This window comes from Mycobacterium sp. Aquia_213, assembly GCF_026625985.1.
In the GTDB taxonomy this organism is placed as follows: Bacteria; Actinomycetota; Actinomycetes; order Mycobacteriales; family Mycobacteriaceae; genus Mycobacterium.
Window position 1 is genome coordinate 2,512,687 of the sequence record NZ_CP113116.1, and the last position, 113,517, is coordinate 2,626,203.

Below are 113,517 nucleotides of genomic sequence, written 5' to 3' on the forward strand. Positions count from 1 at the left end.
CACGACTCCGGCAAAGCGCACGTCGGCGAACATGGTCATGTTGAACACGTAGGTAATCCAGATCACCACGCCCATCCAGCAGGTGACGACCATCCACTGATGACCCCAGCGCTTCATCTGCAGGAAGCCGATGGCAGCGGCGATGCGCATCGTGAAGACGGTCAGGATGAGACCGACCTCCATGGCCTTTTCGCCGGGGCCGGCCGCGCCGCCGACCCACAGCTCGTTGTAGTGCCAGAAATAGCCGGCATCGAACATGTTGCCCCAGCCGTTTAACAGCACGCGGGCCAGAATCGTGTGATTCGCCACCAGGTCGAGCGCCCATCCCACGGTATTGATCGCCGCGTCGATGATGACCAGATAGCCGAGCAACGTGACCAGCATCGGCCGAACCGACAGCCCGTCGTGCTGCGCGCGGCGCAGCAACTGCACACCCCGCAGGAACAGCGGCAGTCCGAAGACGCCCAGGGCCGCGGTGCCGATCAGAAGGCTGCCGGAGATCAGCAATTTATCGGCTCGGCGCTGCGCGAGCGCCGATTGCTCCAGGTGCTCGTCGAAACTCAGCCCCGGTGGGGCAGAGCCGCTCTCGCCGACGGCCGTGGCATTACCGCCCCCATCGCGCTGGTGCAGCTTCGGCAGGTTCACGAACCCTCCGCGTCGTCGAGGCTGATTGAGTACGTTCGTGGACTATAGCACTGACTGAAGTCAGCAATGTAGCCATCCTGGCTAAGTCGATCATGACTGGACTTGGGCTTACGTTAGCCGGATTGACCCTGATATTGCGCCTGTCCCGGGCCACGTATTCCGGTAAACGGCTGACAGAAGTCAGCTGTTAGGCGTTGACACATTGTTGGAGAAATGCCTACGCTCAGCGAGCGCACGGCCGCTGTCGGTGCATCCAAAGGAGTAGCAATGACGCTCACCCAAGAGAAGGCAGTGACTCGAAAGTCGCCGGCCGACCGGAAGTATCGCGTAATCCAATGGGGCGTAGGCAATGTCGGGACGGTAGCGCTGCGCCATTTCGCCCACAACCCGGCCTACGAGTTGGTCGGAGTGCTCTGTAATCGTCCGGAGAAGGTCGGCAAGGATGCGGGCGAGCTCTGTGGCAAACCGCCGACCGGTGTGCTTGCGACCAACGACAAGTCGGCCATCGAGGCTCTTGATGCCGACTGCGTGTTCTACGCGCCGCTGTGGTCGGATCCCGATGAGGTCTGCCGCCTGCTGCGCGGTGGGAAGAACGTGGTCGCTTCGGGAGGTGCGTGGTGGTACCGAACCGAGCACAGTCAGGCGGATATCGACAAGATCCACGCCGCGTGCCTGGAGGGCGGGACGTCATTTCACGCGGGTGGTGTCAATCCCGGTTTCGCGGGCGACCTGCTTGTTCTGACGCTGGCCCGAATCGTCAGTCAGATCGACACCATCCACATCTACGAAGTCGTGAATTTCGGCAGGGACACCCTGAAGTACTTGCACGAGATGGGGATGGGGAGCGATCCCGCCGGATTCGAGGACGGCCCGAACCTGCTGGGCCAGGCTTGGCCTCTCTTCGCCCAGTCGATGGCAATGATCGTGGAAGGCATGGGCAAGACCGTCGATAAGTACACGACTGAGGTGGAGCTTGGCGTTGCCACGCGTGACATCCCCTTCGAGGGCGGTGAGACCAGCGACATGCCGGGCTTCAAGGGCGTGATCGAAAAGGACACGGTCGCGCGCCAGCATCACAAATGGTCAGCGTGGGTGGACGGCAAGCCGCTCATCGTCTTTCACGAGATCTACACGATGGACACGTTCGATGCCATTGAGCCACAAGAAGATTGGCCGCAGCACTACCACTACCGCATTGTGATCGAAGGCGACTCGTCCACCGAGCTGATCCTGCAAGGGGCACAGGACCCCAACGGTGGCTACGCGCTGCCCGGCTACACCTGGACCGCGATGGGCCCCGCGAATGCGATTCCCGCTGTCTGCGATGCGGCGCCGGGGTTCATGTCGCACAACGAACTCGGACTCATGCCGCTGCGCGGCGTGATACGCCCCTGACCCCCGGTTACGGCCGAAGACTGCGCAACGTCCTCGCGACGTAGTCTTCCAGCAGGGTGTGGCCGGTCGGCCAGTGGTTTGTGGTGATCAAGAGGGCGTACAGGCCGAGCAAGAAGAACACCGCGCTGTTCATCGGATTAACGTGTGCATCCGTCTCGCCGCGTTCTTGCGCACGCGCGATCTCCTGGGCTACCAACACGATCAAGGGGTGATCCCTGCCGTCTTCGGTTTGCGGACGGGTTTGCGAGAAGTGCAGTGCGAGAAAGTCATTGAAGAGCAGATCGCCGAGTCGGCGCTCCAATCCGACCACCAGGCGGACCGCCTCATTCAACGCCGAAACCAGATCGTGCTTGGACTTCAAGAATTGCGCGAACTGCTTGGCAATACGTTCTTCTTCCCGGTGTTCCAGCTCGAGCAGCACGTGCTCCTTGGTGGGGAAGTGGAAGAAGAAGGTCCCGTGTGCGACGCCCGCGGCGGCCACGATCGCACTGACGTCGGCCTCGGCCATTCCGGCGCGGGCGAACTCCGCGATCGAGGCGCCCATCAAGCGCTCTCGCGTCTGCAAGCGCTTGGCCTCTCGGGCAGACACCCGATCCGTGACAGCCATTTCTTTCCTCACAATTGACCTGACTCATATAAGAGTGTCGAGGCGAACCACCCCATTATGCCGTGTTCGAGCCAAAAAGGCTTGCATAACTTGGCCATTGTCGCGCCATCCGCATCGCCACCGACAGTCATCCTCGGTATTCATTGACTTTAGTCAGCAAGGTTCATAGATTGAACCCGCAGACGTCACACACGATCGAAGGAGCTCGGCATGGCGTTGGAGCAGTTCCGGCTGGATGGACAGGTCGCGATCGTCACGGGTGCGGGCAAGGGTGTCGGGGCGGGCATCGCCCGGGTGTTGGCGGAGGCCGGGGCCACGGTCGTCGGAACCGCGCGCACCGAGGCGGATATCGTTGGCACGATTGAAGGTATCGAGGCCGCGGGCGGCAAGGGGCTGGCACTCGTCGCGGACGCGATCAGTCGTCCAGACGGAGAGCGCGTCGTGAACACGGCCGTCGAGCGGTTCGGCCGCATCGACATTCTCGTCAACAACGTCGGCGGCTCCACCTATGCGCGGTTCCTGGACATCACCGACGAAGACTTCCGGCACACCTTCGACTGGTGTGTGACGTCGGCCTTCATCATGAGTCAGCTCGCGGCCCCGCACATGCTCAGCGCCGGGCACGGTTCCATCATCAACATCTCGTCGGGCTCCGCCCGATTCGGCATCCGGGCGCTGACCGCCTACTGCGTCGCGAAGGGCGGCCTCGAAGCGCTCACTCGCGCGATGGCACAGGAACTCGCCCCGAAGATTCGCGTCAACGCCATCGCCCTGGGATCCTTCGCCACCGACGGGCTGAAGGGCAGCCTGGATCTGATGCCCGGGTCGCTGGAGAAGATGCAAGAGTCCACGCCGCTGCATCGCCTGGGCGATGTCGAGGACCTCGGGCGGCTCGCGGTGTATCTATCCACGCGCGACTGCTACGCGACCAACGCGACTTTCCACGTGGACGGTGGCATCGACTCGAACAATTCGCCACTGCCGATTCCCGACTATTAAGCCCGTCGGGTGCCGAAAGCGATACAGTATCGACCACGGGAAGGTGAGGTAGCAGTGCGCAGAGTCATTCAATTCTCCACCGGAAACGTGGGCAAGCATTCGCTCCGGGCGATCATCGGCCGGTCGGACCTAGAACTGGTCGGTGTGCACGCCGCTAGCGCTGAGAAGATCGGCAAGGACGCGGCGCAGCTGTGCGGACTCGACGCACCGACCGGCATCGTCGCCACCGACGACATCGACGCGCTGGTGAGCCTCGGCGCCGACTGCGTGGTTTACACGTCACAGGGCGAGACGCGGCCGATGGAAGCGATCGAGCAGATGTCCAAGTTCCTGGCCGCGGGCACCAACGTCGTCGGCACGTCGATGGTCTGGCTGGTCACGCCGCACCACGCCGAAGACTGGTTGCGCGAGCCCCTGCAGCGCGCCTGCGCCGCCGGCAACACCTCGCTCTACGTCAACGGCATCGACCCCGGCTTCTCCGGCGATACGCTGGTGCACTCGGCGGTCAGCCTGACTACTCGGGTGGATTCGATCACCGTCCAGGAGATCTTCGACTACGGTAACTACGATGATGCCGAGTTCACCGGCGCTGCAATGGGTTTCGGATCAACCGAAGACGATGATTCGCCGATGATGTTTCTGCCCGGGGTGATCGTGTCGATGTGGGGCGGTCAGGTCCGCAGTCTGGCGGATCATCTCGACATCAAACTCGACGAGGTTCGCCAGCGCATCGAACCCTGGTACACGCCCGAACGAATCGAGTGCACGATGATGACGGTGGAGCCGGGCCAGATGGGCGCGGTGCGTTTTGCCACCGAGGGCGTGCGCGACGGCAAACCGGTGATCACCCTCGAGCACGTCACCAGGCTCACCACCGCCGCGGCGCCCGACTGGGAGTTCCCGCCCGAGGGGCACACCGGCGTGCATCGGGTCGTCGTCGAGGGCGAACCGCGGGTGGAAATCAACACCCACGTTTCCCATCCTCTTTACGATTCCACTGATGCCGGCTGCATCTCGACGGCCGGTCGTGCCGTCAATGCGATCGAGTGGGTGTGTCGCGCGCCGCAGGGACTTGTCGCGGTGGAGGACATTCCGCTGTCCGCAACGATGCGCGGTGCAATGTGGAGTGAGCACTAGCCGGCTCCGAGGCATGACGACATCATCGCCGGGACGCGTTGCCGGTAAACGGATACTGATTACGGGTGCTGCTCGCGGTATGGGGCGCAGTCATGCGCTGCGGCTTGCGCAGGAGGGTGCGGATCTCATCCTGGTCGATATCTGCCGATCCTTGCCGCAGCTTGAGTATCCCTTGGCCACCGAGGACGATCTGGCCGAAACGGTAAGACTGGTAGAAGATTTCGGCCGTCGCTGCGTTGTTCGCGTGGTCGATGTTCGCGACGAGGAGCAACTGCGTAAGGCGGTCGACGACGGCGTAACTGAGCTGGGGGGCCTCGACGGGGCGGTGGCGAACGCCGGTGTGTTAACGGTGGCGCCTTGGGACAGGACAACTGCCGATCAGTGGCGCACGGTGGTCGATGTCAATCTCATCGGGGTGTGGAACACCTGCGCGGCCGCGATACCCCACGTGCTCCACCAGGGGGGAGGCAGCCTGGTGAATATCAGCTCTGCGGGAGCGATCAAAGGCTTTCCGCTGCAGACGCCCTACACGGCGGCCAAGCACGGCGTCGTCGGCCTGACGCTGGCCCTGGCGAATGAGCTTGCGGCACAGAATGTGCGGGTCAACACCGTGCTTCCCACCGGTGTGCCGACCGGGATGGTTCCGCCGTCATTCGGTGCGCTGCTGGGTGAGCAACGGTCCGACCTGATTCCCATCTTCGTCAATGCGATGCCCACGCCGGCCGTGCAGCCCGCCGACGTCAGCAGCGCCGTGCTGTACCTGCTATCCGACGAATCCCGATATGTGACGGGTCTGGAGTTCAAGGTCGACGCCGGGGTGACCATCAACTAACGCGCTTACAGCGGCCACCGGTTCGGCTCGGAGGCCTGAAGAGGAGGCGCGGGAGGCAGCGGCTGTCGATCGCCGGTCGATATCGCGTCCAGAATGAGCGCGAGGTAGCGTCGCCACCCGTCGCTGGTCGCATCCATCGTCGACAGCACGCTGTAAAGCATCCCGATCAATCGCAGCAAGTCTTCGGCAACCAGGTCGGTACGGACGATGCCGGCCTGCTGGCCCCGGCGGACCAGCTCGTTGAGCGCTTCCAGCAGCGAGTCGGAGATATCGGCGGTCAGTGATCCGGCCCGCTGCGCCGCGATCAGTAGGTTCTGCTCCCGGGCGCCGAGGGAGATGGCCGTCTCGATGAGTTGGGTGAGGCCACGCAGTGCGTCTTCGCTGCGGCGGGCGCTGTCGATCACCGGCGTGAGGTCCTCGGCGATGCTTTGATCCAGCGCGGCCCGAACCAGATCGGCCTTTGCCGGAAACCTGCGGTACAGGGTGCGCTCACCGACGCCGGCGTGGCGTGCGACCGCTTCCACCGGGGCGTCGGGCCCCAGGTCGGCATAGACTTCCCGCGCCGCGCGCAGGATCCGCTCGACGTTGCGGGCGGCATCCGCTCGCAACGGGCGATCTGCGAGCGCTGTCATCGCAACAGCCTAACTGACAGTTGACTGCCGACAAGGGGGGTTCTAGGCTTGGATAACTGGCAGGCAACTGACACTTAATGGGAAACGCAGGTTATGTCAATATCTTTCGAGACTCCCGAGTCCTACTCTGACGCCGATCTGCCCGTGCTGCCCGTTCCGCGGGCCGCGCAGTGCCCGCTCGCGCCGCCGGCCGAGTTCGTCGACTGGCGCGAACAGCCCGGGTTGCAACGGGCGATGTTCCAGGGCAACCCGATCTGGGTGGTCAGCCGCTACCAGGACATCAGAGCGGCGCTGGTAGATCCGCGCTTGTCCGCGAAGACGATTCCGGACTCCATCATGCCGAAGGACGCCGACAACAAAGTCCCGGTGATGTTCGCACGGACCGATGATCCCGAGCATCAGCGATTGCGGCGCATGATGACCACCAACTTCACCTTCCGGCGTTGCGAATCGATGCGGCCGCAAATCCAGGAGACGGTCGACCACTATCTCGGCCGGATGATCGAGCGCGGCGCGCCGGCCGATCTGGTAATCGAATTCGCCTTACCGGTACCGTCATTGGTGATCGCGCTGCTGCTGGGAGTGCCGCCCGAAGATCTCGCGCTCTTTCAACGCCACACCACCACCGGGCTGGACCAGAGGTCCAACGACGAGCAAAAGGGCCAAGCCTTCGGGGCGATGTATGCCTATATCGAGGAGTTGGTGGAGCGCAAAGCGCGCGAACCGGGCGACGACTTGATCAGCCGGCTCGTCACCGAATACGTGGCGACCGGCCAGCTCGACAATGCCACCACGGCCATGAACGCCGTGATCATGATGCAGGCCGGCCACGAGACCACCGCCAACATGATCTCGTTGGGAACGGTTGCGCTGCTGGAACATCCCGACGTGTTCGAGCGACTCGGGCAGACCGACGATGCTGCCGTCATCGCGAATATCGTCGAGGAGCTGATGCGCTACCTGACTATTGTGCACAGCCAGGTCGATCGGGTGGCCACCGAAGATTTGACGATCGGTGGTCAGCTTATTCGCGCCGGGGAGTACGTCATGATGAACCTTCCCGCCGGTAACTGGGACGCCGATTACGCCGACAATCCCGAAAGCTTCAATGTCGACCGAAACACCCGCGGGCACTTAGCCTTCGGATACGGCGTGCATCAATGCATCGGGGCGAACCTGGCCCGCGTCGAGATGCAGGTCGCGTTCGCCACGCTGGCGCGTCGGCTGCCCGGCCTGAAACTGGCGGTATCGCCGGATGAGTTGCGCTTCAAAGAAGCCAACATCTATGGCATGAAAGAACTTCCGGTCAGTTGGTGACGATGTACTCGTGCTGCAATCCAAGCTCAATGATCGGGAAACGCCGCTGATGTCAACAACTTCCGATCTGAGCTCCGACACCGACCTTCCGGTCATACCCGTACCGCGCGCTGCGCACTGCCCACTGCATCCGCCGGCTGAGTTCGCTAACTGGCGCGAGGAATCCGGACTGCGAAGGGCCATGTACCACGGCCAACCGGCCTGGGTGGTGAGCCGGTACCAAGACATTCGGGCGGCGCTGGTCGACCCGCGTCTGTCCGCCGACACCATCCCCGAATACCTGAGGCAGAAGAACACGGACAACACGCCGGTCATGTTCGCCCGGGTCGACGACCCCGAGCATCATCGGTTGCGGCGCATGCTGACCGGCGACTTCACCTTCCGGCGTTGCGAAGCGATGCGACCCCAGATCCAGGCATTGGTCGACCATCATCTCGACGTGATGATCCGCAACGGGCCGCCCGCGGACCTGGTGCGTGACTTCGCCTTGCCGGTGCCGTCATTGGTGATCGCGCTACTGCTGGGGGTGCCGTCCGAGGATCTCGCGTCATTCCAGCAATACACCGCGGTTGGGCTGGATACGAGGGCATCCGACGACGAAAAGGCACACGCCGGTGCCGCGATGTTTGGCTACCTCCTGGAATTAGTGGGGCGCAAGGAACAAGATCCGGCTGACGACCTGATCGGCCGCTTGGTTGCCGACTACGTCGTGACAGGCCAGCTCACGCGCGAGACGGCGGCCTTTTCCGGGATGACCCTGCTGGTCGCCGGCCACGAGACCAGCGCCAACATGATTTCACTGGGAACGGTTGCGCTGCTGGAACGTCCCGAGATCTTCAAGCTACTCGGCGACACCGACGATCCCGCCGTAGTCGCCAACATCGTCGAAGAGCTGATGCGTTATCTGTCCATCGTGCACAGCCAGGTGGATCGGGTGGCGACCGTGGACTTCGAACTCGGCGGACAGTTGATCCACGCCGGCGACATGGTCCTGATGAATATTCCCGCCGGGAATTGGGATGTCGAGTTCGTCGACAATCCGGAATTCTTCGATGTAGAGCGAAATACTCGCGGTCACTTAGGGTTTGGCTACGGCGTGCATCAATGCATCGGGGCGAATCTCGCTCGCGTCGAAATGCAGTCAGCATTCACCACGTTGGCGAGACGCTTGCCCGGGCTGAGATTGGCGGTAGCTCCGGATGAGCTGAAGTTCAAAGAGGCCGATATCTACGGCATGAAAGAGCTGCCGGTGAGCTGGTGAGGATCCGATGACGAACGATTTGCGATTCGATGAGCAGGTTGCCGTCATCACCGGCGCCGGCGGCGGCCTGGGCAAGCAGTACGCGTTGCTCCTCGCGTCGCGTGGCGCGCGCGTCGTCGTCAACGACATCGGTGGTTCGGTGACCGGCGACGGATCCGACGCCACCACGGCCGACGCCGTCGTCGACGAGATCCGCGAACTGGGCGGTGCGGCCGTCGCCGACAGCCACAGCGTGACGAGTGCCGAAGGGGGACAAGCGATCATCGATGCCGCCGCGAGCACGTGGGGGCGAGTGGACATCGTGATCAACAACGCCGGCATCGTCCGCGACGCACCGTTCGAGGACATGACGGCGGATCGGTTCGAACCGTTGCTGGATGTGCATCTCAGGGGTGCGTTTCACGTGACGAGGCCGGCCTGGAAAGTCATGCGCGAACAGGGATATGGGCGAATCCTCAACACGACCTCGGCCGCCGGAATCCTGGGCAACGCCGGCATGAGCAACTATGGTTCGGCCAAGACCGGGCTGCTCGGCTTTACCCGCGTTCTCGCCGCCGAAGGTGCCGACCACAACATCAAAGTCAATGCCGTCGCGCCGATCGCCTACACCCGGATGCTGACCCACTCGATAGACAGCGCCGGACAGCCGAACGACGAAGCGTCCCAGGCGGTATTGGATGACCTGGTGAACCAATATCTGAAGAAGCTGGATCCCGGGCTGGTAGCTCCGGTGGTCGCCTTCTTGACCCACCGAGATTGCCCGGTGTCGGGCGAGATCTATACCGTTGGCGCAGGGCATGTTTCGCGGTTCTTTATCGGGCGGACGAAGGGCTTCTACAGTCCCGAACTGTCCATCGAGGATGTGCGGGATCACCTCGCCGAGATCCGCGACGAAGCCGGATACACGGTGCCTGGTGGACCTGCCGACGAGATGGCCGAACTCTTCGCCACTCTCATGTCTTCCTGAGCTGCGGCCAACGTCGAGTTGTCGGGCCACAAGCCGGCGAATTCGCCCAACAAGTCGACGTTCGAAATCAGCAGCCGAACGCGATCCCGATCCCGTCGGGCGGCGGCACCGACCGCAGACAGCCGAACTGCTGGATTCCGGCGCCGCTGAACTTTGCGGCCGACTGGCGGGCGTAGTTCACGCAGAACAGGCCGGCCGGGTCGGCGCGACAGCGATAGTCGTCGTAGGACAACGTGTCCCCGGCCGCCAACTCGGCCCCATCGCCGTTGACGAACGGACCCGGGTCGGCGCGGGCCGCCCCGATCTGCAGTTGCATCCCGTCGAAGGTGACCCAACCGCCTTTCCACTCGCCGTAGGCCGTCTCCGGCCGGGGCGGGGGATGGGCCAGATCGACCAGACAGGTCAGTGCGCCGCCAGTGTGCGCGGAATCCGTTGTACACGCGACCGGGCGCCCAGGAGGGCTGGCCGTCACGGTGAAGGCGACGTCGTTACCGAGCTGCGTGGTCACGCCGTCCCGGGTGACGGCGTGATAGCGGGCCGGATCGGCGGGATGACCTGCCTCGATCCATGCGATGACGTCCGAGATCGGCGCGCCGGACGCCGGTGGCGCCGTCTGCCCCGGCGGTTTACTCCCCGGCGAGACCGCGGTGGTCGGGGAGAAACCCGAAACCGCCGTCGTGTTCGGGGTCCGGCTCTGCGCCGACTGGCCCCCGCCGCTGTGCGAGCATCCGGCAACCAGTACCGAGAGTGTGACCAACGTGGCCATTCGCATCCCGACAGGCTATCCGTCACACCGTGGATTTAACCGCTCCGCGCGCCCTACATACGTAGTGTCGGCTACCGTCGGCGTATGCACGAGCGCACTATCCGCGCACGCACCGCCAACGGCATCGTGGAGGGCTTCACCCGCGACGGCGTCAACCGCTGGCGATCCATCCCGTACGCCCGGCCGCCGGTCGGGCGGCTGCGCTTCCGGGCACCGCAGCCGGTGCAGCCGTGGTCGGGCGTGCGTCATTGCCACGGTTTCACCAATTGCGCGCCCCAGGAGCGCCGCTACACGTTGCTCGGTCTCTCGGGTTCCGGAGGCAGATACCAGTCGATGAGCGAGGATTGCCTCACCCTCAACGTCGTCGCGCCGGAGTCAGGCCACGACGGACCGCTGCCCGTCATGGTCTTCATTCACGGCGGCGGGTACATCATGGGCAGCTCGGCGGTGCCGCTGTACGACGGTGCGGCGATGGTCCGCCGCGGTTGTGTCTACGTCTCGGTCAACTACCGCTTGGGTGCGCTGGGATGTCTTGACCTGTCGTCGTTGTCCACCCAGGACATCACCATCGACAGCAACCTGTACCTGCGCGACCTGGTGATGGCGTTGCAGTGGATTCGGGACAACATCGCGGAATTCGGTGGCAACCCAGACAACGTCACGATCTTCGGCGAAAGCGCTGGCGCCTGCATCGCCGCCACGTTATTGGCCGTCCCGGCCGCCGAGGGCCTGTTCGCCCGGGCGATCGCGGAAAGCCCGGCCTCGGGCCTGGTGCGGTCGAAGGAGATTGCCACCCAGTTCGCCGCCCGGTTCGCCGATCTGCTCGGTACGCGCCCCGAGGACGCCGCCGGCACTCTGATGCAGGCATCCCCCGCCCAGCTCGTAGAAACCCAAAATCGCCTGATCGAGCAGGGCATGGAGAGCAAGTTGGGCGCCTTCCCGATCGGCCCGGTGATCGGCGACGACATCCTGCCCATCGACCCCGTCGAGGCCATGGAGTGTGGTCGGGCGCATCGGGTCCCGCTGATCGTGGGCACCAACGCCGACGAGGGCCGGCTGTTCACCCGATTCCTCAAAATGCTGCCCACCAACAAATCGATGATCGAAGAGTTGTTGGCTGACCTGGAACCGGCTGTCCGAGAACGCATTACCGGCGCTTATCCGGGTTACCCGTCGTCGGCGGCATGCATCCAGCTGGGTGGCGACTTCGCCTTCAGCTCGGCGGCCTGGCAGCTCGCCGAGGCGCACAGCGGTCACGCGCCCACGTATCTGTATCGCTACGACTACGCGCCACGGATGCTGCGCTGGTCCGGGTTGGGCGCGACCCATGCCACCGAGCTGCTGGCCGTTTTCGACTTCTATCGAACCCGACTCGGCGCGTTCCTGACCGCGGCGGCCGATCAGCGCGCCGCGCTTCGGGTGAGCAACCAGGTGCAACGCCGTTGGCGAGCGTTCAGTCGCAGCGGCGTCCCGGGTGACGACTGGCCCGCCTATACCGTCGACGACCGCGCCGTGATGGTCTTCGACCGCAAGAGCCGCATCGAGTTCGATCCGCACCCGCATCGCCGGATGGCATGGGCGGGCTTCTCATTGGCGCAGTGACCTGGCACGCTGGCGTGGCACGCTAAACCGTCAGCGAAACTCGGCAGAGGACGTCAATGGAGACCCAGCCCGTCGAACGACCCAGCGATCTCACGGCTTCGTGGCTGACCGCCGCGATCGGCGCCGGAGAGGTCGCCGACTTCGAAACCGAGCGCATCGGCACCGGCCAAATGAGCGAGTGCTACCGCGTAAGGCTCAGCTACTCCGATGGGGCCGCGGGACCCGAGTCGGTGGTGTTGAAGGTCGCCGCCAGTGATCCGGTGAGTCGGCAAACCGGGTTGGCACTGGGCCTCTACGAGCGCGAAGTTCGTTTCTACGCCGATCTCGCGCCACGCCTGGGCGGCCCGATCGCGCCGTGCTATCACGCCGCCATCGACACTTCGACGGGGGTCTTCGATCTGCTGCTCGGCGATGCCGTTCCGGCGGTTGTAGGAAACGAAATCGCCGGTGCCACAATCGAACAGGCCACCATCGGGGTCGTCGAGCTGGGGCGGCTGCACGGCCCGCTGCTCGGCGACACCTCGCTGGCCGAAGCGTCGTGGCTCAACCGCGACGCCCCGCTGAGCCAAGCCATGATCGCCCCGCTCTACGCCGGCTTCCTCGACCGCTACGGCGACCAGATCGCGCCGGCACACCGCTTGGTGTGCGAGCGCCTGGTCGGCGCGTTCGACGCCTACCTGGCCGCCGAAACGGAGCGGAACAAGATCCTGGGCCTGGTGCACGGCGACTATCGCCTGGACAACATGCTGTTCGGCGCCGAGGGCGCCGACCGGGCGCTGACCGTGGTCGATTGGCAGACCGTCTCCTGGGGTGCGCCATTCACCGACCTGGCCTATTTCCTCGGCTGTGCACTGCCGACGGCGGATCGCCGGGCGCACTACGACGCGTTGCTGCGGGCTTACCACGAGGCGCTCGGGCCGCAGGCACCGATCACGCTCGCCGACATCGCCGAAGGTGTGCGCCGGCAGGGCTTTTTCGGCGTGATGATGGCGATCGTTTCGTCGATGCTGGTGGAACGCACCGAGCGCGGCGACCAGATGTTCATGACGATGCTGCAACGGCACTGCGATCACGTGCTCGATACCGACGCGCTGGCGACGCTGCCGAACGCGGTGGCGCCGGAGCCGCTGCGGCCATCGGATGACGACGAACTCGCGCATGTCCCGACCGACGAACCGCTGTGGAGTGAGAGCTGGTATGCCGACTTCGTCGATGCGGCACAGGGATTCGGCGGCTGGTTTCGGATCGGTCTGGTCGCCAACCAGCAGGCCGCCTGGGTTCAGGTACTGCTGTGCGGACCCGACCTCCCGACCGTCGCCGTGCTGGATTACGAAGTTCCGCTGCCCGAGGACCCGTGGGTGTTGTCCACAGATGCCTTCGAAATCGGCCACTCCGCCACTGCGCCGCTGCAGACCTATCGGGTCGACGTGCGGGCGCAGGGGCAGTCCTACTCGGACCCGTCGGCGTTGTTGCGGGGCGCACCGGGAACGCCCGTCGACCTGACGTTGAACCTGGTGTGGACCACCGACGGCGCCCCGTACCAGTACCGGGTGACAACCCGCTACGAAATCCCTTGCACCGTAACGGGAACCGTCACCATCGACGACACCACCTACCAGATGGATTCCGTTGCGGGACAGCGCGATCACTCGTGGGGAGTCCGCGACTGGTGGAGCATGGACTGGATGTGGAGCGCGCTGCACCTCGGCGACGGCACCCACCTGCACGGGTTGGACCTCGACATCCCGAATGTTCCCCCGGTGGGTATCGGCTATATCCAGGACCCCGACCGAGAAGTCACCGAACTCCACACCGTGACCAACCCACGATCCTTCGGCGCCAACGGTTTACCGCTCAAAATGACCTTGAGCCTGGAACCCGGTGGGCTCACCGGCGACGTGGACATCCACGGTCACGCACCGGTGCTGCTGACCGGACCTGACGGACAGGTGAGCGAGTTCGCCCGCGCCTGGGTCAGCATCGACACCGCGGACGGGCGGACCGGCGTCGGCTGGATGGAATGGAACCGCAACCTCACGCGACAGACCTAGGCGCGGTGCCGACCGCCGCGTCATCACCCGTCGTGGTGATGGGCGTCTCCGGATCGGGCAAGTCGACGGTGGGTTCCGCACTCGCACAACGGTTACGCGTGCCCTTCGTCGACGCCGACAGCCTGCATCCACCGGCAAACGTCGCCAAAATGACTGCCGGGCAACCGCTTAACGACGACGATCGCCGTCCGTGGCTGGACAGAGTCGGGGAGTGGCTGGCCGATCATCGCGATGGTGGGGTAGCGAGTTGTTCGGCGCTCAAACGCGGCTACCGCGACCTGTTGCGCGCCCACAGCCCGCGGGTCGTGTTCCTGTATCTGAGCGGCTCGCCAGGGATGATCCGCGCTCGGCTGGCCGCCAGGCCGGACCACTTCATGCCGGCCGCGCTGTTGCGGTCGCAATTCGACACGTTGGAACCGTTGGGCGCCGACGAGTCCGGGGTCACCGTCGATATCGACCACGATGTCGACACCATCGTCGACATATTTCTGGCAGGTTAGGCGATCACCAGGGGAGCTTGCGACGACGGGTCTTGACCGGCGCACCGACTCGTTCGCGCGCGGCGTCGGCCAACTCGTTGCCGTGCGCGCGGGCGGTATCGGCCCATTCCTCCCCGCGGGCTCGGGCGGAGTGGGCCAGCTTTTCGCCGCGCTTGCGCGCCTCCCTCGCCAGCGGTGCGGCCTTGTCGGCCGCCTCGTCCGCCAGCTTTTCGCTGCGTTTGCGCGCCTTTTCGGCCTTCTCGGCGATCTCGTCCGCCAGCTTTTCGCCCCGCTTGCGGGCCTTCTTCGCCAGCGGTGCGCTGCGTTCGGCGGCGGCGCTGGCGAGCTCGCGGCCCCGGTCCAGGGCAACCTCGGCGTACGGCGCGCCCCGTTCGGCCGCGGTGTTCGCGAGCTCGCGGCCCCGGTCGAGGGCGGCTTCGGCGTACGGCGCGCCTCGTTCGGCCGCCGTGCTGGCCAGTTCGCGACCGCGTTCGGCGCCGAGTTGCAGTCCGTGGGCGATTTTTTCGCCGAGATCGCCGAAGTCGGTGTCGAACAACGCGTCGTCGGATCCGGGTAGTGCCGAGGACACCCGCTCGGAGAGGCGCTCGGCTGCCCGGCGGCCGCGCCATCCCAGCGACGGTTTGCCCGCGGTATCGGCAGACGCGATCATCAATCCGCCCAGCAGGCTGAGGTCTTTCAGGAACTCGCGACGGCGCTCGGCTTTGCGCTCCGGGTCGTGCTCATTCCAGAAGGAATAGGTGCCCAAGTTGGCCGGCAGCACCGTCAACGCCAGTACGGCCGAGGCAACGCGCGGCATTTTGCCGGTGGCCAGCAGCAGCCCGCCCCCGATCTGCACACCGGCGGTTATCTGGGCGAACGTCTGGGGGTCGGCGGGGATGCTGCGGGCCACCTGATCGGGCAATGCCTGCAGACCGTCCACCGCGGGTGCGGCGGCCTCCGCGGCTGCCTTGGGATTTAGTAGGGATTCAACCCCTTGGCCGATAAAGGCAACTGACAACAGGGGCCGTGCAATTCTGCGGATCACCATGGCTGGGGGGTTACCCGACCGTTCGGCAAACAAACCGACGCGCCCATTACCGCAGCTGACGGCGATATGGTGGAGCGCGTGCGAGCGTTGATCATCGTCGACGTGCAAAACGACTTTTGCGCGGGCGGCTCGCTGCCCGTCACCGGCGGCGCGGAAGTGGCCGCCGCCATCAATGACTATCTGGCCGGCGAGCCCGGCTACCAACACGTCGTGGCGACCAAGGACTTCCACATCGACCCGGGGGACCATTTCTCCGACCACCCGAACTATTCGTCGTCCTGGCCACCGCACTGCATCGCCGGAAGTCCCGGAGCGGAATTTCGTTCCGACCTCGACACCCGGCCGATTGAGGCGGTATTCCACAAGGGCGCCCATGCGGCGGCCTACAGCGGCTTCGAGGGCGCCGACGACAACGAGACGTCGCTACTCGACTGGTTGCGGCAGCGGGGCGTCGACGAGGTCGACATCGTCGGTATCGCCACCGACCAGTGCGTCCGGCGAACCGCCGAGGACGCGGCACGCAATGGCTTACGCACCCGGGTGTTGGTCGATCTCACGGCGGCGGTTGCGCCAAGTTCGGCCGCCCAAGCCCTTGCCGAAATGCGAAGTGCGGGAGTCGAATTGATAGAGGTCGTCTGATGGTGGTGCCACTTGATCGAGAGTCCCTGCTGGCCGCGGTGGAGCGCTCGCCACGGGCCGCCGCCGCGCACGACCGCGCCGGTTGGGTCGGATTGTTCACCGAGGACGGGCGCATCGAAGACCCGGTCGGCGCACGGCCGCACCTGGGGCGGATCCAGATCGGGAACTTCTACGACACCTTCATCGGCCCCCGCGAGATCAAATTCCATCGCGATCTCGACATCGTCTTCGGCACCGTCGTGCTGCGCGATCTCGAGCTCGAGGTATCGATGGGTTCGGCTGTCACGATGTACATACCCGCTTTCCTGCGCTACGACCTGCGAGAAGCGAACGGACAGTGGCAGATTACTCATCTCCGGGCGTACTGGGAGCTGCCCGCGATGATGCTGCGGTTCCTGCGGAGCGGAGCGCAGGCGCTCTCGCCTGCCCTGGCACTGTCGCGAGATCTGCTGGGCAATCAAGGGCTGTCGGGAACTGCGGGCTTCATGAGCGGCTTTCGCCGGGCGGGTGCACGTCAGAAGAGGCTGGTGCAGACATTCCTCGGTGCCGTTTCGCGCGGCGATACGTTGGCCGCTGCACACGCGCTATCGCCCTCCGCCACAATCACTTTGGGTGAGACCGATCCGCTCGACATCGCCGAATTCGCGGCGGAACTCAACGGGGCGAACTGGACCAAGATGAACGGTGCGGGGTCCACGGTCACCGTCTCGCTCAATTCGAGTCACGGGCGCGGCATTATGTTCGCGGACCTGAGCCGACGCGGCAAAGCGATCAATCAAATCCGCTATTTTCCTGCCTGAACGGGCGTCCTGATTCGGTCTCTACCAGCATCGCGCGCAGCCACAGCCGAGCGCGCAGGTCACCGCCGCCCCTCCGACGACGCGCATCGCGTGATTGCATGTATTGCCGGGGACCTGACGGGTGCCGTAGAAATAGCTCTCATGAAACAGAGGCAAACGATGAGTGTGGTCCGAACCGTTGGCGTTGGGGTGGCGATCACCGCCTTGCTGACCGTCACGACAGGCTGTGGCAAAGACGAAAAGCCATCTTCCTCGTCGTCGTCGACGTCCTCGTCGACCTCCGCGGCGTCGTCGAGTTCGGCAGCATCCTCATCGGCGTCGAGTGCGGCGCCTTCGGGAACCGCACCTTTGGCGGACTACTCCAACTTGCTGGTCACGGCCGCCGACATCGGCGCCGACACGACATTGGGTCCGCCGGAGCAGAACCCTGGCGGCGTGGCCGGCGTGGCGGTGACCTTCAGCAACACCTCCAAAACCCACACCATCACCGATCTCCTCGTCATCTTTGCCGACGCGGCTTCGGCCGCCCAAGGAGCCAAAGATCGCCCGGCCTCGCTGGGCAAGTACGTCACCGGAACCGCGCAGCCGTTTTCGGTGGGGACGAACGGGGTCATCGTCGTCGGCCCGTCGCCCGACAACACCAAATCGGTGACCTACGTGGTGTTCTCCGAGGGCAAGGCCGTCGTCGACCTGGAGTTCGACAGCGGACCCAATGACGCCGCTCCGCAGGACTTCGTGCTGGACGTGGCCAAGAAGCAGGACGACGCGGTCAAGACCCGCCTGACCAGCTAGTAGCCCTGGATCACCAGCAGCGCCAGCGACGCGGCTGACAGGCACAGGAACGCGCCCGGAAAGGCGATGTTGTACAGGACGCGTGCCCGCAGGTGCGTCAGCACCGCGCCGACGAAGTAGAGGACCAAGCCGGCCGCGGCCGCGACTGCTAAACCCGGTAGACCCACCAGACCGGCAAGCAGTCCGACGGCCCCGGCGAGCTTGGTCGCCCCCAGCGCCGGTAGCCAGGAGGGTGGCACACCGACCTCGGCCGAATTTGCCAGGACGAATTTCGCGGGGATGAAATCGGGTACGGCGATGCCGGCCGTGATGATCGCGGTGATCAGCGTGATCACCAGGGACGCGGTGTGCATTCGAATCTGGTCCTTTCCATCGTTGCATCCGTTGTGGTGCAGCTACTTCCGCACCGGCGAGCCGGTTGCGCCGCGGCGCGCGCGCCGGCGCACAATCGGTATGGTCATGGTGCTGGTCTCTGCTGCGCAGAATTCGATCGATGCGGTCACCTTCTTGACGACTCCCGTGTGGAAAAGGTGACCCATGACCGAAAACCTGGTGGACCTCGACGATCTGGCGCAGCGGTTCGAGGCCGACCGTCAGCACTTGCGGGCGGTGGCGTTTCGGCTGCTCGGCTCGATGGCGGATGCCGACGACGCGGTGCAGTCCGCGTGGCTGAAGGCCAGCCGTGCAACCGGCGTCGGCGACATCGTCAACCTGACCGGTTGGTTCACGAAGATCACCGCGCACGAGGCGTTCGACCAGCTGCGGGCACGCCGGCGCCGGGCCGAGCAACCGTTGGCCGACGCCGGAGAATTCGACCGGCCGGCCGTCGCCGGGCCGGCGGACGAGGAGGCGCTGCTGGCCGATGCGGTCGGCGGCGCGATGCTGGTGGTGCTGGACCGCCTCTCGCCCGCGCAGCGCGTCGCGTTCGTCCTGCACGATGTTTTCGCCGTGCCCTTCGAGACGATCGCCGACGTGCTGGACCGGTCGCCGACGGCCGCCAAGAAGCTGGCGAGTCGGGCCCGTGCGCGACTGCACGACGGCTCGCCCGCCCAACGCCCTCACCTGGCCCAGCACCTCGAGATCGTGGAGGCGTTTCTGGCGGCGTCGCGCGGCGGCGATATCGCCACGTTGCTCGAGCTGCTGGCTCCCGACGTGGTGCGCAGGGTCGATCGCGCGCTGGTTCCCGACGACGTGGCGGCCGAGGTGTGCGGAGCTCGTGAGGTCGCCGAGGAGACGCGTCAGTTCGCCCAGCGCGCGCGGGCCGGCGTGGTCATGGTGATCGACGGTGTCCCCGGCATCGTGATCGCGCCGCGCGGGCGGGTGCAGATCCTGTTGCAGCTCGCCATCGGCGCTGACAACCGCATTCACGCGATCGACATCACCGCCGACACCGATCGTCTGCGCCGGGCGGTACTCGCGCTGCCGGGGTGCCCGTCTCAGGCATATTCCAGCCCCATCGGGTACCAAGGACATGGGACACGGCCGGTGGGGTCGTCGATGATGGGTCGAGAACGGGAACACGATGCTCGATAGGCCGTTCGGACGGCGGAGCTTGATGCGGGGCGCTGGCGCGCTCACCGCCGCGGCTCTGGCCCCCTGGGCCGGCGGCTGTGCGTCCGACGACGACGCGTTGACGTTCTTCTTCTCGGCCAACCCGGACGAGGCCGCCGCCCGCCTGCGTGTCGTCGCCGAATTCGAGCGCCGCCACCCCGACATCAAGGTTCGGGTGGTGCGGTCCGGGCCGGGAGTGATGCAGCAGTTGTCCACGTTTTGCGCGGGTGGCAAATGTCCGGACGTGCTGCAGACGTGGGAGTTGAGCTATGCCGAGTTGGCCGCCCGGGGAGTGTTGCTGAACCTGAACGACCCATTGGCGCGCGAGCAACCGTTCGCCGCCCAAATGAAGGCGGACAGCGTTGGGCCGCTGTATGACACGTTCGCGTACAACGGTGAGCAATCCGCTTTTCCGGAGCAGTGGTCCGGAAATTACCTGTTCTACAACAAGCGGCTCTTCGCCGACGCCGGCGTGGCGCCCCCGCCCACGGCCTGGGACAAGACGTGGACTTTCGCCGAATTCCTTGACACGGCCCAGGCGTTGACCAAGAGGGACGCATCGGGGCGAGTCACGCAGTGGGGTTTCGTCAACACCTTTGTCTCGTACTACTCGGCCGGATTGTTCGCCCTGAACAACGGCGTACCGTGGTCGACGCCGCGGAGAAATCCGACCCATTTCAATTTCGACAACCCGGCGTTCATGGACGCGGTGCAGTTCTACGCCGACCTCGCCAACAAGCACAAGGTGGCACCCAACGCTTCCGAGGTGCAGTCAATGTCGACACCCGATCTGTTCGCGGCGGGCAAGGCGGCGATCGCGCTGGGGGGTCACTGGCGATACCAGACCTTTATTCACGCCGAGGGATTGGATTTCGACGTCGCCCCGCTGCCGGTAGGGCCGTCCCTGCCCAGTGGCCATAGCGCCTGCTCCAACATCGGCACCACCGGACTGTCCATCTCGGCGAGCAGCCGACGCAAGGACCAGGCTTGGGAATTCGTCAAGTTTGCCTGCGGCCCCGTCGGTCAGGCGATCATCGCCGAATCCTGCCTCTTCGTACCGGTGTTGCGCTCGGTGCTTGCGTCGGATGGATTCGCCAAGGCCCACCAGGGGATTCGCAATCTCGCGGTGCTCACCGAAGGGCCGTCCTACTCGGAAGGTTTGCCCGTTACCCCGGCATGGGAAAAAATCGTGGCGCTGATGGATCGCAACATGGGACCCGTCTTGCGTGGGTCTCGCCCCGCGACCTCGCTGACCGGGTTGTCGGGCGCAGTTGACGAGGTGCTGCGAAACTCATGACAGCGGTGAACAAATCAGCCGTGCTCCCGGCAGCCACCGCGAGACGGCGTCCCCAGGGGCCGTATCCGTCGCGGCGACGAGCCTGGGCGGGACGCATGTTCGTCGCACCCAACCTGGCCGCGGTTGCGGTGTTCATGCTCTTTCCGCTCGGGTTCTCGCTCTACATGAGCTTTCAGCAGTGGGACGTGTTCAGAGCACCAAAGTTCGTGGGCATGAAGAACTTCGAAGACCTGTTCACGTCCGATCCGTTGTTCGTCATCGCCATCCGCAACACCGTGGTCTTCACCCTCGGGACGGTGATACCTACCGTCGTGATCAGTCTGGTCGTCGCCGGCGTCCTGAACCGAAAAGCCAAGGGCATCGCCATCGTTCGGACCATCGTCTTCATGCCACTGGCGATCTCGTCGGTGGTGCTGGCGGTCGTCTGGCAGTTTGTCTTCAACACCGACAACGGGCTGCTCAACATCATGCTCGGCTGGGTGGGGATCGATCCGGTCCCGTGGCTGGTTGACCCGAATTGGGCGATGGCCTCGCTGTGCGTGGTCGCGGTGTGGCGGAGTGTGCCGTTCGCGACCATCATCCTGCTGGCCGCGATGCAAGGAGTACCGCAAACCGTGTACGAGGCAGCCAAAATCGACGGCGCGGGCGAGATACGGCAGTTCTGGTCGATCACCGTGCCGCTGATCCGCGGCTCGGTGTCGTTTGTCGTCGTCATTTCAATCATTCACGCGTTCCAGGCTTTTGACATGGTCTACGTCCTGAATGGCTCGAACGGCGGCCCGGAGACGTCAACCTACGTGCTGGGCATCATGCTGTTCCAGCATGCCTTCTCTTTCCTGGAATTCGGGTATGCATCGGCGTTGGCATGGGTGATGTTCGCGATCTTGTTGGTATTGACCTTGGTGCAGTTGCGGCTGACGCATCGGCGATCTTGGGAGGCTTCTCGTGGCCTTAGCTGAGGGAGTGTTCAAGCGCAGTGCTTTTCGCGCGGTGGTCGTCTACACCGCGCTAATCACCATCGCCTGGTGCTGGCTTTTCCCGATTGCCTGGGCGGTGTCGGGCTCGCTGAAGAGGGAGGGCGAGATCAGCGAGCCAAAGCTGCTGCCGTCCAACCCGCGGTGGTCGAACTACACCGACGTGTTCAACGTGATGCCGTTCTGGCGAATGTTTTTCAACACCGTGCTGTACGCCGGATGCGTCACCGCCGGGCAGGTCTTCTTTTGCTCACTGGCCGGATATGCCTTCGCGCGGCTGCAATTCCGCGGCCGCGACACCCTGTTCGTGCTGTACCTGGGGACGCTGATGGTGCCGCTGACCGTGACCGTCATTCCGCAGTTCATCCTGATGCGGACGGTGGGATGGGTGGATACGCCCTGGGCGATGATCGTGCCCGGCTTGTTCGGCAGCGCATTCGGCACCTACCTGATGCGGCAGTTCTTCCAAACGCTGCCAGGCGATCTCGAGGAGGCCGCTATTCTCGACGGTTGTTCGCCGTGGCAGATCTATTGGAGGATTCTGTTGCCCCATGCCAGGCCCGCAGTGATGGTGCTCGCCGTGCTCACTTGGGTCAACGTCTGGAACGACTTTCTGTGGCCGCTGTTGATGATTCAGCGCAACAGTCTGGCCACGCTGACTCTCGGCCTGGTGCGGCTGCGGGGGGAGTACGTTGCCCGCTGGCCGATCATCATGGCCGCCTCGATCATCATCATGGTGCCGCTAGTGATCATCTATGCGGTCGCGCAGCGTTCCTTTGTGCGCGGTATCGCCGTGACCGGACTTGGGGGGTGAGGCGTGGCTTCGGTGAGCTGGGAGCAAGCGACGCGGCACTTTCCGGGCGCGGAACGTCCGGCCCTGGATGGCCTCGACTTGTTCGTCGGTGACGGCGAGTTCGTCGTTCTGGTCGGACCATCGGGATGTGGAAAGACGACCTCGCTGCGGATGGTGGCGGGATTGGAAACGCTGGACGCCGGATGCGTCCGCATCGGTGAGCGCGACGTGACCCATGTCGATCCCAAGGATCGCGATGTGGCGATGGTGTTCCAGAACTACGCCCTGTACCCGCACATGACCGTCGCGCAGAACATGGGTTTCGCGTTGAAGATCGCGAAGATCCCGAAAGCTGAGATCGGCGACCGGGTTCTCGCCGCGGCGAAAATGCTTGATCTGGAACCATATCTGGATCGCAAACCCAAAGACCTCTCCGGTGGGCAGCGCCAGCGGGTGGCGATGGGACGCGCGATCGTGCGGCGCCCGCACGTGTTCCTGATGGACGAGCCGTTGTCCAATCTCGACGCCAAACTGCGGGTGCAAACCCGCAATCAGATCGCCGCGCTGCAGCGACGGCTGGGGACGACAACCGTCTACGTCACCCACGACCAGGTCGAGGCCATGACCATGGGAGACCGCGTGGCAGTCCTGTGCGACGGCCTGCTGCAACAGTTCGCGGCGCCACGCGAGCTGTACCGCAACCCGGCGAACGTGTTCGTGGCCGGATTCATCGGGTCTCCGGCGATGAACCTGTTTACCTTGCCGATCGTTGATTCTGCTGTGTCGCTGGGGGATTGGCCGATCCAGCTACCGCGTGAGATTGCCGACAGCGCGAGCGAGATCGTGGTCGGGGTCCGGCCGGAGCATTTCGAGCTGGGCGGTCTGGGTGTCGAGATGGAGGTCGACGTCGTCGAGGAGTTGGGCGCCGATGCCTACCTCTACGGCCGAATCACCGACTCCGCGAAGGCAATCGACCAGGACGTCGTCGCCCGCGCCGACGGGCGCAATCCGCCCCAAAAGGGCAGCCGGGTGCGGCTGCATCCGGAAGTCGGGCATGTGCATTTCTTCGGGGTCGACGGCGAGCGGATCTCATGAGCACGGCGCCCGTCGATCTGGTCTGCGAGGGCGGCGGCGTTCGGGGTATCGGCCTGGTCGGGGCGGTGGACGCGCTGGCCGCGGCGGGCTACCGGTTTCCGCGCGTCGCCGGCACGAGCGCGGGCGCGATCGTCGCGTCGCTGGTCGCCGCCCTGCAGGCGGTAGGCGAACCACTGACTCGGCTCGCCGAGATCATGCGTTCGCTCGACTATCGAAAGTTCTTGGACCGCAACCTGATCGGGCACGTGCCGCTGATCGGTGGGGGACTGTCACTGCTGGTCTCGGACGGGGTCTACCGCGGTGCCTATCTCGAACACCTGCTGGCCGGCCTGCTCGGCGACCTGGGTGTACGAACCTTCGGCGATCTGCGCACCGGCGAGCAATCCGAACAGTTCGCGTGGTCGTTGGTCGTGACCGCCAGCGATCTGTCCCGGCGCCGGCTGGTGCGGATTCCGTGGGACCTCGACTCCTATGGAATCGACCCGGACGAATTTCCGGTGGCACGCGCGGTACACGCCTCGGCGGCGATTCCCTACGTGTTCGAGCCGGTTCGGGTGGGCGGCGCTACCTGGGTCGACGGCGGGTTGTTGTCGAGCTTTCCGGTGGAGCTGTTCGACCGGGCCCAGCCGCGGTGGCCGACGTTCGGGATCCGGTTATCGGCGCGGCCGGGCATTCCGCCCACCCATCCGGTGCACGGCCCGGTTTCGTTGGGCATTGCCGCGATAGAGACGCTGGTGAGCAATCAGGACAACGCCTACATCGACGATCCGTGCACGGTGCGGCGCACCATCTTCGTGCCCGCCGACGAGGTGAGTCCGATCGACTTCGATATCACAGCCGGCCAGCGCGACGCTCTGTACCAGCGCGGATTGCTCGCGGGCCAGGAGTTCTTGAAGACGTGGAACTATGCCGACTTTCTGGCGGCCTGCGGCGCGCCGGCGGCACCGGACTAACGCCGCGCGTACCCGATCGCATCGAGTCGACGCTCGACGCGCTTGATGTCGTCGAGTGAGGGCATCGCGTCGGTAATCCGGAAGATGGCGACTCCGATGTCGACGGTGCCGATCGGAGCCGGCCGCCGGGCCATGAATTCGTCTGTGATAGCGACGATTTCGTCGTCGGTTACCCGACGGCGCAATAACGCCGCCAGCGGCAGATAACCGGTCTTCGGCATTCCGGTCGGGTAGCCGGCGCGCAGAAACGCGACAGCCTTCGACACCAGATCGGCCATCCCCATGACTCCACCTCGTTCACCGCGGCGCGTTGAGCGCTCTAAGTAAGGTAGCAGTGACCTCGGGGTTTGCAAGTAAAGCAACGCAGTCCTTACGCAGATTGCCTTGATTTTTCCGCTCCATTAGCGCCGGCCGCCGGCGTCCATGGGCGCGCCGGTCACGAATTTTCGCGGCGCGCGTTCCTAGTATTGCCGCGTGATGGATCGCTACGGAACCGATGTTCTGGCCGCCGGGCGGCGCAAGCCGCGCTCGACCGAACATCCCGCCGAGCTGGGCCTCGTGGTCGAGGACGTGGAGACCGGCTACGTTGGTGCCGTCGTCCGGGTCGAGTACGGACGTATCGACCTGGAAGACCGGCGCGGCCACGTCCGGGGCTTTCCGCTCGGGCCCGGCTATCTGCTGGAGGGCCGTCCGGTGATCCTTACCGCGCCGCGCCGCGCGGCGCCGGCCGCCGCGAGCCGGACGGCCTCGGGTTCCGTCGCGGTACCGGGTGCTCGTGCCAGAGTCGCGCGGGCCAGCCGGATCTATGTCGAGGGCCGCCACGACGCGGAACTCATTGCGCAGGTCTGGGGCGAGGATCTGCGCATCGAGGGTGTCGTCGTCGAGCATCTTGGCGGCGTCGACGACCTGGTGGGCATCGTGGCGGAGTTCGCTCCCGGTCCCGGGCGCCGGCTCGGGGTTCTCGTCGACCACCTCGTCGCAGGTTCGAAAGAGGCGCGGATCGCCGCGGCCGTGCGCCGCGGACCCGGCGGCCCCGACACACTGGTCGTCGGCCATCCCTATGTGGACATCTGGCAGGCGGTGAAGCCGCAGCGGCTCGGCCTGACGGCCTGGCCCGAGGTGCCGCGGCACACCGAATGGAAACACGGTGCGTGCCAGGCGCTTCGATTGCCGCACGCCAGCCAGGCCGACATCGCCAGGGCGTGGCAGCGCATCCGGTCGCGGGTGCGCGACTGGAACGATCTGGAGCCCGCGCTGATCAGCAAGGTCGAAGAACTCATCGACTTCGTGACGGAGCCCGGCCGCTAGACGCGTCCGACCGCGCAGGAAGGCCCAGCGCCGCGGAGCAGACCAGTACCGTGCCCAGTGCGATCACGTTGAGGATGGCGTCGCGAGTGCCGTACATGTGCAGCATCTGCAGGTGATAGGTCAGATGCAACGCGTTGAATACCGTCCAGCTCACCGCCGTGACAACCCGCAGCGTTCGATTTGAGAGGTAGACGAACGTCAGCGCGCTCAGTGCGGTCAGGGCCAGGTACATGCCGCCGACGTCTTTGACGAGATGTTCGTTGTACGGGCCGAGGACGGGGAGCCACCTAATGCCCATGCCGGGAAAGCTGTTGTACCAATGCAGCGGCGCGAAGTACGCCCAGCAGCCGACGAACGCGCCGCTCAGCGTCAGTACCAGCAGACCGGCACGGTGCAGGATGGGATTCATGAAAGCTATGACGGCGCAACGTCGGTAGATGTGACACCCGCCCGGCAAGAAACCGCGGCTTAATCGCGACAGAAAGTTAGGGTAGGCTAAGTCGAACGTCCCGATGCACGGGATGGGAATCGGACGCATGCAGGGCGTATTCGGCGTTTTCCTCGGCACGTTCCTCATCGGCCTGCGCGAAGGCCTGGAGGCGACGCTCATCGTGAGCATCGTCGCCGCTTTCCTCAAGCGAAATGGGCAGTCGACCCGCCCGATGTTTGCCGGCGTCGCCTTGGCAGTGCTGATCAGCGTCGCGGTGGGCGTCGCCCTGGATCTGGTCTCGGCGACACTGCCCCAGGCCCAGCAGGAGATGATGGAGACGGTCATCAACGCCATTGCCGTGGTGTTTGTGACTTCGATGATCATCTGGATGAACCGCAATGCCATGCGGCTCAAGGGCGAACTCGAACGTGAAGCCCAACAGGCACTCAACCGTGGCGGTGCGCTGGCTCTCGTGGTGATGGCGTTTCTCGCCGTCCTCAAGGAGGGCTTCGAGACGTCGGTGTTCCTGCTGGCGGCCGCGCAGACCTCCCACGGCAACCGGTGGTTTGCCGTGCTGGGCGGCGCGGTAGGGATCGGGGCGTCGATCCTGCTCGGCATCGGTCTGTACTTCGGTGGTCTGAAGCTCAATCTGGGGCGCTTCTTCCGGGTGACCGGGGTGTTCCTGGTGCTGATCGCCGCCGGACTCGTGCTGGGCGCGCTGCGTACCGCACACGAGGCGGGCTGGCTGACCATCGGCCAGCGCCAGGTGCTCGACTTCTCGGCCTGGATACCGAGCCAGTCCGTGCTGGGCGCGTTGCTCGCCGGCGTGTTCGGCATACCCACCGACCCTCGCCTCATCGAGGTGCTGGGCTGGGTGCTGTACGCGGTGCCCGTGCTCGTCGCCTTCCTGTGGCCTTCGCGCCTCGCCGCGACGCCGCGAGCCCGCTGCCGGCTGCTGCTGGCCACCTCGGCGGTGCTGCTTATAGGCGCGGCGGCGCTGGCGATCGCGGTACCCGCCGGCAGCACCGCACCGGCCGCGCGGGCTCGCACTGTTACGGACCGGTCCGGCCACACCGCGCAGGTGTCGATCGTGACCGGGCCGCACGGACGCGAGCTGACCGTCGCATCGGCGGGCGCCTCGGGCGTCCGCAGCATCCCGCTTATCCCGGCAGGCGACCAAACCGTCGACGGCCTGCCGGTACAGGAATGGCAGACGTCCGAGGCCGCCGGCGCCGATGGTGCGCCGGCAGTCACGTTGGATCAGTTGCTCAGCATGACGGGGGGACGGCTGCCGGTCGGTCTCGCGGTTGGCCGCACTCCGGGGCCGTTTCACGGGCAATGGGCGACGACCACCGTGTATACCGTGCTCACACACGGCGATTCAGTGGTCAGCGCGCAAGCGGCGAGCAACCGCACGGCGATTCTGACCGGCGGTGGGTTGACCGGGGCCAAGACCGTCAGTCTCGGCGCCCTACCGACGGACTGGGCCACGTCCGATGCCGACAACCACTCGACCGCGGCCGAGATCGTCGCGAGCGACCGGAAACGTGGGGAGCGGCAGCTCTGGAATGTCTGGCTTCCCCTGGCGCTAGCCTGCCTTGCGCTGGCTTGTGCCGTTGGCGCCATAATCTCCATGCGCGGCGACGCGCGAGCCGAACAGGAGAGGAAAACGAGTGATAGCGAATCTCACCGTCCGGACAAGCTCGCGGTCTCGTGAATTATGGTTGACCGCACCGCTTTTGGTCGCGGTCACCGTGTTCGCCGCGACTGCGTGCAGCCACTCGAACGGCTCCTCGAGCCCGTCTAGCCCGTCGAAGAGCGGCGGAACCAAGGCGGTCAAGGTGACGATGGCTAACAGCGGCGGAAAGGACGGCTGCGCCCTGGACACGACCAGCGTGCCGGCCGGGCCGGTGACGTTCACCGTGGTCAACGCCAGCGCGCCGGGCATCACCGAGATGGAATTGCTGCGGGATCAGCGCATCGTGGGGGAGAAGGAGAACCTCGCGCCCGGCCTGGATCCGGTGTCGTTCACCATCACCCTGGATGGCGGTTCGTATCAGCTGTATTGCCCCGGCGCGAGCACCGAATATCAAACTTTGACGGTGACGGGCCAGGCCCCGGCGGGGCCGACGGGCACGGTGGCGAGCATCCTCAGTCAGGGCACCAAGGACTACGCGGCCTACATCGTCAATCAGATCGGCCAGCTCGGTGACGGCGTGAAGGCGCTCGACGCCGCGATCCAGTCGGGCAATCTCGACGCCTCGAAGGCGGCCTACGCCAAGGCCCGATTGTTCTACGAGCGTGCGGAATCCAGCGTCGAGGGCTTCGTCCTGCCGGGCTTCGCGGTCGGAGACAACGCGGGCAGCCTGGACTATCTGATCGACATGCGTGCGTCGACTCCCGTGGATGCCAAAGTCGGGTGGAAGGGTTTTCACGCCATCGAACGCGACCTCTGGCAGGGTGGCGCGATCACCCCCGGTACCAAGGCCCTCAGCACCGAATTGGTGGGTAATGTCGGCAAATTGACCACCGTGGTCGCCAGCCTGCAATACAAGCCGGAGGATTTGGCCAACGGCGCAAGCGATTTGATCGAAGAGGTGCAGAACACCAAGATCACCGGCGAAGAAGAGGCGTTCAGTCACATTGACCTGGTCGACTTTTCGGGCAATGTCGAAGGCGCACAACAGGCTTACGCCTCGCTGCGACCGGGGCTGGATAAGATCGACGCAAACCTGGTCAATCAGATCGACCAGCAGTTCCGGGCGGTACTGAATGTTCTGGACGGCTATCGCGACCCGTCGGCGCTGGGCGGCTACCGGACCTACACTCCCGCGCTGCAGGCCAGCGATGCGCCGAAGCTGACCGCGGTGATTCAGCCGCTGCACCAGAGCCTGTCCACCGTCGCTCAAAAAGTGGTCTCCGCCAACTGACAATGGCTGACGACGAGCTGGCCGAACCCGCCGACAGCGCCGAGACGCCGGCCGATGCCGCATCGGTATCTCGGCGGCGGATGCTCGGCGGCGCGATGCTGGCCGGTCTCACCGGCACCGCAGTCGGTGCCGTCGGCGGCGGGTTCGCCGGCTATGCGTCCGCGACCGCGCACCGCGGCGACGATGACGACGTCGTGGACATGCGCCGTAGCTATCCGTTCTACGGCCAGGTCCATCAGGGCGGAATCGCCACGCTCCCGCAGCGTTACGCCGTCTTCATGTCGTTCTCGCTGGCTGCGGCCGCCGCTCGCGCCGATCTCCAAGCGCTGCTGGCACGCTGGTCGGCCGCGGTCGCGGTCCTGCAGCAGGGTAAGCCCATCGGCACGGTTCAGCCGCAGGTCGAGGTGCAGCCCCCCACCGATACCGGGGAGGCTTACGGGCTGAGCCCCGCCAGTCTCACTGTCACGATCGGGTTGGGGCCGTCGCTGTTCGGTGATCGGTTCGGCCTTGCCGCGCGGCGTCCGGCGGTGTTCACCGATCTGCCCCCCCTCAACGGCGACAACCTCGATCCGCGGCTGCACGGTGGCGACCTGTCGGTGCAAGCCTGCGCCGACGACCCGCAGGTCTGCTATCACGCCGTCCGCAATCTGGCCCGCCTCGGCCGCAATATCGTGTCGCCGTTCTGGGCGGTGCTGGGGTTCGGGCGCGCCTCGGCCGGCCCCGGTCAGCAGACCCCGCGAAACTTGTTGGGATTCAAGGACGGTACCCGCAATGTCACTTCCGAGGCGGAGTACGGACGATTCGTCTGGGTCGACAACAGCGACCAGCCGTGGATGAACGGCGGAACCTATCAGGTCGTCCGCAAGATACGGATGCTGCTGGAGACGTGGGACGTCGACCGGGTCGGCAACCAGCAGAAGATCTTTGGCCGTACCAAGCAGGAAGGGGCGCCGCTGAGCGGTAAGGCCGAATTCGACACGCCGAACTTCACCGCCAAAGGCGCCGACGGTGAACCGCTGATCGACCCGCTGTCACACGTCGGCCTGGCCGCCCGGGAAAACAACGACGGCATCATGATCCGTCGACGCTCCTACAACTACACCGACGGCCTGGACCCGAACGGCCAACTCAACGCCGGATTGCTGTTCGTTTCGTATCAAAAAGATCCGCAAGATTTTATCCGTTTGCAGAACCGGCTCGGCGCCAACGATCTGCTCAACGAGTACATCCGTCATATCGGATCAGCTATCTTCGCGGTGCCGCCCGCTCCCTCGGAAGGCCACTACATCGCCCAAAGCCTGTTCAGCTGAGCAAATCTTGTCCGCTCGCCGCGGGCCACCGGTGGCCGCGTCGTTTCAGGCGTGTGATGTCTGGTGTCGTCGCGCTAAGTGAATCGGGCCGGCCGTCACAAACCGAGCCCGCCAAGCACTAACGGTGTGGAGACCAAGATCAGCGAGAAACGGAGGAACTCCATGACCGACGCGCTCGTCATCGACGCGGAAGGGCTCGACCGGCTGTCCTGTAATGCCAAGGCCGACCCCACCACCGGCAAGAAGACCCTGAAAGCCACAACGGTTTGCGAGGCCGGCTTTCGCAACATGACCTACGTGCGCGACCTCGCGCCGCTGCTCGTCGGCGAGCCGCCCGCGCTGCTCGGTGACGACTCCGCACCGAATCCATCCGAGACGGCCCTGGCCGCCCTGGGGTCCTGCATCTCGGTCGGCCTGTTGGCCAATGCCACGCACCGCGGCGTGACACTCACCAAAATCGAGGTGGAGATGGAAGGCGACATCGACATCTCCGCGGTGTGGGGAGTCGGCGACACCCCCGACGGCAAGGTTCTCGGCTTCACCGCGGTCCGCTGCAAGGTGGCGTTGGCCGGAGATACCGACGACGAGACGCTCAAGCAAATCCACGACAACGCCATCGCCTGGTCGCCCGTGGTGAACACGTTCCGCCGCCCGGCAAGTGTCGACTCGACTTTCGTCGTCGACTAGTCCCGGGAAACACACCGAACAGGAGGCCTGCCGTGACCGCAACCGTGGATGCCGCAGTCGAGCGGCTCGATCCGGAGCTGCTGGCAGACATTCGTGCCCACGCCAGCGCGCTGGACCGCGGCGAGGAAACCTCCCGCCGCAGCTTCACCCGGCTGGGTGCCGCCGGCCTGCTTGGCCTCGGCGCCCCCGGAAACACCGACGGGCGGCTCCAGCAGATGGCCGATGTCATCGGCCTCATCTCCGGAGAGTGCATGAGCACGGGCTTCTCGGTGTGGGCCAATCGAATGACGCTGGAGTATCTGCTCACGGCCGCAACGCCTTTCAGCCTCGCGGCGGCCCAGCCGGTGCTTGCCGGAACCACGCTGGGGGTGACCGGAATGGCTTCGGCGTTCAAGGAGGCGGCCGGCTGCGGCAGCCTGGATCTGACCGCGGAAGCGGTCGACGGCGGCTACCGGCTGAGCGGATCGATCCGGTGGGCCAGCAACCTCTACCCCGACTCGACGATGGTGACCGCGGCGCGCACCGATGCGGGCGAGAAGTTGATCGTGGCGCTGCGGCTGGATACTCCGGGCGTCGTCCTCGGTGATCACTTCGACCTGTTGGCGATGGGAAGCACCGCGTCGTCGTATCTCAAGTTGGAAAACGCGCATGTCAGTTCGGAACAGGTGCTGTCCACGGACTTTGATGCGTTCCTGCAGACGGTGCGACCGACTTTTCTGGTGCTGCAGTCGGCGATGTGCCTGGGGCTGACCAGGACCACCGTCGAGCAGAGCAAGCTCGGGCTGACCGGAGTCAACTCGGTGTTCACCGCCGACGTCGACGCGATTTCGGACAAGCTGGTGGCGGCGGAGGCGACGCTGGCTCAATTGGCCGGCGCGGTCGGCGGGGCGAAGTCGCCGACGAAGAAGGAGCTGCTGTCACTGCGCCTTGCTGCCGCCGAATTATCCAGTGCCAGTGCCAATTTAGAAATCCGCACCGCAGGCGGCAAGGGGTATGCGAGCCGAACTTCGGCCAGTCGTCGCTACCGGGAGGCGGCGTTCATCCCGGTGCAGTCGCCGTCGGAGGCGCAACTGCGCTGGGAACTAGGAAGATGCGCTTGAGTTCGGGCCGATCGTGACCCCGGTGGCGATGCCACCGGAGGACACTGCGCATCTGGTCGGCGGGATTCCGCTGGCCAATCTGGTTCGCGATTTTCATCGGCCGATGGTGAATTTCGCTCGCACGATGGTGGATTCGGCGACGGTAGCCGAAGAAGCGGTGCAGGAGGCATGGGTGCAGGTCTTGCAGTCGTCGGCTTCTTTCGAAGGCCGCTCCTCGGTGGGCACCTGGTTATTCGGAATCGTCAAGAACACCGCGTCGCGGCACCGGCGCCGCGAGTCCCGGATCCGCGACCACGAGGTGCTGGCCGCTACCGAGACCGACCCACTGTCGGGCCGGATGCATCCCGCCGGCCACCCCGACGCCGGTCACTGGAGTCTCCCACCATCGCGGCGCTTTCTTCCGGAGGACCGCACCGTGGCCCAGGAGCTCATCGGCTACCTGCGGGCGGCGCTGGACGCGCTGCCCGAACGGCAGCGCCAACTCATCATCCTGCGTGACCTCGTCGGAACCCCGGCCGACGAGGCCGCCGAGATTCTTGACCTCTCCGCGCAGGGGCAGCGCGCACTTCTGTACCGCGCCCGGGGCAACCTTCGCAATGAACTAGAGAAGTGGTACCGCCAATGACCTTCCACGACAACATAGTTCCCGCGATCGACTGCGTCGATTTCGTCCGACTGGTCGACGACCTGGTCGACTCGGATCCGGACCAGTGGGGTCCGATCGTAGCCAAGCATCTCGACGAATGCCCGCCGTGTCTGGTGTATCTGCAACAAATGGTCGACCTCAAAGTGCTGCTCAACCACGTCTTCGAGGGCGAGAAGCTCAGCGAGGACGACATTGCGGGGGTCGTTACTGCGATCACCAACTTCCGGGACGGCCAACACGGCTAGCCGAGCCGAAGGCCCTCTGTCCCGGCGGTTGGGGACTAAAGCCTCACGACCGACGCCCCGCCGCTCAATAGCGTTACTCCTGACGAAAGGAGTACGAAATGTCGGCACCGGTCAAACAACTCGGAATCGTCGTCGCGGTCGACGGCTCACCCGCGTCGAACGCCGCCGTCGTCTGGGCGGCCCGCGATGCGGCGATGCGAACCATCCCACTGACACTGTTCCACGCGGTGGTGACGCCCACCTCGACATGGCCGCCCGTTCCCTACCCCGACTCGCTGTTGGTGAAGTTGGAAGATGACTGCCGCCAGCAACTCGCGCACGCGCACAAGCTGGCCGAAGAGGCGATGCCCACGGACTGCAAGGTCACCATCACGAACGAATTCGCGTATTCGACTCCGGCGCTGGCCCTGATCAAGATGTCCGACGACGCCGAGATGATCGTGATCGGCAGCTCCGGTCGTGGGCTGCTGGCGCGCGGTGTGCTCGGTTCGGTCAGTGCGACCGTGGTGCGCCACGCCAACTGCCCGGTCGCGGTGATCCGTGACGAAGACGTGCCCGACCCGCAGCACGGCCCCGTCCTGGTGGGCATCGACGGCTCACCGGCCTCCGAACTCGCCACGGCGATCGCGTTCGACCAGGCGTCTCGCCGCGGCGTCGATCTGGTGGTACTGCATGCCTGGAGCGATGTCGCCGTGCTGGGGCTTCCCGCATTCGACTGGGAGGCGGTCGAGGCCGAGGCCGAGCGCAGTCTCGCCGAGAATTTGGCGGGCTGGCAGGAACGCTATCCCGATGTCACGGTGCGCCGACTGCTGGTCCGCGATCTGCCGGCCCAGCAGCTGATCCAGCAGGCGAAATCCACCGAGGCGCAGCTGGTGGTCGTGGGTAGTCACGGCCGCGGCGGTCTCACCGGCCTGATCCTGGGCTCGGTCAGCAACACCGTGCTGCATTCGGTGCAAGTCCCGGTCATCGTCGCGCGACCGACGTAGCGGCCTGGTCGAACGGCCCGGCAACGACGCCGGCTGCCCAGGTGCACAGCGCGGAGACGTCGCTCCCGGCGCGCATGACCGTCCGATCGGGGCGGACCAGCGCGCCGGTGGCGCGGCCGTCGCGCAGCCAGCGCGCGAGGGCGTCGCCCGGCTGGGTCACCAGTACGACGACGCCGCGCTGCCGCAAGGCGGCTTCGTCGGCACCGCCCGGGCTGCGGGTGGTGATCAGGGCGAAACCCGTTCCCAGCACGTCATCGAGCCGTTGACCATCGGGCAGCCGCGGGTTCGGGCACAGGGTGCCGCCGAGGTGGCCGGGTCGGCGTGATCTGCACACCAGAGCCGACGACGGCAACGCCGGTGTGGTGGAGTCGACGACCTTGTCGCGCAGGCCCGGGATCAGCCGCACCCGGGGCAACACCACGCGGCGCAGCGCGTTGCCCACCCGGGCACCGCCGGTCATCGCACGACCGACGTTGAGCGCCAACCGAATCAGGCTTCTGGTGTGCGGCTTGCGCTCCTGCTCATAGCTATCCAGAACGGCCGGGGCAAGGGTGCCGTGCTGAACCCCGGCAATCTTCCAGGCGAGATTCATCGCGTCACGCATCCCAGCCCCCATGCCCTGGCCGATGAACGGGGGAGTGAGGTGCGCCGCGTCGCCGAGGATGAAGATGTTTCCGCGGCGCCACCGCTGGGCGATCTGGGCGCGAAACGTGTACTCCGTGACACGCAGCAGCGTCAGTTCGCGGTCCTCGACACCGGCAGTCCAGGGCCTGATCAGCGGACGCAAGGCGGTCAAAGTGGCGAAGTCATCGGCATATTCGCCGGACAGCAACTGAAACTCCCAGCGGTATCGCGCCGTTCCGATGCGCATGTAGGTCCCCGCGCGAACCGGGTCGCATACCTGATGCACACCTTCCCACTGGCGCAAGTCGGCGTCGGTGGCGACGTCGACAACGAGCCAGCGTTGTTCGAAGTTCAAATCTCTTATAGTCGAGCCCATTTGGGTGCGCACCAGGCTGTTGGCTCCGTCGCAACCCAGCAGGTAATCGGTGTCCACCTGGTGCACGGTGCGGTCGGTGCGGTCGGTGAAGGTGACGCGCACGTATTCTCCGGTGTCGGTCACATCGGTAACCTCGGCGTCGCCGCGCAGCTGGGCGCGCGGGTGGCGCTTCAGGTTTGCCCTCAGCAGGCTCTCCAACTCCGGCTGGTCGAACATGTTGGCCTGCGGGAAGCCGTTGCGGCTGCGGGAGGTGTCGCGGGTGAATTCGGCCAGGACGCGGAATCGATCGTCGAGCAATCGCAAGCCCAGTGTCGGCCGTGAAATGGCCGCGAACTCATCGGCGATGCCGAGCCGGGCGATCACGCGGTAGATCTCGTCGTCGAGGTGTACGGCGCGCGGTTGTTGGTAGACGCCGGGCCAGCGATCGAGGACCAGGCTGTCCACTCCGTATTGCGCCAACAGGGTGGCGGCGGTGATGCCGGTCGGCCCCGCACCGACGATGACGACGGGGATGCGGCGAATAGCCTTGGGGTTCATCTGAATCGGATGGCGTTGCGCTGTGTGCCGAGGTCGATGGCGCCGTCATCGGTGGCTACCGACGCCTCCACGATGTCCCCATGCTGTAGATAATTCGGGTTGCCGGCCTGACGGCTGAAGAACACCTTCCATTTGAGCGAGGTCGGCAACAGGTTTCCGATCATGGCCAGGGGCTTGGGCGGGGCGCTGAGCGCGGTGCCCGCGGGAGTACCGGTGAGCACCAAGTCGCCGGGTGCGAGTTCCTGGAATTGAGTGAGTGACTGCAGCGCCTGCAGCGGCCGATACAACATGTCTGGATCGACGAGCGCGTTCTGCCGTTCGACGCCACTGACGCGCAGGCGCAGCCGCAGATCGCCGAAGCGAGCGAGCTCTTCGGCCGTCAGCAACACCAGCTCCGGACCGACCGGGGTGAACGTCGGATACGACTTGGCCTCGTAGAACTGGGTTTGTGGAAGCTGGACGTCGCGGGCGGAAACGTCGTTGGTGACGACCAGCCCCGCGATGAACTCGGCTAGGTTCGCGTCGGAAATGGTTGTGCCGACCGGAATTGCGCGTCCGATCACCATCCCGATCTCCACCTCGTAGTCGAGCAGCTGGACGTGTGGGGGTTTGACGATGTCGTCGAACGGGCCGTTGATCGACGCCGAGGCCTTGCGGAAGAAGGTCAGCGGTACCGAGGCGGGATCCATGCCCGCGTCCCTGACGTGCGACTCAAAGTTGGTCATTTGAGCCACTACTCGGCATGGTCGGGTTACCGGCGACAGCAACGTGAGGTCGTCAATCGCAACGGTATCCGCGCTTGCGGCCGCGTCGATGGCCGCGCGATCCGACAGCAGCGCGCCGGTCGTCGTCGCGGTGGTGTCGATCCTTGCCGCGCCGGTTTCGGTCTTGAGCCACCAGGCGTCAGCAGTGCGCAGTACGGAAATGGTCATGATGTGGGTACTTTCAGTAGGCCGACGACGCGGTTGATATCGAACTCGTTGTTGGCGCGAAGAGCGGTGAACATCGAAACCAGTTCGTGGCGAGCCGATTTCAGGTCGGTTCCGAGGAAGTCTTTGGTCGCTGCCGGACCCCACTGGGCCAGGCCGGAGGCGCTGAAGGGTGCCCAGCCGGGCTCGACGGTGTTGTCGAACAGGTCCCCGTCGGCGAAGTGCTCGACCAGAAAGCCGTCGGGATCGCGCCAGTAGTCGAATATCTGACTGCCCTGGATGTGCCTGCCGATTCCCCAGGACCGAAAGTAGCCGCGCTCTTGCAGGTATTCGCCGCCCGCCGCCAGCGCATCGAGATCGCTTACCTGAAAAGCCGAATGGACGTAACGGTTCGCCGGGCCCAAAGCCAGCGCTAGCGTGTGGTGATCGGCGGGCGTCGAACCTTGATCGCAGCGGATGAAGCTCATCGTCGGTCCTCGTTTGCGCTGACCGGGGAAAAACAGGAAGTCGCTGACGACCATGCCCAGGTTGTCCAGATACCAATTCAGGGTTTCGAGGTACTTCGTCGTCTGCACCACCAGGTGGCCCAGACGCTGCACCCGAGCGGGTACGCGTGCCGGACGCTGAGCGGTGTTGAGACGTAGCGGGTGTTCCCCGAAGTTGAACGTGTGGGCCTGCTGACTCGGCAGTTCCGGCAGCTCGTGCGTACCGGCCACGACGCGTACCGCCATCCCGGCGGGGTCGATCAGGTCGACCGACAGGCCGCCGAGGTTCTCCGGCAGCGGCCGCGCGCGGGTACCGCATGCTTCGGCCAGTCGCAACACGTCGGCTTCGCCGCCGGCCCGAAAGGCCGCGCAGGTGAATCGCGTTCGCTGCCCGTGCCGCACGATCACGCACGGTGCACCCGCCTGGGTGCCGCGCAGCTGAATTTCGTCCGGACCACGTTGCGCCGCCTGAAACCCGAAAGCCCGCGCGAATGCCTCGGAGCGGGGCAGGTCCGGCTTCTCGAATTCCAGCCACGCGATGTCGACGACCCTGATCACCGGATTTCGGGACCGGCCGGTGTGTTCGCCGGGGAGTGCGCCCTGCTCGCTGTGCAGGTCCCGGTGCGTGTGCTTGGCTTGAGAAAACATAACTGACGAAATCGTCACATACGGGACAACGTCCGGTCAAGGTTTCTGACGAAATCCTCAAAAGTGATGCATACTCGTTGAGATGAGCGCGATGCCCGACGAAGCAGATCCGCCCAATCGCTTGGAGCGGCGCAAACAGCGCACCCGGGCGGCGCTGATCAAGGCCGCACAGCGGTTGATCGCCGAGGGAAGACTCAACGTTCCGGTTCTCGAAATCACCCGCGCCGCCGACGTCGGGATGGGCTCCTTTTACAACCACTTCGACACCAAGGAGCAGTTGTTCGAGGCCGCGGTCGCCGACGTGCTGGACGCCCACGGGGCGATGCTGGACCGGCTCACCGAATCGATCGACGATCCGGCCGAAACCTTCGCCGCCAGTTTCCGGCTGACCGGTCGGTTATTTCGGCAGCGCCCTCAGGAGAGCGAGATCCTGCTGGCGCACGGACCGGCATTGCTGTCGTCCGATCGTGGGCTGGCTCCGCGCGCGCTGCGCGATATCAAGGCCGGTGTCGATGCGGGCAGGTTCAATGTCGACGACCCGGAACTCGCTCTCGCCATGGCCGGCGGTGCGCTGCTGGGACTCGGCAAGCTGCTGCGCGACGACCCGGGCCGCGACGACGCGCGGGCCGCCGACACCGTCACCGAAAACGTACTGCGCCTGTTCGGGCTCGGTGCCGACGAGGCCCACGAGGTCTGCCGGCGCCCGCTGCCCGACGCGTTCGCCGAGGCCTGAGCCGCTTGATCACACGTAAATCGGTGTCACGTCGATGAATACGCGATAGTCGTCGATTTTCCGTCATCGTCCGCGTGATCCATGGTGTCGACGATCTCGAAAACGTGTTGTGGCCGTGGGTAATTCAGCTCAGTCAACGGACGATGTGAAGCGAGCGTCAGCGATTACGGGTGTCGATTGACCACAGGGTTGCACAGCCCGGGCATTGGAGGTGCACCCGCATCGCGTGATTGCTCAACAGATACTGCCAATGCGAACCGCAATTGCGGCTGCTGCGGCACTCCGCACACTTGTCGCGGCCCCAGCCGCAATTGGGGCAGGGTAGCCACGCACGCCGAGAAGCATCGGCGTGCGGATCAATCGGCAACGCAAGTGTCACGGGCAAGCCCTCCTATCCGCGCATTAGGTTAGGCTACCCATACTATTAATGCAAAACGCGGGCCTTTAGGAGCTCACCCGGTCGTATGCGCGGGCGCGGCGGGTCGCGGGCTGACCTGCTTGGGGCGAATCGCCACCAGCGCCACCCCGACGGCAAAGACCGCAGCGGTCACCCACGGAAAGCGCCCGTCCGGGGCGAACCCGTCGGCGGCGACGAACTCCAGGCCATATGCCGCCAGCACGGCACCCACCAGCATGATCGGTTCGCCCCAGCGCTCGGGGAGCGGGATGCCGAGTAAGGGGAGTGGTGCGGCGAACAGGCGTCGTCCCCACCACAACAACACCAGCAAGACCGCCGCGACCAGCCCGAGGATGGCAATCCATTCCAGCCGCCCCAGCCACCATGCCGCCGTGCCCTCCGCCGGCTGCGGAATCAAGCCGGCCGGGTAGCCGACGACCGCCACGATCACGACGGGAATCATGTGCCACAGATAAAGGGCCATCACGTTGTTGTTGCCAACGGCGAGCACGCGCCGGATCGGGCCCGCGCGAAGGATGCGGTTGAGCGCGGGTGCGGCCGCCATCGCTAGTCCGGCCTGCGCGCATCCGAACGCCAGCATGGCCACCGTCGGCGGTGAGGTGTTCTGCACGGCCTCACCGGGAATGCCGATCATGCTGACCGGATACCCGGCCAGCCAGATCAGCAGTGCCAGCGCTGCCCCGGATCCGGCGGCCAGCAGCAGGGGCCTACGGCCGCCCAATAGCCCACCATGCCAAGCGATTCCGAGCTGATAAAGCGTTCCCCAGCACAACAGGTAGTTCAGCCAACCGAGGTCGTGCAGGGGGCCCTGCTTCAACATGGTGTCGACCACGGTAACCGCCACGGCGATCGCTGCCGGCACCCAAAGCCCCCAACGGCGTTGTGCGGCAATCGCAATCGGAGTCAACGACACCACCAACACGTATACCGCGAGAAACCACAGGTGCATCGCCACCGCCCAGCCCGCGTATTCGAGTAGCGAAGCGCCGACGCCGTACGCCGCCGCAGCCACCACGACCGCTGACACCAGCGCGACGTACACCACCGTCGGGCCCAGAACCCGGGCGAGCCGACGCCGCAGCCAGGCCTGGCGCGACACCGCACCGCTTTCGCGGTGATGCGTCCAGGACACCGCGCCCGCATAACCCGCCACCAGGAAGAACACCGGGACCGCCTGGAACGGCCACGTCAGCCACTGTGTCCAGGGCATGTCGACGAGCGGATTCTGTCGTCCGAATTGTCCGTCGTGGTAGGTCACGGAGCCGGCCAGCCAGTGCCCGAGCACGATCAGGATCACGCCCGAGACGCGGTAGTAATCTGCCGCCAGATTGCGGACCGGGCCTGCGGTATTTGCGCGGTCCATCAGATCGCGGGAAGCTCGACGCGGTACACAGCGCCACGGTACTCGACCGCAGCAGGTCGCATCGATGGTCAGGCAGGTCAGCCAAACCGGCCGGAAATGTAGTCCTCGGTGGCCTTTTGGTCAGGCGTGGAGAAAATCTTCTCGGTGTTGTTGATTTCCACCAACCGTCCGGGTTTGCCGGTGGCCTCCAGGTTGAAGAACGCGGTCTGATCACTGACGCGAGCGGCCTGCTGCATGTTGTGGGTAACGATGACGATCGTGTAGTCCTTTTTGAGCTCAGCAATCAATTCCTCGATGGCCAGCGTCGAGATGGGGTCAAGCGCGGAACAGGGTTCGTCCATTAGCAACACACTGGGTGAGACGGCAATCGCCCGTGCGATGCACAGCCGCTGCTGCTGGCCACCGGATAGGCCGCCGCCGGGCGCGTCCAGCCGATCTTTGACCTCGTTCCATAGGCTTGCCCCGCGCAACGACCGTTCGGCGAGCTCATCGAGACTTCGCTTCTTGTGCATTCCTTGCAGTTTCAATCCGGCGAGCACATTGTCGCGAATCGACATGGTGGGAAAGGGGTTTGGTCGCTGGAAGACCATCCCGACAATGCGGCGTACACCAACCGCGCCGACCCCCGCACCGTAGATGTCCCAGCCGTCGAGCAACACCGATCCTTCCACCCGGCCCCCCGGGATGGTCTCGTGCAGACGGTTCAGCGCCCGCAACACGGTGGATTTGCCGCACCCGGATGGTCCTATCAGCGCGGTGACGCTTCGAGGATTGACCGTCATGTCGAGGTCGGCCACCGCCTTGAAGGAGCCGTAGTAAATGTTGAGATCCCGGACTTCCACCCGTTTCGCGCCCCTGCGTTGGCCAGGTTCCCTCGCCGCTTCCGTCGCGGCGGGCGCTGGCGGGGCGGTGTGTTCGGGACTCCCGATCGCCGCGTCGTCCGTTGTCATGTTGATGTCTTGTGTCACGCGATCCTCCTGTGATGTCGTTCGCGTTCAGACCCGGCCGATTGCTCATGCTCTAGGTTCGACCACATGTCCGCGACCAACGCTGGTCCGGCCGGCGATCCATCGGGCCGCCACGGTGAATAGCAGGACTATCACCACTAGCGTGAGCGCTCCTGCCCACGCACGGGCCTGGGCGGCTTTGTATCCGGTGATGGCGTTACCGAAGATCTGTAAGGACAGTGTCGACATGCGCTTCGTTGGATTGAGTTCGACGAACAAGTCATTGCCGAGCGCGGTCAGCAGCAGCGGCGCCGTTTCTCCCATGGCGCGCGCGAACGCGAGCATGACGCCGGTGATAATTCCGGAACTGGCAGCGGGCAAAACAATCGACACAATGGTGCCTGCTTTGCTGGCGCCCAATGCGAGGGAGGCTTCGCGCAGTTCGCGGGGCACGAGCCGCAGCATTTCTTCGGTCGAGCGAATCACCAGCGGCAGCATGACCAGTCCGAGGGCTATTCCTCCGGCTATGCCAGAAAATCCGAAGAACACCACCCACATCGCATAGACCAGCGCTCCGGTCACGATCGTTGGCACGCCGACCAGGATGTCGGTCAGAAAGCGTGTCACCCTTGCCAGTTGGCCTCCGTATTCGACCAGGTAGATCGCTGCAGCGATACCGAGGGGCATCGACAGCAGCGTCGCGATGCCGGTAACGATGAGGCTTCCGATGATGCCGTTGAGGAAACCTCCGCCCGGCTGGCCGGGATTGCCGGGTGGGGTCTGGGTGAGGAACTCCGGGCCCAGGTACCTCAGTCCCTGACCGGCGACGTAGACCAGCACCCAGACCAGCACGCCGACGGTGCCGATCATCACCAGTAGCAGCACGGCGTGCATGAACAAGTTGGTGATCTGACGGCGGCGCTCGCCGGGCATCGCGTCGACCTCGGACAGTCCCTCCAACGGCTCTTTTTCGGTCGTCGTACTCATGCGATGTGCTCCGACACCCGGCCGACGATGCGCTTGCCGATCACGTTGACCAGCAAGGACAACAACAGCAGCGCGAACGCCACCACGAATAGTGAATCCAGATGAAAGGGCTGGTTGGCTTCGGTGAACTCATTGGCGATGACGCTCGGCATGGTGGATCCCGCGCGCATTATCCCGTGCGGGATAGTCAACACGTTGTTGCCGATCAGCATGGTGACCGCGATCGTTTCGCCGAACGCGCGGCCTAGACCCAGGATCGCAGCGCCGATGATCCCCGAACGCGACCGCGGCAACACCGCGATGCGCATCATCTCCCACTTGGTGGCGCCCACCGCCAGCGCTGCCTCTTTTTCGGCAGCCGGTGCGGTGTCGAAAACTTCCCGACAAATGGCGGTGACGATGGGCAGCACCATGATCGCGAGGACGACGCCGGCCGCGAACACGGAATATCCGAAAAATGGGCCCTGGAACAACCAGCCGATCACCGGGATGTCCGACACCGACGTCAATCCGCGACCGATCGGTCCCAGCGCGGGGATCAGCGCGAACACCCCCCAAAAGCCGTAGACCACGCTTGGGATCGCCGCGAGCAGGTCGACCAACGACGACAACGGTCGGCGAAGTACCGCCGGCGACAGATTGGTGATGTAGAGGGCCACCGCGATCGCAACCGGCACCGCGATCACCATCGCGACCAGCGAGGTCACCACGGTCCCGTAGACGAACTGCAAGATCCCGTAAGGATTCGGCTCGGATAAAGTCGCAACTGCTTCCGATGGCGCCCATCGGGCGTGGAAGAAACTCAGCGGCCCGTAGTGCGACAGTGCCGGCCACGCCCTTATCAGAAGGAACACAGCGGTAGCTACCAAGACCGCGATCACGGTCAGCGCCGCGGCGGCCATCAGCCGTCCGAACACCCCGTCGATGAACCGGCCGTCCGATGATGGTTCCGACGTGTCGGGCGGGGACAGGACTTCCGCGGTCAAAACTTCCCCCTGGGGGCGTTCCGGCTCATTTCGTGACCGGGCCGCCGTTGAGGGTGATCTTTTGAACCATGCCCATTGCCAAACCCTGCAGATCCTTGCCCAGCGGCGCGTAGTTGACGCTGGCAGCATCGTCCTGTCCGCTAGACAGGGTCCAGGAGAAAAAGTTGACCAGCGCCTTTGCCTTCGCCGCGTCGGTCTGGTTCTGGTACACCAACCCGTAGACGGTGCCGGTGATCGGGTAGGCGTTCGGATCGGACCCGTCGGTCAGGCTCACCCGCAGGTCTGGTGGGTAAGCGATGCCTTGGGTGCCCGCGGTGATGGTGGCTACGCAGGGCTGAATGAAGTTGCCCGCCTTGTTTTTCACGACGCCGTAATTGAGGTTCTGCGCCAGCACGTAGGCCAACTCGACGTAGCCGATGCTTCCGTCGGTCTGGTTGATCACCCCGGAAACTCCCTCATTGCCCTTGCCGCCGATGCCCACCGGCCACGCGATGTCCTTGCCGAAGCTCCTATCGGGGCCGCCGAGGGTCTGCACCCAGGTCGGGCTTTCCTTGGTCAGAAAATCCGTCCAAACCGCGGTTGTGCCGGAGCCATCCGAACGATGGGCCACCGCGATCGGCTGGTCAGGCAGGGTGGTGCCTGGATTCAGCGCGACGAGCGCAGGGTCGTTCCATTTGGTGATCTTCCCGGCGAAGATCTTGCCCAACGTGTCACCGTCGAACTTCAGACCGGTTTGGACGCCCTTCACGTTGTAGGTGGGTACGACGGCGCCCAATGTCAAAGGGATGTGCAGGATCGCGCCGAATTTCGCGGCGGCCAGCTCGCCGTCCTTCATCGGGGTGTCGGATGCGCCGAAGTCGACTGTGCCGGCGACGATCTGCTGCACACCGCCCCCCGACCCGATGGGCTGATAGGCGACCTGCACCCCATCGGATTGTGAGTAGTTCTTGGTCCACACCGACATGGCCGGCGCGACGAACGTCGACCCGGCGCCTGACAACCTGTTCGCACCGCCGTCGATCTTGGGGATCGTCCTCGGGTAACCGGGCTTGGCGGCCGCCTGCTGGCCGCAAATCTGGCCCGCTAGGCCCTGCTGGGTGCTGCTGGCAGCGCCACCGCCGCTGGTGCTTCCACACCCTGTCAGCCAGGTCGCAGAAATAGCGACCACGGCAGTGATCGTCATGTTGCGGAGGAACATCAACCCCTCCTGAATTCTGCGATGCCGGTGGCATCACCTTCATCGAAGACCGACGACATGAACAGGTAGCGTTTCAAGGCTGACGGGGAGATGAATGCCGCAACGCCGCTGCAAGCCAGCTCGTCACGGCGCCCACTCGATATGGGTTGCAGCCGGCGCTACCGCGGTCTCGACAAGAACCCCAGTGAGTGACTGAGGTTGTATTCCGCAGCGCTGGTCAGTCCCTGCTGGAGTTCCCATTCGTAGCCGCGGATCGCGAGCAAGTAGGCGTGGGGAACGGTTTCGAAGCACTGCTGGGTGGTCGCCAGGATTGCCGGCACCGAGATTGCGTGCGAGGTGAAGCTGAAGTCTAGCTTCGGCTCCGGACAGCTCACGGTGAACGATTTGACCGCAAGGTCTTTCGTGGCGTCCACGAACAACACTCGCGTAAATCGGCTGATCAGATCGGCGTCTTCGAGGCTCAGCTGATAGGTACGGCGCAGGCGTGCGCGAGGCCGAGGATGGATTTGCTCGAGCCGGTCGATGAAGGCCCAGCCCAACCCGTCGTCCTGACGTCCGGCGTTGCCGATGCCGTAGATCAGCGACGTGGGGTTGTCGAACAGCCCAAGAGTGACACAGTCGGGTTCAGCGCACGCGCTCATCGAGCACCCGCCCCTGCGAGTCGACAACGGTGACGACCAAAGGCATCTGCCCCAGGGCGTGGGTGGCGCAGCTCAGGCAGGGATCGTAGGCGCGGATCCCCACCTCGATGGCATTCATCATGCCCTCGGTGATCTCAGCCTGGCCGCCGAGATAGTCCTCGGCGACACTGCGTACCGTCCGGTTGAGCACCTGGTTGTTCTGGGTGGTGGCCACGATCAGGTTGGCGAAGGTGATATTGCCTTCGCGATCGGCGCGGTAGTGGTGCAGCAGGCTGCCCCGCGGGGCTTCCACCACCCCGACCCCCTCTCCGGTCCAGGCATCCGCACCGGGTGACACCACGAGGTCATCCTTTTGCAGGTCGGGGTCGTTGAGCAAGCTCTTGATCACCTCGGCGGCGTGGATGATTTCGATGGTGCGCGCCCAATTGGTGTGCAGCGTCATATTGTTGGCGCGTCCACCGGTGTAGGCGTGGAACTTCTCCAGCGCTTCGGCGGCGATTGGGGTCGACAAGGATTGGGTGACGTTGAGCCGGGCCAGCGGGCCCACCCGCACCGACCCGGCGTCGCGGCCGAGGTCGGTGAGGTAAGGGAACTTCATGTAGGTCCACTTCTCGACACCCTCGGAGAAGTGCTCGAGATAGTCGCGGTAATCGAACTCGCGGATGAGCTTCTTCTGCTCGTCGACGACCCTGAGCCGCCCATCGTAGTAGTCGACGTTGCCGTCATCGTCCACCAGACACATGTTGAGCGCCGGCACATTGGCGAAGCCGTCGACTTGGGCGCGGTGCTCGTCATGGAAGTCGTAGAACATCTGCAGACCCAGCTGAGCGTCGTCGATGACCTCGTCGATGGAGGACAATCGGTCCTCGCCGCGCAGCAAGCGGTTCACGTCGCCCGCTATGAGGCTTTTGTTCACGCCGCCGGGCACCGCGGAAAGGCCGTGCATGCGCTTTCCGAAGACGGCGGCGATGACCTCCTGGCCCCACTTACGCAGCCGGACAACACGTCTCATGAGATCGGGGTTGGCCTCGATCAGTCCGATTAAGTTGCGCTGCGCGGGCGCGGCGTCGATCCCGAACAACATCTCCGGTACCACCAGATAGAAGTAGGCGGTGACGTGTGATTGCAGCATCTGTGCGTAGTGACCCAGCCGGCGCATCTTGATTGCGGTCGGGGTGAGACTCGTGCCCGACGCCGGCCCGACGCCGATCATGTCGTCGAGGGCCTTGGCCCCGCCAAGGTGGTGGCTGACGAAGCAGATCCCACAGATCCGCTGCATCAGAACTGGTGCTTCCCAGTACGGGTGGCCCTGAATGAACTTCTCGTAGCCGCGGAACTCCACCACGTGCAGCCTGGCGTCGATGACGTTGTGGTCGTCATCGAGTTCGATGACCACCCTTCCGTGTCCCTCGATTCGGGTGACCGGATCGATTACGAGTGTTTTCGCCATACCGGACATTCCCCGATCAGTCGAAACGGTTGAGGGACTTGGGCAGATTCACGGGACGTCCGTTGACAAGGTCCTCCAGGACGTCGAGGATCGCGTCCGCCTCCGGCGGGCAGCCGGGGATGAAGTAGTCCATCTGTACGACCTCGTGGCACGGGTAGACGTTGTTGGTCAGAATGGGAATCCGACGGTCATGGGGCACCACCGGGCTGGCGGCGGGCGGCGCCGTCGGGGAGTTCGTGTAGGCCTCCGCCAGACAATCCTTGAGCCCCACCAGGTTACGCAGCGCCGGGACACCACCCCAGATCGCGCAGGCGCCGACCGAGATCAGAACGTCGCAGTTGTCCCTGAAGTGCCGCAGCGTCTCGATATTGTCCTCGTTGGCGACCCCGCCCTCGATGAATCCGATCGCGCACCGCTCCGGGATGCGCTTGATGTCGGTGAACGATGATCGCAGTATGGTGATTTTGTCCAGCAGGTCGATCATCCGCTCGTCGATGTCGAGCAACGACAGGCTGCATCCCCAGCAGCCGCACAGGCTGATCATCGAGACCTTGATCTTCCCGGCGCGCTTGGCGGCCAGTTCCGGGTCGAGCGGGGTGGCCGGAAGTTCGTGCGATGCAACCTCATTGGTTTCCGGCGTCGTCACTTTCGTTGCCTCCGTGATGGTTCCAGTGCCCGGTCCTTCACCGACTCGACTTCGTAAAGCCGCTCGCCGATTGGCTCGTCATAACCCGCCCCTTTTTCGAGTATCGTTCCCACGGGACAGATGTCGACGGCCTCGCGGACTTGTTCGGGGGGCATCTTGTTGGCCAGTTCGACATCGATCTCGATGCGGGCATCCGCGCCGCGGCCGCTGATGCTGAAAATCTTCTTGCCGGTCTCGTGATCCCGGACGAACTCCACACAACGCTGGCAGAAGATGCAGCGGTCGCGCTCGAGCCAGATTTTGTCCGCCGCGTGTGCGGCAACCCGCTCGGGGAACTGGTAGGGGAAACGGGACACCGTCATGTGCACCTCGTAGCCGACCGCCTGCAGCGTGCACCGGCCGGACTTCTCACAGCTGGGGCAGTTGTGGTTGCCCTCGGCGAACAGCATCTCCACCAGTGCCTTACGCGCGTCGGTGGTCTCGGGGTCATTGACCTCCACTCGCATCCCGTCGCTGACCTTGACCGCGCAGGCGGGGGTGACCGCGCCGTTGACCTTGACCGAACACACCCGGCAGGTGCCCAGGACGGGATGTTCGGGCAGATAGCACAGGGTGGGGATGTAGACCCCCGCCTCGGCGGCGACATCGACGAGCGTCGCGCCCTCCTCGCAGGTGACGGTTGTGCCGTCGATCTCGATCCGGACGCTCACGGCGACTCCTGTGGTGCGAGCGCGGCAACGGCTTGGGCATAACCGGTCAGCTCAGCCGCCGAGTCGAAGGACGGCAGCAGGTTGCCGTTGCGCTCACGAAGTCGGGCCGAATAGATTTCCGGGAACTTCTTCAGCGTGGTCAGGATCGGATTGGGCGAGGTGGCACCGAGTCCGCATCGGCTGGTTTTAGCGACGATCCCACCCCAGGCAACCATGTCGTCGAGATCGGATCGGACGGCCCGACCCGCGGCTACCAGGCCGACCTTCTGCTGCAGCATCACATTGCCCGCACGACAGGGCACACAAATGCCGCAGGACTCGTCGACGAAGAACTGCATGAAGTCCGCAACGATGTCGATCAGGTCGCGTTCGTGGTTGAACACCATGAAGGAGCCGTTGCAGGACAGATCGTCATAGGCGAGCCTGCGGTCGGCGTCGGCGGCCACCGAGAGCATCTCGCCGGAAGGACCGCTGATCTGTACGGCCCGGGGGTTGTCGGCGCCGACCATGCCGAGCACCTCGCGCAACGTGACCCCCCACTCCGTCTCATAGATCCCGGGCGCGGCGCAGTCGCCGGCGACGCTGAGCAGCCGGGTGCCGGTTGACCCTGGTACCCCCATTGCCGCGAACCACCCGGCACCTTCCAGCATGATCCGGGTGGCCGCGGCGAATGTCTCGACGTTGTTGACCACCGTCGGCTTGCCCAGGAAACCGTGCTCGACCGGGAAGGGCGGCTTGAGTCGCGGCGTTCCCCGTTTACCCTCACAGGACTCGAGCAGCGCGGTTTCGTCGCCGCAGATGTAGGCCCCGGCACCCAACTGGATGCGGATGTCGAACCCGTCGTCGAGTACTCCACCCTCGCGTAGCTCCGTCAGCTGCCGTGTGAGGTAGTCGCGCAGATACGCGTACTCCGCGCGAAGGTAGAGGATGCCGTGCCGGGCGCCGACGCCGTGGGCCGCGATCGCCATGCCCACGAATACCTGCTTGGGAGAGTAGGTCAGCAACGCCCGGTCCTTGAAGGTCCCGGGCTCGCCCTCGTCGGCGTTGCAGATGATGTACTTCTCGGCGCCGGTGGCTGCGCGGCAGAAATTCCACTTGTTCCCGGTGGGGAAACCCGCGCCGCCCAGCCCCCGCAGCCCGGACTCGGTGATGGTGGCGATCACGTTCTCGGGGGTCATCGCGAGGCAGCGGTGCCACAACGCGCTGTAATCGGTTCCACCGCAAAAGAACACCGGTCCCGACGTATGAACGGTGGTGCGTGTCAGCGCATCGACATACGCCACGTCGTCGCGTGGCAGGCCAGCCGGATTGGCGATCTGCGCCGGCGAGTCACCCCTTCTCAGTCCCTCGATGATCTCGCCGACCGAAGCCGGTGTCAGGTCGGTGAACACGACATCGTCGATGAGCATCGCCGGTTCGTGGTCACTCAACCCGATGCACGCGGTTTCAAACAGCCCGAAATCGGCAGAGCCGAGCCCGCCGAATCGTGTCTCGGTGGCGAGTTCCAATGCGTCATAAACCTGTTGGTAGCCATGCATTTTCGCGATGACGGTGTTGCTCAGATAAATCCGATGACGCCCCGACGGTGTGGTGTGGAAGAAATGGTAAAACGTCGCGGTCTCCAGAACATCTTCGACGGACAGCTCGAGCCAATCGGCAATCCCGGCGGCGGATTCGGCTGAAATGTAGCCGAATTCGCGTTGCACATCCCACAAGATGTCAATGAGCCTAGTGCGGTCTGGCTCATGCCGATTGAGAATCGTCGCGATACCGGAAGTCATCGTTGCTGCACCACCCTGTCACTCAGGGTATCGGGTAGTCGCTGCTGTCTGCTTGTTGTAGCGCGCTGACGTAGTCCAGCGCTCGCGGGTGGTCCCGTCGGCGCCGACCGGTACCGCGAGCAGGCCCTTCGAAGGTCCGGGCGCGGGTCGATGGAACGCGCCACTGCTCATCGAGCCGGCACGAGCTGTTTTTCCACCTCGAGGACCTGGCGGGTGGTCTTGATCACCGTATCGGGGTTCAGGCTTATCGACTCGATGCCGAGCCGGACCAAGAACTCGGCCATGTCGGGGTAGTCCGAAGGCGCTTGCCCACACAGGCCCGAGTGGATTCCGTTGCGGCGGCAGCCCTCAACGGCCAGGCGAATCATCTCCTTGACGCCCTCGTCGCGTTCGTCATAGTCGAAGGCCACGATCTCGCTGTCACGGTCGACGCCGAGGGTGAGTTGAGTAAGGTCGTTGGAGCCGATCGAGAAGCCGTCGAAGCGCTTGGCGAATTCATCGATCAGGATCACGTTGTTGGGGATCTCGCACATCGCGTACACCTTGAGCCCGTTCTCGCCCCGGCGCAGACCGAGGTCGGCCATCGTCTGCAGGACGAGGTCTGCCTCGACGATTCGACGCACGAACGGGAGCATCAGAATCACGTTTGTCAGGCCCATCTCGTCGCGCACACGTCGCATCGCGCGGCACTCGAGCGCGAAACCCTCGGCGTAGGTGGGATGCGCGTAGCGCGAGGCACCGCGGAAGCCGATCATCGGGTTGCTCTCCGAGGGCTCGAAGGCTGCTCCGCCGATCAGGCTCGCGTACTCGTTGGTCTTGAAGTCCGACATCCGCACCACAACGGGCTTGGGCCAGAAGGCGGCGGCAATCGTGCCGATCCCTTCGGAAAGGCGTTCCACGAAGAACGCGCTCCCGTCGGGATAGCCCTGCGTGAGCCGGTCGATCGTCCGACGCGCCTCGGCGTCGTCGACCTTATCGGGGTGCAGCAGGGCTAGCGGGTGAACCCGGATGTACTCGCTGATGATGAACTCCATCCGAGCGAGTCCCACTCCGTCGTTCGGCAGGAACGACGTCTTGAAGGCGAGGTCGGGGTTCCCGAGATTGATCATGATCTGGGTTCGCGGCCGCGCCAGATCCGCCACCTCGGTGCGGTCCACATGGAAGCCGATCGCACCCCGGTACACGCGGCCCGTGTCGCCCTCGGCGCACGACACTGTCACGACGGCGCCATCGGGCACGCACGTGGTTGCGTCTCCGGTGCCGACCACGGCGGGTATGCCGAGTTCGCGGGCGATGATCGACGCGTGGCAAGTGCGACCGCCGCGATTGGTGACGATCGCTGCGGCGGTCTTCATGACCGGCTCCCAGTCCGGCGTGGTGGTGTCGGCGACAAGCACCTGCCCGGGCTCGAATTCGTCTAGCTGCGTGAGTTTCTCGATCCGTTTGACCGCACCCGAGGCGATCTTCTCGCCGACCGAGCGCCCCTCGGTGAGTACTTCGCCGCGGCCTTCGAGCGCATAGGACTCCAGCGCCGTCGTGCTGTGTTGGGAGGCCACCGTTTCCGGGCGAGCCTGGACGATGTAGAGCTTTCCGTCCAGACCGTCCTTAGCCCACTCCATGTCCATCGGCCGCCCGTAGTGCGCCTCGATGGTGCACGCGTAACCGGCCAGCTCCAGGACGTCGGAATCGGTGAGACAAAACCGAGCTCGATCGGCCTTTGGTGTGGGGACGTTTCGCGTGGTGTTCTTCGTCTCGCCCTCGACGAGGATCATCTTCACGGCCTTGTCACCGATGAGGCGGCGCAACACGGCGCGGTGGCCGGCGAGATAGGTCGGCTTGTGGACGTAGAACTCGTCCGGGTCGACGGCACCCTGAACCACATTCTCGCCAAGGCCGTAAGCGCCCGTCACGAAGACGGCGTCGCGAAAGCCCGACTCGGTGTCGATGGAGAACATCACGCCCGACGAAGAGATATCGGAGCGCACCATTTTCATCACGCCGATCGACAGAGAGACCTTGAAGTGGTCGAAGCCCTGATCGATTCGGTAATGAATGGCGCGATCAGTGAACAGACTGGCAAAACACCGGCGGCACGTGTCGAGCAGACTCTCTTCGCCCTTGATGTTGAGATACGAATCCTGTTGGCCGGCAAAGCTCGCCGTCGGCAGGTCCTCGGCGGTCGCCGAGCTCCGCACAGCGAGACTTACCTCCTCGCCGTACTCCTGCTGAAGCTTGCCGTAGGCCTCCAGAATCTCGGCGGCCAGATCCTCGGGAAGCCCGGCGCCGTACACGATCTCACGGGCGCGCTTGCCTTTGCGCGCCAGCGCGGCGACGTCGGCGGGGTCGAGCTCGTCGAGTTCGGCATGGAGACGGTCCCAGGCGCCAGCCTTGTCCAACATGTAGCGATAGGCCTGGGCGGTGATGGCGAATCCGTGTGGGACGCGTACGCCCTGCCCGGACAGCTTCTGGAACATCTCGCCCAGCGACGCGTTCTTTCCGCCGACGAGTGACACATCGTCGATGCCAAACTGCTCAAAAAAGCGGACGTACCCGGATGTACTCATGACCTGTCCTCTCGTAGCGCGTCAAGCAGTCCGCTCGACCCGCGCTTACCTGCAATAGCGCCACAAATGCCAACCTTTCACGGCGGTACGTACGGTGCCAGGGCCGAAGGTCACCCGAACGGGTGACGGTACGACGCTAGGTGGCTTCGGCGGCCGGGATGCATGCTCTCCAGCATGCAGTCAGTCAGTCCGATGCAGCGCTGGATTTGGTGCGGACCCACGCACTGATGGTGACGACGAGCAGGACTGCTGCCAGGAAGCCACCGGCGATTCCTGAGATCAGTAGCGGCAGTTGGCCTGTCGCGCCCCAGAGCAGACCGGCCCACAGACCAGCGGACAAAGCCGCGAAGCCCGTCGCGCCCTGAAATATGCCTTGGGCGCTCGACTGCAGTTCGGCGGGAACGAGTCCGGAGATCCATGCCTTTCCGACGCCGTCGGTGCACGCGGTGAACAGCCCGTACAGCCCGAGGATGAGCCACGCCGCGACCTTGTCGGTGGTGAGTCCGAGCCCGGTGTAGCCGGCGGCGAAAAAGACCATGCCTATCCCGAATACCGTAGGTTTCGGGATGCGATCAGCCAGTGATCCGGCCGGGTAACTGCCCAACGCATATACCATGTTGTATCCCACGTAGGCCAGTATCACTTCGGCCACGGAGAATCCGATCTCCTTGAGACGCAACAGGATTAGGGCATCGGGGAAGTTGACGACGCCGAAGGCTGTCAGCAGCACGATCACCCGCCAATACCGGCCTGGCAGATCACGCAGGGTCGCTGCCAACCGTCGTGGCCGCACCCGCTGCGCCGGTCGGGGACGCTCCCGCACCAACGCGACCAGGGCCACACTGAGGACGGCCGGAACGATTGCGACATAGAGCAGCGGCGAAATCTCATGGTCGAGCAACTCGTATCCGGCAAGCCCGATTAACGGTCCAGCAACCGCGCCCAGTGTGTCCATCGCGCGGTGAAACCCGAACACGCGGCCGCGGCTGGCTTCGTCGATTCCGTCGACGAGCAGTGCGTCGCGCGGTGCACCCCGGATACCTTTGCCCACTCGATCGACCACGCGTCCGGTCAGGACCCCGGGCCACGCACCGGCGACCGCAACGATCACCTTGCCGAGCGCGGCCATCCCGTAGCCCGCAGCAATGAGAGGACGCCGCGCAAATCTATCCCCGAGTGGTCCAGCCGCCAGTTTTGTCAGCGACGCGGTTCCCTCGGCCGCGCCTTCGACCACTCCTACGACGGCCGGTGGCGCACCGAGAACTGCGGTCAGGTAGATCGGTAATAGCGGGTACAGCAATTCGCTTGCGGTGTCCTGCAGGAACGAAACAGCCGATAACACCCACACATTGCGCGTCAGCCAGCTTCTGGTTTTGGCCGCATGAACGATCACAGGTAGGCGTCGCCGTTCACCACGGCCGCGCATGATGACCAGATTGGGCTATCTCGGGCGCTCGCCGATACCCGAATGGCGATCGTACCGCCAACATCTGCCGCCTCCCGCCGCATGTGTCGGTTGGGCTGTCAGCCGGGAAATCGGACCGTGGTCCCAGGCATCAATTGAACGACTCGGCCACGACATTCCACTTCGACTCCGGCGGCGTCGCGTGGATCCACACTGATGATCACGCCCTTTCCGCTGACCCGCAGGTGCAGGTGCAGACCCCGATAGTGGATCGGGAATGCCAGCACGCCAAGTGCTTCCGGCCAGTGCGGGGAGAGGATGATGCGGTTGGATCGGGTCTCCACCCCGGTAAAGCATCGCTGCACGAGGTCGACGCTGCCGGCCATGGCCGCCAGATGGATGCCTTCGGACGTGGTGCCGCCCTGGATGTCTGAGACGTCGGACTTCAGTGCCTGTTGGAAGAACTCCATGGCGCGATGGCGGTTGGCCCGGGCGAGCACCCAGGTATGCACCACACCGCTGAGCGTCGACCCGTGCGACGTGCGGGCCAGGTAGTAGTCAACCATTGCTGGGACCTTGTCGGGCATAAAGTGATAGCCAAGTCGCTCCAATAGCTCACCCAACTCCGTTGCCGACAACAGATAAAGCAGCATGAGGACGTCGGCCTGCTTGGAAGCCTTGTAGCGGTTCACGTCGTCGTTCTCCGCCTCGAGGATGCGGTCGAGGCGTTGGATATTGCCGTACTGCCGCCGGTAACGGTCCCAGTCCAGTTCCTCCAACTCGCCGTATCCCTCGAACTGGCTGATGAGGCCGTCGTGGAACGGGACATACATCCGTCGGCTTACCTCTTCCCAGTGCGCCAATTCCGTGTTGTGCAGTCCGAGCGTCTCTCTTAAGTCGAGTCGGTTCGGCAGCGGTAGCAGTTTCAGTGCGTCGAGGGCCCGCATGATTACCCAGACCGCCATCACGTTGGTGTATGCGTTGTTGTCGATGCCGTCGTGAGGCGCGTCGGGATAGCCCGAGTGGAATTCGTCGGGCCCGATGACGCCCCGGATGCTGTAGCGTTCGCGTTCCTGGTCGTACGTGGCCCTACTTACCCAGAAGCGTGCGATCTCGGCGAGCATCTCCGCGCCATAGTCGATCAGGTAGGCGAGATCCCCGGTGACCTGATAAAAGTTCCACGCGCTATAGGCAACGGCAATGCCGATGTGGTGCGCACGGGCGCTGGAGTCGGGGTTCCACCGGCCGCTGCGCGGATTGAGGTGCAGGCGTTGACTTTCCTCGCGTCCATCGCTGCCGGATTGCCACGGGAACATCGCACCGGAGTAGCCCGCCACCGTGGCGGCGTGACGTGCCTCGGGCAGGCGCCGGTAGCGGTAGGCCAGCAGCGACCGGGTGATCATGGGCAGCCGTAAATTGAGCACCGGGAAGATGAACAGCTCATCCCAGAAGATGTGCCCGCGATACGCCTCTCCGTTAAGTCCACGAGCCGGTACGCCGACGTCGAGGTCGCAATTGTTGGGTGAAACCGTCTGCAGCAGATGCAGGAGATGCAGTCGCAGGATGCGTGATTCATCGGTGAAGTCTTCGAACTCGATGGACATCCGCTCCCACAGATGTAACCAGGCATTCAGGTGCCCGTCGCGCAACTCAGCGAACCCGCCGAGTCGGCCCAGCCAGCGCTGGGCGTCGACAGCGGGTTCGGACGTCGCGACATCGCGCCCGGTGAAGATGGTCACGATCTTCTCCACGGTCAACTCGTCGCCGGCCGATACCTCGACGGCGATGTCGTGACCGATTTCGGCTGCCTGGTCGACAAGGCGGTAGGTAGCCGGGACGGGGGTCCCGTCCCGCCAGACGATGCTTCGCGACGCCATGGCAATGGGAATGCGCGATTGCGTCGTCTGAACGGTCAGCAGCACAGAATTGGCCGAGATCTCCCGTTTTTCTACCAACCCAAGATGCTGGTTGGCCAAATCGCGATATCGCTCCACGAGCGAATTCGTCACGTTGCCGTCCAGCGTCGAGCGAATCTCGATGGTGCCCGACCAATCCTCAGCGACGATCGTCGTCTGCAGGGCGCCGACGTGGGGCATGTGCATCGCGGCAAATCGTTGCTGGGTCAGCGAACTGGTGCGTCCGGCGTCGTCGCAGAAGCGCACCTCCCTGGTCAGTATCGCGCCGCGTAGGTCGAGATTCTGTCGGTAGGACAACACTCTGAGCGCGTCGATGTCGAACCAGCTGCCGCCGTCGACGCGGAAGGTCAGGGCGAGCCAGTTGGGCAGGTTGACTAGACTCTCGTTGTCGATTTCGGTGCCCGATACGTCGTCGACCAGACGGTTGTAAACACCGGCGGTATAGGTGCCCGGATAGTGCACCTGATCGGCCTTCGATTCGGGCGCTGCGCCCCGGGTTGCGAAGTAACCATTTCCCACCGTGCACAACGACTCACGAAGCTTCTCGCTCTGTGGGTCGTACCCCTCATAGGTGAAATCCCATGCTGTGGAAGACTTCTCACGTTTAATCGCAAGCCAATTCGATCCGCGCTGCACGAACTCCCGTACCTCATCGGGACTCTGCAGAGCGAAACGGGCGGCCGTCTTTCGGTCGCCATCCTCGTCGTGGCGCACCACGATCCCGATGCCGTCGAATTGGATTGCGTCGAAAGCGTCTTCGTCGGTGAGGTCGTCGCCGATGTAGATCGGCAGCATGGATCCCGTAGCGTCGATGCGATCGCGAATCCAGGCCAGCGTGGTCCCCTTGTCCCAGTCGATGTCAGGCCGCAGCTCGACGAGCATGCGCCCGTTGGTCACGCGTAGGCCATCTCGCTGTCCGAGCTTCTGTGTGGCAGAGACGATCTCGCCGATGTGCTCAGGTGCGACCTCGCGGTAGTGAACCGCGACGGCGAAACGCTTGTGTTCCACCCGTACTCCGGGGATCTCCGCCAGGCTCGTCCCTAACTCGGCGGCCGCACGCTCGAGGACACCGACGGCGGTGGCGGCCGCTTCGTTTCGGTGATAAGTACCGTCCGGTCCGGTCAGCTCAAACCCGTGGCTGCCCGCATACCAGATACCCGGTATCGGTACGCGGGTGCGGATATCGGCGAGGTCGCGGCCGCTCAATATGGCGACGGGGCATTGCGATGCCAAGCTTTCCAGCGCCTTCTCCGCTCCGTCGACGAGAGTGGCCGCGCTGGGATCGGCAACGATGGGGGACAAGGTTCCGTCGTAGTCGACAAACACCACCGGTTCTCGGACGCCCAGAACACCGATGATCTGACCGTACGACTCCACCGCATCGGGAAGCTCCGAGATCCGCCTGTCACCCGCGCGAACAGCGACGTCCTCCAGATCCGCAACCACGACGTCGGCACCGCCCCCCAGTAGTCGGTCGGGATTCCCGGACGGGTCGACACCGATGACAAGCGCGAAGCCGCCGTCCCGGGCCGCCGCTATCCCGGCACCGGCGTCGTCGACGACGACAGACCGTTGCGCACGCGCACCGAGTCGACGAAGGGCTTCCACGAGGAACGCGGGAGGGAGGCCATCGACACAGACACCGAAAAGGTCGTCAATCCCTGCGGATTTCAAGAGCTGTTGACCGCCTGGGCACAACGAATAGACCGCCGTGGCGACCCCCGCGTCGAGTAAATTTCGCACCAGGTTGATCGTCGAATCGAACAGCCGAACACCAGGAGTGTCGGCCAACACAACGTCGAGGTTGAAGATCACGGCGTCGTGGTAGCGCGGGTCGACAGTGACCGGCAGCGTCATGGCGATGTCTTTCCTCGAGCGGACAACCATTGGTTGCGATCGACATCTATGGGGTCGGCGACCATCTCGAAGAACCGCTCGACATCTTCGCGGAGGCAGTGCGCAGTGCCGGGAGTCAGCAGCATGGCCGAACCGGCAGCGATGCCCAGCCGCACCGCCTTGTCGAGTTGCCAGCCGCGGCTAAGTCCCACGGTGATACCGGCGGTCATGGCGTCGCCGGCGCCCACGCCGCTGCCGGAGGGTACCTTTACCGGCGAATAACGTTGGCTGCCAGTCGGTGTAGCAAGCAGAGCGCCCTCGGACCCGAGTGACACGACGACGAACTGAGCGCAGCCGCGGTCGATGAGTTCGTGCGCCGCGGCGAGCTGCTCTGATTCGCTGACGAGTTCCCGTCCGAAACATTCGCGTAGTTCTCGTACGCTCGGCTTGAGCAGAAAGACGCCCGAAGAGATGTGTCGCAGTCCGGCGCCGGACGTGTCGAGAATCAGCCGCGCACCGCGCTCGCGACAGATGTCGGCGACCCGCTGATAGAAGTCGGCAGGCACGCCGGGGGGCAGGCTGCCGCTCGCCACGACGAAGTCCGCGGATCCTGTCGCGGCGCTCAGTGTTTCGAGGCACTCGGTCTGCTCGGCATCGGTGAGCAGCGGACCCGGGAGCACGAACCTGTACTGCTGCCCGGTCGTGTTCTCGTCTACCGTGAAGCTTTCCCTGGTCGAGTGAGCTATGGTGACCCGCTGCACCGGCACCCCTGAGTCGGCGACAAGATCGGTCACCTTGTCGCCGGCATGGCCGCCCGCCGGAAAGAGCGCCGATACCGACGCGCCGAGCACGTGGGCGACTCGCGCGACGTTGATTCCGCCGCCGCCGGGATCGTAACGGGGCAGCCCGCATCGCATTTTGTCGGTCGGAATGACCCGATCGGTGTGCGTGGTGATGTCGAGGGCCGGATTCATCGTCAGGGTCACGATTGTGGTTCCCGGCCGCGTCGGTGCCTTCATTGCCATTGGCTCAACTCTCTCGGGGCAGTCGTAAGCGACACCTGAATCCGACCAGTTGACCAATGCCGGCGGTAGAGACGGAAGTCCCACGCCCCGTGGGTCGTTCGTCGGCATTCAACTGAACGGCCGGACAAGCCATCACATTCAGGCCAGCGGTTCGCGTGCAACAATGACCGGCACGCGGGCCAACAGCACCACTGCCGCGCTGACCGAGCCCAACAACATTCCGGCGAAGCCGCCGCGGCCATGGCCGCCGACCACCACGAGCTGAGCTGACTCGGACGCATCCACGATTCCACGAGCCGGTTCACCGCGCACGATGAGCCGGCTAACAGTGACATCGGGGAAGCGCTCACCCCAGCCGGCCAGACGCTCGGCCAGTATCTCGTCCTCCACCGCCCTCAGTGCCGGCCAGCCGGGGCCGGGCGAACTGACCATGGTGTCGAACACACTCACATCGCTCCACGCGTGCAAGGCCGTCAGCCCTACCTTCCGGCGCGAGGCTTCATCGAACGCGATCGCGGTCGCCAACTCCGACTCGCGCGACCCGTCAATTCCCACCAGCACCGGGGCCCGCGCGGCATCGGCATTCAATTGGACACCATCGTGGATAACCGCAACCGGACAATGCGCATGATAGACAAGCCCGGAGCTCACCGAACCCAAATGGCGGCCACGCAACGTGCCCGTACCGAGGCAACCCACCACAACCAAGTCGGCGTCTTTAGACAGGTCGACTAGAGCGGGAACGGTAATCGCACAAGGCATTTCGCAGTCGATCTTTGCTGAGCCACGCTGACAGCTTTCCTCCGCCGTCTTGAGCGCTTCGTCGAGCACTTGTCGCCCTTGCTGGCGCTGCCCACGCATCCACGTCGGGACCAATGACGATTCCAGCCATGTCCCCGCTGTCGCCGGAACGACGTGCACCAACGTCAGCGGAACATTGCGCAACTCGGCGTCGCGGGCGGCCCACTGGACCGCGACCTTAGAGCCTGGCGAGCCGTCGACGCCGACGACGACCCCCGGGTGCGTACTCAGTGTCGACACGACATTCTCCTTTGCTTTTCACAGGATGGGTCGCGACGGCACGGGCCACCAGAGCATTTCGGCCCTCAATAAGGGGCGATTCAGATGAGGTCGGCACTTTTGGACCGTTGGGATAACGTTAAGACGCTGGTCAGGTGCGAGCCGGGTGCCAGGAGTGCAGAGACCCGAGCAGTGCGTTCTTCTTGTAGTGGTGATCGGTCATTCGCCGAAGGATGCTGTCGAGGACGACGACCGCGTCGTTGATATACGGCCCCTTGTTGAGCATCGCGCACTCGGCGCGTTCGCTCATTGCGGCATCGCTGATCTCTGCGCGGGCGGGATTCCCTGTCTTGGTGAGCTGTTCGAGTATTTGGGTGGCCCAGATCACGGGGAGGTGCGCGGCCTCGCACAGCCACAGAATCTCTTCTTGCAACTCGGCCAGGCGTTCGTACCCGCACTCGACGGCCAGGTCCCCACGCGCGATCATCACACCGACGCGCGGATGACGCATCGCCGTGAGCAGCAGTTGGGGAAGATGTTCGAATGCTTGCCGCGTCTCAATTTTCAGCACGATTCCCAATGAGTCGCCGCCGAGGCGGCTCAACGCGTCGAGCAACTGCTCGACATCGGAAGGGTCTCGCACGAAGGACATCTCGACGAGATCGGCCAGCTCGACCACCGTTGACAGGTCAGAGAGGTCCTTCTCGGTCAGGGCGGAGATCGGGAGGTTGACGTCGGGCAAGTTGACTCCCTTGCCGCCACGGAGGCGGGACCCCGTGTCTGCTGCGTGGTCGATCCGCAACCTCAGCACGTCAGGACCCACGCTGACTATCTCGCCGCTGATCCGGCCGTCATCGAGGTGCACCTTCTCCCCAATGCGTGCATGACCGAAGATCTCGGGCAGCGTGCAACCAATGCGCGGAACGGACTCGGCGGCCAGGGGCGCGGGCGAACAATCGCTGGTCAATTCGAGGATGTCTCCGCGATGCAGTACAAGGCTCTGTTCGGTTTGTGGAAGTTCTCCGAGGTGTGTCGAATCCTTGACGCCGCGGACGCGCAGCTCAGTCCCGGTGGCGAGGTAGGTGGTCTTGTCGACAACGACGACGAATCCGGCTGGGGCACCTGATTTCTGAGCAACGGCTTTCAGCGTCAGACTGCGTTTCGCGCCCCGGGTGTCGTGCAAGAGGACAACGTCGTCGTCGTGGCGTCGGCTGAGCCATTTCCCAGACACCGGCAGCGACACCATACCGGCTTCGGGTGGCTCGATCGGATCTTCCGCCGCAGTCAGCCATGCCCGAGCCGGGGCCGTTTCCTGCCCAAGCGCGTTCCTGCGTGGCCGCAGTTTCACGCAGCGCGGCCCGGGTTCAAGCGGTCCAGTCCGCAGCTTTGGCCCCGCAAGGTCCATCGCGACCAAACATGTTCGGCCGGTTGCTTCGGCCACTTGCCGAACACGCTGTGCCATGGAGCGCCACGCATTTGCATCGTCGTGTGCACAGTTGATACGTGCGACGTTCACGCCGCGTTCAACCAACTCGCGAACTAGGTCGGGATTGGTTGCGGCCGAGGAGGGGAGTGTGACCATGATGCGGGTCACGCGATCGGCCGGCTCCGGGCCCAGCAGCTGCTGTGTTCGGTGGCGGAGTAGTTCGGGACCGTGCTCGACGCTGGTACCGGTCAGTGGGGGCTGTTGCCAGGCGTCACCGAGCATGGCGCAGATCGCCGACCTCACCAGGAGCAAGGTGGCCTCGACATGAGGCTCGCTCCGGCCTAATGAGGACAGCCCGAAGGCGGCCAGCCGGGCTTGTAGGTCGCGGAGATCACATTGCCGAATTGCCCAATAATGCAGCATGTTTCGGGCACTTGATAGATTTTCGGGCGCCACGCCCTTCAGCCACCAGGACCACAGTGATTCAGCTGCGGCCAATCCCGCCAGGAGGTCGTCCACGTCGTCGCGCAACTGGCTCAACTGCCGGCTTGCGGTTGTCACGTCGGTCTGCGTATTTGACACCTGCGCTCCAATTTATTCGAGTGCTCCGACGTCCGGCGGCGGTTGTCCAGCCCGAGGTTACGGAGATCCCGGCGAGGGACCTAGGGGCATTGGTCCCCGATTCCCGATGACATTGAATCCACAGCATCACCGCCGCTTCTCAGCTTGACACGCCGACCCCGAACACCCGGGAAGGCGAGGACCTTGTCCTCTGCTGCTCAGCACCACGGGTGGTCAGACTCGTGGTGGCGTGCAATCGATGCTGCGCCCAAACCACAGAACTACGAGGAGATCATGATGGCTATTCGGGTGGGCGTGAACGGCTTTGGGCGTGTCGGCCGAAACTTCTTCCGTGCGGTGGACGTACAGCGGGCCGCAGGTACAACCGACATCGAGATCGTTGCGGTGAATGACCTCACGGACAACAAGACTCTGGCGCATCTGCTCAAGTACGACTCCGTACTCGGACGTTTACCGCACGACGTATCGGTCGACGGCGACGATCTTGTGGTGGGAGAGCAACGGATCAAAGCGTGGTCCGTCGCCGACGGGCCGGCGGCGCTGCCGTGGGGAGATGTCGGCGTGGACGTCGTAATCGAGTCGACCGGTCGGTTCACCGCCGCGGAGCAGGCCCGCGGTCACCTGCACGGCGGAGCGAAGAAGGTGGTGGTGTCCGCTACGTCAAAAGGTGCAGACCTGACCGTCGTTATGGGTGTTAACCACCGCGACTACGACGGGACGCAGACAATCGTGTCCAACGCTTCGTGCACTACGAACTGCCTGGCGCCGATGGCGAAGGTGCTCGACGAGGTGTTCGGGATCGAGCGCGGACTGATGACCACCGTCCACGCATACACCCCGGATCAGAACTTGCAGGACGGTCCGCACCACGACCTCCGCCGCGCCCGCGCCGCGGCGATCAACGTCGTGCCCACGTCCACCGGGGCCGCACGCGCGATCAGCGTGGTGCTGCCCCAGCTCGAGGGCCGGCTCGACGGGTACGCGCTGCGGGTGCCGGTGCCCACGGGTTCAGCCACCGATCTCACCGCCATCGTTCGCGAGCCGGCGACGGCCGAGGCAGTCAACGCCGCGTTCGCGGCCGCCGCCGGCGGTGAGCTAAAGGGCTTCCTCACCTACACCGAGGACCCGATCGTGTCCTCCGACATCGTGACCGACCCGTCGTCGTGCGTCTTTGACGCCGGGCTCACCAAAGTCACCGGTGATTTGGTGAAGATCGTCGGCTGGTACGACAACGAGTGGGGTTACTCCCACCGCCTCGTCGACCTGACCGGCCTGGTGGCTTCCACCCTCTGAGCCGCTGGGCCGATCGCCTAACCATGTGCATCGTGCGGCCCCGGGTACGTTGGTGTCCACCAACGCTTCGCATGATCAACCCCCAGTTTGCGGAAGTCTGAGAACGGATCCGCCGCGACGGCCCGCTACGGCAGGAGAACGTGCCATGAAACAAGCTCACCTCGGCGACCTGCAGGTCGGCCGGATCGGCTTGGGCGCGATGGGCATGTCCGCCGCCTACTCGATCGGCGGCTTTGACGACGCCGAGTCCATTCGCACGATTCACCGTGCCATCGATCTCGGTGTCACGGTGATCGACACGGCCGAGGTCTACGGCCCTTACATCAACGAGGAGCTGCTCGCCCGAGCGCTGCAGGGCCGGCGAGACAGCGTGGTGCTGGCCACCAAGTTCGGCTTGATCTCGCACACCGGGCGCCACGGCCTCGACAGCAGCCCCGCCAGCATCCGCGTCGCGGTCGACGGATCGCTGAAAAGGCTGGCGACCGACCACATTGACCTGTACTACCAACACCGCCTGGATCGCGGCACCCCGATCGAGGACACCGTCGGGGCGTTAGCCGAATTGGTTGCTGCCGGCAAGATTCGGCACATCGGTCTTTCCGAAGTCGGTGTGAACACCATCCGCCGCGCGCACGCGGTGCACCCCATCGCCGCCGTGCAATCGGAATACTCGCTGTGGACCCGCGATCCCGAGGACGGGATCTTGGCGGTCCTGCGCGAACTGGGAATCGGGTTCGTCCCGTACTCACCGTTGGGCCGCGGCTTCCTCACCGGCGCAATCCGTTCCAACGCGGAGCTTCCCGACAGCGACTACCGCAAGACCAATCCGCGCTTCTTCGACGAGAACTTTCAGCACAACCTGCGCAGCGCGGACGAGCTGCGCGACATTAGCGCCGACGTCGGTGCCACCCCGGCTCAGGTCGCATTGGCCTGGCTGCTGGCCAAGGGGCCCGATATCGTGCCCATTCCGGGGACCAAAAAGGTTGCGCGCCTTGAGGAGAACGTCGGCGCCGACGGTGTCGAACTCTCGTCCGAGCAGCTGGCCCGGCTCGACCAACTCACCCCGGCGACCGGCGGCCATCACGCCGAAGCGCAAATGGGATGGATCGACCGCTAGGCCCTCCTTACAGCGAACCCTTCAGCGCAGCAACGGTTTCCAGGTCATCGAGGGCCGCGACACCGCGCCGCAGGCCTTCCATCGCGATGTCTTCGACCTGCATTCCGCCCATCCCCGCGGTGATCAGCGGCGCGACATACGCGTACAGCGAGCCTTGCCGGTAGCGCAGCCAGAGGTCTTCGCGGTCCAGGTCGGGTCCACCGGCCGCGGCCAGCGCCTGCCGGTAGACGTCGAGCAGCTCACGCTGAGCGGCACGGCGGTCTTCCGGTGTCAGGCTGGTGATCAGCGTGTAGGCCAGCTCGCGGGACGGATGGCCGCGTCGCACGGCCTGCCAATCCAGCAGTCCCGCCTCGCCATCGCGGAAGTACATGTTGCCCGGATGAGCGTCGCCGTGCATGACGGTATGCGGGGGAGTGTCGATCACGGCGGCGACCGCGCGATAGTTCTCGGCGATGAATCGACCGTTCTCCACCGGAATGGTGGTGCGCTCGCTGAGCCGCTTCATCGAGGTCGACATCAGCGCGCCGGTCAACAAGGAAGTGACGTCACCCGACGGCGTGTAGAGCCACCCCAGCGGATCGCGCCCGTTGTAGCGCATGCGGTCCCAGAAGGTTCCGTGCAGGGTCGCCAATAGCTCGAGGATCAGGGCGGCCTGGTCGGTGGACAACGGGTGCAAGGTGTCGGGAAAGACGCACGACTCGGGGAGGTCTTCCAGCACCAGCAGGTATCGGCCGGTCCACGTGTCGAAGGCCGCGCCGTAGGCGACCGGGACACCGGCGAGCTCGGGGGCGAGCTGGCTGTAGAAGCGCACCTCGGTGTTGCCCAGCCGGCCGAGCTCACCCATCAACCGGGTCGCGGCGGTCTGCGCGGTGATCTTGACGAATACCGACTCCGGCACGTCGTCGCCGGTCAGCACCAGTCGCGCCCGCGACGACGTGCCCGCATCGCTGGCCAGGACACGGATCGACCTGACGTTGCGGCCCATGACACGCGAGAGCGCCGCGGTGTTGAGGTCGCCGACCGTGCGGGGCAGCCCCGCTCGACTGCCGACGACGGCGTCAGCGGTCACCCGGCCGATTCCCCGGCCGAGATGTGCGGCCAGGCCGACCACGGAAAGTGTCTGATCAAGCGCCTTTGTCATGACTGTCCATCCTGTGTGCGCCGCCACCGGATCCACGAAGAGACAGGCGGGCGCATACGAGTTGCCAAGACAAAAATAGCTTAATGTCTGGACATCAGACAAAGCGAGACTAATGTCTGATCTGTGGCACCAGGGCCCGCACCAGAAACTGCTCGACGAATTCGCGTTTGTCGGCGACCGGGCGGTGCCGCCAGGCCGGCGCCAGGAGGAACAGCGTCGTCGCGCTCAGCCACTGGACGATCGAGCGGGGATCCAGGTCGGCGTAGAGCTTGCCCGCTTCCTTCCATCGCTGCAGCAGCGGCCCGTAGTGCACCAACAGCAGCTCCTCCATTGGCTCTGCCCCCTGCTGGAGAGCCGCGGTCACCGCGGTGCTCTCGGCGGCGAACAGCGCCTCGTTCAATGCATTGCCTGCCACCGACTCCACTCGCGCCAGCACCATCACGGGCAACGAGCGCGCCGGGTCTTCCGGGTGCCGCAGCGAGGCGACCAACTCGCCCAACGCCGTGTCGACCCGTGCCAGCATCAAACCCAGCAAGACCTCGTCACGGTTGGGGAAGTACCGGTACACCGTCGAGCGGGATACCCCGGCCTCGTCGGCCACTTCGGCCATCCGGATCTGGGCGTTGCCCCGACGCACGATGCACCGGCCCGCGGCTTCCAGCAGACGCCTGCGCGCCTCCTCGTCGTCGAGGATCGCGCGGTCGTCGCCCCACCACCGGCTCGGCTCCATGGCAGCGATAGTAGGGGATGTGTTGTGCCATTGAGTATCTGATGCGCGGGGTTTCGTCAAAAACTTTTCATCGATGTGGCTTGTTCTTCAAAACCATTCGGTGACAATAATTTTCGCTATCCGGCAGAAAGGCATTCATGGGTTACAGCGCCGCCGACGAGTCATTCACCCATCAGCTGCCAACGACGTTCGATCAAGTGCACGATCCCGATCCGACGTGGTCGGACCGCTGCTACTTCTTCGCCGCCTCGCCGGACGGCGCCCTGTTGCTGGCCAGCGGCTACGGCAACAACCCGAACACCGGCACCGGGTTGGGATACGTCAAGGTCAGCCTGGCCGACGGCCGGCACTGGGATCTGCTGGCCGGCCATCCCCTCAGCGGTGGCGGTCGCGACGATCTGAGTGCCGGGCCGATGCGCTGGACCTGTGTCGAGCCCCTGAAGAAGTGGCGTCTAGACGTGGAGCCCAACGATTCCGGCATCGCGTGGGAGCTCTATTACGAGCCCACCGCGCCGATGTGGGAGCTGTTGCCGATGAAGGTGCGTGACTCCGACGGCCGGATGCTGGCCGACATGTACCACATGAAAGAGCCGGGGCGGTGGACCGGCTGGGTGCAGATCGACGGCGAGCGGATCAGCGTCGACGGATTCCACGGCGGCCGTGATCGCACCTTCGGGGTGCGCGTCTCCGACAAGATCGATTTCTGGCTGTGGCTCGACGCCGGTTTCGAAAACCGGGCAATCGAAGCATGGATCATCGAATCATCCGATGGCACAGTGAACTACGTCGACGGCGGCATCACCCACAATGACGGCACGCTGTCCAAGCGGTTTGTGAAAATCGAGCACGACGTCGAATTCGACGGCGACCGCAAACGGCCCGCCCGTGCTGTGCTCGTCTTCACCGACGAGGACGGCAAGACCTACCGGGTCACAGCCGACACACCGCATCAGGACGTCAACGCCTACTACGGCCTGCCGATGGCGCACTGCCAGTATCAGGACCTCGGCGAGGGCGCGTACTTCATCCACTTCCATTGGGACAGCAATGATTCCGCGCAGCTCGGCGAGACCGAGGGTAAATCGATGGCGCTGGATCAGCTGATGCGGTTTGAACTCGACGGCGACACGGGCTGGGGCATTTTCGAGTTGCTGATGGGCGGCCGGGGCTATGCCCGCTACCCGAACTGGGCGGCGATGGACATGTCGGCCTTCACCCAGACCAAGACGCCGGTCGAACGGCTGTCCGAGGACGGAGCTCGCCAATGACGCAGGACGCCAATGTCGCTGAGCGTTTGACCGCCTGGCTGCGCACCCAACTGCCCGATGCCGACGATGTCCGGGTCGAGGGCCTCGACCGGGTGAACTTCGGGCATTCCGCGGAGATGATGGTGCTCACCGTCGTGACGGGGGATACCCGCCGCGATGTGGTGCTGCGACTGCGCCCCAAACCGCCGGCGCTGCTGGAACCCTACGACCTGGTGCGCCAGTTCTCGATCCTGCGCGCGTTGCAGGACAGCGCGGTTCGTGTTCCGAGGGCGCTGTGGCTGGAGGGCAGCGGCGACGTCCTGGGACGGCCGTTCCTTGTGATGGAGCGGGTGGGCGGCGACGTCTATGAAATGGAAGCACCCGCCGAGGCCGCCGCGACGGTGGTGCGGATGTGTCAAAGCCTGGCCGAACACCTTGCGGCAATTCATTCGGTCGACCTCGAGCAGACCGGGCTCGACGCGCTCGACGACGGCAGCAACCACCTGCACCGCGAACTCGACCATTGGGCAACCGAAATGGACCGGGTCAAGCGGGATTCATTACCCGCGCTGGAACGGCTCCTGCAGGCATTGCGCGACAGCCTGCCCGCGCCGTGCCAGAAAGTCACCCTGGTGCACGGGGACGCCAAACCGGGCAACTTCGCGTTCACCGGCGGTGAAGTCAGTGCGGTCTTCGACTGGGAGATGACGACCGTCGGTGACCCGCTGACCGACATCGGCTGGCTCGAACTGCTCTGGATGCAGCCCGTCGGCATTACCAGCCACCCCGACGCACTGGGCATCGAGGCACTCCTCGAGCATTACCAAATGGTCAGCGGGATCACGTTGCAGAACCGGTCCTGGTACCGCGCGTTCAACGCCTACAAGATGGCCGTCATCTGCCTGATCGGCGCGATGCTGGTCGACGGTGGGCACAGCGACGATCAAAAGCTGATGCTCGCCGCGTACGGCACCTCGATGTTGACCCAAGTCGGGTTATCGGAGTTAGGCATCACCGAGTCGATCGAGGACGGTCCGGTACTACCGCGTGAGGAACGCATCCAGCAGGTCCAGGCAAACGTCCGCTAGTACGGACCGGTCCGGCTATTGTCCACCCGGGGCAATGATGGGAGAAGTGCCATTACGCGCGAGAAGAAACTGGTGATCGGGGCCAGCGGCTTCCTGGGATCACATGTCACCCGTCAGCTTGTCGCCTCGGGTGCCGACGTCCGAGTGATGTTGCGCCGCACCAGTTCCACCAAGGGCATCGACGACCTCGAGGTCGAGCGCTGCTATGGGGATGTCTTCGATGACGACGCCTTGCGCGCGGCGATGGCCGGCTGCGATGTCGTCTACTACTGCGTCGTCGATGCCCGGATGTGGTTGCGCGACCCGGCGCCGTTGTTTCGGACGAACGTGGAGGGTCTGCGTCACGTGCTGGACACGGCCCTGGATGCCGATCTGAAGAAGTTTGTATTCACCAGCACCGCAGGCGCTTTGGCGATCAGCGACAGCCGGGCGGTCACCGAGGAAGACCCGCACAACTGGGACGAGGGCGGGGCATACATCGAAGCGCGGGTCGCGGCCGAGAACATGCTGCTGTCGTACGCGCGGGACAAAGGGCTGCCCGCCGTCGCGATGTGCGTATCGACCACCTATGGCCCGGGCGATTGGGCGCCCACTCCGCACGGTTCTATGCTTTCCCTCGTCGCCAACGGGCGGTTTCCGTGCTATCTCGAGTATTCGTCCGAGGTGGTGGGCATCGAAGACGCCGCCAGGGCGATGCTGCTGGCCGCCGAACACGGACGAAGTGGCGAACGCTACATCGTCTCCGACCGATACATGAGCGTGCGCGAGCTGCACGAGATCGCCGCCACCGCCGTCGGCAGACGGCCGCCACGCATTGGCGTCCCGATGTCGGTGCTGCGCGCCGGCTCGCGGGTCAACGACGCGTTGGCCCGGCTGCTCGGCCGCGACCTCCCATTCGCGTACGCCGGAATGCGGATGGCCGAACTGATGTCGCCCCTGGACCACGGCAAGGCCGAACGCGAATTGGGCTGGACACCCGAGCCCGTCGAAGACTCGATCCGCAAAGCCGCGGTTTTCTTCGCCTCGCGCAACTAGTCTGCTTGCCGATCGGCGTGTGCCAGCGCCGCCGGGCCGTACTTGTTTTCGATCATCGCCCACGGGTCGGCGTAGGGACCACGGCCCTCTGCGCGGTTCTGCAGTTTGATCGCGATGCGCAGCACCGGCCGCAATAGCGGACCCAGGACGCGTAAGACGATGCGGACCATTCGCTGGGATTCACCGACCCAGGCCATGGTCTGCTGCCAGTCGTGCTCTTGAAAGTCAAGCAGTGCCTGCGCTTCGGTGGTGTCATACCAGCCGGTGAAACTCCAGCCTCGGTCATCGTCAGGATCGCCGGGCAGCCCCACCGACGGACCGAGACGACCCAGGCCCACGGCCGTCATCAAGTCACCCTCGAGCTCATGCTCGAGCATTACGCACGTTTCGTTTCCGCCGATCAACAATGCCTTGCCATTGATCGTGGCTTCGCGATCGACACCGTTGGCAAATGCCAGCGCCGCATCTCGCGCGTCCACCGCGTGCAGGCGATTGTCAACGGGCATGGAACGCATGATCACCAGGTTGTCGCCATCGATGCCGCCGGATTGGGTGTCCGGTGAGATGACGCCGGCCAGTCGGTACAGCGCGTGCGGGAGACCGCTGGCCCGGATCGCCGCCTCCGCCAGCACTTTGTCCTGCCCGTACTGATCGATGGGGTTCACCGCGGTGTCGGGGGTGATCCGCTCCGGATACCGGTGCGGGTTACGCGAGCCGTAAACCGCGGCACTGGACGCCATCAGGAACAGCGGCGGGCGGGACAGGGCCGTGGCCGCCGCCAAGAGATTCTCGGTGCCGCCGACGTTGACTTTCCGTGCCAGCGTGGGATTCCGGTACGACACCGGTGAGACCACCGCCGCAAGGTGAACGATGGCTCCCGGTTGATGCGTCATGACCAGCTCGCGCACCGCTTCGGCGTCCGTCAGGTCGACGTAGGCGGGAATCAGTGCCCCGGGTGCGGCGCCGGCCGACAATTCTTCTTGCACCGCAAGGGTTTTGTCGTTGCGCAGGTCGGTCGCGATGACCGTTCGCCCTCGATCGAGCAGGATCTGCGCGCAGCGCTTGCCGACCTGTCCGAACGCGCCGGTGACCAGGATGGTGTCGACAGTCATGGCCTCTCCTATTTCTCCAGCAGCCGGTTGGCGAACTTGGCGGCCGTGTTGCGGATCCGGTTGGAGATGTAGAACGAGAACACCGGCGTGACGATGTCCTCGCGCAACCGAGTTAACTTGGAGCTCTTGATAAGCCACTGCCCGGCGACGTTTTCGTAGCTTTCGTGGTAGTGGCCGTGGCCGACCAGGCTCAGCCCGGGCCCGAACCGCACGACATCTTGCAATGCCCATACGCCGCGCGCCGTCGTCGGCGACGTGAGCTCGATTTCGGGGGCGTGTACCTGATGTGCGGTGGACTGCGAGGGGCGTCCGATGCTCTTGCGGGTGAACGCGACGAAGTCGTCGGCGCCGGCGATCAGCTTGCCACCCGCCTCGGAGGTGTCGCTGACGAAGTCGTCGGCGAAGATCGCCCGCCACGCGGCCCAGTCCTTGGTGTCCAGGTAGCGGCAGTAGCGGGCTTTGAGCTGCTTGATGGACTCGATAGCCAGCAGCGTGCTGGCGTTATCGTCGGCGATCACGTGCCAAGCCTGACATTGACGTACGAGCCGAACAGCGGCGGGGCCAGTCAGCCCTTGAAGTAGACGATCTGATGCGTGGTGGCCAGTAGCGTGCCGTCGCGACTCCAAACTTGCGCGCTCTGATCGAAGTATCCGCGTGAGAAGCGGTTCGCGTGGGCGCACGCCAGGACGTAGTCGCCGCCGAGGGCGTCAAGTTGGTGTTGGTCGGCATGGAAGTAGGTCGTGAGCGAGATCGTCCCGGCCGGCAGGACGCCGCCGAGGCGTTGAAACACCCGCGGATAGAACACGTCACACAGCGCGGCCAGTGCCGGGTAGTCGACCGGGCGCTCCTCGCGGTCGCGCACCCACAGCATGGTCCCCGACGTGGCACTGGGCTGTGCGTTCTCGCCTGGAAGAGGGCCTTCGGCGAACCGCATGTCGTAGAGGCGCGCCCAAACGACGACTTCCCCCTGACGGCTGCTAGGAGCAATCTGCTCTGGCGCGGGCGCGCTCGGTGGAGGGGCTTCGGTGTCGCTCCAGGTGTCGCGGCGGACACCGAACACCGCGGTCGCCGTGGTCTTGACGTCACCGTCCTGACTGAGTTCGGCTATCCAGTGCTGAGTGCTGCGACTGGTGCGCGCGGCCCGCAGCGAGATGTCGAAGTCGCCATCGGCGACGGGGCCGGCGAAGTTGATGGTCACCGCCAGCGGCTCGCCAATGCGGTCGGGGTGAGTCTCGATCGCACGCACCAGCACTGCGGCGGTAATGCCGCCGAATGGGCCGACCATGTTCGCCCACTCCGGACGAGTCCGCCCGCGCCTGGTGTCGGCGTCGAGGACATCGAGCTCGATGGCCCTGTCGAAAGGGTGGGTGGGCGTCATGCTCACGGCAGACTACTTCGCGGCGACCCAAACGCCCGACACGGGGTTATCAGATTCGCCCGACGTCTCCGAAACCGGTGTTATTTTAAGTTCTCGCTGCGGGTGCCTGGGAGGGCCGGTATGACAGAGTCGTCGACGCGCGAGTTGCTCACAGCACTCGTGGCCGCGTTCGGCGATGCCGAGCGCGTCACCGAATTGCTGGCGCCCAAAGCGCAGTGGTGGATCACCCCGACTGTCGGTGTGCTGGGCAGCCCGACGGTGGGGCGCGACGCGATCCGCGCCGGCATGCGAATCATCTTCGGCCAGCTGTACGCGGAGGTGCATACGACGGTGCATCACGTGCTCTGCGACGACGACATGGGTGCCGCACGTTTCACGATGCGGGCCACCGCGCTGTTTGCCGGCGGGCAACCCTACGAGAACGAATACTGCGTCTGGGTTCAGGTGCAGGACGGCTTGATCGTCCGGGTATGGGAGTACCTCGACGTTGCCCATGCGACAGGGCAATTCAGCTCCTGATCATGGCTCCCGGTGCGGGGGTGTTGCGCTGACGCATGACACCCTGATTACACTGTGATCTCGGTGTGAGGAAGTGCCGGTGTCGCGATTGCGCGACCGATGGTGAGGAACGCGATGGCCTGGGATTTCGAGACGGATCCGGATTTCGCTGAAAAGCTTTCGTGGATGCGCGATTTCATCGATTCCGAGGTCATCCCGCTGGAACCCATCCTCGCCGAGATCTCGACCGAGGATTGGCAGCCGGTCAAGCGCTATCTGCAGGACAAGGTCAAGGCGCAAGGCTTGTGGGGCCTGTTCCTCGATCCCAGCCTGGGCGGCGCGGGGCTGGGCCAGCTCAAGCTCGCGCTGATGTCGGAGCTCATCGGACGGTGCATGGTGTCGATGGAGCTGTTCGGGGTCCAGGCGCCCGACAGCGGGAACATGGAGCTGCTGGCACACGGCGCGACCGAAGCGCAAAAGCAGCGCTGGTTGTATCCCAACCTCAACGGAGAGATATCCAGTGCGTTCGCACTCACCGAGCCATTCCTGGCCGGCGCCGACCCGACCGTCATCGCCACCACCGCCGCGCTCGACGGCGAGGACTGGATCATCAACGGCCACAAGTGGTTTACCACCAATGCGTCCTGCGCGGACATCATCTTGGTGGTAGCGGAGACCGACCCCGCCGGCCGGCCGCACCGGCACGCCTCGATATTCGTCGTCCCGACGGGAACGCCGGGGTGCAATATCGTTCGCGACATCCCGACCATGGCCCACCCCGACCCGGAGTTCGGCCGGCGTGGCAATCATGCCGAAGTGGTGTTCGCCGACTGCCGGGTGCCCGCGGATCATCTGGTCGGCCCGCGCGGCGGCGGTTTCGTGCTGGCGCAACAGCGGCTCGGCGGCGGGCGTATCCACCACTCGATGCGCTGGCTCGGGCAGGCGCAGCGCGCCCTGGACATCATGGGTGAGCGCGCGGTCTCGCGCCGTTCGCACGGCCGATTGCTCGGCGAGCATCAGATGGTGCAGGACTATATCGCGCTGTCGCACACCGAGATTCAGGCAGCGAGGCTGCTGACCTTCCAGACCGCCTGGAAAATGGACCGCCTCGGTGCGGGCGAGGTCCGCGCCGAACTGGGAATGATCAAGGCGCACGTATCGAAGGTGGTGCTCGCCGTTCTCGACCGCACTATCCAGGTGTGTGGGGCATTGGGGTACTCGGGGGACCTGCCCGTCGAATCCTGGTATCGGATGACGCGATTCGGATCGATCGGCGACGGGCCCGATGAACTGCACAAGTCGGTGCTGGCCCGGCATGTGCTCAAGAAGTACCGGCCAGTGCAGGGTTGGCCGACCGATCATCTGCCGTCGCGGCGGCCGGCAGCCGAACAGAAGTGGCAGGCACTACGCCAGGAGGCAGGCATCGCATGAGCATTCCGGACCGTCAACGGGCCATCGTCATGACGGGGCCCGGCGAGCCCGTGCAGACCGTCGAAATACCGGTGCAGGAGCCCGGACCCGGGCAGGTATTGGTCAAGGTCAATGCCTCGAGCCTCAACTTTCACGACAATGTCAATCTGATGGGCCTGCTGCCCGGGCCCTGGCCGCGCGTGCCGATGACTGATGGCGCCGGAGAAGTGGTGGCCATCGGGGCGGGAGTCGACGGGCTGCGGCCCGGTGATCGCGTCATGGGGGCCTTTCACCCGGGTTGGCATGACGGGCCGCCCAACCCGGAAGCCAAGCATGAGGTGCCCGGCGACAACTGCGACGGGTGGCTGCAGCAATACCGGGTCGCCGATGTGGCCGGCCTGGTCAGTACCCCCGCGCATCTCAGCGATGTCGAAGCAGCGACGATCCCGTGCGCGGGTGTGACGGCGTGGAGTGCGTTGGTGGAAGCCAACATTGGTGCTGGTGACGTCGTGGTGACCCAGGGCACCGGTGGGGTATCGCTGTTCGCCGTGCAACTCGCCCGGGCGCGGGGCGCCACCGTGATCCTGACCTCGTCGTCCGACCACAAGCTCAAGGTCGGATCGGATTTGGGGGCAACGCATCTCGTCAATTACCGGACCACCCCGGCCTGGGAGACGGAGGTGATGCGATTGACCGACGGTCGCGGTGCCAAGCTCGTCGTGGACCTCGGTGGACCCGCGACGCTGGCACAGTCGCTGCACTCGGCAGCCGTCGGCGGCACGATCGCGGTGATCGGCGTGCTCAGCGGATTCGACATGGCATCCATCGCGGTCGCCGAGGTGATGCTGAACAACCTGCGCGTCATCGGAATCACGGTGGGCAGCGTGCGCGCTCACCGCGAGATGTGCGAGGCGGTGTCCAAGGACGGCATCAAACCGCACATCAGCCACGTCTTCGACTGGGAGCACCTCGACGAGGCGCTTCGGGTGATGCGGGCCAACGAACATATCGGCAAAATCGCCCTGACCATCACGTAGCCTCGCGAGGAGGGTAGACGTGCCCAGCGAACTGGAGCTCGACGCGGACCAGATCGTCGCCGCCGCAGTGGAAATCATGCGGGAAAGCGGTCTGGACGCCATCAGCATGCGCAGCGTGGCCACCCGCCTGGGCGTCACGCCGCCGCCGGTTTACTCCCGAATCGGCAACAAGGACGCGCTGATCGATGCGGTTGCCGAGCATATGCTCGACGACCTGGCGCCCGAGCTGGAACGCGACGAAACCTGGCCGGACTATGCCCGCCGCTGGACCCGCCAACTTCGCGAACGACTGACCGACGCGGCCGACAGCCGGCTCTTCCTGCAGGCGAAGCGTCCGGCCTATCTGAAAGCATCCCGCCCGCTACTGAAAAGCATGCGCCGCGACGGCATGTCGACCGACATGTCGGTGCGTGCCTGCCGGCTGTTGACCTGGGCGGCCGTGGGTTTCGTCGCCATGGATCATCCGCCGAGCACGAACTCGACGCGCAAGCGCGGCCGCCTTGCCGGCAGTGACCCGGCGGGGGTGACTCGCGAGGAAGTCGACGAGTTGTTCGCCACGCACATCGACTACGTGATCGAAGGTATTCGCCGCGACAGCGCTTAGCCTGCGGTGTTGGCGCCGTCACGGATTGTACGATGCAGCGATGGCCAAGCCGCTGATCCCGGCCGAGGACATCCTCACGCACGCGCTGGACCTGCTGGATTCCGAAGGCATCGAGGCTCTCAGCGTCCGTCGACTGTCGGCCGCACTGAAGATCTCGCCGCGGACGCTGTATCAGCAGGTCGGCAATCGCGAAGCACTGATCAGGGCGCTGGTCGCCCGGCATTTTGCGCAGCTGAAACTCGACTTCAAGGAATATGACACCTGGGAGTCGACGGCGCTGCATTGGTGCCAGGCGTTGCACGACACCCTGCGTGCCCATCCGTTTCTGACCGAGCTGATGACCATCGATGACCGCAGCGCCGTCACCGAGTACGTCAATGCCCTGCTCAAAGCCACTCTGCAGGAAGGGATTCCACGCCCGCTGGCAACCGAGTGCTGCCGCGGCCTGGCGCATATGACGATCAACCATTCCATCGTCGACGTGCGCGGGCTGCGGGAGGCGAAGCGCTCCGAATCCGAGACGGCCAAGATCGAACAGAATTTCCCCCGGCTGGTCGAATGGGTGATCTCCGGGGTGCGGGCCGAGGCGGGCGGCGTCGATGCCAAGACGAACCGGTCCCGCTGATCAGCCGGAGACGCCGCCGTCGATCGTCATCAGCGACCCGGTGGTGTAGCTCGACGCGTCGGAGAGCAAATAGACGACGGCTCCGACGATCTCGTCGGGTCGGCCGACCCGTCCGAGCGCGATGCGACGCACCAGCTCCGGCAAGAGGTCGGGGTTGCGGACGAAGCCCGACGCCGCGTCGGTATCGAAGGTGCCGCAGATGATCCCGTTGACCCGCACGCCGGCGCCGGCGTATTCGATGGCCGAGGCGGTGGTCAGCGCGTTCAGCCCGGCTTTGGCTGCTGCGTAGACCGTGGTGACCGGGGTGGGTTTCACCGACGCCAGCGAACTGATGTTGATGATCGACCCGCCGCCGGTCGCGGCCATCGCCGTGGCGGCCAGTGCCGTCAATCGGGTCGGGCCTTTCAGATTGACGCCCATCACCTTGTCGAACAACACTTCTGAGGTATCCAGCAGTGAGGGGGCAAGCGGGCTCATTCCGGCGTTGTTGACCAACCCGTCCAGCCGGCCCCAGCGGGAAAGGGCCGCCTCGAGGACGCCGGGCAACGATTCCCAATCGCCGACATGGCACGCCAACGGATAGGCCTGCCCACCCGACTCGGTGATGGTGGCTACCAGTGCCTCACACGAGGCGATCTTTCGGCTCGCGATCACCACTCGTGCACCACGCTGGGCAAGCGCGACACTCATCGCGGCGCCCAGTCCGCGACTGCCGCCCGTGACGAGAACGACCCGGTCAGCCACGTCGAACAGGTGGTCGGTCATTGCGCGAACCTCCTTGCCCGGCTAAGCAATTCATCGATGACCGGCCCGAAGAACTGGTGGATCGGATTTCGGGACTCACCGCGCAGAAATTTGGCGTAGGACGCCTCCAAGACGATCGCCAGCTTCCACGCACTGAACACCTGATACCAGTCGAATTGTGACAGGTCGCGGCCGGTGGCCTCGGCGTACCGCGAGATCAGTTGATCCGGTGTCTGGCAATGATCGCGGTCCATGCCGTGCGGCGCGTCCGGCGATCCCAGCGCGATCGGGTTTCCGGCCTCAGGCCAGAAGATCATCGCCCAGGCCAAGTCGATCAGGGGATCACCCACCGTGGTCATCTCGAAGTCGACGACGCAGGCGACCCGGGGTGGCGGTGCCGGCGCCCAGATGACGTTGTCCAGCTTGTAGTCCCCGTGCATCACGGTGAGGTCGCCGCCGGCGGGCAGGTTGTCGCGCAGCCACCCGGCGAGCTCGTCCACGCCGTTCAAATCGCGGGCCCGGTACCGCGCCAGTTGCGCCAGCCATCGATCGACCTGGCGCGGCAGAAAACCCTGCGGGTGCGACAGTTCGGCCAGCGCGGTACCTGCCCAGTCGACGGCGTGCAGCGCAACCAGGGTGTCGATCAGCTGTTCGCCGATCAAGCCGTGTGACGACGGATCACGATGCAGCGCTTCGGGAAGTCCGTCGCGGCGGATCACCCCACCGTCGACGTACGACATCACGAAAAACGGGGCGCCCAGGATCGCGGGGTCGTCGCTGCGAGCCAGCACCGTGGGCACCGCTATCCCGGCCGCCCCCAGCGTCTCCATGATCCGCGCCTCGCGGATCACCTGGTGGGCGGTGTCGGAAACCGTGGCCAGCGGCGCCCGTCGCACCACCCAGGCCTGCCCCAGCCGGTCGACGCGGAACATCTCGCAGCTGCCACCGCCGCGGATGGGGGTCACCGACACCTCCGCGGCCTCGCCCGTCGCCTCGGCCAGCCAATCGCGAAACCGCGCGACGTCGAAACCCGTTGCGGCAGTGCCCATGCCCCGATCCTCCGATCGCCGGTTAAAATAACGCCGATTCCGTAAACTTACCAGTCCGGCGGCCGATCCCGGGATGGTTCGCAACGCCGTCGACGGGATACATGATCGGCCGGGGGGAATCGATCTGTACAGTGATTCACCGGTGCTGTACAGTCGCCCAGCACAAGCTGAGCGTTCGGACACGACAACGGCGTCGGGAGGTCATCGGCGATGACGCACAGACGAATTCGGCGGCGTCGGTGACTGCCGAGACCGCTGAAACCGTAGCGGAATTTCGCAGCCGGGCCAGGGCTTGGTTGGCCGCCAACATGCCGCGCCAGGGTCCCGCCGAAGCCGCCCTGCTCGAACGCGACGCGGAGGCGTCCTGGCACCGTGCGCGAGAACTGCAAAAGACGTTGTACGACGGCGGATTCGCGGGCATTTGTTTTCCGCGGGAGTACGGCGGACTCGGACTGGGCTACGAGTACAAGAAGGCCTTCGACAGCGAGGCGCAAGGCTATGAAACGCCGTTGCTGCTCAACGTGCCCTCCTTCGCCATCTGCTGCGCGACCATCCTCGACGTGGGCAGCGAGGAACAGAAACGCACCCACATCCAAGCCGCGCTGCGCGGCGACGAAGTTCTGGTCCAGCTGCTGTCCGAACCCAGCGGCGGGTCGGACCTCGCCGGCGTGATCACTCGCGCCGATCGCCGAGACGGGCGGTGGGTCATCAATGGCGCCAAAACGTGGAGCACCTGGGCGTTCGCCGCGGACTACGGGCTATGCCTGACCCGGACCGATTGGGACGCGCCCAAACACGAGGGGCTGACCATGTTCCTGGTGCCGCTTGCGCATCCCGGAATAACGATCAACCGCATCCAGCAGATCAACGGCTCCATCGAATTCTGCGAAGAGTTCTTCGACGACGTCGACGTGGGAGATGACGCGGTCGTCGGTGAACCGGGCAAGGGGTGGGAAGTCGCGTCGCGGCAGCTCTACCATGAACGCCGCAGCATGGGCGATGGTTCCGAGTACACGAGTGGGCCGGGAATCTCTGAGGCCGAGGATGTTTCGATCGATCTGCTGTCGCTGGCCGAGAAGACGAACCAGCAGGACAGCGAACGCGTGCGGGAGATGACCGGGCGTGCCCTGGTCCACCGCACGGTCGCGCGCCAGCTCAGCGAGCACGTCTTCCACGCGGTGGCCAGCGGCGCCCTGCCACCGACCGCGGGATCGATCATTCGCTTACAGATGGCCGCGGTCCACGATGTCGAAATCGATACCGCGATTGCCGTCGCGGGTACGTCGGCGGTCGTCGAGGACGATGCGCAGCTGCTGGATATCGGTATCCGCTACCTGGGCCGCCAGATCGCCAGCATCGGCGGCGGCACCACCGAAATGGCGCGCAACGTGATCGGCGAGCGAGTGCTGAACTTCCCTCGCGAGTACGCTGCCGATCGCGGCGTGCCGTTCAACCAAGTGCGACGAAACAGACAGTCCTGACCCGCTGCTCGAGAAAGGTGGCGAAAATTGAGCGACCAACTGCGAGACATCCGGGAGTTGGCCGGCGACGCCGACGCCTATCGCGATGAGCTGTTCCGCCGCTGGACGGGTCTGCTCAGTTACCGCTACATCGGTCGTAGGCACTCGTCGATGGACATCGGCGACGTCGACGACACCGTCGTGATCCGTCGGGACATGCGCAACGAGGCAGGCGGAATCATGGTTGCGCCACTGGCCATCTCATCGCCCGAGGGTTGTCAGACCGACATGGTCGCGGTGCCCAACCCGGTCATCGCCTCGGTGCAGATCATCGATCCCGGCTACGACGTCTCCCGGGTCGAGATCGTCGGCTCCGGCGTCGTGCACCAGGGCCGGACCATGGGCTACGGACGGTGCAAGATCGTCGACGCCGACAACCCGGATCGGGTGATCGCCTTCAACGAAGGCCAGGGCGCGATCATCGGCATCCCGCCGGAAGGCCTTGACAGGATGGATGTTTCGGGCACCGAGCTGGTTGTCGAGGACTCGCCCGACCTGCCGCCGTTATGGGCCGCCTTCGGTGCCGCCCGGCGCGACGACGGGCACTGGGTGCTGCCCGCGCTCAGCGCCGAACTCGCTTCGCCGGACGCGGCGCTGCACATCGGTCCCCAACACGTCGTGCTGGAGACCGCGGCGACCGACCTTGCGGCCGATCTCGCCGGCACCCGCAAGGTGCAGGTCGTCAGCTGGCACGTGATGTTCATGTCCCGCGGCAAGGTTGGGCCCTTCCGCGTGGAGGGCACCGCGCACGCCGGCGGGCCCGGACGGATCGGGGTGCGCATGTTGCTGCACGACGAAGGCAATGCGGACAAGCCCGTTACCTCTGCCGCGGCGATCTTCGAGGTCGCCGACTGACCCTTCGCCTGGGTGTACCAACGAGATCTCTAGATCATTGGCTGATACAAGACAATTGGTGGCTTAAGTCCGAAAAGGCCTGAGCCAGCGCAATTTGTTCACCAACGTTGTCGACCTCGACATGGGACAGACCAAAGCCAATCAGTGTGTGACCCCGCCACCGCATGCGGGCCACGGCCCGGCTCCGGCGATTGTGTTCGTCGGACGTGATGGTGACTGCCACTGTCTGGCTGCTCTGGGAGGTGTTGTAGTGCATAGATTTTCCTTGCATTAGCCCCGCCCCGGCGGCGGATTGGTTGTCGAGTGCTAGAGATTGACGGTCAATACGTCGGCTAGCGGTCGGCGCGGGGTCGGTGGCGGGTAGTGCTCATTGCCGGGGGCGCGGCCGATGCGGACCAGGACCTGGGGCAGTGGGTGCCCGGTCAGCCCTTCGACGACGTGTCGGCTGGTTTCGAGCTCGGTCAGGTGGGTGAGGGTGCAGGTGGCCAGTCCAGCCACCGTAGCTTCCAGCAATATCGTCGACAGTGTTTCTCCGCACCCCAGCAGGTCGCGTGGGGAGCGATCATGTGCGGAGATCACCAAGATTGTCGACAAGTCGGTCGGCGTGTGAGCGCGCCGTTCAGGGTTATGGCTGAAGGGGAAAGTGCGCGCTACGTCGACACGGTCCCCTTCGGCCGCTGAGACCAATGAGTCATAGGGAATGCCCTCGCTCGCCTCGAACGGCGCCGTCCAGCGCTGCAGTGTCGCGAAATAGGGGGAGTCGTAGAGGCGCAAGATGTCCGTCATATCGGTTGCGTCAGCAAGCTCGCCGCGATCAGCGTCGTCGATGACGTCTACCAGCGCAACCGTGTCGTCTATCCGGCTTCGCAATTCGGCTTCGAAATCGGTCCAGTCCGGGACGGGGTCGAACGGAAGGCGATCGGTGCGGCGCGTGGCGATGGCGTCGGCGCGGCGTCGTTGTTCCTCGGTCACGACGGTCATCTCCGTGAGCGTGATCGAAGCGAGATGCTCGACGTTATTGGGGTCTGGACAGTGACTAACATGGGCGTTCCATCCGGCAGCGGCCATCGCGACGCGCAGGTGGTCGAGTGCCGCCCCGCAACTGATCAGCGCTTGCCGTTCGGCGGGATCGGTTTGCACCACGCGGGCCGGATCCAAGTACAAATGCAATCCGGCGCGGTCGAGGCGCCAGAGCCAAGGCTGGCTATTGTGGTAAGAGGGTGCTCGGCAAGCAAGCGCGACCGCGCCTTGGACCACGTCCGTTGCAACAGTTGTCATCGACGTCACCTGGATCTCCCGTCATATGCTGAATCGATATCGACTCTGCTCGAAGAAGCTGGCCACCGGGCAGAGTCCTTGGTCCCTAATCGCGACAATGGGGGCTTAAGACTCTCCGCGGAAGCGACTTTCGCCGCCCAATACAAGACTCGCACCGACGGTGCTGCAGTATCTTTGGTTGCGCCGACGCTAAGTCGCCGCGTCCGTGGCGCTGCAATCTCGCTCTCGGCTAGTTGCGACTGCGGGCGACAATCACGGGAATCTGGGCCGCGTGGGTCACCGCCGTGCTGACCGATCCCAGTAGCATTCCGGCGAATCCGCCGCGGCCGTGGCTGCCCACTACGACGAGCTGGGCCGACTCGGACTCATCGAGGAGGTGGCGGGCCGGGTCGTCCCACACGACCCGCGGATGAACGGTGACGTCCGGATAGCGTTCCCGCCACCCTGCCAGCCGCTCCGCCAGGATTTCATTACGCAAAGCCTCTTGCGCCGACCACTCCATACTTGGGGCCGCCGATAGGTCCGGGTCTCTCCACGCGTGCACTGCGACCAAGTCCACGCCACGCCACGATGCCTCGTCGAAGGCGATTGCGGTAGCCGATTCCGACGCCGGCGAACCGTCGATGCCCACCACGACCGGCAGCTTGGAGGGATGCAGCAGGGATTGAGCCTCGTCATGGATTATCGCGATTGGGCAGTGCGCATGGTGGATTAAGCCCGTGCTGACCGAGCCGAGCAGGACCCGATGCAAACCGTGCCTCCCGCGACAGCCCACCACTACCATGTGCGCATCCTTGGAAAGGGCGACAAGCGGGGCCAGGGGCACCGAAAAGAACAACTCGGTCTTAATTTGAGGGGCGCCCAGGCCACCCTCGCTGCTGCTTTCAACAACTTTGATCGCATCGGCGAGGAGTTTCCGGCCGTACTCTTCCCGTTCGCGGTCCTCCTCGGCGGGGGGAAGCGGGACATCTGCTAAAAGCCATGGTGCCGGGCCCCATGCCGCAGTGACCTCAACGTGGACCAGGGTGAGCGGCACATTGCGCATGCGTGCCTCGAAGGTGGCCCACCGCACAGCCGCAATGGATGACGATGATCCATCGACTCCGACCACGATGCCCGGAGATGTTGCGCTATCAGACATTCGCGGTAATCCTCCTTGTTGCTGTGCAAGCGAGCGATGCGAATAACGCTAACCGCTCGGTGGCCGAGCGTCAGGAGTAATTGGTCCCCGCCGTATAGGGCATCAGACCCCTGCGGCGTGTCCTCTCAGCAAGATTGACGCGTTAGCTTGGGCAGCGCCAATACGATTACCGGATGACACCACTTCTCGCCCCCGCCAACGGACACTGACGTGCAGGGGTTCGGTTTCCAAACACTGGCGCTGCTGACGGCAATAGGTTTCGCCGGCCCGTTGCTTGCGGCGTTGCCGCGCTTGCGGATTCCGGTGATAGTCGGTGAGCTGATCGCAGGACTCGTCGTCGGTAAGACCGGCCTCGGCGTCATCGATGCCGCCAACCCGACGCTCCAATTGCTCGCGAATATCGGCTTCGCGCTGGTGATGTTCGTGGTGGGTACGCATGTACCGATCCGCGGCCACGAGATGCGCTCGGCGCTGCCGCTGGCAATGGCGCGGGTGCTTCTGGGCGGTACCGTCGCGGTCGCTCTTGCTGTTGGCCTGGCGGCGGAGTTCGGCACCGGCCACGCGGCGCTTTACGCGGTGCTGATGGCCTCTTCGTCCGCGGCACTGGCATTGCCGGTGATCGATTCGCTGCGGCTGCAGGGACCGCAGGTGCTCTCCGTGACCGCACAGATCGCTGTCGCTGATGCTGCGTGTATTGTGTTGCTGCCGTTGGTGATCGACGTGCGGAGCGCGCCGGCGGCAGCGCTGGGTGCGTTGGCGGTCGCGGGGTGCGCAGCGATTCTTTTTGTACTGCTGAGCGCGATCGACCGCAGGGGCTGGCGTGCGCGCGTTCACGCGTATTCCGAAAATCGTCGGTTTGCCCTGGAATTGCGGACCAGCCTGATCGTGCTGTTTGCACTGGCGGCGCTGGCCGTCAGCACCCACGTATCGGTCATGCTGGCGGGCTTCGCGGTGGGTTTGGTGATCGCGGCGGTCGGGGAACCGCGAAGGCTGGCGCGTCAGCTGTTCGGCATCACCGAAGGTTTCTTCAGCCCGCTGTTCTTCGTTTGGCTTGGCGCCTCGCTGCAGGTACGCGAGTTGGCTGCGCACCCGAAACTCATTCTGTTAGGGGTAAGCCTGGGGCTGGGTGCTGTGCTGGTGCATAGCGCGGGGAAGTTACTCGGCCAGCCGGTGACGCTGGCGGTGCTGTCGGCCGCGCAGCTCGGCGTGCCGGTGGCCGCGGCCACGATCGGCACCGAGGAACACCTCCTCGTCGCGGGGGAAGCATCGGCGTTGATGTTCGGCGCCTTGCTGACGATCGCCTGCGCATCGATCGCGGGCGCCGTGGCGGCGCGTGGCCAGAGCGCCGCAGCAGCAGACAAATCCGTTCACACGGACCGGCCCACATAACGCGGCAAGGGTCCGAAGGCCCTTGCCCCGAAGATGTGGGACTGATCGACTCAATACCGAATCCGTCGGGCGGGTCGGGCTCTAGTGCGTGATGGCCGTGCGGTTGTTCGAGACGCCGGATGTAGCTATGGCCGGAGGACCTTTGGATGGTTGGCGACACGGAACCTGTGGCCGGTCGCTGGAATGCGCGGGTGCGCTCGCTCATCGAACCGGCCCTGGTGGTGTTTACGGTGGGTGCGTTGGCCGCCGGTGGGATCGCCTGGCTGGGCGATTGGCGCGGCGTGGCCAACGGCTTTTGGATCGCCGGCACGGTCCTCGCGGTGGTGCCGGCGTTGGTGTGGGTACTGGTGGCGTTGCGCCGGGGCCGGGTCGGCGTAGACGTCATCGCGGTGCTATCGCTAGTCGGCACCCTGCTGGTCGGCGAGTACCTGGCTGGCGCATTGATCGCGGTGATGCTGGCAGGTGGCCGTGCGCTGGACTCGGCGGCCGAACACCGTGCGTCACGTGATCTGCGGGCGTTGCTCGAGCGTGCGCCACGGTTCGCTCGACGACGGATCGGAACGCAGGTCGGCGTGATCCCGCTGGCTGACGTGCTCGCCAACGACTTACTGGTCGTCGGCCCCGGCGAGGTGGTGCCGGTGGACGGACGCGTCGCCGATGTGGTGGCAATACTCGATGAGTCCGTGCTGACTGGCGAGTCGCTGCAAGTGGAACGCGATGTCGGCGAACCGGTCCGCAGTGGTGTGGTCAATGCCGGCAGCGCCTTTGAGCTGCGTGCCACCGCAACAGCCGACGAGAGCACGTATGCCGGCATTGTGCGATTGGCTCGGCAGGCCGGTGCGGAGAATGCGCCGATCGTGCGGTTGGCCGACCGTTACGCGGCGTGGTTTCTGCCGCTGGCGCTGGTGCTGGCCGGAGCGGCGTGGCTCGCCAGCGGGTCAGCGGTGCGAGCCGTGGCGGTGCTGGTGGTGGCGACCCCATGTCCGTTGCTGCTGGCTGCGCCGGTGGCCATTGTCTCCGGCTTGTCGCGGGCATCCCGTGCCGGAGTGGTGGTCCGCGGCGGAGGCGCATTGGAAAACCTCGGGCATGCAACGACTTTGGTGATGGACAAGACCGGAACGTTGACGATGGGGCGCCCGGTGGTCGTCGACGTGGTGGCCGCGCCGGGCCGCGACACGACTGCGATGCTGCGGCTGACCGCATCGGTGGACCAGCTTTCGCCGCACGTACTCGCCGAGGCCATTGTCACTGAAGCACTTAGCCGGGGTTTGCAGCTGTCACTACCCACCGATGTGGTCGAAGAGCCCGGCCGCGGCGTCACCGCCACCGTCGATGGGCGTCGGGTCACAGTCGGCAAGCTGCCGGCCGACGCGGTGACCGGCGCGTGGGCGCGAGCAGCGGTCAATCGCGCCCGCCTGGACGGCGCAGCGATCGCCTGGGTCTGCGTCGAGGGCGCGCCAGTGGGTGCGGTGTTGTTGCGGGACCCGTTGCGCCGCCAGGCGCCGCGCACGGTGCGGCGGCTGCGCGAGGCGGGACTGAACCGGTTGATTATGCTCACCGGCGACCGCGCCGAGCCGGCCCGTGAGGTCGCCACCGTCTTGGGATTGGACGCGGTCTATGCCGACCAGACCCCGGCTGACAAATTCGCCGCGGTGCGCACCGAAACCGAACGGGCGGTGACAGTAATGGTGGGTGATGGCGTCAACGACGCCCCCGCGCTGGCGGCGGCCACGGTCGGTGTGGCGATGGGCGCACGTGGAGCCACGGCATCCTCGGAAGCCGCTGATGTGGTGTTGACCACTGATCGGCTCGACCGATTGGCCGATGCGATGGATATTGCCCGTTGGTCACGGCGCATCGCGGTGCAAAGCGTCGTCGTCGGCATGACCCTGTCGCTGCTGGCCATGGTGATCGCCGCGTTTGGCTGGTTACCGCCCGCCGCGGGTGCGCTGCTGCAAGAGGGTATTGACGTCGCCGTGATCCTCAATGCGCTGCGGGCCTTGCGCGGGAATCCGGCCACCGAGGTGCAGCTGGCCGCAGGCACCGAGCAGATGCTGCACCGCTTCGCCGCCCAACATGACGAACTGCGCGACGCCATCGGACTGTTGCGTGACAGCGCTGATCGGCTGGCCGCCGGCCCGGATGCTGCCGCGCTGCAGTCGCTGGCCGCGGCGCATGCCTTGCTGACCGAGCGGATTCTGCCGCACGAACGGGCTGAGGAAGCTCAGCTCTACCCGGCGCTGGCCCGCCCCCTGGGTAGCGGCGAGGCCACCGCCACGATGAGCCGGATGCATGCCGAGATTCAGCGGCTAGCCGATCGCATCGCCACGCACCTGGCCGTGGCACAGTCGGCCGGGGCGATACAGCCCGATCAAGCCGAGGACTTACTGGCATGCCTATATGGGCTATATGCACTGTTGCGGCTGCACTTCGTTCAGGAAGAAGAAAGCTACTTCGTTCTCGCCGAGGACGATAAAACATGGCACCCGAGAAAGCGACCCGAAATCACGGCCTAAGCGACGACACCTGACTGATTGTCCGTGGCGAAACTCGTTGTTAATCCACATATCCCGACCCACCTTCGGTGTCAAGGTTTATTCGGCTCTAGTGGCCGGGTTGGGGAAGTGGTCGGATCAACCTCAAGGCTGATCGAGGACCTCGCCTGAACGGCGTGCGTCGGTTACTGCGCGGCAGCCTACGCCGTGGGCGACCGATTATCTGTTGATGTGTTCATCGCAGCTGCCGCGTAGCTTGCCGGGAGTAAACCGTTCCTACCCTCGCCGGTCGTGGCACAAAGTCCTTTTGGACTGAGGACGTCGTACTCTCGCGCGGCCGACGCAATTTCACGATCGTTGACATATCAAGGTTTACCGAAGGGACGATAGCCATGAACGTGCACTTTCCCGACGCGGGCACAATCCGGACGGTGTTGGCTCTGGCGTCTCGAGCTCCCTCCGTCCATAACACTCAACCGTGGCGGTGGCTGGTGGGTGCGCAGAGCCTGCACCTCTACTCCGACGCGGAGCGGCAGCTGCCCAACATCGATCCCGATGGCCGAGACTTGATCTTGAGTTGTGGTGCGGCGCTCAATCATTGCGTGGTTGCTTTCGCAGCGGTTGGATGGCGAGCGAAGGTGAACCGCCTCCCAAATCCCGCTGACCCCACACACCTTGCGGCGATCGAATTGTCACGCTCGACCGCTGATCCCGTCGATATAGCGCTGGCCGCGGCGATCCCGCGGCGGCGGACCGACCGGCGCCACTACAGTGCCTGGCCGGTACCGATAGGCGATATCGGTGTGATGGCCGCGCGAGCTGCTCGAAACGGCGTAACGCTGTGCGAAGTCGAAGATACCGATAAGTTGCATAAGATTGTGACTCAATCAGTTTGGGATCACATGACTCATGACTATCTTGTCGAGCTCACCGAGTGGAGCGGACGCTATGCCTCGGTGGCCGGTGTGCCGGCGCGCAATACACCAAAATCCGACCCAAGGGCGAAGATTCCGAGTCGGCTCTTTGCCGGTCCGGCGCTGGCGATGCCATCGGGCTCGTCGCCTGCCGAGGACAACGCCGTCGTGCTTGCGTTGGGAACTCGTGACGATGACAAGTTGGCCCAGTTACGCGCCGGTGAGGCCACTAGCATCGTGCTCCTCACCGCCACATCGATGGGTTTGGCGAGTTGCCCGGTCACCGAACCGCTGGAGGTCGCCGAAACACGCGAGGCCGTGCACTCCGAAATCTTCGGGAGTAGCAACTATCCGCAGATGCTGTTGCGGGTTGGTTGGGCGCCGATCAACGCGGACCCATTGCCGTCGACACCGCGACGCGAACTCTCCGAATTCGTCGAGTGGATGGCGGATCGCGAAGAAAGCGTCGGCGAATAGAACTGAATTCCAAGGGCTTTCACCCGGGCTGCAGACCGCCAACCCCGCGAGCGGTACGGTTGCACCGGCCCAAGGACTCTGTTGGCTATTCCGCTTGCCCCGTGTGGCGGCTGGCATCACCTACGGGGTGCGTGATCGCCTGTACGCCGAGGGGGCGCGTGAACGTCACGCGGTCATCGCAACGGTTATTGAGACGGGAACTGGCGTTTGACTCCACCGGCGTCCAGTGAGCCGATCGCGGCACTTAGCAGTGCGGTGACTTCATCAGCGATCGCGATAAGGGCTGGCTCTCCGGTTACCTCGAGCAAGATACCCGGATCCATTGCCTGAACGATCACCGTGCCCGGGTTGTCGGGGTCGGCGCGTACCACCACGTTGCATGGGAGGAGCAGCCCGATCTCTAGGTCCACGGTGATTGCTCGGTACGCCAAGGCAGGATTACAAGCACCCAGGATCAGGTAATCGTCCATCTCGACGCCGAGCTTGGCCTGGAGTGTTGCTTTCATGTCGATCTCGGTAAGCACGCCAAACCCGTGTTCGACAAGGGCTTCTCGAGTGCACGCGACCGCATCTTCGAACTCGGCTGCCAAGTTCGCCAATAGTGCAACGCCCATGCTGAATTCCTTTGGTGTGTGGTCGAAACCAAAACCGGGGGCTTGAATTTATTGTGAGGGCTTACGGTGGCGGCTCTGCTGAGCGTCTGTTGGCCGAGATGACGACCTCGCGGTCAGCTTTGAGGTTTTCAGATCCCATGAGGGCTATCCGATCGTTTAAACACCGCCCGCGATAGGGACGGAAGTCCCGAAAATTTATGACTTCCGTGAACTTCGCGAATTTACTGACATGCTGGCGGGTATGCGGCTTTCGATGCCGACAGCCGATCTCACTGTTCGTAGAGAGCGGAGAGCCGGTCCGCGAACTTTTCGATGACTACCTTCCGGCGAAGTTTCATGCTCGGTGTCAGGTCGCCGGCTTCGACGGAGAGTTCGCGGTCGATGATCGTGAATCTCTTGATCTGTTCCCAGCGATTCAGTTTCATATTCAAGGCATCGATGTAGTCGGCGATCAGATCCTGCGTCTTCTCATCGCGCGCTACTTCGGTGAACGACATGCCCGCCAAACCATGCTGACCGGCCCAATCGACGATCGCCTCGCTGTCAAGGCTGACCAGCGCCACGCAGTAGGGCTTTGCCTCCCCGTAGACGAGAAGCTCGCTCACATAAGGACAGAGGCCCCTGAATTTCGCGTCGATCGCCGATGGCGCTGCGTACTTACCCTGCGAGGTCTTGAATATGTCCTTCTTGCGGTCGGTGATCCGCAGATAGCCGTCGGAGTCAATCTCTCCGACGTCGCCGGTGTGGAACCAACCGTCCTCGTCGAGTGCCTCGGCGGTGGCGTCCGGCAGATCGTGGTAGGCGGTCATCAAACCAGGTCCCCGGATCAAGATCTCGCCGTCGTCGGCAATCTTTGCCTCGGTGGCGGGGAACGGCCAGCCGACCGTTCCGAATCTGTATGCGTTGGGGCGGTTGATAAATGATGCGGCAGCAGTCTCGGTCAGGCCGTAGCCCTCAAGGATGATGATGCCGACGGCGTCGAACCATTGCGCGACGTTACGGTCCAGGGCGGCGGCCGCCGAGACGAAGAACCGCAACCGGCCACCGAAGCGCTCGCGAATGGTGGAGAACACCAGCCGGTCGGCGAGCTTGTAGGCCAGCAACGACGCCAACGAAGGGTTCTTTCCGGCTTGCCGGGCTTCTGACACGCGCACGCCGATCCCGATTGCCAAGTCGAACAACGTTTTCTTGAGCCTGCCCTGCTCGGCCACCATTCCCTCGATGCGGGCGTGTGCCTTTTCGAAAATGCGCGGTGCTGCACCCATGATGGTGGGACGCAGGGCCGCCAGGTTGTCGACAATCCTGTCGACGCGGCCGTCGATAGCGGTGGGAAAGCCGATCTGCAGCGGCAGTGCCAGCATCACTTTGCCGAATGCGTGTGCCAGCGGCAGCCACAGGAAGTTCAGGTCTTCGGGGCCGAGGATGTCGAGCGCGTCAATCGCCGCGGCGGTGTACGTCCACGCTCCGTGGGTCAGCCGCACGCCCTTCGGCCGCCCGGTGGTGCCGGAGGTGTAGATGAGGCTGGCGAGTTGGTCCGGGCCGACGGTAGCGACCCTATCCTCGACGGCGCTCGGCGAGTCGGCGAGTAGTTGCTTACCCAACTGCTCCAGCTCGCAAAGGGATATCACCCAGTCTCCGTCGCCGTTGCCGTCGATCATGACGACCTTCCTCACATCGGGCAGATCGGCACGGTGCTCTAGCAGCTTGTCGAGCTGGTTTTGATCCTCGGCGATCGCCACCCGGCTTCCGGAATTGGACACGATGTACGCGGCATCGGCGGCCATGGTCGTCGGGTACACCGTGGTGGTCGCGGCGCCGGCGCACATCACGGCGAAATCCGCGAGTACCCACTCATAGCGCGTCGACGATGCGAGCGCGACCCGATCCTCCGGGGCGATTTCCAGTGAGATCAGCCCGGCGGCGATGTGGTGCACGCGTTCGGCGACCTGCTGCCAGGTCACGCTCTCCCAGCCGTGGTCGTGTGGATAACGAAAAGCTTCCGTATACGGGGTGGCGGCAACGCGGTCGAGGAACATCCGTGCCACCGACGGCGCGCGATTCTCGATTTTAGTGAAGTCGGGCCTCTCCAATGAGGTGAGTGATGTTTTCATGTGCCTAATCCATTGCTGCCGAACTGAATACCGTTGGCGTCGTATCTCACCCTTGATCTTGCTGCGATCCGGTAGGTTGGGATAGTGACAAAAGTCACGCGGAGATCGGAAAACGTCTCTTTAGGAAGGCCAAGAGCCCGACTACCGGAATGCTTTGGCCTTGCGCCGGAGTTATCGAGATGACCGCTGTACCAACGGATCACCGTCGGCGGTTGGCAGTGGAGCGGTGCGCATGAGGCACTCGGCCGGGTCGCCAAGCGGCCTGTTGTGAGCGCCGTCAACACGGCGGACCTTGCGGCGCTGCACATGTTCGCCGATATCCCCAGTGCGGACCTTGCGGCATTGGCTGACAACCTGGTGCCCCTGCATACGGCCGCCGGCGAGGTCCTGATGCGGCAGGGTGAGCGAGCGGTGTCGTTTGCGATTATCGCGTCGGGTCGAGTCGAGATCAGGCATGTCGGCATGGATGGGCAGATTGCGGTGACCCAGTTGTCGCCAGGGACGATTGTCGGTGAAATTGCTTTGCTGCGAAACGCATCGAGAACGGCGACGGTGGTCGCGAAAGATGACGTGCGCGGCTACGTCGGATACGACGGCGCCTTCGAGTGCATGCTGGCCATGCCGGTCGTCGCGGACCGGATGGTCCGTACCGCGCGGCAGCGGTTGGCCGCATACATCGCCCCGATACCGGTATCGGCCAATGACGGTGCACGGCTAATGCTGCGTCCAGTCCTGCCCGGTGATGCCGTGCGGTTCAAGAGCAACGGAGCCTTCTCGCGCGAGACGCTGTACCGGCGATACCAGGGTAGTGCTCCGACCGAGGCACGGTTGGCGTACCTGTTCGAGGTCGATTACGTCGACCACTTCGTCTGGGTCGTTACCGACGGCGTGGACGGGCCGGTCATCGCCGACGCACGCTTCATCCGGGATAAAAGCGACCTCGCCTCGGCGGAGGTCGCGCTCACCGTGGCGGACGCCTACCAGGGCCGCGGGATAGGAACACTGCTACTCGGTGCGCTAGCGGTCGCTGCGCGCATCGACGGCATCGAGCGGTTTCACGGCCGGGTGCTTTCCGACAACCCGCCCGCGCGCGCATTGGGCGACAAGGTCAACGCCCACTGGGAGCAGGAGGAACCCGGAGTGGTCGTTACGAGGGGGGAGATCCCTGCCCCCGATGACCTACCCCTCGATCACGACACGCGCCGACTCATCCAGCAGGTAGCCCGCCAGGTGATCCGTGCGTTCGATTGACAAATGACCGATGGCCGAACGGTGTCCGCGGACAACCGTTCGGCCATCGGCCTTGGATGACCGAGGCGTTACGGCTGTTTGCCGCCCACTGCCTCGCCGGCGCTTCGCACTACGCTGCGTAAGAACTCGATACGCCCGCTAACCAGTTCCTCGGTTAAGTCCAGGGCGGCGTCGATGACGTTCTTGCGCCGCGACTCATCAGGGACCTCACCGTGGACCTGATCGACGAACTTGCGGACGGCGTCGATGGCCTGCTTACGGCTTGCTTCGACCGATTCGAGCACCTCGTCAGACAGTTCGGCCCAGCGTGACTCCGTCTTTTCCGGTGTCTGTGTCATTGTCAGTCTCCTCAAATCTTCTGTGTATCACTGCAAATCGTGTTGCAGCCGAAGGCAATTGATGCCATACCAAACGCTATGGACTCCCCGTCGCTGGCACGAGTGCCTAAAGTCCTTCCTCGCCTCATCGTAGGTCCTGAATCGGCGGCGTCGAATGCTCGCTGCGACGCTGCGCCACGAAAGAGGGGCCCTTCGGCGTTGTGGGCGAGGACTTTTGGCCGCTGAATGATGACGCTGGTGGCTCTAGCGTTGTTGGCACGCGCGTTGCTGCTGCAACGCTGCCGGCGTAACGGATTGAGGTGGTCGTCGTGAGCCAGGGTGCGATAATTCTGTTGGTTTCCGGGTTTGTCGTGGTGGTGCTGTTGACGATTGCCTCAATCAGGGTGGTGGAGCAGTATGAGCGCGGTGTGCACTTTCGGCTTGGCCGAGTCATTGGGGTTCGCGAACCCGGGCTGCGATTGATCATTCCGCTCATCGACCATCTGTGGCGGGTTTCGATGCGCATCGTGACCATGCCCATTCAGTCGCAGGGCATCATCACCCGTGACAACGTCAGCGTGGACATCGCTGCCTACTTCCGCGTTGTCGATGCGCGCAAATCCGTCGTCGTCATCGAGAACGTCAATTCCGCCATCAATCAAATCGCACAGACCACCCTGCGCAACGTTGTCGGGCAACATTCCCTCGATGAAGTGCTCGCCCAGACCGAGAAGATCAACGGCAGCATCCGCCAGATCCTCGATACCACCACCGTGGATTGGGGCGTGGAGGTTACCTTGGTCGAGCTCAAGGACATCCAGCTTCCGGACAGTATGAAACGTGCAATGGCCCGCGAGGCCGAAGCAGAGCGAGAGAAGAGAGCCAAAATCATTGCTGCAGAGGGGGAAGCGCGTGCGGCCGCAGCTCTCGGCGATGCGTCCGACACCATGATGCAGCACCCGCTGGCCTTGCAGCTGAGAAACCTGCAGACCCTGGCAGAACTCGGTGTCGAGAAAAACACCACCGTCGTGTTCCCTGCCCCATTGATGAGCGCGATCGGAGAACTCACCGGCTTCCTGAACCGAGAGTCGAACGCTTCGAGGTCCACCCAGCCCAATGGTCAACTCGACGAGAAGCTTGTCCACGCCGCGACGCTGAGTTAAACGATCTCCCGGGCCGCCTCGGCCCCGTATGCTGAGACTCCTTGCAGCGAAGGGCCTTTGCAGACCTGGCGGCAATATCTGCCGGCATGGTGTGCAGAGCATATTGGTGTGCTCGCCGAGGACTATTGGCCCTGGTAAGCCGTCCAGCGCAGACGCAGACTGGCGAGATGGCAAACGTAACAGCAACGATAGAGCGGACGGTGGCGCTCGTTGCGGTGCTCTATGCCGCGCGACAGTACTACCGCAATTGGGGCACGACCAAGGAAGAGTGCTTGCTGCGGTTGCCCGGCGACGCACTGATCGGTGATCCCGTCGTTCAGACCACCGAAGCGATTTACATCGACTCGCCGCAATCAACAGTCTGGGCCTTATTGACGCAGATGGGTCAGGACCAGGAGGGCGCCGAGCGCATCGGTCGAGAATTGCAACATCTTGAGCCGGGGGATGTTATGCGGCTGGCTCCTAGCGGCTGGCCGGGGCTCAAGAACGGGCTGAGGATGTGCATCGCCGAGATCGAGCCCGAACAGTACATCGTGCTCAGGGCCACGCGACCAAGTCTGCTCTGGGACGCGGTGTTGTCGATCCATCTCCTTCCGCATTGGGAGGACCGTGTCCGGCTACTGGTGCGTGTACGGATCGGCTTGCGCCGCCCAGGCGAAGTGCTTGCCGTGGAGCTGGCCAGGCCGTTGGTCGCGTTGACGACGCGACGATCTCTGATCGAACTCAAGCATCGGGTCGAGCGGCTGTCTTCGACGCAACGGAGGCCCGTCTTGACATCTGTTAAAGATGTTGTGCACCAACAATTGTCGGAGGTCGAAGGTGCGTGACGCCATTCCGCTCGGACGAATTGCCGGGTTCCCGGTAAAGGTTCACTGGAGCGTGATAGTGATCCTGTGGTTATTCACGTGGAGCCTGGCGAGCACGTTGCCCAGCACCGTCAAAGGGTATTCGCACCTAGCGTATTGGCTGGCCGGTGCGTGTGGCGCGGTGGTGTTGCTGGCATCGCTGACGGCACACGAACTCGCACACGCCGTCGTCGCCCGTCGTATGGGGGTCAGCGTGGGGGATGTGACGTTATGGCTATTCGGGGGTGTGACGACTCTGCAGGGCGAGGCGAAAACACCGAAGGCGGCCTTCCGGATCGCATTCGCGGGCCCAGCCACCAGCCTTGGGCTTTCTGCGGCATTCGCCGGGCTAGCAATGGGATTAGCCTCCGTCCACGCCGCGGCCATCGCGGTCAGTGTTACCTGGTGGTTGGCCACAATCAACTTGGTGCTGGGCATGTTCAATCTGCTACCCGGTGCCCCGTTGGACGGCGGCCGGGTGGTGCGGGCCTATCTGTGGCACCGCCACGGCGATAGCGTGCGCGCCGCGGTGGGCGCGGCGCATGCCGGGCGAGTGGTTGCCATCATCCTGATCACGTTGGGGTTGGCCGAGTTTCTGGCGGGCGGCCTTATCGGTGGCGTCTGGTTGGCGTTCATCGGCTGGTTTATCTTCACTGCCGCTCGCGAGGAAGAAATGCAGGTAACCACTCGGCAGGCCCTTGCCGGACTGCGGGTCGCGGATGCTATGACCGCTAACCCGCATAGCGCCCCTGGCTGGCTAACAGTGGAGGATTTCATCCAGCGCTACGTGCTAGGCGATCGTCACTCGGCATACCCGGTTGCCGAGCGGGACGGTTCGACCATGGGTTTGGTCACGCTGCGGCAGCTGCGCGAACTTGCGCCCAACCGACGCACCACGACTAGCGTGCGTGAGATTGCCCTACCGCTACCTAGCGTGCCGACCGCGACCCCACTCGAGCCGCTTGGTGCGCTGATTGACCGGCTATCAGCGGCCGGTCACGGTAGCCGTGCCCTGGTCATCGATGGCGGCCTAGTGGTCGGCATCGTCACACCAAGCGATCTTGCGCGGTTGATCGATGTCTATCGGCTCGCCCAGCCGGGGGCGGGGCCGGGACGGCCGACCGCGCTTCGTCACGATGCGAACAGCCCAACAGTTGGTTCGAGCAATCTCTGAACAGGAGCGCGGACGATGAAACCGATCATTGTGGGAATCGATGGTTCGCAGGCCGCGATCGCGGCCGCGTTGTGGGGTGTCGATGAGGCCATCGGCAACGGTGTGCCGCTGCGTCTCGTCTCGGTTATCAAGAAGACGCATCCGTCACCGGACGAGTATGCGCGGGATCTCGAGTATGCCGAGAATTCGCTTCGAGAAGCGCAATTCGCGGTTGAGGCCACACGAAAGCTCGTCAAGGTCGAAACCGAGATCCTACGTGGGCCGGCCGGCCCGGTGCTTGTGGAGGCATCCCGCGATGCCGAGATGATCTGCGTCGGCTCCGTCGGGATCGGGCGCTATGCCCGCTCCGTCTTGGGTTCGACAGCAACCGAACTCGCCGAGCTGGCGCATTGCCCGGTCGCGGTGCTGCGGACGGATTCCGACCAGCCGCCGCCCGACATCAATTGGATCGCGGTGCGGATGACCGACACACCCGGCAACGATGGCGTCGTCAAATACGCGGCGTGGGAGGCGAAATTGCGCGGGGCGCCGATGCTCGTCCTTGGAGGCCGACCCGAGGAACTCACCGAGCATGCCGACGGCGCGTTCGAACATCGGGTCCAGGATTGGCAGCAGCGTCATCCCGAGATACGCGTCTATCCGATTACGACCAAGTCCGCTATCGCCAGTTTCCTGCAGACCAACCACGAGCGAGTTCTGCTTGCGGTTATCAGTGGCGCCGAGGCCGATCAGGTGGCGCAGCTGGTCGGGCCTGCCGGGCATCCGCTCTTCCACCACCCTGAATGCTCAGTGCTGGTGGTCCGCGGGTAAGCGCCAATACCAATGAGATATCTACGCTGACTCGCGCGCCACGATTACCGGAACCCGCGCCATCTGGGCAACGGTTTCGCTGACCGAGCCCGAGAGCTGGGCTCCTTCGGAGCGTTGAACGAGCTGGCGTGCCGGGTTATCGCACACAACGTTACGATGTACCGGCACATCGGGATATCGTTCCTGCCAGCCGGCTAAGCGCTCAGCTACGATCTCTTCCGCGATCGATTCGGTTGCAGCCCAGTCGATGCCCGGAAACTCCGAGACATCGGCATCGCTCCATGCGTGCACGGCGACCAGCCCCACATTCCGGCGTGAAGCCTCCTCGAATGCGGTCGCGGTAGCCAACTCCGATGCCGACGAGCCATCAATGCCGGCAAAACCGGCGCTTGACTCGGATGGGATGCCACTGGGTCCTCGTCGTGCACGATCGCGACCGGACAATGCGCGTAACGCAGTAGTCCGGAACTCACTGAGCCCATGGGCCGACCCGGCCACCGCCCATTTCCGTGACAACCGGTGACCACCAACTGTGCGTTTCTGGACAAGTCGACCAACGTGGGAACCGCTGCCGAAGAAAGGATTTCGCTGTGGATCTCAGTGGAACCGCCACGCTGCGACGCTTCTTCAACCAGTTTGAATGCGGTGTCGACGAGTTGGCGGCCGCGATCACGCTGCCAGCGCGCCAGGCCCGCGGGTAACCGCACATGCGGAAATGTCGCGATCTCAGGCGAGATTGCGTGCACGAGCGTTAGTGAGATTTTGCGTAGCTCCGCGTCTCGTGCCGCCCACTGCCCGGCCAGCTTCGCGGCCGGTGATTCGTCGACTCCGACGACGATTCCCAAAGATGCGTTAGACGACATGTCAACCTCCACCCGTTGGCGTATCGGCGGACTTCATCGGGCATCGTCCGTTACCCGGCGCACGGGAGGTCAGGAGTTGATGTATCCGTCGGAGCCACTGGTTGACCCGGCGCCGGCCTCCAACCGACGTAGCTTAGATACAGCCCAACGAGTCCGATGAAGACGTCGACGCTCACCCACAAGGCACTGACACGGATCGCGGCGTCGGCCGCCGCCATGAACGCATGCGGAAAAGCCATGAGAAACAGCGCGCGGAGTGCCAAGACCCAGCCCACCACAGAGATGGTAACCGCCGCCGCGCCGCGCCAATACTGGTGCAGCGCAACGATGACAAGAGACGCCAATAGCAGAAAGGCGCCCGTCACCCATGGCCACGCGGCGTTGGCCTCGAAGTCCGAAAGCAGTGCTCGCATGTCCGATACCCGGGCCACCGTCGTGGCCGCGATGATGACGAAGAACGGGCCGAGCACGCGAGCGAAGGTACGTGTCCGGACCTGCTGTTGTTCTGACGTATCCATCTGTCGCAGCTCCATTCATGACATTGCAACCATCAGGCAATGTCGTGATGAGACGCCTACATCCCATATGCACATCTGAGCACGTGAGTGAAGCCCTTCGCGAGTGACAGAAGGCCCAAGTATTCGGGACGTTCGGGGGCCGGGGCCACTGAGCGTGGTTGCCGGAACTGGTCCCGGTTGGCCCACGGTGACTTTGGCCTCTAGAACGGGCCCTTACACGGAGGAGACGATGATGCTGCGAGAGAGCGGATCCGTCTCAAGGAGGAGTTCATGATTGAGCTACTGCAAGGCTTTCCCGATAACGTCACTGCGTTCGCATTGCACGAGCACGTGACGAAGGCCGATTACGACGAGGTGCTGATACCCGACTTTGAAGATCGGCTGCGTCGGCACAAGAAGCTGCGCATCTATATTGAGATCGCCACTGACTTAGCGGGTTTCGATCCGGGAGCAGTCTGGGAGGACCAGAAGCTAGTACCGGACGTTTCCCGAAGCTGAAGCCGGTAAAGCACGCGGTTGGATTGCTGAAGACTAGGAATCGGTGTCGGGAAGCGGCGAGCTTAACCAGAAAGGGCTGACGCGTGTCTGACCAGTTTGGTGCCTCTCGGCGGCCGCGGATACCGCCAACCGGGCGAGCGCGCCGTGAAGATTAGCCAGGGCAGCGGCGAGGCTACCACGGAACGGGGTCGCGAACGGGTCTTGGTCCGAGTTGACATCCCGGCAATTCGCTTGATCAGCACGCTGGTGCTGATGTGCGTCTTGGGCTGGTTGGCGGTGTTGATCGTGCGCGATTTCCTTGGCTACGAGCGAGTCGCTCCAGGCCGGTTCGGATGGTCAGTCGCGTTACTTGCCGCGCTGGCCCTGATCTCGCGCGGCATCGTCCTGGGTCGGCCGGTGACCACCGGACATGCGTTGACCGCCGCAGCGGCGGTGTGCGCGGGGGTGGGGGCACACTTCTTGTCATACGGATTATTCGGCAACATTCTGGCCGCCAGCAGTGGGCTCGTGCTCATGTGGCCTACCAAGGCGCAACCACAACCGGAGATGCTGGAGCGGATATGGGCGCTGGTCAACGTCACACGCGCGGACCCGTTGGCGCCGTTTGCCATGCATTCGACCAAGAGTTATCACTTCAATTCCGACAAAACGGCGGCAATCGCTTACCGCACCCGGCTTGGATTCGCCGTCGTCAGCGGCGACCCGATCGGCGATGCCGCCCAATTCCCGGCTGTGGTTGCCGATTTCGTCCGCATGTGCCGCGGCCGGGGCTGGCAGATCATCGTATTAGCTTGTGGCCAGCGGTACTTGGGATTGTGGAGCGATGAGACGGTCGGGCAGCCGATGCTCGCGGTGCCGATCGGGCGCGATGTCGTCGTCGATGTCCGCCACTTCACCTTGCAGGGGCGCAGATTTCGAAACCTTCGCCAAGCAGTGCAGCGCAGCCACAACTGCGGCATCACGACTGAGATCGTAGACGAGCAAGAGCTGGACAGCGCGCTTATCGCCGAACTGACTGAGGTGTTACACGCAGCGCACCGTGCCGCACGCACCGAACGCGGATTTTGCATGAGTCTTGACGGGGTCCTGACGGGCCGTTACCCGGGCGTCAAATTGGCTATCGCACGTGATCGTTGCGGGTGTGTTGTGGCCTTTCACCGATACGCAACCGCCGAACGAGGATCAGAAGTCAGCCTCGATGTGCCATTCCGCCGGCCAGGAGCCGCCAACGGCGTTGACGAGCGACTTAGCGTCGACATGATTGCTGATGCGAAAAGTCATGATGCCCTGCGCGTTTCGTTGGCCTTCGCGGCGTTCCCGGAGATTTTCGACACCGACCGTCGGGGTGCGTTGCAGCGCGTCGCGTATCGGTTGACTCATCTGCTGGACCCGCTGATCCGGCTGGAGTCCCTTTACCGTTACCTGCGTAAGTTTCACTCGCTGGCCGAGCGCCGCTACGTGGTGTTATGTGCCCACCATATTCCCGGGGCGCTAATCGTGTTGTTGTCGTTGGAGTTCATGCCGCGCCCGCGCCACCTGCGGTCGGCTCACCGCGGCGCTACGTAGCCATCAGGCGTGAACGGACTTCTCCATTCGTGGCGGGCCGAATTGGAACCGGCGGCCGGTAACCGTCTCAGGAATCACCCGCACATAATGCGACTTCTCAGAAGTCGTCCACGGCAATACCTGGGCGCGCTCGGCTTCCTCGATCTCCTCGTTGCTACGAAGCGAGCGTGCAGTGCCCTTCACGATCACACTCCAGCCCTCCGCGACATTGTGGTCATCGACCTCGAACACGACGTGATTGTTTATCGCGGTGCTGACCAACTTGGTGCCCTCTGCGGTGCAAAACAGGATCGATCGGCGCTGAACGGCGTAGTTCACCGGGAAGATCTCCGGCTGGCCGTCCACGCTGGTGACCAGCCGCCCCAGTGTCACACCTGCCAGCAGATCCCAACATTCGTGCACCGGCAGGACGGTGCCCCCGTCATCGCTTTGGATTTGATCTGTCATAGCGATGAGGCTATCGGAGAACATCGAGCAATTGCGGGTGGCGAAAGTCCTGACTTGCGTGGACCAAAGTTGCTCGACCGTCGAGCGGGCCTTCCGTCCGGGCTGGCCCCTCCGCGTTGCGGTATCTAGCGGATCTGAAATACGTCCGCCAACGGACTCCGGGGTGTGGGCGCGGGAAGGTCTTCCATAGGCGGCGCAATCCCGGCGCGGATCAGTACCTGCGGCCAGCCGCTCTGTTCGATCAGGCCGCGCACGATATCGCGGCTCTCATCAACTTCGATCAGATGGGTCAGTGTGCAGGTCGCCATGCCGGCCATGGTGCATTCCAGCAACACTGCCGACAGCACTTCGCCGCACCTCAGGGCGTCCGCTTTGGTGTCTTCCGGGGTAGACAACACAAGGATCTTTGACCAGTCCACCGCGACCTCGGGACGCCGATTCATATGGCTTCTGACCGGAAACCGACGTCCGACGTCGACGCGGCGGTCTTCCTTGTCGGACGCCAATGCGCTCGGAGGAACGCCCTCGCTCACTACGAACGGCGAAGTCCACCAATCTAATTCGAGGTGATACGACAAATCGTCGCGGCGAACCTCTTCGGCAAGCTCTGCGGCGTCGACGAGCAGCGGGCGCGCGTCATCGGAGAGCACGTCAAGTGTCACCAGGTTGTCATCGATCGTGCCGCGAAGGACGGGCTCGAAGAAATCCCAATATGTTGGCCGCCCCAGCGGCAGCCGATCGGTTCTGCGTTGCAGAATCGCTTCGGCGCGGCTTCGTTGAGTATCGGTGACGTGATCGACGCGGCCGAATTCAATCGATGCCAGTAGCTCAGGGTCGTCCGAGTCGGGAAACCGCTCGATTTTCGAGTGCCAGCCCGCGGCCAGCATGGCGACACGAAGATGATCGAGCGCTGTGCCGCAACTGATGATTGCTTCTCTGCCCGAATGGTCCGTGCCCGGAACTGTCCGGTGACGATCGGCGAACAGTCGCAGAACGCCGTCCTCGGCCACCCACCGCCAGGGCTGGCTGTTGTGCACGGACGGGGCACGGCACGCCAGTAGCACCGCATTCTTGAGGACGTCGGCGTCCGGTGTCGCCTGCATGAGTCATAACCCTTCGCGGAGTTCACGGTTCGCGATTGACGTTAGAAGACAACTGTATTGGTGACTAGAGTCATACGTCCCGGTCAGCAGGGTCAAGCGTCGCCAAGAACAGCCAGCGCCAACCGTCGTCGACAACTCGATCGTCATTTCGCCAACGAACCGAGCCCGGACTGCCGCACGAGGTCCAACGACCCAACGCTGGGGACAAAGGACTCTGGCGTCAAGTTGTCCGTCCGCCAGAGGATCGTGCCATGCACGCGGAAGGTTGGGAACGATGACCGAAATGATGGCGGACGTCAAGGAGATGACGACGGCAATCGAGCTGGCCTGTCGCGCGCCCTCGTTGCACAACAGCCAGCCTTGGCGGTGGGTTGCCAGCAGCTCGAACGTCGATCTCTTCGTTGACCCAGAGCGAACAGTGACCTCGACGGACCCGTCAGGTCGCGAAGCGCTCATCAGCTGTGGTGCAGCCCTTGATCACTTTCGAATCGCGATGGCCGCTGGTGGTTGGGACACCAACGTCGAACGGTTTCCCAACCCGAACAATCTTGACCACCTTGCCTCAACCGACTTCGCCTCGGTCGACTACGTCGCGCCGGCCCGGCGCGGTCGTGCCGACGCGATATTGCGTCGCCGGACCAGCCGACTGCCGTTCCGTGCGCCGAAGCGCTGGGCGTCGTTCGAGCCCGTATTGCGCAGCTCATTCGACAATGACTCGGTCATCCTTGACGTGCTGGCCGACGACGCGCGGCCGCGGTTGGCGCAAGCGGCTCGGCTCACCGAAGCCCTGCGCCGCTACGACGATCACTATCACAGTGAATTGCATTGGTGGACTTCACCATCAAGAGGATTCGAAGGAATACCCAGTAGTGCGCTGGTGTCGGAGTCCGACAACCGCAGAGTCGACGTGAACCGTCGATTCCCCATCGATCCATTCGATGAGCGGAGTTCAGCCGGTACCTACGATGAAGCCAAAGTCCTGGTGCTGTCCACCATTACGGACACGCGCGCCGATTTCCTTAGTTGCGGCGAGGTCCTTTCGGCGATCCTGCTGGAGTGCACGATGGTCGGACTGGCAACCTGCCCGGTAACGCACGTCACGGAGTTGGAAGCCAGCCGGGAGATAATCAGAGATCTCACCAGCGGTCCCGCAGCGGTACCTCAGGTTTTGATTCGGGTTGGGATTGAGCCTGAGGGTGAGTTGGCCCCCGAACCGACGCCGCGGCGACCGTTGAGCGAAGTGCTGGAGATCTGTCGCTAAGCTCCATCAGGGCGGGCAGCTGTTCTTCGCCGAGGAGTGCTGCAGTACAACGGGATTCAATCCATCGCCCGGCTTACCAGATGTGCCGGCTGACGCGCGACGTGTGCGGCACTGGGCTTTGTCTTGCGCGCATCGCCGGCATTGGTGTCAGCTCAGTGCCGTGCCGAAGAGGTGCCCGACCCCGTAGGTGAATGCAAGCCCCGCGGCGCCACCGATCACCACACGCAGCACGGCCCGACGCACGTTGCTGCCGCCCATGCGGGCACTGAGTGCCCCCGCCAGACCTAACGCAATCAGGACGGCGGCGAACGTCACCGGTACCCGCCACGCGGCTGGTGGCAACAGAATCGACAGCAGCGGAAGCAACGCTCCAGTGATGAACGCGGCGGCCGAAGCTGCCGCGGCTTGCCAGGGATTGGCCAGGTCCTCGGGATCGATCTTGAGCTCGGCATCGACATGGGCCGCGAACGCATCGTGGGCGGTTAACTCCTCGGCCACCTGAGCTGCGGTCTGCGGCGAGACACCCTTGGCCTCAAAGATGGCGGTCAGCTCGGCCAGCTCGGTGTCGGGCATCTGGCGTAGTTCATGGCGTTCTTTGGTCAGCATGGCCTGCTCGCTGTCGCGTTGGCTGGACACCGAGATGTATTCACCCAATGCCATGGACACCGCGCCGGCTACCAGACCGGCCAGCCCGGCGGTGAAAATCGGGCCACGCTGTGCGGTGGCTCCAGCAACACCGACCACGATGCCGGCCACCGAGACGATGCCATCGTTGGCGCCCAGTACCCCCGCTCGCAACCAGTTCAACCGTGCCGATGCGCCCGCACTGTGTGGCTCGGCCGGATGGCTCCGTTCCCCGGACGTCGCCGCGTTCACTTGTTCGGCAGTCGACGGCGCCGACTCCGTTTCGCGTCCCTGATCATCAACCACGCCATAAAGCCAACCGCACTCCCGCGCGTCTCGCCAGCAAGCAGAGCCTCACCAAAGTCGCAGTTGGAGCGGCATATGCAACTCCACCGTTTCGGCCGTCGGCAGCGTTATGATCGCGATCGCCGCACCTTGCCGCCATGCCAGGGAGTCCCATGAATGTTGTCAACGGCCTGCCGGCCCACGCCCTGCTTGTGCACTTTATCGTGGTACTTGCACCACTAACTGCTCTGCTTGAGATCGCTTGCGCGCTCTGGTCCACCGTTCGGCGGGGACACCTCGTGTGGCTCACGCTGATCCTCGCCATCGTCGTCACGGTGTTGACGCCAATCACCACAAACGCCGGTGGATGGCTGTACGACTTAAGGCGCAACCCTGATCCAATCCTGCGCGAACACGCCGAGCGGGGCGACACAATGATCTATTTTTCTCTTGCGCTGCTCGTCGTCGCGATTGCACTTGTGGCGCTGCGCTTTACTGAAGGTCGAACTCAGAAGTCCGGATCGCTCACTAGAATCATTGTGGCGATTGTGGCCCTGGCCGTTGGAGTTTCGACGATGATTCAGATTTACCGCATCGGTGATGCCGGCGCCCAGTCGGTGTGGGGCAATGAAATCGCACATCTGAGGAAGGCCAACGGAACGTAGCACCTAACCCGCATGTGCTAAATCGCTTCCGACGCTGATGGTTTAGGCCGACTCAGACTTCACTTCGAGATAATCTTTCACCCCGAACAGGTCATAGAGGCGCCGACGCTCAGGCCGTAGCTGCGGGGCCGCCGCTTCTGCGGAGATGATCTCCGGTTGCTGCACGCGATAGCTCTGGCCGTGAGCCCGGATGGTCGCGTGCCCGTCGGCCAGGACGTTTCGCAGCCAGTCGACGCCGACCCCGTAGGGGAGGGGAATGATGAAGCCGTCCGATATGTGTTCTGTGGCGATCGGCGTCGCATAGTGCTTGCCGGAACGGCGCCCAGTGTGCTCAATTACCGAGGCATACCAGTACTTTCGCCCGGCCAACCCCAGCATCAGCGGATTGAGCACATGTTTGTTGAATACCCGAACGTTATCGAGGACCTTCACCGTTTCTCCTAAGGTCTTTCCTGGCACAGATCAAGTGCAATGCCCGAATGAGACCGCAGCGCAGTGGTTCTCGCGGTGCGCTACCCGCGGCCGCGTGCGAGCTGCGCGTCCTTTTCGATGAGTGGTTGTCAACGCACGCTACTGATTCGATCGATTCTTCCGGCTCGCGGATAGGGTCCGAAGTCCCGAAGTTCGCGCCGAGAGGGCCTGCACCACCCTCGGGGCCCGCCCCCGCGAGGGGAACAAGGGACCTAGGGGCGGGGACTAAGGCCTCTGATCAGCCACCGGCGTCCTCCGTACCGTTCTGCATAGCTCTTCTCACTGCCCTTCGTCGCCGGGAGTCCATGATGTTCGACAGGTATCCACCGAAGTCGGTCGTCGTCGGTGTCGACGGATCGCAAGCGGCGATTCGCGCCGCCCGGTGGGCTGTTGACGAGGTGGCTGGCACCGACACTCCTGTGCGTCTGCTCTATGTCAGAAACGCAAACCCGGGTGCTAGCACGGACGAAGCAATAGCGGCGCTAGTTGCAGCGGAGAAGGTTGTACACAAGGCGTGCAGCGCCATTGACGAAATGGGCAAGCCGGTGAAGGTCGAGACGGAAATCGTCGACGGGCAGCCGGTGGCGGCGTTGATCGCTGCGTCCCGTTCCACGACATTGTTATGTGTCGGGGACACGGGAGCCGCGCAGCACGCGGACGTCTGGTTGGGCTCGACTGCCAAGCAATTGGCGGAATCTGGCCATTGTTCGGTAGCGATCATCCGAGGAGACCGCCGCGATACGGGCGTGGCGGGCCATGGCTGGATAGTGGCCCTTGCCGACGATTCGCCAGATGGCGTTGACGTTCTGCAGATGGCGCTGCACGAAGCCCGGCATAGATGCGCTCCATTGCGGCTTTTGACGGCCGCCGAATCGCCGTCCAGTGAGTTTCAGGATCGGGATCCCGTAAGGGGGGATTCTCATATGAAGCGTTGCATGGAAACCTATCCCGAGGTCGAGATCGACACCGTTCGTTTGGAAGGGTCTCTCCTCGACTATCTCGTCGAGCATGCTGCGTCTATCGAGCTGGCCGTGGTCGGCTCCGCCCAAACCGGCGAACTTCGCGAGCTGCTTAGCAACCGTGGCGCGCTGGCCCTGCGTGACAGCGATTTCTCGCTGCTCGTCGTTGGCGTGGAACGGCCGGGCAGCTGACGGCAGCCGCGTCCTGACCCGCTGCGGCGAGAACCATAGATCAATGGGGGACTTCAGGCCCTATGCGCTAGCCGCCACTGCCGAAAAGATCGAGACACGCTGACGACGCATCCAGAGCAGTATGCGAACAAAGGGAAGTGAAATGCCTTCTACGCTGGGCGAGTACAGAGTGGTGCAGGCTCCCGCCGAAGGGCGATCATCGCGGCCTGATGCTAAGGCGGGTGGCGACCGCCAACCCGGATGGGATTGGCAGCACCCTCGGTCCAGCAGACGCGGCACTCGTCTGAGGATTCCTGAACGCAACCAGGTGAACTGTGATCAAGCGTTCATCATCGTTAGTTCGCTGTGGCCGTTTCGGTGGTGGTGTCGCTCTAGCCAACCTGTCAGTGCAGTCCGCGCACACGGGGAAGAGTGAAATGGCTTCTCCGCTGCTACCTATTGACTCTGAGGCAAACGTGCTCGCCTCGGAATTCATGGACTCGGCCTATGCCGACGATACATATGCCGACTGGCCGTTGGATCGACGCCTGGACGGCTTTCTTAATCGCCGGGGATTGTCCCGTATCACCGAAAACGGCGATGCATATGACCTTGTGCTCGACCGTGTCATGGCCTACATCGGCGAAATGCAACAGCCAGCTCGATGAGTGTCGTGAGATGAGAGAGCAGACGAACGACTCCCAAGCCGAGGACTTCGGTCTCTTTCGGCGGACGCGGCCACTTGGTCGAATGAAGCAACTCCGATAACTGACAATGAATCTGACAATGAATATGGTGCGCGAATGACCAGATCAGCTGATGTCACCCAGCATTCGCCGCGACGCGTGTTCCGCGATCGCCGCGAGGCCGGCCGAGTGTTGGCAACCCTCCTCAGCGCCTATCGCGGCCGACGGGATGTGATCGTTCTGGGCCTGGCGAGGGGTGGAATGCCTGTCGCGTGGGAGGTGGCGGCCGCGCTGCACGCCCCGCTTGATGCGTTTATCGTGCGCAAACTCGGTGCCCCCGGTCACGAGGAGTTTGCGGTCGGAGCGTTGGCGAGTGGGGGGCGTGTCGTGGTCAACGACGACATGGTGCGGGGCTTGCGCATTACGCCCCAGGAACTGCGCGCCGTCGCCGAGCGTGAGGGGCGGGAACTGGTTCGGCGTGAGGCCGCGTATCGCGGCGGACGCCCACCGCTCGACGTGACCGGCAAGACGGCCATCCTCGTCGATGACGGGTTGGCCACCGGCGCAAGCATGTTCGCGGCGGTGCAGGCGTTACGCGAAGCCGAGCCCGCGCATATCGTGATCGCGGTGCCGGCGGCGCCGGAATCCACCTGCCGGGAATTCGCCGGGTTGGTCGACGACGTCGTGTGCGCGAGTATGCCTACCCCATTTTTCGCTGTCGGAGAGTCGTTCTGGGATTTCCGCCAAGTCTCCGACGAGGAGGTTCGCCAGCTGCTGGCCACGCCGACGACGGAGGTCGCGATTAGCAGGCCCGCTATGCCAACACCGGCCGAGGTGATTAGCAGCGTGGCCATTGATGCCCCGGACGGTATCCCGCCGCCCGAGACCCTGGAGCAGCTCATTGGTGACGCGCGGATCGTCTTGATCGGCGAGAGCTCACATGGGACTCACGAGTTCTACGAGGCTCGGGCCGCGATGACGAAATGGTTGATCGACGAAAAGGGTTTCTGCGCCGTCGCCGCGGAGGCCGACTGGCCCGACGCGTATCGAGTGAATCGCTTCGTCCGCGGGCTTGGCGCGGATGAGACCGCCGATGACGCGTTGAGCGGATTTGAGCGGTTTCCGGCTTGGATGTGGCGCAACACCGTCGTTCGTGACTTCGTCGACTGGCTACGCATACGCAATCGACGGCAGGAATCAAACGGTCAGCGGCAGGCCGGCTTCTACGGGCTTGATCTCTACAGCCTTCACCGTTCGATGCACGAAGTGATCACCTACCTCGAGGAAATCGACCCGAAGGCGGCGGGGCGCGCGCGGGAGCGCTATTCGTGCTTTGATCACGCTTCGGCCGACGACGCTCAGGCGTACGGCTTTTCGGCGGCCTTCGGTGCTGGGCCTTCGTGTGAAAACCAGGCAATCGAGCAGCTGGTTGACATCCAACGCAATGCGTTGGCCTATGCGCGCCGGGACGGACTGCTCGCCGAAGACGAATTGTTCTACACGCAGCAAAATGCACAAACCGTGCGCAACGCCGAGATTTACTACCGTGCGATGTTCAGCGGCCGCGTCACCTCGTGGAACTTGCGCGACAAGCACATGGCGCAGACACTTGACGCGCTGCTCAAACATCTAGACCGCCACCAAGAGGTGCCATCGGCACGAATAGTGGTGTGGGCACATAACTCTCATGTTGGGGACGCGCGGGCGACCGAGGTCGCAGCCGACGGCCAGCTCACACTTGGTCAACTAGTTCGCCAGCAGTATGGCGAGCAGTCGCGCCTCATCGGGTTCAGCACGTACGGCGGCACGGTGACGGCGGCCAGCGAATGGGGCGGTATTGCCGAAAGAAAGGCCGTTCGCCCGGCGCTCAATGGCAGTATCGAGGAACTGCTGCACGAGACCGGCAGGAACGCATTCCTGGTATCGGCAGACATAAGTCCGGAAGTCGCAGAACCTCTCAGCGTAGTTCGATTGGGACGCGCCATCGGAGTGATCTACCTGCCCGCCACCGAACGGCAAAGCCACTACTTCCATGTCCGGCCGGCCGACCAATTCGATGCGATGATCCACATCGATAGGACCCGTGCGCTCGAACCGCTGGAACCCACGAGTCTCTGGATTGCCGGCGAAACGCCGGAAACGTATCCGACTGGTTTGTAACCAATAGCGATCGGGCCACCGATATTCCGCGGTTCCGATGCGTGCGGGGAGCGGTGTTTGGAGCGGGCGATGCGATGGTCGCGGCAATTCACGCATGTCCAGGGCTGGCCGACGTAACCCGTTGCAGCTGAAGCGTCATCGGTACCGAACTAGATCTGGGACCAAGGACGGCCCAGGTAGGGCCCAATGGCCCCTCCCTAAACCGTAGCGCCTCAATAGCCTGGGATCAGGCCTCCAAAGGGGCGGCCAACCGATCTACGAATCCGAAAGCCTTGCGATGAACGAGCTACCTACCTCTCGGCCAGTCGTAGTCGGTATCGACGGCTCGAAGGCGGCGATACACGCGGCGCTCTGGGCGGTCGATGAAGCGGTGAGCCGCGATGTCCCCTTGCGTCTCCTGTACGCGGTTGACCATTCTGACGCCCAGGACGCAGAAGTGAATGCCATGGCCGGCAGGCTGGCCGCCGCGGAAACCGCGATCCGGCGCGTACTCACGTCGATCGAAGGCACGGGCCCTGCGGTGAAGATCGAGACCGAGATCGCCCAAGGGGCGCCAATCGGATCGTTGATTCGCGCGTCGGCATCAGCATCGATGGTGTGTGTGGGGGCGGTCGGACTACGCCACTTTCAAGCGGGCAGGATGGGTTCCACCGCTGCAGCTCTGGCGATTTCAGCGCGGTGCCCCGTGGCGATTATTCGCGGCCAACATGACCACCCCGCACAGCCTCCGCATGAGATTGTCGTCGAAATAGACCATTCCGCCGAGAACGGTGTGCTGCTGGGCGCTGCCATGGAGGAAGCGCAGCTACGCAACTCGACCGTGCACGCAGTAGTGCGCGCGCAGACGACATTGGGCGATGACGAAGAGGCGCGCGACTGCGATCGGCGCGCACGCGCTGACCTGGATCGCCGGCTGGCTCGATGGAGGCGACGCTATCCGAACCTCGCAGTCGACGCGGCGGTCATCCATGGCGACTTTTTGGATTACCTGGCTCACAACTGCCGAACGCCGAAGTTGGCGGTCGTCAGCGCTCGGAACCATGAGCATCTCAACGAACTTTTCGGGCCGATCGGCAGTTCCATACTGCAGGGCGCCGAGTGTTCGCTGCTCATCGCCGATCACCAACATTTGTGAAATTGGCCGACTATGCAGGGTATGGGACATTGAATCGGGCTTGCATGATCGTTGCCATCGAAGGGTCAGCAGGAAGGACTAGCAATGGTTAGGGTTTTCTTGGTCGATGACCATGAAGTCGTTCGTCGTGGCCTTGCCGATCTGCTCGCATCGGACCCTGAGCTCGAGGTTGTTGGCGATGCGGGGTCGGTGTCCGAAGCGATGGTGAGAATACCGGCATCGAATCCCGACGTCGCTGTGCTTGACGTGCGTCTTCCCGATGGCAACGGAATCGAATTGTGCCGTGATCTGTTGTCCGAACTCCCAGAGCTGCGGTGTCTGATGTTGACGTCATTCACGTCCGATGAAGCGATGCTCGAGGCGATTTTGGCCGGCGCCAGCGGCTACGTCGTCAAAGACATCAGGGGTATGGAGCTGGCGCAGGCGATCAAGGACGTCGGTGCCGGCAAATCGTTGCTGGATAACCGGGCGGCCGCCGCGCTGATGACAAAACTTCGCGGCGCCGCGGAGCATAATGACCCTTTGTCTGGACTGACCGAGCGTGAGCGAACTCTGCTTGGGCTCCTCAGCGAGGGATTGACCAACCGCCAGATCGCCGCCCGGATGTTCCTGGCCGAGAAAACGGTGAAGAACTACGTATCGCGCTTGCTGGCCAAACTTGGGATGGAGCGGCGCACCCAAGCGGCGGTGTTTGCAACGAAGTTGGACCGGCGATCCAACCCGCCGGCGGCGGGAACGACGGGGGATTGACCAGCCATCGTCGTCTGCGATGGGTTTGCTGATGACATCGCCGGCGAGCGGTGCCGGGCCGCCGACCTCTGTGCTATTGGGGTCCGGCCGAACAGGGACTAAGCTGGCGACGGGCATCTTCGCGTTGCTCACCATCGGACTTGTCGCTATGCGCAACACGCGCAGGTTGCCGCGGGGCCAAAGTTCTGGAGGTATCTGGTCGGGTGGCCAGTGACGAAAGCGGCTCGGCTTTTGCCGGACTGGGCCAGCGCGGTTTGGTAAGCAGGATGCACGAGCAACTCGATGAGTTGCTCGCGGCGCGCGACCAAATGGAGCTGTTGCTGCGCGTGATCCTCGAGATCGGTGCAGATCTCGATCTGGATGCAACGCTGCGTCGGATCGTCCTCGCCGCCAGGAAATTGACCTTTGCCCCGTACGGCGCACTTGCGGTACGTGATGCCGACGGCGTCCTGGTCGCATTTGTCCACGAAGGAATCGATGCGGACGCGGCGCGGCAAATCGGCCCCTTGCCGGTTGGCAAAGGAGTCCTCAGTCTGTCGCTCCTGGATACGCCGGCGTTGCGTTTAGAGGATCTGACCAAGCACCCGGCTTCGGTCGGGTTCCCCGAGCACCATCCTCCGATGCGGGCATTTCTTGGCGTGCCGATCTCTATTCGGGGAAGGGTATTCGGCAACCTGTATCTGACTCACGATGAGCCGGGTCGGCTGTTCTCTGAATCCGACGAAGTTGCCGCTCGCGCTTTGGCGCTGGCCGCCGCGGTCGCTATTGACAATGCGCAACTATTCGAGCGCGAGCGGACCTCCGTGAAGTGGATGGACGCGAGCCGGGAAATCACGACCGCGCTACTGTCTGTGGGCGAACCGAACCAGGCCCCTTTGCATTTGATCGCCGAACGCGCGCGCGCGATAACCGAAGCCGAACAGGCCATTGTGCTTGTTCCGGTCGACGCTGACCTACCCGTTGACGAAATCGACACGCTGGTTGTGTCGGCGGCTGTGGGGCTGAATGCCTCCGAGGTTATCGGCCAACGGATCCCGGTGGATAGCTCCAGCAGCGGCGGCGTTTTCCGCTCTGGCATGCCGATGATCACCGAGGCGTTGAGCTACCCGATTCAGGCGTTCACCGATGTCGGGCAACGTAGCGCGATCTTGATGCCGTTGCGGGCCAACGACGAAGTCGCTGGAGTGATCGCCGTCGCCCGCAGCGCAGACCGGCCGCCATTCGATGACAGCTACCTCGATCTGGTGAGTGATTTCGCCACCCACGCTGCGATAGCACTCATGCTCGCGTCGGGCCGCGAGCATGCGCGGCAGCTGACGCTTGTGGCCGAACGTGAGCGCATCGCGCACGATTTGCACGACCATGTCATCCAAAGGCTGTTTGCCGCAGGCATGGATCTGCAGGGCACGGTTGCCCGGGTACGCTCGCCCGAGGTTGCCGACCGGCTGAACCGCACGCTAGATGATCTCCAAACCATCATCGAGGAGATCCGCACCACCATTTTCCAGCTGAGATCTCCATCAGAAAATGGCGACGGCTTCCGGAATCGGATTCAACGAGTTGTTGCCGACCTGACCGAAAATCGCGACATTGTCACCACAGTGCGCATGCGGGGGCCGATGACCGCCGTTGGCGGCGAACTTGCCGAGCACGCCGAAGCGGTTGCCGCGGAAGCCATCAGTAACGCCGTTCGCCACTCCGGTGCGTCACGACTCACGGTCGAGGTCAGCGTTGCCGACATGTTGACTGTCGACATTATTGATAACGGCTGCGGCATGCCCATCGACAACCCGCGACGCAGCGGCTTAGCCAATATGGTCTACCGCGCTGAACAGGTCGGCGGCCGGTGTGAGGTCACCAATCCACCGGAGGGCGGTACCCGGGTTCACTGGACCGCTCCGCTGATCGATCACTGACAACGGAGTTCACGGGACGACGGCGCAGGCTCACGGATCGCCAAACCTGTTACCCCGCTTCTATCGAGCGACGCTGAGGCACTCGCGCCCGGTGTACGGGACTAATGCCGCCGGGCGGGAGCCTAACGGCCCTGCCAGACCTGGCCGGCCACCAATAACGTCAGGTGCATATTGATAGATGCGGCCGCAGCAGACCGCGCAGTAGGGGTTCGAGGTGAAAACCATGGTCGATCGACTGGTGGAATTCGCGGCTACTGCGCAGCTACTCGACGGACGGCTCATATCGTTGCGTCGCCTGAACGCCGACGACACCACGGCCGCTTTGGCGCTCCACCAACACCTCAGCGACTTCGATCGGTACTTCCGCTTCTTCACGCTGAACCAAATTGATCTCGACAAACTCGTTGGCAAGATGACCGAGCCCGCACCAGGGCAGTACGCCTTGGGCGCATTCGACGGTGAGCGGCTGCTCGGTGTCGCACATTACAAGGTCGTGGGTAACGACCCGAAAGTTGCTGAAATCGCGGTAGTCGTCGCTCATGAAGATCATTCAGTTGGCGTGGGAACGGCCTTGCTCAAACGTCTGGCCCAGATCGCTCGTCCTCATGGAATCTGCCGGTTTGTGGCCGACGTTCTGGGCGAGAACCATCTCATGCTCAAGGTCTTGTTCGATCTCGGCTACCCGTGCGAGCCAATAGGTTACGGATCGGTCCGCCACGTGGAGATCGAGCTACCTGATTTTGTTGCCGAGATGCCAACAGCTGCCAAAAGTGTTCCATAGCAAGGAGTGACAAAATGCCGGCGACCTCAAGCTCAGTCGGCAACAGTCCCGGTGACTGTCGTCCGTCGAAGCTAGCGCGCAGAGGTCGACGCTCTTACGCGGAAAGGGACTTTGGTCCTTTCCTTTGAGGGCGTTGGGCTGACGTGTCTCTCGCCGTGTCTTGGCTAGCCTCATGATTTTATGACCTACGTGATCGGTGCTTCTTGTGTGGATGTGAAGGACAAGTCCTGTGTTCAGGAGTGCCCCGTCGACTGCATCTATGAGGGCGCGCGAACGATGTACATCAATCCCGATGAGTGCGTGGACTGCGGCGCTTGCAAGTCGATTTGCCGCCTCGACGCGATTTACTGGGAAGGAGATCTGCCCGATGACCAGGCACAGCACTTGGACGACAACGCTGCCTTCTTCAGCCAGGTACTCCCAGGACGGAATTGCCCACTGGGCTCGCCGGGTGGCGCCGCCGAATTAGGTCCGGTCGGTGTCGACACGCCGTTGGTCGCTGCCTTGCCTCCCTCGACCGTCGGTAAGCACCCGTAACGACTGTTCGTCTAGCGCACGACGAGAACCGAGCGTCCGGCGTGCCCGAAATGGGGGTTGATCGGACCCACCACGCGGGCGACTTTGTCGGCGTCCGAGCTGTCGACCACCGCAAGCTGAACCGATTCCTGCGTGTTTGTGAGGAATTCGGC

Annotated in this window: 107 protein-coding genes and 1 pseudogene (2 of these 108 cut by a window edge); 61 read left to right on the plus strand and 47 right to left on the minus strand. The window is 64.1% G+C overall.

Annotation, left to right across the window (positions count from 1 at the left end; translation table 11 throughout):
• On the minus strand, window positions 1–645 hold the 5' portion of the coding sequence (locus tag LMQ14_RS11745) for a hypothetical protein (RefSeq protein WP_420714638.1). Its footprint begins 102 nt before the window's first position; the window shows 645 of its 747 coding nt (coding positions 1–645); its start codon is at window positions 643–645; its stop codon lies beyond the left edge, outside the window.
• A 267-nt stretch (window positions 646–912) separates the two neighbouring features.
• On the opposite strand from LMQ14_RS11745, the gene LMQ14_RS11750 reads away from it, so the two are divergent.
• A complete protein-coding gene (locus LMQ14_RS11750) occupies window positions 913–2,040 on the plus strand; it encodes a dihydrodipicolinate reductase (RefSeq protein WP_420714639.1) in 1,128 nt (375 codons plus the stop codon).
• A 7-nt stretch (window positions 2,041–2,047) separates the two neighbouring features.
• On the opposite strand, the gene LMQ14_RS11755 is transcribed toward LMQ14_RS11750, so the two are convergent.
• The gene (locus LMQ14_RS11755; RefSeq protein WP_267734885.1) at window positions 2,048–2,647 is read right to left on the minus strand and encodes a TetR/AcrR family transcriptional regulator; all 600 of its coding nucleotides are present in this window, start codon (window positions 2,645–2,647) and stop codon (window positions 2,048–2,050) included.
• A gap of 210 nt (window positions 2,648–2,857) precedes the next feature.
• Here LMQ14_RS11755 and LMQ14_RS11760 point away from each other — a divergent pair, with 210 nt between their 5' ends.
• The 3 genes from LMQ14_RS11760 (at window position 2,858) to LMQ14_RS11770 (ending at window position 5,615) form a co-directional block, all read left to right on the plus strand.
• On the plus strand, window positions 2,858–3,646 hold the full coding sequence (locus tag LMQ14_RS11760; protein WP_267734886.1) for an SDR family NAD(P)-dependent oxidoreductase: 789 nt from the start codon (window positions 2,858–2,860) through the stop codon (window positions 3,644–3,646).
• 54 nt (window positions 3,647–3,700) lie between these two features.
• Window positions 3,701–4,783: a dihydrodipicolinate reductase gene (locus LMQ14_RS11765; protein WP_267734887.1), complete on the plus strand. Its 1,083-nt coding sequence runs from the start codon at window positions 3,701–3,703 to the stop codon at window positions 4,781–4,783.
• A gap of 79 nt (window positions 4,784–4,862) precedes the next feature.
• Complete coding sequence (locus LMQ14_RS11770; RefSeq protein ID WP_420714640.1) at window positions 4,863–5,615, plus strand: mycofactocin-coupled SDR family oxidoreductase; 753 nt, start codon at window positions 4,863–4,865, stop codon at window positions 5,613–5,615.
• 5 nt (window positions 5,616–5,620) lie between these two features.
• Here LMQ14_RS11770 and LMQ14_RS11775 read toward each other — a convergent pair whose 3' ends face one another.
• A complete protein-coding gene (locus LMQ14_RS11775) occupies window positions 5,621–6,247 on the minus strand; it encodes a TetR/AcrR family transcriptional regulator (RefSeq protein ID WP_267734889.1) in 627 nt (208 codons plus the stop codon).
• 93 nt (window positions 6,248–6,340) lie between these two features.
• On the opposite strand from LMQ14_RS11775, the gene LMQ14_RS11780 reads away from it, so the two are divergent.
• The 3 genes from LMQ14_RS11780 to LMQ14_RS11790 are packed head-to-tail and all read left to right on the plus strand — an operon-like array spanning window position 6,341 to window position 9,792.
• Window positions 6,341–7,564: a cytochrome P450 gene (locus LMQ14_RS11780; RefSeq protein WP_267734890.1), complete on the plus strand. Its 1,224-nt coding sequence runs from the start codon at window positions 6,341–6,343 to the stop codon at window positions 7,562–7,564.
• 49 nt (window positions 7,565–7,613) lie between these two features.
• Window positions 7,614–8,825, plus strand: coding sequence for a cytochrome P450 (locus tag LMQ14_RS11785; RefSeq protein WP_267735468.1), 1,212 nt, complete (start codon window positions 7,614–7,616; stop codon window positions 8,823–8,825).
• A 7-nt stretch (window positions 8,826–8,832) separates the two neighbouring features.
• The gene (locus LMQ14_RS11790; protein WP_267734891.1) at window positions 8,833–9,792 is read left to right on the plus strand and encodes an SDR family NAD(P)-dependent oxidoreductase; all 960 of its coding nucleotides are present in this window, start codon (window positions 8,833–8,835) and stop codon (window positions 9,790–9,792) included.
• Window positions 9,793–9,859: 67 nt separating this feature from the next.
• Here the strand turns inward: LMQ14_RS11790 and LMQ14_RS11795 are convergent, their stop codons facing one another.
• Window positions 9,860–10,564: a hypothetical protein gene (locus LMQ14_RS11795; RefSeq protein WP_267734892.1), complete on the minus strand. Its 705-nt coding sequence runs from the start codon at window positions 10,562–10,564 to the stop codon at window positions 9,860–9,862.
• 78 nt (window positions 10,565–10,642) lie between these two features.
• On the opposite strand from LMQ14_RS11795, the gene LMQ14_RS11800 reads away from it, so the two are divergent.
• Genes LMQ14_RS11800 through LMQ14_RS11810 form a run of 3 tightly spaced genes read left to right on the plus strand, consistent with a single transcriptional unit; the run spans window position 10,643 to window position 14,711 of the window.
• Window positions 10,643–12,160, plus strand: coding sequence for a carboxylesterase/lipase family protein (locus LMQ14_RS11800; protein WP_267734893.1), 1,518 nt, complete (start codon window positions 10,643–10,645; stop codon window positions 12,158–12,160).
• Between the two features lie 56 nt (window positions 12,161–12,216).
• Complete coding sequence (locus tag LMQ14_RS11805; protein ID WP_267734894.1) at window positions 12,217–14,211, plus strand: phosphotransferase; 1,995 nt, start codon at window positions 12,217–12,219, stop codon at window positions 14,209–14,211.
• Window positions 14,181–14,711: a gluconokinase gene (locus LMQ14_RS11810; RefSeq protein WP_267734895.1), complete on the plus strand. Its 531-nt coding sequence runs from the start codon at window positions 14,181–14,183 to the stop codon at window positions 14,709–14,711. The genes LMQ14_RS11805 and LMQ14_RS11810 overlap by 31 nt, the downstream gene beginning before the upstream one ends.
• A 4-nt stretch (window positions 14,712–14,715) precedes the next feature.
• Here the strand turns inward: LMQ14_RS11810 and LMQ14_RS11815 are convergent, their stop codons facing one another.
• Window positions 14,716–15,738 carry a DoxX family membrane protein gene (locus tag LMQ14_RS11815; RefSeq protein ID WP_267734896.1) on the minus strand — a complete coding sequence of 341 codons (1,023 nt, stop codon included), beginning with the start codon at window positions 15,736–15,738 and terminating at the stop codon, window positions 14,716–14,718.
• Between the two features lie 78 nt (window positions 15,739–15,816).
• On the opposite strand from LMQ14_RS11815, the gene pncA reads away from it, so the two are divergent.
• From pncA to LMQ14_RS11830, 3 genes are all read left to right on the plus strand, one after another.
• Window positions 15,817–16,377, plus strand: a complete 561-nt coding sequence (pncA, locus tag LMQ14_RS11820; RefSeq protein ID WP_267734897.1) for a pyrazinamidase PncA — start codon at window positions 15,817–15,819, stop codon at window positions 16,375–16,377.
• Window positions 16,377–17,177 carry a ketosteroid isomerase family protein gene (locus tag LMQ14_RS11825; protein WP_267734898.1) on the plus strand — a complete coding sequence of 267 codons (801 nt, stop codon included), beginning with the start codon at window positions 16,377–16,379 and terminating at the stop codon, window positions 17,175–17,177. The genes pncA and LMQ14_RS11825 overlap by 1 nt, the downstream gene beginning before the upstream one ends.
• A 141-nt stretch (window positions 17,178–17,318) precedes the next feature.
• Window positions 17,319–17,969, plus strand: a complete 651-nt coding sequence (locus tag LMQ14_RS11830) for a hypothetical protein (protein ID WP_267734899.1) — start codon at window positions 17,319–17,321, stop codon at window positions 17,967–17,969.
• Here the strand turns inward: LMQ14_RS11830 and LMQ14_RS11835 are convergent.
• Window positions 17,966–18,322, minus strand: a complete 357-nt coding sequence (locus LMQ14_RS11835) for a DoxX family protein (RefSeq protein WP_267734900.1) — start codon at window positions 18,320–18,322, stop codon at window positions 17,966–17,968. The two genes, LMQ14_RS11830 and LMQ14_RS11835, sit on opposite strands and share 4 nt — an antisense overlap.
• Window positions 18,323–18,506: 184 nt before the next feature.
• Here LMQ14_RS11835 and LMQ14_RS11840 point away from each other — a divergent pair, with 184 nt between their 5' ends.
• The 6 genes from LMQ14_RS11840 (at window position 18,507) to LMQ14_RS11865 (ending at window position 24,632) form a co-directional block, all read left to right on the plus strand.
• On the plus strand, window positions 18,507–19,502 hold the full coding sequence (locus LMQ14_RS11840) for a sigma-70 family RNA polymerase sigma factor (RefSeq protein WP_267734901.1): 996 nt from the start codon (window positions 18,507–18,509) through the stop codon (window positions 19,500–19,502).
• On the plus strand, window positions 19,492–20,817 hold the full coding sequence (locus LMQ14_RS11845; RefSeq protein WP_267734902.1) for an ABC transporter substrate-binding protein: 1,326 nt from the start codon (window positions 19,492–19,494) through the stop codon (window positions 20,815–20,817). Before LMQ14_RS11840 ends, LMQ14_RS11845 begins: the two co-directional genes overlap by 11 nt.
• Before the next feature lie 95 nt (window positions 20,818–20,912).
• Window positions 20,913–21,776, plus strand: a complete 864-nt coding sequence (locus LMQ14_RS11850) for a carbohydrate ABC transporter permease (protein ID WP_267734903.1) — start codon at window positions 20,913–20,915, stop codon at window positions 21,774–21,776.
• Window positions 21,763–22,605 (plus strand): carbohydrate ABC transporter permease, encoded by an 843-nt coding sequence (locus tag LMQ14_RS11855; protein WP_267734904.1) that lies wholly within the window; start codon window positions 21,763–21,765, stop codon window positions 22,603–22,605. The genes LMQ14_RS11850 and LMQ14_RS11855 overlap by 14 nt, the downstream gene beginning before the upstream one ends.
• A 3-nt stretch (window positions 22,606–22,608) precedes the next feature.
• On the plus strand, window positions 22,609–23,679 hold the full coding sequence (locus LMQ14_RS11860; RefSeq protein WP_267734905.1) for an ABC transporter ATP-binding protein: 1,071 nt from the start codon (window positions 22,609–22,611) through the stop codon (window positions 23,677–23,679).
• Window positions 23,676–24,632 (plus strand): patatin-like phospholipase family protein, encoded by a 957-nt coding sequence (locus LMQ14_RS11865; RefSeq protein WP_267734906.1) that lies wholly within the window; start codon window positions 23,676–23,678, stop codon window positions 24,630–24,632. The genes LMQ14_RS11860 and LMQ14_RS11865 overlap by 4 nt, the downstream gene beginning before the upstream one ends.
• Here the strand turns inward: LMQ14_RS11865 and LMQ14_RS11870 are convergent.
• Complete coding sequence (locus LMQ14_RS11870; RefSeq protein WP_267734907.1) at window positions 24,629–24,916, minus strand: DUF3349 domain-containing protein; 288 nt, start codon at window positions 24,914–24,916, stop codon at window positions 24,629–24,631. The two genes, LMQ14_RS11865 and LMQ14_RS11870, sit on opposite strands and share 4 nt — an antisense overlap.
• 190 nt (window positions 24,917–25,106) lie before the next feature.
• On the opposite strand from LMQ14_RS11870, the gene LMQ14_RS11875 reads away from it, so the two are divergent.
• A complete protein-coding gene (locus LMQ14_RS11875) occupies window positions 25,107–25,940 on the plus strand; it encodes a DUF3097 family protein (protein ID WP_267734908.1) in 834 nt (277 codons plus the stop codon).
• Here the strand turns inward: LMQ14_RS11875 and LMQ14_RS11880 are convergent.
• Complete coding sequence (locus tag LMQ14_RS11880) at window positions 25,909–26,349, minus strand: hypothetical protein (protein WP_267734909.1); 441 nt, start codon at window positions 26,347–26,349, stop codon at window positions 25,909–25,911. The two genes, LMQ14_RS11875 and LMQ14_RS11880, sit on opposite strands and share 32 nt — an antisense overlap.
• Window positions 26,350–26,476: 127 nt before the next feature.
• Here LMQ14_RS11880 and efeU point away from each other — a divergent pair, with 127 nt between their 5' ends.
• From efeU to LMQ14_RS11920, 8 genes are all read left to right on the plus strand, one after another.
• Entirely contained in the window at window positions 26,477–28,087 is a 1,611-nt protein-coding gene (gene efeU / locus LMQ14_RS11885) for an iron uptake transporter permease EfeU (protein WP_267734910.1), read from the plus strand.
• A gap of 37 nt (window positions 28,088–28,124) precedes the next feature.
• Window positions 28,125–29,300, plus strand: coding sequence for an iron uptake system protein EfeO (gene efeO, locus LMQ14_RS11890; RefSeq protein WP_267735469.1), 1,176 nt, complete (start codon window positions 28,125–28,127; stop codon window positions 29,298–29,300).
• Window positions 29,301–29,302: 2 nt separating this feature from the next.
• Window positions 29,303–30,610 carry an iron uptake transporter deferrochelatase/peroxidase subunit gene (gene efeB / locus LMQ14_RS11895; protein WP_267734911.1) on the plus strand — a complete coding sequence of 436 codons (1,308 nt, stop codon included), beginning with the start codon at window positions 29,303–29,305 and terminating at the stop codon, window positions 30,608–30,610.
• Between the two features lie 162 nt (window positions 30,611–30,772).
• Complete coding sequence (locus LMQ14_RS11900) at window positions 30,773–31,297, plus strand: OsmC family protein (RefSeq protein ID WP_267734912.1); 525 nt, start codon at window positions 30,773–30,775, stop codon at window positions 31,295–31,297.
• Between the two features lie 32 nt (window positions 31,298–31,329).
• Window positions 31,330–32,397, plus strand: coding sequence for an acyl-CoA dehydrogenase family protein (locus LMQ14_RS11905; RefSeq protein ID WP_267734913.1), 1,068 nt, complete (start codon window positions 31,330–31,332; stop codon window positions 32,395–32,397).
• 10 nt (window positions 32,398–32,407) lie between these two features.
• Window positions 32,408–33,022, plus strand: coding sequence for an RNA polymerase sigma factor (locus tag LMQ14_RS11910; protein WP_267735470.1), 615 nt, complete (start codon window positions 32,408–32,410; stop codon window positions 33,020–33,022).
• Window positions 33,019–33,288, plus strand: a complete 270-nt coding sequence (locus LMQ14_RS11915; RefSeq protein ID WP_267734914.1) for a hypothetical protein — start codon at window positions 33,019–33,021, stop codon at window positions 33,286–33,288. Before LMQ14_RS11910 ends, LMQ14_RS11915 begins: the two co-directional genes overlap by 4 nt.
• A gap of 98 nt (window positions 33,289–33,386) precedes the next feature.
• Entirely contained in the window at window positions 33,387–34,274 is an 888-nt protein-coding gene (locus LMQ14_RS11920; RefSeq protein WP_267734915.1) for a universal stress protein, read from the plus strand.
• Here LMQ14_RS11920 and LMQ14_RS11925 read toward each other — a convergent pair.
• The 3 genes from LMQ14_RS11925 to LMQ14_RS11935 are packed head-to-tail and all read right to left on the minus strand — an operon-like array spanning window position 34,252 to window position 37,873.
• On the minus strand, window positions 34,252–35,811 hold the full coding sequence (locus tag LMQ14_RS11925; RefSeq protein ID WP_267734916.1) for a bifunctional 3-(3-hydroxy-phenyl)propionate/3-hydroxycinnamic acid hydroxylase: 1,560 nt from the start codon (window positions 35,809–35,811) through the stop codon (window positions 34,252–34,254). The two genes, LMQ14_RS11920 and LMQ14_RS11925, sit on opposite strands and share 23 nt — an antisense overlap.
• Window positions 35,808–36,743, minus strand: a complete 936-nt coding sequence (locus LMQ14_RS11930) for a fumarylacetoacetate hydrolase family protein (RefSeq protein WP_267734917.1) — start codon at window positions 36,741–36,743, stop codon at window positions 35,808–35,810. The genes LMQ14_RS11925 and LMQ14_RS11930 overlap by 4 nt, the downstream gene beginning before the upstream one ends.
• Window positions 36,740–37,873: a VOC family protein gene (locus tag LMQ14_RS11935; protein ID WP_267734918.1), complete on the minus strand. Its 1,134-nt coding sequence runs from the start codon at window positions 37,871–37,873 to the stop codon at window positions 36,740–36,742. The genes LMQ14_RS11930 and LMQ14_RS11935 overlap by 4 nt, the downstream gene beginning before the upstream one ends.
• An 82-nt stretch (window positions 37,874–37,955) precedes the next feature.
• On the opposite strand from LMQ14_RS11935, the gene LMQ14_RS11940 reads away from it, so the two are divergent.
• A complete protein-coding gene (locus tag LMQ14_RS11940) occupies window positions 37,956–38,606 on the plus strand; it encodes a TetR/AcrR family transcriptional regulator (RefSeq protein WP_267734919.1) in 651 nt (216 codons plus the stop codon).
• 452 nt (window positions 38,607–39,058) lie between these two features.
• Here the strand turns inward: LMQ14_RS11940 and LMQ14_RS11945 are convergent, their stop codons facing one another.
• The 16 genes from LMQ14_RS11945 to LMQ14_RS12020 form a co-directional block, all read right to left on the minus strand.
• On the minus strand, window positions 39,059–40,387 hold the full coding sequence (locus LMQ14_RS11945; protein WP_267734920.1) for an acyltransferase family protein: 1,329 nt from the start codon (window positions 40,385–40,387) through the stop codon (window positions 39,059–39,061).
• Window positions 40,388–40,464: 77 nt separating this feature from the next.
• Window positions 40,465–41,229 (minus strand): phosphate ABC transporter ATP-binding protein PstB, encoded by a 765-nt coding sequence (gene pstB, locus LMQ14_RS11950; RefSeq protein WP_267735471.1) that lies wholly within the window; start codon window positions 41,227–41,229, stop codon window positions 40,465–40,467.
• Window positions 41,230–41,400: 171 nt separating this feature from the next.
• Window positions 41,401–42,267, minus strand: a complete 867-nt coding sequence (gene pstA / locus LMQ14_RS11955) for a phosphate ABC transporter permease PstA (RefSeq protein WP_267734921.1) — start codon at window positions 42,265–42,267, stop codon at window positions 41,401–41,403.
• Window positions 42,268–42,317: 50 nt separating this feature from the next.
• On the minus strand, window positions 42,318–43,307 hold the full coding sequence (gene pstC, locus LMQ14_RS11960) for a phosphate ABC transporter permease subunit PstC (protein WP_267734922.1): 990 nt from the start codon (window positions 43,305–43,307) through the stop codon (window positions 42,318–42,320).
• Between the two features lie 25 nt (window positions 43,308–43,332).
• A complete protein-coding gene (pstS, locus tag LMQ14_RS11965; RefSeq protein ID WP_267734923.1) occupies window positions 43,333–44,505 on the minus strand; it encodes a phosphate ABC transporter substrate-binding protein PstS in 1,173 nt (390 codons plus the stop codon).
• A gap of 158 nt (window positions 44,506–44,663) precedes the next feature.
• Complete coding sequence (locus LMQ14_RS11970; protein ID WP_267734924.1) at window positions 44,664–45,146, minus strand: hydrogenase maturation protease; 483 nt, start codon at window positions 45,144–45,146, stop codon at window positions 44,664–44,666.
• Window positions 45,130–46,596 (minus strand): Ni/Fe hydrogenase subunit alpha, encoded by a 1,467-nt coding sequence (locus LMQ14_RS11975; RefSeq protein WP_267734925.1) that lies wholly within the window; start codon window positions 46,594–46,596, stop codon window positions 45,130–45,132. Before LMQ14_RS11975 ends, LMQ14_RS11970 begins: the two co-directional genes overlap by 17 nt.
• A 16-nt stretch (window positions 46,597–46,612) precedes the next feature.
• Window positions 46,613–47,242 carry an NADP oxidoreductase gene (locus LMQ14_RS11980; RefSeq protein ID WP_267734926.1) on the minus strand — a complete coding sequence of 210 codons (630 nt, stop codon included), beginning with the start codon at window positions 47,240–47,242 and terminating at the stop codon, window positions 46,613–46,615.
• On the minus strand, window positions 47,239–47,952 hold the full coding sequence (locus tag LMQ14_RS11985; protein ID WP_267734927.1) for a 2Fe-2S iron-sulfur cluster-binding protein: 714 nt from the start codon (window positions 47,950–47,952) through the stop codon (window positions 47,239–47,241). Before LMQ14_RS11985 ends, LMQ14_RS11980 begins: the two co-directional genes overlap by 4 nt.
• Window positions 47,949–49,733 carry an NAD(P)H-dependent oxidoreductase subunit E gene (locus LMQ14_RS11990; RefSeq protein ID WP_267734928.1) on the minus strand — a complete coding sequence of 595 codons (1,785 nt, stop codon included), beginning with the start codon at window positions 49,731–49,733 and terminating at the stop codon, window positions 47,949–47,951. The genes LMQ14_RS11985 and LMQ14_RS11990 overlap by 4 nt, the downstream gene beginning before the upstream one ends.
• Window positions 49,734–49,900: 167 nt before the next feature.
• Window positions 49,901–52,297: a phosphoenolpyruvate synthase gene (gene ppsA, locus LMQ14_RS11995; RefSeq protein ID WP_267734929.1), complete on the minus strand. Its 2,397-nt coding sequence runs from the start codon at window positions 52,295–52,297 to the stop codon at window positions 49,901–49,903.
• A 184-nt stretch (window positions 52,298–52,481) separates the two neighbouring features.
• Window positions 52,482–53,723 carry an MFS transporter gene (locus LMQ14_RS12000; protein ID WP_267734930.1) on the minus strand — a complete coding sequence of 414 codons (1,242 nt, stop codon included), beginning with the start codon at window positions 53,721–53,723 and terminating at the stop codon, window positions 52,482–52,484.
• 98 nt (window positions 53,724–53,821) lie between these two features.
• Window positions 53,822–57,475 (minus strand): trehalose-phosphatase, encoded by a 3,654-nt coding sequence (gene otsB / locus LMQ14_RS12005; RefSeq protein WP_267734931.1) that lies wholly within the window; start codon window positions 57,473–57,475, stop codon window positions 53,822–53,824.
• Window positions 57,472–58,473 (minus strand): 1-phosphofructokinase family hexose kinase, encoded by a 1,002-nt coding sequence (locus tag LMQ14_RS12010; RefSeq protein ID WP_420714676.1) that lies wholly within the window; start codon window positions 58,471–58,473, stop codon window positions 57,472–57,474. The genes otsB and LMQ14_RS12010 overlap by 4 nt, the downstream gene beginning before the upstream one ends.
• Window positions 58,474–58,617: 144 nt before the next feature.
• On the minus strand, window positions 58,618–59,520 hold the full coding sequence (locus tag LMQ14_RS12015) for a universal stress protein (protein WP_267734933.1): 903 nt from the start codon (window positions 59,518–59,520) through the stop codon (window positions 58,618–58,620).
• A 130-nt stretch (window positions 59,521–59,650) separates the two neighbouring features.
• Entirely contained in the window at window positions 59,651–61,486 is a 1,836-nt protein-coding gene (locus tag LMQ14_RS12020; protein ID WP_267734934.1) for a pyruvate kinase, read from the minus strand.
• 297 nt (window positions 61,487–61,783) lie between these two features.
• Between LMQ14_RS12020 and gap the strand changes: the two genes are divergently transcribed.
• Window positions 61,784–62,800, plus strand: a complete 1,017-nt coding sequence (gene gap, locus LMQ14_RS12025; RefSeq protein ID WP_267734935.1) for a type I glyceraldehyde-3-phosphate dehydrogenase — start codon at window positions 61,784–61,786, stop codon at window positions 62,798–62,800.
• 145 nt (window positions 62,801–62,945) lie between these two features.
• Window positions 62,946–63,917: an aldo/keto reductase gene (locus tag LMQ14_RS12030; protein ID WP_267734936.1), complete on the plus strand. Its 972-nt coding sequence runs from the start codon at window positions 62,946–62,948 to the stop codon at window positions 63,915–63,917.
• 7 nt (window positions 63,918–63,924) lie between these two features.
• On the opposite strand, the gene LMQ14_RS12035 is transcribed toward LMQ14_RS12030, so the two are convergent.
• Together LMQ14_RS12035 and LMQ14_RS12040 are read right to left on the minus strand one after the other, a co-directional pair.
• On the minus strand, window positions 63,925–65,058 hold the full coding sequence (locus tag LMQ14_RS12035) for a phosphotransferase (RefSeq protein WP_267734937.1): 1,134 nt from the start codon (window positions 65,056–65,058) through the stop codon (window positions 63,925–63,927).
• Between the two features lie 109 nt (window positions 65,059–65,167).
• Window positions 65,168–65,788 (minus strand): TetR/AcrR family transcriptional regulator, encoded by a 621-nt coding sequence (locus LMQ14_RS12040; RefSeq protein WP_267734938.1) that lies wholly within the window; start codon window positions 65,786–65,788, stop codon window positions 65,168–65,170.
• A gap of 137 nt (window positions 65,789–65,925) precedes the next feature.
• Here LMQ14_RS12040 and LMQ14_RS12045 point away from each other — a divergent pair, with 137 nt between their 5' ends.
• From LMQ14_RS12045 to LMQ14_RS12055, 3 genes are read left to right on the plus strand one after another with little or no spacing between them, the layout of a single operon-like run.
• Window positions 65,926–67,056 carry a DUF7064 domain-containing protein gene (locus tag LMQ14_RS12045; RefSeq protein ID WP_267734939.1) on the plus strand — a complete coding sequence of 377 codons (1,131 nt, stop codon included), beginning with the start codon at window positions 65,926–65,928 and terminating at the stop codon, window positions 67,054–67,056.
• Window positions 67,053–68,123 (plus strand): phosphotransferase family protein, encoded by a 1,071-nt coding sequence (locus tag LMQ14_RS12050; RefSeq protein WP_267734940.1) that lies wholly within the window; start codon window positions 67,053–67,055, stop codon window positions 68,121–68,123. Before LMQ14_RS12045 ends, LMQ14_RS12050 begins: the two co-directional genes overlap by 4 nt.
• A 51-nt stretch (window positions 68,124–68,174) precedes the next feature.
• Window positions 68,175–69,158 (plus strand): NAD-dependent epimerase/dehydratase family protein, encoded by a 984-nt coding sequence (locus LMQ14_RS12055; protein WP_420714677.1) that lies wholly within the window; start codon window positions 68,175–68,177, stop codon window positions 69,156–69,158.
• Here LMQ14_RS12055 and LMQ14_RS12060 read toward each other — a convergent pair.
• The 3 genes from LMQ14_RS12060 to LMQ14_RS12070 are packed head-to-tail and all read right to left on the minus strand — an operon-like array spanning window position 69,155 to window position 71,648.
• Window positions 69,155–70,270: an NAD-dependent epimerase/dehydratase family protein gene (locus tag LMQ14_RS12060; RefSeq protein WP_267734942.1), complete on the minus strand. Its 1,116-nt coding sequence runs from the start codon at window positions 70,268–70,270 to the stop codon at window positions 69,155–69,157. The genes LMQ14_RS12055 and LMQ14_RS12060 overlap by 4 nt on opposite strands.
• Window positions 70,271–70,278: 8 nt before the next feature.
• Window positions 70,279–70,785 (minus strand): nuclear transport factor 2 family protein, encoded by a 507-nt coding sequence (locus LMQ14_RS12065; protein ID WP_420714678.1) that lies wholly within the window; start codon window positions 70,783–70,785, stop codon window positions 70,279–70,281.
• A gap of 50 nt (window positions 70,786–70,835) precedes the next feature.
• Entirely contained in the window at window positions 70,836–71,648 is an 813-nt protein-coding gene (locus LMQ14_RS12070; RefSeq protein ID WP_267735472.1) for an acyl-CoA thioesterase, read from the minus strand.
• Window positions 71,649–71,768: 120 nt separating this feature from the next.
• On the opposite strand from LMQ14_RS12070, the gene LMQ14_RS12075 reads away from it, so the two are divergent.
• The 5 genes from LMQ14_RS12075 to LMQ14_RS12095 all read left to right on the plus strand — a co-directional run bounded on the left by LMQ14_RS12075 (window position 71,769) and on the right by LMQ14_RS12095 (window position 75,822).
• Window positions 71,769–72,167: a nuclear transport factor 2 family protein gene (locus LMQ14_RS12075; protein WP_267734944.1), complete on the plus strand. Its 399-nt coding sequence runs from the start codon at window positions 71,769–71,771 to the stop codon at window positions 72,165–72,167.
• A gap of 114 nt (window positions 72,168–72,281) precedes the next feature.
• Window positions 72,282–73,577 carry an acyl-CoA dehydrogenase family protein gene (locus LMQ14_RS12080; protein ID WP_267734945.1) on the plus strand — a complete coding sequence of 432 codons (1,296 nt, stop codon included), beginning with the start codon at window positions 72,282–72,284 and terminating at the stop codon, window positions 73,575–73,577.
• Window positions 73,574–74,593 carry a zinc-dependent alcohol dehydrogenase family protein gene (locus LMQ14_RS12085; protein ID WP_267734946.1) on the plus strand — a complete coding sequence of 340 codons (1,020 nt, stop codon included), beginning with the start codon at window positions 73,574–73,576 and terminating at the stop codon, window positions 74,591–74,593. The genes LMQ14_RS12080 and LMQ14_RS12085 overlap by 4 nt, the downstream gene beginning before the upstream one ends.
• Window positions 74,594–74,612: 19 nt before the next feature.
• A complete protein-coding gene (locus LMQ14_RS12090) occupies window positions 74,613–75,197 on the plus strand; it encodes a TetR/AcrR family transcriptional regulator (protein ID WP_267734947.1) in 585 nt (194 codons plus the stop codon).
• A 40-nt stretch (window positions 75,198–75,237) separates the two neighbouring features.
• A complete protein-coding gene (locus tag LMQ14_RS12095; RefSeq protein ID WP_267734948.1) occupies window positions 75,238–75,822 on the plus strand; it encodes a TetR/AcrR family transcriptional regulator in 585 nt (194 codons plus the stop codon).
• Here LMQ14_RS12095 and LMQ14_RS12100 read toward each other — a convergent pair whose 3' ends face one another.
• Window positions 75,823–76,587, minus strand: a complete 765-nt coding sequence (locus tag LMQ14_RS12100) for an SDR family NAD(P)-dependent oxidoreductase (RefSeq protein ID WP_267734949.1) — start codon at window positions 76,585–76,587, stop codon at window positions 75,823–75,825.
• On the minus strand, window positions 76,584–77,615 hold the full coding sequence (locus LMQ14_RS12105) for a phosphotransferase family protein (RefSeq protein WP_267734950.1): 1,032 nt from the start codon (window positions 77,613–77,615) through the stop codon (window positions 76,584–76,586). The genes LMQ14_RS12100 and LMQ14_RS12105 overlap by 4 nt, the downstream gene beginning before the upstream one ends.
• 308 nt (window positions 77,616–77,923) lie before the next feature.
• On the opposite strand from LMQ14_RS12105, the gene LMQ14_RS12110 reads away from it, so the two are divergent.
• Complete coding sequence (locus tag LMQ14_RS12110) at window positions 77,924–79,096, plus strand: acyl-CoA dehydrogenase family protein (RefSeq protein WP_267735473.1); 1,173 nt, start codon at window positions 77,924–77,926, stop codon at window positions 79,094–79,096.
• A 27-nt stretch (window positions 79,097–79,123) separates the two neighbouring features.
• Window positions 79,124–79,990 carry a hypothetical protein gene (locus tag LMQ14_RS12115; RefSeq protein WP_267734951.1) on the plus strand — a complete coding sequence of 289 codons (867 nt, stop codon included), beginning with the start codon at window positions 79,124–79,126 and terminating at the stop codon, window positions 79,988–79,990.
• Window positions 79,991–80,024: 34 nt separating this feature from the next.
• Here the strand turns inward: LMQ14_RS12115 and LMQ14_RS12120 are convergent, their stop codons facing one another.
• From LMQ14_RS12120 to LMQ14_RS12130, 3 genes are all read right to left on the minus strand, one after another.
• A complete protein-coding gene (locus LMQ14_RS12120; protein WP_267734952.1) occupies window positions 80,025–80,246 on the minus strand; it encodes a dsRBD fold-containing protein in 222 nt (73 codons plus the stop codon).
• A 50-nt stretch (window positions 80,247–80,296) separates the two neighbouring features.
• On the minus strand, window positions 80,297–81,268 hold the full coding sequence (locus tag LMQ14_RS12125) for an Acg family FMN-binding oxidoreductase (RefSeq protein ID WP_267734953.1): 972 nt from the start codon (window positions 81,266–81,268) through the stop codon (window positions 80,297–80,299).
• A gap of 229 nt (window positions 81,269–81,497) precedes the next feature.
• Window positions 81,498–82,409, minus strand: coding sequence for a universal stress protein (locus LMQ14_RS12130; RefSeq protein ID WP_267734954.1), 912 nt, complete (start codon window positions 82,407–82,409; stop codon window positions 81,498–81,500).
• A 210-nt stretch (window positions 82,410–82,619) separates the two neighbouring features.
• Here LMQ14_RS12130 and LMQ14_RS12135 point away from each other — a divergent pair, with 210 nt between their 5' ends.
• From LMQ14_RS12135 to LMQ14_RS12145, 3 genes are all read left to right on the plus strand, one after another.
• Window positions 82,620–83,798, plus strand: coding sequence for a cation:proton antiporter (locus LMQ14_RS12135; protein ID WP_267734955.1), 1,179 nt, complete (start codon window positions 82,620–82,622; stop codon window positions 83,796–83,798).
• Between the two features lie 146 nt (window positions 83,799–83,944).
• Window positions 83,945–86,314: a heavy metal translocating P-type ATPase gene (locus LMQ14_RS12140; RefSeq protein WP_267734956.1), complete on the plus strand. Its 2,370-nt coding sequence runs from the start codon at window positions 83,945–83,947 to the stop codon at window positions 86,312–86,314.
• Between the two features lie 371 nt (window positions 86,315–86,685).
• The gene (locus LMQ14_RS12145) at window positions 86,686–87,684 is read left to right on the plus strand and encodes an Acg family FMN-binding oxidoreductase (protein ID WP_267734957.1); all 999 of its coding nucleotides are present in this window, start codon (window positions 86,686–86,688) and stop codon (window positions 87,682–87,684) included.
• Window positions 87,685–87,869: 185 nt separating this feature from the next.
• Here the strand turns inward: LMQ14_RS12145 and LMQ14_RS12150 are convergent, their stop codons facing one another.
• Entirely contained in the window at window positions 87,870–88,298 is a 429-nt protein-coding gene (locus tag LMQ14_RS12150) for a DUF302 domain-containing protein (protein WP_267734958.1), read from the minus strand.
• A gap of 269 nt (window positions 88,299–88,567) precedes the next feature.
• The gene (locus LMQ14_RS12155) at window positions 88,568–90,409 is read right to left on the minus strand and encodes an AMP-dependent synthetase/ligase (protein ID WP_267734959.1); all 1,842 of its coding nucleotides are present in this window, start codon (window positions 90,407–90,409) and stop codon (window positions 88,568–88,570) included.
• Between the two features lie 306 nt (window positions 90,410–90,715).
• Between LMQ14_RS12155 and LMQ14_RS12160 the strand changes: the two genes are divergently transcribed.
• A complete protein-coding gene (locus LMQ14_RS12160; protein ID WP_267735474.1) occupies window positions 90,716–91,660 on the plus strand; it encodes a GNAT family N-acetyltransferase in 945 nt (314 codons plus the stop codon).
• 68 nt (window positions 91,661–91,728) lie between these two features.
• Here LMQ14_RS12160 and LMQ14_RS12165 read toward each other — a convergent pair whose 3' ends face one another.
• Window positions 91,729–91,998: a hypothetical protein gene (locus LMQ14_RS12165; protein WP_267734960.1), complete on the minus strand. Its 270-nt coding sequence runs from the start codon at window positions 91,996–91,998 to the stop codon at window positions 91,729–91,731.
• A 323-nt stretch (window positions 91,999–92,321) separates the two neighbouring features.
• Between LMQ14_RS12165 and LMQ14_RS12170 the strand changes: the two genes are divergently transcribed.
• From LMQ14_RS12170 to LMQ14_RS12185, 4 genes are all read left to right on the plus strand, one after another.
• The gene (locus LMQ14_RS12170) at window positions 92,322–93,140 is read left to right on the plus strand and encodes an SPFH domain-containing protein (protein WP_420714679.1); all 819 of its coding nucleotides are present in this window, start codon (window positions 92,322–92,324) and stop codon (window positions 93,138–93,140) included.
• Between the two features lie 125 nt (window positions 93,141–93,265).
• On the plus strand, window positions 93,266–93,967 hold the full coding sequence (locus tag LMQ14_RS12175) for an SRPBCC family protein (protein WP_324291117.1): 702 nt from the start codon (window positions 93,266–93,268) through the stop codon (window positions 93,965–93,967).
• Window positions 93,960–95,159 (plus strand): site-2 protease family protein, encoded by a 1,200-nt coding sequence (locus tag LMQ14_RS12180; RefSeq protein WP_267734962.1) that lies wholly within the window; start codon window positions 93,960–93,962, stop codon window positions 95,157–95,159. Before LMQ14_RS12175 ends, LMQ14_RS12180 begins: the two co-directional genes overlap by 8 nt.
• Before the next feature lie 15 nt (window positions 95,160–95,174).
• Entirely contained in the window at window positions 95,175–95,969 is a 795-nt protein-coding gene (locus LMQ14_RS12185) for a universal stress protein (RefSeq protein ID WP_267734963.1), read from the plus strand.
• A gap of 21 nt (window positions 95,970–95,990) precedes the next feature.
• Here LMQ14_RS12185 and LMQ14_RS12190 read toward each other — a convergent pair.
• Both LMQ14_RS12190 and LMQ14_RS12195 read right to left on the minus strand, forming a co-directional pair.
• A pseudogene (locus LMQ14_RS12190) lies at window positions 95,991–96,832 on the minus strand (universal stress protein).
• A gap of 50 nt (window positions 96,833–96,882) precedes the next feature.
• Entirely contained in the window at window positions 96,883–97,350 is a 468-nt protein-coding gene (locus LMQ14_RS12195) for a hypothetical protein (RefSeq protein ID WP_267734964.1), read from the minus strand.
• Between the two features lie 270 nt (window positions 97,351–97,620).
• Between LMQ14_RS12195 and LMQ14_RS12200 the strand changes: the two genes are divergently transcribed.
• Both LMQ14_RS12200 and LMQ14_RS12205 read left to right on the plus strand, forming a co-directional pair.
• A complete protein-coding gene (locus LMQ14_RS12200) occupies window positions 97,621–97,848 on the plus strand; it encodes an STAS/SEC14 domain-containing protein (RefSeq protein ID WP_267734965.1) in 228 nt (75 codons plus the stop codon).
• Window positions 97,849–97,992: 144 nt separating this feature from the next.
• On the plus strand, window positions 97,993–99,414 hold the full coding sequence (locus LMQ14_RS12205) for a bifunctional lysylphosphatidylglycerol flippase/synthetase MprF (protein ID WP_267734966.1): 1,422 nt from the start codon (window positions 97,993–97,995) through the stop codon (window positions 99,412–99,414).
• A 3-nt stretch (window positions 99,415–99,417) separates the two neighbouring features.
• On the opposite strand, the gene LMQ14_RS12210 is transcribed toward LMQ14_RS12205, so the two are convergent.
• Both LMQ14_RS12210 and LMQ14_RS12215 read right to left on the minus strand, forming a co-directional pair.
• The gene (locus LMQ14_RS12210; RefSeq protein ID WP_267734967.1) at window positions 99,418–99,861 is read right to left on the minus strand and encodes a pyridoxamine 5'-phosphate oxidase family protein; all 444 of its coding nucleotides are present in this window, start codon (window positions 99,859–99,861) and stop codon (window positions 99,418–99,420) included.
• A 125-nt stretch (window positions 99,862–99,986) separates the two neighbouring features.
• The gene (locus LMQ14_RS12215; protein ID WP_267734968.1) at window positions 99,987–100,964 is read right to left on the minus strand and encodes an Acg family FMN-binding oxidoreductase; all 978 of its coding nucleotides are present in this window, start codon (window positions 100,962–100,964) and stop codon (window positions 99,987–99,989) included.
• Between the two features lie 274 nt (window positions 100,965–101,238).
• Between LMQ14_RS12215 and LMQ14_RS12220 the strand changes: the two genes are divergently transcribed.
• A complete protein-coding gene (locus LMQ14_RS12220) occupies window positions 101,239–102,225 on the plus strand; it encodes an Acg family FMN-binding oxidoreductase (RefSeq protein WP_267734969.1) in 987 nt (328 codons plus the stop codon).
• A gap of 147 nt (window positions 102,226–102,372) precedes the next feature.
• Here LMQ14_RS12220 and LMQ14_RS12225 read toward each other — a convergent pair whose 3' ends face one another.
• Window positions 102,373–103,101, minus strand: coding sequence for a VIT1/CCC1 transporter family protein (locus LMQ14_RS12225; protein WP_267735476.1), 729 nt, complete (start codon window positions 103,099–103,101; stop codon window positions 102,373–102,375).
• Between the two features lie 206 nt (window positions 103,102–103,307).
• On the opposite strand from LMQ14_RS12225, the gene LMQ14_RS12230 reads away from it, so the two are divergent.
• Window positions 103,308–103,799: a DUF2231 domain-containing protein gene (locus tag LMQ14_RS12230; protein WP_267734970.1), complete on the plus strand. Its 492-nt coding sequence runs from the start codon at window positions 103,308–103,310 to the stop codon at window positions 103,797–103,799.
• A gap of 42 nt (window positions 103,800–103,841) precedes the next feature.
• On the opposite strand, the gene LMQ14_RS12235 is transcribed toward LMQ14_RS12230, so the two are convergent.
• Window positions 103,842–104,231, minus strand: coding sequence for a nitroreductase (locus LMQ14_RS12235; RefSeq protein WP_324291118.1), 390 nt, complete (start codon window positions 104,229–104,231; stop codon window positions 103,842–103,844).
• 344 nt (window positions 104,232–104,575) lie between these two features.
• On the opposite strand from LMQ14_RS12235, the gene LMQ14_RS12240 reads away from it, so the two are divergent.
• From LMQ14_RS12240 to fdxA, 8 genes are all read left to right on the plus strand, one after another.
• Entirely contained in the window at window positions 104,576–105,421 is an 846-nt protein-coding gene (locus tag LMQ14_RS12240; RefSeq protein WP_267734971.1) for a universal stress protein, read from the plus strand.
• Window positions 105,422–105,837: 416 nt separating this feature from the next.
• The gene (locus tag LMQ14_RS12245) at window positions 105,838–106,068 is read left to right on the plus strand and encodes a hypothetical protein (protein WP_267734972.1); all 231 of its coding nucleotides are present in this window, start codon (window positions 105,838–105,840) and stop codon (window positions 106,066–106,068) included.
• A gap of 135 nt (window positions 106,069–106,203) precedes the next feature.
• On the plus strand, window positions 106,204–108,246 hold the full coding sequence (locus LMQ14_RS12250) for an erythromycin esterase family protein (protein ID WP_267734973.1): 2,043 nt from the start codon (window positions 106,204–106,206) through the stop codon (window positions 108,244–108,246).
• 277 nt (window positions 108,247–108,523) lie between these two features.
• On the plus strand, window positions 108,524–109,381 hold the full coding sequence (locus LMQ14_RS12255; RefSeq protein ID WP_267734974.1) for a universal stress protein: 858 nt from the start codon (window positions 108,524–108,526) through the stop codon (window positions 109,379–109,381).
• An 84-nt stretch (window positions 109,382–109,465) separates the two neighbouring features.
• On the plus strand, window positions 109,466–110,131 hold the full coding sequence (gene dosR / locus LMQ14_RS12260; protein WP_267735478.1) for a hypoxia response regulator transcription factor DosR/DevR: 666 nt from the start codon (window positions 109,466–109,468) through the stop codon (window positions 110,129–110,131).
• A 266-nt stretch (window positions 110,132–110,397) separates the two neighbouring features.
• A complete protein-coding gene (locus LMQ14_RS12265) occupies window positions 110,398–112,047 on the plus strand; it encodes a GAF domain-containing sensor histidine kinase (protein ID WP_267735479.1) in 1,650 nt (549 codons plus the stop codon).
• Between the two features lie 223 nt (window positions 112,048–112,270).
• On the plus strand, window positions 112,271–112,828 hold the full coding sequence (locus tag LMQ14_RS12270) for a GNAT family N-acetyltransferase (RefSeq protein WP_267734975.1): 558 nt from the start codon (window positions 112,271–112,273) through the stop codon (window positions 112,826–112,828).
• 180 nt (window positions 112,829–113,008) lie between these two features.
• Window positions 113,009–113,365 (plus strand): ferredoxin, encoded by a 357-nt coding sequence (fdxA, locus tag LMQ14_RS12275; RefSeq protein ID WP_267734976.1) that lies wholly within the window; start codon window positions 113,009–113,011, stop codon window positions 113,363–113,365.
• A gap of 11 nt (window positions 113,366–113,376) precedes the next feature.
• On the opposite strand, the gene LMQ14_RS12280 is transcribed toward fdxA, so the two are convergent.
• Window positions 113,377–113,517 carry the 3' end of a universal stress protein gene (locus LMQ14_RS12280; RefSeq protein WP_267734977.1) on the minus strand. The gene runs 672 nt beyond the window's last position, so 141 of the gene's 813 nt are visible here — the last part of the coding sequence; the start codon falls outside the window, past its right edge — the gene reads right to left on this strand; the stop codon is at window positions 113,377–113,379.

What these genes read in the sequence shown, in the direction of transcription:
- LMQ14_RS11750 (WP_420714639.1), top strand. Translation starts at nt 913, where the DNA reads ATGACGCTCACCCAAGAGAAGGCAGTGACTCGAAAGTCGCCGGCCGAC.
- LMQ14_RS11755 (WP_267734885.1), bottom strand. Translation starts at nt 2,647, where the DNA reads ATGGCTGTCACGGATCGGGTGTCTGCCCGAGAGGCCAAGCGCTTGCAG.
- LMQ14_RS11760 (WP_267734886.1), top strand. Translation starts at nt 2,858, where the DNA reads ATGGCGTTGGAGCAGTTCCGGCTGGATGGACAGGTCGCGATCGTCACG.
- LMQ14_RS11770 (WP_420714640.1), top strand. Translation starts at nt 4,863, where the DNA reads ATGGGGCGCAGTCATGCGCTGCGGCTTGCGCAGGAGGGTGCGGATCTC.
- LMQ14_RS11775 (WP_267734889.1), bottom strand. Translation starts at nt 6,247, where the DNA reads ATGACAGCGCTCGCAGATCGCCCGTTGCGAGCGGATGCCGCCCGCAAC.
- LMQ14_RS11780 (WP_267734890.1), top strand. Translation starts at nt 6,341, where the DNA reads ATGTCAATATCTTTCGAGACTCCCGAGTCCTACTCTGACGCCGATCTG.
- LMQ14_RS11785 (WP_267735468.1), top strand. Translation starts at nt 7,614, where the DNA reads ATGTCAACAACTTCCGATCTGAGCTCCGACACCGACCTTCCGGTCATA.
- LMQ14_RS11790 (WP_267734891.1), top strand. Translation starts at nt 8,833, where the DNA reads ATGACGAACGATTTGCGATTCGATGAGCAGGTTGCCGTCATCACCGGC.
- LMQ14_RS11795 (WP_267734892.1), bottom strand. Translation starts at nt 10,564, where the DNA reads ATGCGAATGGCCACGTTGGTCACACTCTCGGTACTGGTTGCCGGATGC.
- LMQ14_RS11800 (WP_267734893.1), top strand. Translation starts at nt 10,643, where the DNA reads ATGCACGAGCGCACTATCCGCGCACGCACCGCCAACGGCATCGTGGAG.
- LMQ14_RS11805 (WP_267734894.1), top strand. Translation starts at nt 12,217, where the DNA reads ATGGAGACCCAGCCCGTCGAACGACCCAGCGATCTCACGGCTTCGTGG.
- LMQ14_RS11810 (WP_267734895.1), top strand. Translation starts at nt 14,181, where the DNA reads ATGGAACCGCAACCTCACGCGACAGACCTAGGCGCGGTGCCGACCGCC.
- LMQ14_RS11815 (WP_267734896.1), bottom strand. Translation starts at nt 15,738, where the DNA reads ATGGTGATCCGCAGAATTGCACGGCCCCTGTTGTCAGTTGCCTTTATC.
- LMQ14_RS11825 (WP_267734898.1), top strand. Translation starts at nt 16,377, where the DNA reads ATGGTGGTGCCACTTGATCGAGAGTCCCTGCTGGCCGCGGTGGAGCGC.
- LMQ14_RS11830 (WP_267734899.1), top strand. Translation starts at nt 17,319, where the DNA reads ATGAAACAGAGGCAAACGATGAGTGTGGTCCGAACCGTTGGCGTTGGG.
- LMQ14_RS11835 (WP_267734900.1), bottom strand. Translation starts at nt 18,322, where the DNA reads ATGCACACCGCGTCCCTGGTGATCACGCTGATCACCGCGATCATCACG.
- LMQ14_RS11840 (WP_267734901.1), top strand. Translation starts at nt 18,507, where the DNA reads ATGACCGAAAACCTGGTGGACCTCGACGATCTGGCGCAGCGGTTCGAG.
- LMQ14_RS11845 (WP_267734902.1), top strand. Translation starts at nt 19,492, where the DNA reads ATGCTCGATAGGCCGTTCGGACGGCGGAGCTTGATGCGGGGCGCTGGC.
- LMQ14_RS11850 (WP_267734903.1), top strand. Translation starts at nt 20,913, where the DNA reads ATGTTCGTCGCACCCAACCTGGCCGCGGTTGCGGTGTTCATGCTCTTT.
- LMQ14_RS11865 (WP_267734906.1), top strand. Translation starts at nt 23,676, where the DNA reads ATGAGCACGGCGCCCGTCGATCTGGTCTGCGAGGGCGGCGGCGTTCGG.
- LMQ14_RS11870 (WP_267734907.1), bottom strand. Translation starts at nt 24,916, where the DNA reads ATGGGGATGGCCGATCTGGTGTCGAAGGCTGTCGCGTTTCTGCGCGCC.
- LMQ14_RS11880 (WP_267734909.1), bottom strand. Translation starts at nt 26,349, where the DNA reads ATGAATCCCATCCTGCACCGTGCCGGTCTGCTGGTACTGACGCTGAGC.
- efeU (WP_267734910.1), top strand. Translation starts at nt 26,477, where the DNA reads ATGCAGGGCGTATTCGGCGTTTTCCTCGGCACGTTCCTCATCGGCCTG.
- efeB (WP_267734911.1), top strand. Translation starts at nt 29,303, where the DNA reads ATGGCTGACGACGAGCTGGCCGAACCCGCCGACAGCGCCGAGACGCCG.
- LMQ14_RS11900 (WP_267734912.1), top strand. Translation starts at nt 30,773, where the DNA reads ATGACCGACGCGCTCGTCATCGACGCGGAAGGGCTCGACCGGCTGTCC.
- LMQ14_RS11915 (WP_267734914.1), top strand. Translation starts at nt 33,019, where the DNA reads ATGACCTTCCACGACAACATAGTTCCCGCGATCGACTGCGTCGATTTC.
- LMQ14_RS11920 (WP_267734915.1), top strand. Translation starts at nt 33,387, where the DNA reads ATGTCGGCACCGGTCAAACAACTCGGAATCGTCGTCGCGGTCGACGGC.
- LMQ14_RS11925 (WP_267734916.1), bottom strand. Translation starts at nt 35,811, where the DNA reads ATGAACCCCAAGGCTATTCGCCGCATCCCCGTCGTCATCGTCGGTGCG.
- LMQ14_RS11930 (WP_267734917.1), bottom strand. Translation starts at nt 36,743, where the DNA reads ATGACCATTTCCGTACTGCGCACTGCTGACGCCTGGTGGCTCAAGACC.
- LMQ14_RS11935 (WP_267734918.1), bottom strand. Translation starts at nt 37,873, where the DNA reads ATGTTTTCTCAAGCCAAGCACACGCACCGGGACCTGCACAGCGAGCAG.
- LMQ14_RS11940 (WP_267734919.1), top strand. Translation starts at nt 37,956, where the DNA reads ATGAGCGCGATGCCCGACGAAGCAGATCCGCCCAATCGCTTGGAGCGG.
- LMQ14_RS11945 (WP_267734920.1), bottom strand. Translation starts at nt 40,387, where the DNA reads ATGGACCGCGCAAATACCGCAGGCCCGGTCCGCAATCTGGCGGCAGAT.
- pstA (WP_267734921.1), bottom strand. Translation starts at nt 42,267, where the DNA reads ATGCCCGGCGAGCGCCGCCGTCAGATCACCAACTTGTTCATGCACGCC.
- pstS (WP_267734923.1), bottom strand. Translation starts at nt 44,505, where the DNA reads ATGTTCCTCCGCAACATGACGATCACTGCCGTGGTCGCTATTTCTGCG.
- LMQ14_RS11970 (WP_267734924.1), bottom strand. Translation starts at nt 45,146, where the DNA reads ATGAGCGCGTGCGCTGAACCCGACTGTGTCACTCTTGGGCTGTTCGAC.
- LMQ14_RS11975 (WP_267734925.1), bottom strand. Translation starts at nt 46,596, where the DNA reads ATGGCGAAAACACTCGTAATCGATCCGGTCACCCGAATCGAGGGACAC.
- LMQ14_RS11990 (WP_267734928.1), bottom strand. Translation starts at nt 49,733, where the DNA reads ATGACTTCCGGTATCGCGACGATTCTCAATCGGCATGAGCCAGACCGC.
- ppsA (WP_267734929.1), bottom strand. Translation starts at nt 52,297, where the DNA reads ATGAGTACATCCGGGTACGTCCGCTTTTTTGAGCAGTTTGGCATCGAC.
- LMQ14_RS12000 (WP_267734930.1), bottom strand. Translation starts at nt 53,723, where the DNA reads ATGCGCGGCCGTGGTGAACGGCGACGCCTACCTGTGATCGTTCATGCG.
- otsB (WP_267734931.1), bottom strand. Translation starts at nt 57,475, where the DNA reads ATGACGCTGCCGGTCACTGTCGACCCGCGCTACCACGACGCCGTGATC.
- LMQ14_RS12010 (WP_420714676.1), bottom strand. Translation starts at nt 58,473, where the DNA reads ATGAAGGCACCGACGCGGCCGGGAACCACAATCGTGACCCTGACGATG.
- gap (WP_267734935.1), top strand. Translation starts at nt 61,784, where the DNA reads ATGGCTATTCGGGTGGGCGTGAACGGCTTTGGGCGTGTCGGCCGAAAC.
- LMQ14_RS12030 (WP_267734936.1), top strand. Translation starts at nt 62,946, where the DNA reads ATGAAACAAGCTCACCTCGGCGACCTGCAGGTCGGCCGGATCGGCTTG.
- LMQ14_RS12035 (WP_267734937.1), bottom strand. Translation starts at nt 65,058, where the DNA reads ATGACAAAGGCGCTTGATCAGACACTTTCCGTGGTCGGCCTGGCCGCA.
- LMQ14_RS12040 (WP_267734938.1), bottom strand. Translation starts at nt 65,788, where the DNA reads ATGGAGCCGAGCCGGTGGTGGGGCGACGACCGCGCGATCCTCGACGAC.
- LMQ14_RS12045 (WP_267734939.1), top strand. Translation starts at nt 65,926, where the DNA reads ATGGGTTACAGCGCCGCCGACGAGTCATTCACCCATCAGCTGCCAACG.
- LMQ14_RS12050 (WP_267734940.1), top strand. Translation starts at nt 67,053, where the DNA reads ATGACGCAGGACGCCAATGTCGCTGAGCGTTTGACCGCCTGGCTGCGC.
- LMQ14_RS12060 (WP_267734942.1), bottom strand. Translation starts at nt 70,270, where the DNA reads ATGACTGTCGACACCATCCTGGTCACCGGCGCGTTCGGACAGGTCGGC.
- LMQ14_RS12070 (WP_267735472.1), bottom strand. Translation starts at nt 71,648, where the DNA reads ATGACGCCCACCCACCCTTTCGACAGGGCCATCGAGCTCGATGTCCTC.
- LMQ14_RS12075 (WP_267734944.1), top strand. Translation starts at nt 71,769, where the DNA reads ATGACAGAGTCGTCGACGCGCGAGTTGCTCACAGCACTCGTGGCCGCG.
- LMQ14_RS12080 (WP_267734945.1), top strand. Translation starts at nt 72,282, where the DNA reads ATGGCCTGGGATTTCGAGACGGATCCGGATTTCGCTGAAAAGCTTTCG.
- LMQ14_RS12085 (WP_267734946.1), top strand. Translation starts at nt 73,574, where the DNA reads ATGAGCATTCCGGACCGTCAACGGGCCATCGTCATGACGGGGCCCGGC.
- LMQ14_RS12095 (WP_267734948.1), top strand. Translation starts at nt 75,238, where the DNA reads ATGGCCAAGCCGCTGATCCCGGCCGAGGACATCCTCACGCACGCGCTG.
- LMQ14_RS12100 (WP_267734949.1), bottom strand. Translation starts at nt 76,587, where the DNA reads ATGACCGACCACCTGTTCGACGTGGCTGACCGGGTCGTTCTCGTCACG.
- LMQ14_RS12105 (WP_267734950.1), bottom strand. Translation starts at nt 77,615, where the DNA reads ATGGGCACTGCCGCAACGGGTTTCGACGTCGCGCGGTTTCGCGATTGG.
- LMQ14_RS12110 (WP_267735473.1), top strand. Translation starts at nt 77,924, where the DNA reads ATGCCGCGCCAGGGTCCCGCCGAAGCCGCCCTGCTCGAACGCGACGCG.
- LMQ14_RS12120 (WP_267734952.1), bottom strand. Translation starts at nt 80,246, where the DNA reads ATGCACTACAACACCTCCCAGAGCAGCCAGACAGTGGCAGTCACCATC.
- LMQ14_RS12125 (WP_267734953.1), bottom strand. Translation starts at nt 81,268, where the DNA reads ATGACAACTGTTGCAACGGACGTGGTCCAAGGCGCGGTCGCGCTTGCT.
- LMQ14_RS12130 (WP_267734954.1), bottom strand. Translation starts at nt 82,409, where the DNA reads ATGTCTGATAGCGCAACATCTCCGGGCATCGTGGTCGGAGTCGATGGA.
- LMQ14_RS12140 (WP_267734956.1), top strand. Translation starts at nt 83,945, where the DNA reads ATGGTTGGCGACACGGAACCTGTGGCCGGTCGCTGGAATGCGCGGGTG.
- LMQ14_RS12145 (WP_267734957.1), top strand. Translation starts at nt 86,686, where the DNA reads ATGAACGTGCACTTTCCCGACGCGGGCACAATCCGGACGGTGTTGGCT.
- LMQ14_RS12150 (WP_267734958.1), bottom strand. Translation starts at nt 88,298, where the DNA reads ATGGGCGTTGCACTATTGGCGAACTTGGCAGCCGAGTTCGAAGATGCG.
- LMQ14_RS12155 (WP_267734959.1), bottom strand. Translation starts at nt 90,409, where the DNA reads ATGAAAACATCACTCACCTCATTGGAGAGGCCCGACTTCACTAAAATC.
- LMQ14_RS12160 (WP_267735474.1), top strand. Translation starts at nt 90,716, where the DNA reads ATGTTCGCCGATATCCCCAGTGCGGACCTTGCGGCATTGGCTGACAAC.
- LMQ14_RS12165 (WP_267734960.1), bottom strand. Translation starts at nt 91,998, where the DNA reads ATGACACAGACACCGGAAAAGACGGAGTCACGCTGGGCCGAACTGTCT.
- LMQ14_RS12185 (WP_267734963.1), top strand. Translation starts at nt 95,175, where the DNA reads ATGAAACCGATCATTGTGGGAATCGATGGTTCGCAGGCCGCGATCGCG.
- LMQ14_RS12195 (WP_267734964.1), bottom strand. Translation starts at nt 97,350, where the DNA reads ATGGATACGTCAGAACAACAGCAGGTCCGGACACGTACCTTCGCTCGC.
- LMQ14_RS12200 (WP_267734965.1), top strand. Translation starts at nt 97,621, where the DNA reads ATGATTGAGCTACTGCAAGGCTTTCCCGATAACGTCACTGCGTTCGCA.
- LMQ14_RS12210 (WP_267734967.1), bottom strand. Translation starts at nt 99,861, where the DNA reads ATGACAGATCAAATCCAAAGCGATGACGGGGGCACCGTCCTGCCGGTG.
- LMQ14_RS12215 (WP_267734968.1), bottom strand. Translation starts at nt 100,964, where the DNA reads ATGCAGGCGACACCGGACGCCGACGTCCTCAAGAATGCGGTGCTACTG.
- LMQ14_RS12220 (WP_267734969.1), top strand. Translation starts at nt 101,239, where the DNA reads ATGACCGAAATGATGGCGGACGTCAAGGAGATGACGACGGCAATCGAG.
- LMQ14_RS12230 (WP_267734970.1), top strand. Translation starts at nt 103,308, where the DNA reads ATGAATGTTGTCAACGGCCTGCCGGCCCACGCCCTGCTTGTGCACTTT.
- LMQ14_RS12240 (WP_267734971.1), top strand. Translation starts at nt 104,576, where the DNA reads ATGATGTTCGACAGGTATCCACCGAAGTCGGTCGTCGTCGGTGTCGAC.
- LMQ14_RS12245 (WP_267734972.1), top strand. Translation starts at nt 105,838, where the DNA reads ATGGCTTCTCCGCTGCTACCTATTGACTCTGAGGCAAACGTGCTCGCC.
- LMQ14_RS12250 (WP_267734973.1), top strand. Translation starts at nt 106,204, where the DNA reads ATGACCAGATCAGCTGATGTCACCCAGCATTCGCCGCGACGCGTGTTC.
- LMQ14_RS12255 (WP_267734974.1), top strand. Translation starts at nt 108,524, where the DNA reads ATGAACGAGCTACCTACCTCTCGGCCAGTCGTAGTCGGTATCGACGGC.
- dosR (WP_267735478.1), top strand. Translation starts at nt 109,466, where the DNA reads ATGGTTAGGGTTTTCTTGGTCGATGACCATGAAGTCGTTCGTCGTGGC.
- LMQ14_RS12265 (WP_267735479.1), top strand. Translation starts at nt 110,398, where the DNA reads ATGCACGAGCAACTCGATGAGTTGCTCGCGGCGCGCGACCAAATGGAG.
- LMQ14_RS12270 (WP_267734975.1), top strand. Translation starts at nt 112,271, where the DNA reads ATGGTCGATCGACTGGTGGAATTCGCGGCTACTGCGCAGCTACTCGAC.
- fdxA (WP_267734976.1), top strand. Translation starts at nt 113,009, where the DNA reads ATGACCTACGTGATCGGTGCTTCTTGTGTGGATGTGAAGGACAAGTCC.